Source organism: Sulfitobacter sp. W027, assembly GCF_025143985.1.
GTDB lineage: Bacteria > Pseudomonadota > Alphaproteobacteria > Rhodobacterales > Rhodobacteraceae > Sulfitobacter.
This window is the reverse complement of sequence record NZ_CP083565.1, coordinates 57672-173014: the sequence shown is the minus strand read 5'-3', so window position 1 is coordinate 173014 and position 115343 is coordinate 57672. Positions and strand designations below refer to the sequence as shown.

95 protein-coding genes and 13 pseudogenes (1 of these 108 only partly in view) are annotated in these 115343 nt (G+C 56.6%); 55 read left to right on the top strand and 53 right to left on the bottom strand.

All coding sequences use genetic code 11. From position 1 onward, the window contains the following. Positions 1–145 precede the first annotated feature (145 nt). Entirely contained in the window at positions 146–1171 is a 1026-nt protein-coding gene (locus K3759_RS17430; protein ID WP_259985788.1) for a LacI family DNA-binding transcriptional regulator, read from the bottom strand. Between the two features lie 157 nt (positions 1172–1328). On the opposite strand from K3759_RS17430, the gene K3759_RS17425 reads away from it, so the two are divergent. From K3759_RS17425 to K3759_RS17395, 7 genes are all read left to right on the top strand, one after another. Continuing rightward, positions 1329–2342 carry a TRAP transporter substrate-binding protein gene (locus K3759_RS17425; protein WP_259985787.1) on the top strand — a complete coding sequence of 338 codons (1014 nt, stop codon included), beginning with the start codon at positions 1329–1331 and terminating at the stop codon, positions 2340–2342. Between the two features lie 14 nt (positions 2343–2356). Beyond that, a complete protein-coding gene (locus K3759_RS17420) occupies positions 2357–2875 on the top strand; it encodes a TRAP transporter small permease (RefSeq protein ID WP_259985786.1) in 519 nt (172 codons plus the stop codon). After that, positions 2872–4149: a TRAP transporter large permease gene (locus K3759_RS17415; protein ID WP_259985785.1), complete on the top strand. Its 1278-nt coding sequence runs from the start codon at positions 2872–2874 to the stop codon at positions 4147–4149. The genes K3759_RS17420 and K3759_RS17415 overlap by 4 nt, the downstream gene beginning before the upstream one ends. An 8-nt stretch (positions 4150–4157) precedes the next feature. Continuing rightward, positions 4158–4697 (top strand): VOC family protein, encoded by a 540-nt coding sequence (locus tag K3759_RS17410; protein WP_259985784.1) that lies wholly within the window; start codon positions 4158–4160, stop codon positions 4695–4697. A gap of 7 nt (positions 4698–4704) precedes the next feature. Next, a complete protein-coding gene (locus K3759_RS17405) occupies positions 4705–5967 on the top strand; it encodes a ribulose-bisphosphate carboxylase large subunit family protein (protein WP_259985783.1) in 1263 nt (420 codons plus the stop codon). Between the two features lie 4 nt (positions 5968–5971). Beyond that, positions 5972–7207, top strand: coding sequence for a four-carbon acid sugar kinase family protein (locus K3759_RS17400; protein ID WP_259985782.1), 1236 nt, complete (start codon positions 5972–5974; stop codon positions 7205–7207). Positions 7208–8443: 1236 nt separating this feature from the next. Further along, positions 8444–10159: a peptide ABC transporter substrate-binding protein gene (locus K3759_RS17395; RefSeq protein WP_259985781.1), complete on the top strand. Its 1716-nt coding sequence runs from the start codon at positions 8444–8446 to the stop codon at positions 10157–10159. A gap of 52 nt (positions 10160–10211) precedes the next feature. Here the strand turns inward: K3759_RS17395 and K3759_RS17390 are convergent. From K3759_RS17390 to K3759_RS17380, 3 genes and pseudogenes are all read right to left on the bottom strand, one after another. Next, positions 10212–10547, bottom strand: a pseudogene (locus K3759_RS17390) (Rid family hydrolase); the annotation flags it as partial. A 141-nt stretch (positions 10548–10688) separates the two neighbouring features. Then, on the bottom strand, positions 10689–11672 hold the full coding sequence (locus K3759_RS17385) for a PleD family two-component system response regulator (RefSeq protein ID WP_259985779.1): 984 nt from the start codon (positions 11670–11672) through the stop codon (positions 10689–10691). Positions 11673–11935: 263 nt separating this feature from the next. Beyond that, positions 11936–13519, bottom strand: a complete 1584-nt coding sequence (locus K3759_RS17380) for a PAS domain S-box protein (protein WP_259985778.1) — start codon at positions 13517–13519, stop codon at positions 11936–11938. A gap of 198 nt (positions 13520–13717) precedes the next feature. Here K3759_RS17380 and K3759_RS17375 point away from each other — a divergent pair, with 198 nt between their 5' ends. The 4 genes from K3759_RS17375 to K3759_RS17360 are packed head-to-tail and all read left to right on the top strand — an operon-like array spanning position 13718 to position 15090. Continuing rightward, positions 13718–14125 carry a response regulator gene (locus K3759_RS17375; RefSeq protein ID WP_259985776.1) on the top strand — a complete coding sequence of 136 codons (408 nt, stop codon included), beginning with the start codon at positions 13718–13720 and terminating at the stop codon, positions 14123–14125. 7 nt (positions 14126–14132) lie between these two features. Next, on the top strand, positions 14133–14345 hold the full coding sequence (locus K3759_RS17370; RefSeq protein ID WP_259985774.1) for a hypothetical protein: 213 nt from the start codon (positions 14133–14135) through the stop codon (positions 14343–14345). 3 nt (positions 14346–14348) lie between these two features. After that, positions 14349–14600, top strand: a complete 252-nt coding sequence (locus tag K3759_RS17365) for a zf-TFIIB domain-containing protein (RefSeq protein ID WP_259985772.1) — start codon at positions 14349–14351, stop codon at positions 14598–14600. A gap of 28 nt (positions 14601–14628) precedes the next feature. Beyond that, the gene (locus K3759_RS17360; RefSeq protein ID WP_259985770.1) at positions 14629–15090 is read left to right on the top strand and encodes a pentapeptide repeat-containing protein; all 462 of its coding nucleotides are present in this window, start codon (positions 14629–14631) and stop codon (positions 15088–15090) included. Between the two features lie 68 nt (positions 15091–15158). On the opposite strand, the gene K3759_RS17355 is transcribed toward K3759_RS17360, so the two are convergent. Beyond that, positions 15159–16124: a calcium/sodium antiporter gene (locus tag K3759_RS17355; protein ID WP_259985768.1), complete on the bottom strand. Its 966-nt coding sequence runs from the start codon at positions 16122–16124 to the stop codon at positions 15159–15161. A gap of 222 nt (positions 16125–16346) precedes the next feature. On the opposite strand from K3759_RS17355, the gene K3759_RS17350 reads away from it, so the two are divergent. After that, on the top strand, positions 16347–16991 hold the full coding sequence (locus tag K3759_RS17350) for an exopolysaccharide biosynthesis protein (RefSeq protein ID WP_259985767.1): 645 nt from the start codon (positions 16347–16349) through the stop codon (positions 16989–16991). Positions 16992–17088: 97 nt separating this feature from the next. Here the strand turns inward: K3759_RS17350 and K3759_RS17345 are convergent, their stop codons facing one another. From K3759_RS17345 to K3759_RS17330, 4 genes are all read right to left on the bottom strand, one after another. Then, the gene (locus K3759_RS17345; protein WP_409202525.1) at positions 17089–17595 is read right to left on the bottom strand and encodes an MgtC/SapB family protein; all 507 of its coding nucleotides are present in this window, start codon (positions 17593–17595) and stop codon (positions 17089–17091) included. Between the two features lie 465 nt (positions 17596–18060). Continuing rightward, positions 18061–18411, bottom strand: a complete 351-nt coding sequence (locus K3759_RS17340) for an H-NS histone family protein (RefSeq protein WP_259985763.1) — start codon at positions 18409–18411, stop codon at positions 18061–18063. Positions 18412–18721: 310 nt separating this feature from the next. After that, positions 18722–19483 carry a sulfite exporter TauE/SafE family protein gene (locus K3759_RS17335; RefSeq protein WP_259985761.1) on the bottom strand — a complete coding sequence of 254 codons (762 nt, stop codon included), beginning with the start codon at positions 19481–19483 and terminating at the stop codon, positions 18722–18724. Between the two features lie 410 nt (positions 19484–19893). Further along, a complete protein-coding gene (locus K3759_RS17330) occupies positions 19894–20766 on the bottom strand; it encodes a LysR family transcriptional regulator (RefSeq protein WP_259985760.1) in 873 nt (290 codons plus the stop codon). Positions 20767–20893: 127 nt separating this feature from the next. Between K3759_RS17330 and K3759_RS17325 the strand changes: the two genes are divergently transcribed. The 5 genes from K3759_RS17325 (at position 20894) to K3759_RS17305 (ending at position 26514) form a co-directional block, all read left to right on the top strand. Beyond that, complete coding sequence (locus tag K3759_RS17325) at positions 20894–21841, top strand: tripartite tricarboxylate transporter substrate binding protein (protein ID WP_259985759.1); 948 nt, start codon at positions 20894–20896, stop codon at positions 21839–21841. After that, a complete protein-coding gene (locus K3759_RS17320; protein ID WP_259985758.1) occupies positions 21838–22353 on the top strand; it encodes a tripartite tricarboxylate transporter TctB family protein in 516 nt (171 codons plus the stop codon). The genes K3759_RS17325 and K3759_RS17320 overlap by 4 nt, the downstream gene beginning before the upstream one ends. Position 22354: 1 nt before the next feature. Next, positions 22355–23872: a tripartite tricarboxylate transporter permease gene (locus tag K3759_RS17315; RefSeq protein WP_259985757.1), complete on the top strand. Its 1518-nt coding sequence runs from the start codon at positions 22355–22357 to the stop codon at positions 23870–23872. Next, positions 23856–25445, top strand: coding sequence for a gamma-glutamyltransferase family protein (locus K3759_RS17310; RefSeq protein ID WP_259985756.1), 1590 nt, complete (start codon positions 23856–23858; stop codon positions 25443–25445). Before K3759_RS17315 ends, K3759_RS17310 begins: the two co-directional genes overlap by 17 nt. A 100-nt stretch (positions 25446–25545) precedes the next feature. Beyond that, a complete protein-coding gene (locus K3759_RS17305) occupies positions 25546–26514 on the top strand; it encodes a bile acid:sodium symporter family protein (protein WP_259985755.1) in 969 nt (322 codons plus the stop codon). A gap of 579 nt (positions 26515–27093) precedes the next feature. Here K3759_RS17305 and K3759_RS17295 read toward each other — a convergent pair. Beyond that, positions 27094–27447: pseudogene (locus K3759_RS17295) on the bottom strand (transposase); the annotation flags it as partial. A gap of 136 nt (positions 27448–27583) precedes the next feature. Between K3759_RS17295 and K3759_RS17290 the strand changes: the two are divergent. The 3 genes and pseudogenes from K3759_RS17290 to K3759_RS17270 form a co-directional block, all read left to right on the top strand. Then, a pseudogene (locus K3759_RS17290) lies at positions 27584–27811 on the top strand (integrase core domain-containing protein); the annotation flags it as partial. 3388 nt (positions 27812–31199) lie between these two features. Continuing rightward, positions 31200–31460 carry a transposase gene (locus tag K3759_RS17275; protein WP_409202519.1) on the top strand — a complete coding sequence of 87 codons (261 nt, stop codon included), beginning with the start codon at positions 31200–31202 and terminating at the stop codon, positions 31458–31460. A gap of 128 nt (positions 31461–31588) precedes the next feature. Continuing rightward, positions 31589–32770, top strand: coding sequence for a cytochrome b/b6 domain-containing protein (locus tag K3759_RS17270; RefSeq protein WP_259985754.1), 1182 nt, complete (start codon positions 31589–31591; stop codon positions 32768–32770). Between the two features lie 74 nt (positions 32771–32844). On the opposite strand, the gene K3759_RS17265 is transcribed toward K3759_RS17270, so the two are convergent. After that, a complete protein-coding gene (locus tag K3759_RS17265) occupies positions 32845–33423 on the bottom strand; it encodes a YceI family protein (RefSeq protein ID WP_259985753.1) in 579 nt (192 codons plus the stop codon). 1184 nt (positions 33424–34607) lie between these two features. Here K3759_RS17265 and K3759_RS17260 point away from each other — a divergent pair. Next, positions 34608–35231 carry a GNAT family N-acetyltransferase gene (locus tag K3759_RS17260; protein WP_259985752.1) on the top strand — a complete coding sequence of 208 codons (624 nt, stop codon included), beginning with the start codon at positions 34608–34610 and terminating at the stop codon, positions 35229–35231. A 475-nt stretch (positions 35232–35706) separates the two neighbouring features. On the opposite strand, the gene K3759_RS17255 is transcribed toward K3759_RS17260, so the two are convergent. After that, a complete protein-coding gene (locus K3759_RS17255; RefSeq protein ID WP_259985750.1) occupies positions 35707–35949 on the bottom strand; it encodes a hypothetical protein in 243 nt (80 codons plus the stop codon). 310 nt (positions 35950–36259) lie between these two features. Here K3759_RS17255 and K3759_RS17250 point away from each other — a divergent pair, with 310 nt between their 5' ends. Both K3759_RS17250 and K3759_RS17245 read left to right on the top strand, forming a co-directional pair. After that, positions 36260–38725: an NAD-dependent epimerase/dehydratase family protein gene (locus tag K3759_RS17250; protein ID WP_259985748.1), complete on the top strand. Its 2466-nt coding sequence runs from the start codon at positions 36260–36262 to the stop codon at positions 38723–38725. 400 nt (positions 38726–39125) lie between these two features. Then, entirely contained in the window at positions 39126–40427 is a 1302-nt protein-coding gene (locus K3759_RS17245) for an MFS transporter (RefSeq protein WP_259985746.1), read from the top strand. 248 nt (positions 40428–40675) lie between these two features. Here K3759_RS17245 and K3759_RS20305 read toward each other — a convergent pair. The 5 genes and pseudogenes from K3759_RS20305 to K3759_RS17225 form a co-directional block, all read right to left on the bottom strand. After that, positions 40676–40918: pseudogene (locus tag K3759_RS20305) on the bottom strand (PAS domain-containing protein); the annotation flags it as partial. 180 nt (positions 40919–41098) lie between these two features. Continuing rightward, on the bottom strand, positions 41099–41257 hold the full coding sequence (locus tag K3759_RS17235; RefSeq protein WP_259985743.1) for a YqaE/Pmp3 family membrane protein: 159 nt from the start codon (positions 41255–41257) through the stop codon (positions 41099–41101). A gap of 82 nt (positions 41258–41339) precedes the next feature. Continuing rightward, positions 41340–41537, bottom strand: a complete 198-nt coding sequence (locus tag K3759_RS17230; protein ID WP_259985742.1) for a hypothetical protein — start codon at positions 41535–41537, stop codon at positions 41340–41342. Further along, positions 41524–41826 (bottom strand): GAF domain-containing protein, encoded by a 303-nt coding sequence (locus tag K3759_RS20300; RefSeq protein WP_409202524.1) that lies wholly within the window; start codon positions 41824–41826, stop codon positions 41524–41526. Before K3759_RS20300 ends, K3759_RS17230 begins: the two co-directional genes overlap by 14 nt. Positions 41827–42065: 239 nt before the next feature. After that, a complete protein-coding gene (locus tag K3759_RS17225) occupies positions 42066–44057 on the bottom strand; it encodes an MASE1 domain-containing protein (RefSeq protein ID WP_259985741.1) in 1992 nt (663 codons plus the stop codon). A gap of 355 nt (positions 44058–44412) precedes the next feature. Between K3759_RS17225 and K3759_RS17220 the strand changes: the two are divergent. Both K3759_RS17220 and K3759_RS17215 read left to right on the top strand, forming a co-directional pair. Further along, positions 44413–45764: pseudogene (locus tag K3759_RS17220) on the top strand (IS3 family transposase). 219 nt (positions 45765–45983) lie between these two features. Further along, a pseudogene (locus K3759_RS17215) lies at positions 45984–46319 on the top strand (LysR family transcriptional regulator); the annotation flags it as partial. A 63-nt stretch (positions 46320–46382) separates the two neighbouring features. On the opposite strand, the gene K3759_RS17210 reads toward K3759_RS17215, so the two are convergent. Further along, positions 46383–47135 (bottom strand): SDR family oxidoreductase, encoded by a 753-nt coding sequence (locus K3759_RS17210; RefSeq protein ID WP_259985740.1) that lies wholly within the window; start codon positions 47133–47135, stop codon positions 46383–46385. Between the two features lie 96 nt (positions 47136–47231). Further along, entirely contained in the window at positions 47232–48323 is a 1092-nt protein-coding gene (folE2, locus tag K3759_RS17205) for a GTP cyclohydrolase FolE2 (protein ID WP_259985739.1), read from the bottom strand. A gap of 243 nt (positions 48324–48566) precedes the next feature. Here folE2 and K3759_RS17200 point away from each other — a divergent pair, with 243 nt between their 5' ends. The 3 genes from K3759_RS17200 to K3759_RS17190 all read left to right on the top strand — a co-directional run bounded on the left by K3759_RS17200 (position 48567) and on the right by K3759_RS17190 (position 51441). After that, a complete protein-coding gene (locus K3759_RS17200; RefSeq protein ID WP_259985738.1) occupies positions 48567–49256 on the top strand; it encodes a sulfotransferase family protein in 690 nt (229 codons plus the stop codon). Positions 49257–49528: 272 nt separating this feature from the next. Then, positions 49529–50002, top strand: a complete 474-nt coding sequence (locus tag K3759_RS17195; RefSeq protein ID WP_259985737.1) for a molybdopterin-dependent oxidoreductase — start codon at positions 49529–49531, stop codon at positions 50000–50002. Beyond that, positions 49972–51441 (top strand): sensor histidine kinase KdpD, encoded by a 1470-nt coding sequence (locus tag K3759_RS17190; protein WP_259985735.1) that lies wholly within the window; start codon positions 49972–49974, stop codon positions 51439–51441. The genes K3759_RS17195 and K3759_RS17190 overlap by 31 nt, the downstream gene beginning before the upstream one ends. A gap of 710 nt (positions 51442–52151) precedes the next feature. On the opposite strand, the gene K3759_RS17185 is transcribed toward K3759_RS17190, so the two are convergent. The 5 genes from K3759_RS17185 to K3759_RS17165 all read right to left on the bottom strand — a co-directional run bounded on the left by K3759_RS17185 (position 52152) and on the right by K3759_RS17165 (position 57747). Beyond that, positions 52152–53252, bottom strand: coding sequence for an HPP family protein (locus K3759_RS17185; RefSeq protein WP_259985733.1), 1101 nt, complete (start codon positions 53250–53252; stop codon positions 52152–52154). Positions 53253–53798: 546 nt separating this feature from the next. Next, complete coding sequence (locus K3759_RS17180; protein ID WP_259985731.1) at positions 53799–55391, bottom strand: tripartite tricarboxylate transporter permease; 1593 nt, start codon at positions 55389–55391, stop codon at positions 53799–53801. Positions 55392–55401: 10 nt separating this feature from the next. After that, positions 55402–56004 carry a hypothetical protein gene (locus K3759_RS17175; protein ID WP_259985730.1) on the bottom strand — a complete coding sequence of 201 codons (603 nt, stop codon included), beginning with the start codon at positions 56002–56004 and terminating at the stop codon, positions 55402–55404. Positions 56005–56015: 11 nt separating this feature from the next. Further along, the gene (locus K3759_RS17170) at positions 56016–56954 is read right to left on the bottom strand and encodes a tripartite tricarboxylate transporter substrate binding protein (protein WP_259985729.1); all 939 of its coding nucleotides are present in this window, start codon (positions 56952–56954) and stop codon (positions 56016–56018) included. A gap of 34 nt (positions 56955–56988) precedes the next feature. Further along, positions 56989–57747, bottom strand: a complete 759-nt coding sequence (locus tag K3759_RS17165; protein ID WP_259985728.1) for a GntR family transcriptional regulator — start codon at positions 57745–57747, stop codon at positions 56989–56991. A 131-nt stretch (positions 57748–57878) separates the two neighbouring features. Here K3759_RS17165 and K3759_RS17160 point away from each other — a divergent pair, with 131 nt between their 5' ends. Beyond that, on the top strand, positions 57879–59555 hold the full coding sequence (locus K3759_RS17160; RefSeq protein ID WP_259985727.1) for a gamma-glutamyltransferase family protein: 1677 nt from the start codon (positions 57879–57881) through the stop codon (positions 59553–59555). Further along, positions 59552–60004: a GAF domain-containing protein gene (locus tag K3759_RS17155; RefSeq protein ID WP_259985726.1), complete on the top strand. Its 453-nt coding sequence runs from the start codon at positions 59552–59554 to the stop codon at positions 60002–60004. Before K3759_RS17160 ends, K3759_RS17155 begins: the two co-directional genes overlap by 4 nt. Positions 60005–60123: 119 nt before the next feature. On the opposite strand, the gene K3759_RS17150 is transcribed toward K3759_RS17155, so the two are convergent. The 3 genes from K3759_RS17150 to K3759_RS17140 are packed head-to-tail and all read right to left on the bottom strand — an operon-like array spanning position 60124 to position 63874. Further along, complete coding sequence (locus K3759_RS17150) at positions 60124–61956, bottom strand: TRAP transporter fused permease subunit (protein ID WP_259985725.1); 1833 nt, start codon at positions 61954–61956, stop codon at positions 60124–60126. Then, a complete protein-coding gene (locus tag K3759_RS17145; RefSeq protein ID WP_259985724.1) occupies positions 61953–62915 on the bottom strand; it encodes a TAXI family TRAP transporter solute-binding subunit in 963 nt (320 codons plus the stop codon). The genes K3759_RS17150 and K3759_RS17145 overlap by 4 nt, the downstream gene beginning before the upstream one ends. After that, positions 62912–63874, bottom strand: coding sequence for an alpha/beta hydrolase (locus tag K3759_RS17140; protein ID WP_259985723.1), 963 nt, complete (start codon positions 63872–63874; stop codon positions 62912–62914). The genes K3759_RS17145 and K3759_RS17140 overlap by 4 nt, the downstream gene beginning before the upstream one ends. A 92-nt stretch (positions 63875–63966) precedes the next feature. Here K3759_RS17140 and K3759_RS17135 point away from each other — a divergent pair, with 92 nt between their 5' ends. Continuing rightward, positions 63967–64887, top strand: a complete 921-nt coding sequence (locus K3759_RS17135) for a LysR family transcriptional regulator (RefSeq protein ID WP_259985721.1) — start codon at positions 63967–63969, stop codon at positions 64885–64887. Between the two features lie 94 nt (positions 64888–64981). Beyond that, a pseudogene (locus K3759_RS17130) lies at positions 64982–66147 on the top strand (M20 aminoacylase family protein). Between the two features lie 245 nt (positions 66148–66392). Here the strand turns inward: K3759_RS17130 and K3759_RS17125 are convergent. The 6 genes from K3759_RS17125 to dctP (K3759_RS17100) all read right to left on the bottom strand — a co-directional run bounded on the left by K3759_RS17125 (position 66393) and on the right by dctP (K3759_RS17100) (position 72229). Beyond that, on the bottom strand, positions 66393–66533 hold the full coding sequence (locus K3759_RS17125; protein ID WP_259985719.1) for a hypothetical protein: 141 nt from the start codon (positions 66531–66533) through the stop codon (positions 66393–66395). A gap of 520 nt (positions 66534–67053) precedes the next feature. Further along, a complete protein-coding gene (locus tag K3759_RS17120) occupies positions 67054–67821 on the bottom strand; it encodes an alpha/beta fold hydrolase (RefSeq protein ID WP_259985717.1) in 768 nt (255 codons plus the stop codon). Continuing rightward, positions 67818–69242, bottom strand: a complete 1425-nt coding sequence (locus K3759_RS17115) for an amidohydrolase family protein (protein WP_259985715.1) — start codon at positions 69240–69242, stop codon at positions 67818–67820. Before K3759_RS17115 ends, K3759_RS17120 begins: the two co-directional genes overlap by 4 nt. Positions 69243–69259: 17 nt before the next feature. After that, on the bottom strand, positions 69260–70582 hold the full coding sequence (locus K3759_RS17110) for a TRAP transporter large permease (RefSeq protein WP_259985713.1): 1323 nt from the start codon (positions 70580–70582) through the stop codon (positions 69260–69262). Positions 70583–70585: 3 nt separating this feature from the next. Further along, positions 70586–71095 carry a TRAP transporter small permease subunit gene (locus K3759_RS17105; RefSeq protein WP_259985711.1) on the bottom strand — a complete coding sequence of 170 codons (510 nt, stop codon included), beginning with the start codon at positions 71093–71095 and terminating at the stop codon, positions 70586–70588. 78 nt (positions 71096–71173) lie between these two features. Then, positions 71174–72229 (bottom strand): TRAP transporter substrate-binding protein DctP, encoded by a 1056-nt coding sequence (gene dctP, locus K3759_RS17100; protein ID WP_259985710.1) that lies wholly within the window; start codon positions 72227–72229, stop codon positions 71174–71176. A gap of 232 nt (positions 72230–72461) precedes the next feature. Here dctP (K3759_RS17100) and K3759_RS17095 point away from each other — a divergent pair, with 232 nt between their 5' ends. Continuing rightward, positions 72462–73412 (top strand): LysR family transcriptional regulator, encoded by a 951-nt coding sequence (locus K3759_RS17095; RefSeq protein WP_259985709.1) that lies wholly within the window; start codon positions 72462–72464, stop codon positions 73410–73412. Here the strand turns inward: K3759_RS17095 and argE are convergent. After that, positions 73409–74581 (bottom strand): acetylornithine deacetylase, encoded by a 1173-nt coding sequence (argE, locus tag K3759_RS17090; protein WP_259985708.1) that lies wholly within the window; start codon positions 74579–74581, stop codon positions 73409–73411. The two genes, K3759_RS17095 and argE, sit on opposite strands and share 4 nt — an antisense overlap. 58 nt (positions 74582–74639) lie before the next feature. Next, a complete protein-coding gene (locus K3759_RS17085; RefSeq protein ID WP_259985707.1) occupies positions 74640–75557 on the bottom strand; it encodes an ornithine cyclodeaminase family protein in 918 nt (305 codons plus the stop codon). Between the two features lie 228 nt (positions 75558–75785). On the opposite strand from K3759_RS17085, the gene K3759_RS17080 reads away from it, so the two are divergent. The 3 genes and pseudogenes from K3759_RS17080 to K3759_RS17070 form a co-directional block, all read left to right on the top strand. After that, on the top strand, positions 75786–76415 hold the full coding sequence (locus K3759_RS17080; protein WP_259985934.1) for a transcriptional regulator: 630 nt from the start codon (positions 75786–75788) through the stop codon (positions 76413–76415). 67 nt (positions 76416–76482) lie between these two features. Then, positions 76483–77442 carry a threo-3-hydroxy-L-aspartate ammonia-lyase gene (locus K3759_RS17075; protein ID WP_259985932.1) on the top strand — a complete coding sequence of 320 codons (960 nt, stop codon included), beginning with the start codon at positions 76483–76485 and terminating at the stop codon, positions 77440–77442. A gap of 176 nt (positions 77443–77618) precedes the next feature. After that, positions 77619–78422 (top strand): annotated as a pseudogene (locus K3759_RS17070) (IS3 family transposase); the annotation flags it as partial. 234 nt (positions 78423–78656) lie between these two features. Here K3759_RS17070 and K3759_RS17065 read toward each other — a convergent pair. Continuing rightward, on the bottom strand, positions 78657–79916 hold the full coding sequence (locus K3759_RS17065) for an IS110 family transposase (RefSeq protein WP_259985930.1): 1260 nt from the start codon (positions 79914–79916) through the stop codon (positions 78657–78659). A gap of 135 nt (positions 79917–80051) precedes the next feature. On the opposite strand from K3759_RS17065, the pseudogene K3759_RS17060 reads away from it, so the two are divergent. Further along, positions 80052–80405 (top strand): annotated as a pseudogene (locus K3759_RS17060) (integrase core domain-containing protein); the annotation flags it as partial. 108 nt (positions 80406–80513) lie between these two features. Here the strand turns inward: K3759_RS17060 and K3759_RS17055 are convergent. Genes K3759_RS17055 through K3759_RS17020 form a run of 8 tightly spaced genes read right to left on the bottom strand, consistent with a single transcriptional unit; the run spans position 80514 to position 87931 of the window. Next, positions 80514–81113, bottom strand: coding sequence for a flavin reductase family protein (locus tag K3759_RS17055; protein ID WP_259985928.1), 600 nt, complete (start codon positions 81111–81113; stop codon positions 80514–80516). Between the two features lie 3 nt (positions 81114–81116). Continuing rightward, positions 81117–82412: a TRAP transporter large permease gene (locus K3759_RS17050; protein ID WP_259985927.1), complete on the bottom strand. Its 1296-nt coding sequence runs from the start codon at positions 82410–82412 to the stop codon at positions 81117–81119. Positions 82413–82416: 4 nt separating this feature from the next. Then, positions 82417–82995, bottom strand: coding sequence for a TRAP transporter small permease subunit (locus tag K3759_RS17045; protein WP_259985926.1), 579 nt, complete (start codon positions 82993–82995; stop codon positions 82417–82419). Positions 82996–83006: 11 nt separating this feature from the next. Next, positions 83007–84050, bottom strand: a complete 1044-nt coding sequence (gene dctP, locus K3759_RS17040; RefSeq protein ID WP_259985925.1) for a TRAP transporter substrate-binding protein DctP — start codon at positions 84048–84050, stop codon at positions 83007–83009. A gap of 29 nt (positions 84051–84079) precedes the next feature. Beyond that, entirely contained in the window at positions 84080–85540 is a 1461-nt protein-coding gene (gene hydA, locus K3759_RS17035; protein ID WP_259985924.1) for a dihydropyrimidinase, read from the bottom strand. Positions 85541–85551: 11 nt separating this feature from the next. Next, positions 85552–86319, bottom strand: coding sequence for an aspartate/glutamate racemase family protein (locus tag K3759_RS17030; protein ID WP_259985923.1), 768 nt, complete (start codon positions 86317–86319; stop codon positions 85552–85554). Then, on the bottom strand, positions 86316–86996 hold the full coding sequence (locus K3759_RS17025) for an aspartate/glutamate racemase family protein (protein ID WP_259985922.1): 681 nt from the start codon (positions 86994–86996) through the stop codon (positions 86316–86318). The genes K3759_RS17030 and K3759_RS17025 overlap by 4 nt, the downstream gene beginning before the upstream one ends. Further along, the gene (locus tag K3759_RS17020; protein ID WP_259985921.1) at positions 86993–87931 is read right to left on the bottom strand and encodes an N-carbamoyl-D-amino-acid hydrolase; all 939 of its coding nucleotides are present in this window, start codon (positions 87929–87931) and stop codon (positions 86993–86995) included. Before K3759_RS17020 ends, K3759_RS17025 begins: the two co-directional genes overlap by 4 nt. Here K3759_RS17020 and K3759_RS17015 point away from each other — a divergent pair. Then, positions 87824–88909: a LysR family transcriptional regulator gene (locus K3759_RS17015; RefSeq protein ID WP_259985920.1), complete on the top strand. Its 1086-nt coding sequence runs from the start codon at positions 87824–87826 to the stop codon at positions 88907–88909. The genes K3759_RS17020 and K3759_RS17015 overlap by 108 nt on opposite strands. A gap of 7 nt (positions 88910–88916) precedes the next feature. Here K3759_RS17015 and K3759_RS17010 read toward each other — a convergent pair whose 3' ends face one another. The 3 genes from K3759_RS17010 to K3759_RS16995 all read right to left on the bottom strand — a co-directional run bounded on the left by K3759_RS17010 (position 88917) and on the right by K3759_RS16995 (position 90956). Continuing rightward, on the bottom strand, positions 88917–89426 hold the full coding sequence (locus K3759_RS17010) for an ureidoglycolate lyase (protein ID WP_259985919.1): 510 nt from the start codon (positions 89424–89426) through the stop codon (positions 88917–88919). A gap of 858 nt (positions 89427–90284) precedes the next feature. Next, the gene (locus tag K3759_RS17000; protein ID WP_259985917.1) at positions 90285–90494 is read right to left on the bottom strand and encodes a hypothetical protein; all 210 of its coding nucleotides are present in this window, start codon (positions 90492–90494) and stop codon (positions 90285–90287) included. A gap of 9 nt (positions 90495–90503) precedes the next feature. Then, complete coding sequence (locus K3759_RS16995; protein WP_259985915.1) at positions 90504–90956, bottom strand: GNAT family N-acetyltransferase; 453 nt, start codon at positions 90954–90956, stop codon at positions 90504–90506. A 157-nt stretch (positions 90957–91113) separates the two neighbouring features. On the opposite strand from K3759_RS16995, the gene K3759_RS16990 reads away from it, so the two are divergent. The 3 genes and pseudogenes from K3759_RS16990 to K3759_RS16980 form a co-directional block, all read left to right on the top strand. Then, positions 91114–92226 (top strand): DSD1 family PLP-dependent enzyme, encoded by a 1113-nt coding sequence (locus K3759_RS16990; RefSeq protein WP_259985914.1) that lies wholly within the window; start codon positions 91114–91116, stop codon positions 92224–92226. A gap of 202 nt (positions 92227–92428) precedes the next feature. Continuing rightward, positions 92429–93387: pseudogene (locus K3759_RS16985) on the top strand (IS481 family transposase). A 195-nt stretch (positions 93388–93582) separates the two neighbouring features. Then, positions 93583–93753: pseudogene (locus K3759_RS16980) on the top strand (IS6 family transposase); the annotation flags it as partial. Positions 93754–93935: 182 nt separating this feature from the next. Here K3759_RS16980 and ggt read toward each other — a convergent pair. The 3 genes from ggt to K3759_RS16965 all read right to left on the bottom strand — a co-directional run bounded on the left by ggt (position 93936) and on the right by K3759_RS16965 (position 97755). Beyond that, positions 93936–95660, bottom strand: coding sequence for a gamma-glutamyltransferase (gene ggt / locus K3759_RS16975; protein WP_259985913.1), 1725 nt, complete (start codon positions 95658–95660; stop codon positions 93936–93938). A 602-nt stretch (positions 95661–96262) separates the two neighbouring features. Continuing rightward, positions 96263–96847, bottom strand: a complete 585-nt coding sequence (locus K3759_RS16970; protein WP_259985912.1) for an SMC-Scp complex subunit ScpB — start codon at positions 96845–96847, stop codon at positions 96263–96265. 2 nt (positions 96848–96849) lie between these two features. After that, the gene (locus tag K3759_RS16965) at positions 96850–97755 is read right to left on the bottom strand and encodes a DUF1403 family protein (RefSeq protein WP_259985911.1); all 906 of its coding nucleotides are present in this window, start codon (positions 97753–97755) and stop codon (positions 96850–96852) included. Between the two features lie 193 nt (positions 97756–97948). Here K3759_RS16965 and K3759_RS16960 point away from each other — a divergent pair, with 193 nt between their 5' ends. Continuing rightward, positions 97949–99046 carry a tyrosine-type recombinase/integrase gene (locus K3759_RS16960; RefSeq protein ID WP_259985910.1) on the top strand — a complete coding sequence of 366 codons (1098 nt, stop codon included), beginning with the start codon at positions 97949–97951 and terminating at the stop codon, positions 99044–99046. Between the two features lie 811 nt (positions 99047–99857). Here the strand turns inward: K3759_RS16960 and K3759_RS16955 are convergent. Continuing rightward, positions 99858–100538 (bottom strand): DnaA N-terminal domain-containing protein, encoded by a 681-nt coding sequence (locus K3759_RS16955; RefSeq protein WP_259985941.1) that lies wholly within the window; start codon positions 100536–100538, stop codon positions 99858–99860. A gap of 515 nt (positions 100539–101053) precedes the next feature. On the opposite strand from K3759_RS16955, the gene K3759_RS16950 reads away from it, so the two are divergent. Both K3759_RS16950 and K3759_RS16945 read left to right on the top strand, forming a co-directional pair. Beyond that, positions 101054–102349, top strand: coding sequence for an AAA family ATPase (locus tag K3759_RS16950; RefSeq protein WP_259985909.1), 1296 nt, complete (start codon positions 101054–101056; stop codon positions 102347–102349). Between the two features lie 3 nt (positions 102350–102352). Continuing rightward, positions 102353–103480, top strand: a complete 1128-nt coding sequence (locus tag K3759_RS16945) for a ParB/RepB/Spo0J family partition protein (RefSeq protein WP_409202523.1) — start codon at positions 102353–102355, stop codon at positions 103478–103480. Positions 103481–103617: 137 nt separating this feature from the next. On the opposite strand, the pseudogene K3759_RS16940 reads toward K3759_RS16945, so the two are convergent. Next, positions 103618–104607, bottom strand: a pseudogene (locus K3759_RS16940) (IS30 family transposase); the annotation flags it as partial. 176 nt (positions 104608–104783) lie between these two features. On the opposite strand from K3759_RS16940, the gene K3759_RS16935 reads away from it, so the two are divergent. The 5 genes from K3759_RS16935 (at position 104784) to K3759_RS16915 (ending at position 108862) form a co-directional block, all read left to right on the top strand. After that, the gene (locus K3759_RS16935) at positions 104784–105872 is read left to right on the top strand and encodes a DDE-type integrase/transposase/recombinase (RefSeq protein ID WP_259985907.1); all 1089 of its coding nucleotides are present in this window, start codon (positions 104784–104786) and stop codon (positions 105870–105872) included. Positions 105873–105979: 107 nt separating this feature from the next. Beyond that, positions 105980–106429, top strand: a complete 450-nt coding sequence (locus K3759_RS16930; protein WP_311199023.1) for a Mu transposase C-terminal domain-containing protein — start codon at positions 105980–105982, stop codon at positions 106427–106429. Next, the gene (locus K3759_RS16925) at positions 106420–107358 is read left to right on the top strand and encodes a TniB family NTP-binding protein (RefSeq protein WP_259985905.1); all 939 of its coding nucleotides are present in this window, start codon (positions 106420–106422) and stop codon (positions 107356–107358) included. The genes K3759_RS16930 and K3759_RS16925 overlap by 10 nt, the downstream gene beginning before the upstream one ends. Beyond that, complete coding sequence (locus K3759_RS16920) at positions 107355–108410, top strand: TniQ family protein (protein WP_311199021.1); 1056 nt, start codon at positions 107355–107357, stop codon at positions 108408–108410. The genes K3759_RS16925 and K3759_RS16920 overlap by 4 nt, the downstream gene beginning before the upstream one ends. Positions 108411–108655: 245 nt before the next feature. Beyond that, positions 108656–108862 (top strand): hypothetical protein, encoded by a 207-nt coding sequence (locus K3759_RS16915; protein ID WP_259985903.1) that lies wholly within the window; start codon positions 108656–108658, stop codon positions 108860–108862. Positions 108863–108907: 45 nt separating this feature from the next. Here the strand turns inward: K3759_RS16915 and K3759_RS16910 are convergent, their stop codons facing one another. Further along, on the bottom strand, positions 108908–109843 hold the full coding sequence (locus K3759_RS16910) for a LysR family transcriptional regulator (protein WP_259985902.1): 936 nt from the start codon (positions 109841–109843) through the stop codon (positions 108908–108910). An 85-nt stretch (positions 109844–109928) separates the two neighbouring features. On the opposite strand from K3759_RS16910, the gene K3759_RS16905 reads away from it, so the two are divergent. The 6 genes and pseudogenes from K3759_RS16905 to K3759_RS16880 form a co-directional block, all read left to right on the top strand. After that, entirely contained in the window at positions 109929–111113 is a 1185-nt protein-coding gene (locus K3759_RS16905) for a CaiB/BaiF CoA-transferase family protein (protein ID WP_259985899.1), read from the top strand. Beyond that, complete coding sequence (locus K3759_RS16900) at positions 111110–112063, top strand: hydroxymethylglutaryl-CoA lyase (RefSeq protein ID WP_259985897.1); 954 nt, start codon at positions 111110–111112, stop codon at positions 112061–112063. Before K3759_RS16905 ends, K3759_RS16900 begins: the two co-directional genes overlap by 4 nt. Before the next feature lie 25 nt (positions 112064–112088). After that, positions 112089–113075, top strand: coding sequence for a TRAP transporter substrate-binding protein DctP (gene dctP, locus K3759_RS16895; protein WP_259985896.1), 987 nt, complete (start codon positions 112089–112091; stop codon positions 113073–113075). Between the two features lie 12 nt (positions 113076–113087). Further along, a complete protein-coding gene (locus K3759_RS16890) occupies positions 113088–113612 on the top strand; it encodes a TRAP transporter small permease (protein WP_259985895.1) in 525 nt (174 codons plus the stop codon). Beyond that, the gene (locus K3759_RS16885) at positions 113609–114895 is read left to right on the top strand and encodes a TRAP transporter large permease (RefSeq protein WP_259985894.1); all 1287 of its coding nucleotides are present in this window, start codon (positions 113609–113611) and stop codon (positions 114893–114895) included. Before K3759_RS16890 ends, K3759_RS16885 begins: the two co-directional genes overlap by 4 nt. Positions 114896–115209: 314 nt before the next feature. Then, positions 115210–115343: pseudogene (locus K3759_RS16880) on the top strand (IS5 family transposase) (its annotated part continues 454 nt past the right edge of the window); the annotation flags it as partial.

The window sequence follows — 115343 nt, the reverse complement described above, 5'->3', positions numbered from 1 at the left end:
CCTGAGAGTTTGTGCAGCCACTTCACAATAAGCCTGTAAAATGATCACAAGTTTGTTTTCCTGATTAAAGTCAACAACCTGACGTTATCGTTTCCTCAACTGGTGGTGGTATTACGTGTCAGAGCGCTTTTGCACGCCTTACAGATCAAGGTAGGTTCTCCCGGAAATAGATGTCCAGCTTGAGCGGTCTAGGACGTGCTGCGGGTTCCGAAAGACAGCGAATGGCACGGTCGATCAAGATGTCAGGGTCCATCTCGAAGATGGCATCGATCGTTCCGTCAAGCATCGCGCGGCGGGTGTCTGGGGTTAGGCCATGACCGATGAACACGAGTTTCGTCTGTCGTTTTTCTCGGATGGCGCGGGTGATACCGCCGGAGGATCCGCCAACGTTGTAGATCCCAATCAGGTCGGGGACCTTTTCGAACAAATCCAGCGCATGTCGATAATTTTCGGCCGCGTCATCGTGCCCTTCGCGCATTCCCACGACCTTAAGTTTTGGAAACATCTCGTCAATCAGACTTAGAAACCCAGCCTCGCGTTCGGAATGTGCACGGTAGTGGCGCGATCCCGCGACCAAGGCCACCGAGCCGATGGTGGATTCAGCAAGCCGTCCGATCAGCAGCCCGGCGGTTCTGCCCACTGCACGGTTGTCCAGCCCCAGGTGGCTGATCTGGGGAGAATTGCCGAGGTCGGACACGATCGTCACCAACCGCGTTCCAGTCGCTGCGATTTCGGCGGCGGCATCGCGCACCTCTGGGTGTTCGATTGCGAAGAAGATGATCCCGTCTGACCAGTCTGCGTTGTTATGCAACGCCTCCACTAGGGCGGCGGCGTTGAAGCTGTCGATGAAAAAACACCGCAGGAAAGGAGCATCAATACTGGTCTGGCCAATACGTTCTTTAGCTCGTTCGCCCAATAGACGCAGATAGGGGTTCGTACCAGCAGGCAGCAGGACGGTAATATTTAGGGGCCGTACCGTGTTGTAGCGACTTGCTTCCTCTGCGCTTAGGTAGCCGATGTCGCGGGCCGCATCTAGTACCCTGATGCGAGTGCGGTCTTTAACGCCCTTGCGTCGATTTATCACCCGGTCCGCCGTTGCCAGTGACACGCCTGCAAGGCTCGCCACCTTCGCAAGGTGCGGACGCTTAGTGTTGTCCTTTGTTAGCCTCATTACGCAAAAACCTCAAAAACCCTCATGCCGATTTCTTTGACGAATGGTGGCCCGAGTCTCTACCTTGGGTCAATAAGGTGATTATCGAGCGTTTTATCGTTGTCTGCACAGCAGAGGGCCTCAAAACACCTCAAAAAGATCTCTGGGAGGGGAACCGATGAATAAATCAGACTTTATGAACCGTCGCACGCTGCTTGCGGCCGGGGCAGGGGCCTTGGCCACGCCCTTTCTAGTGCGTCCATCATGGGCTGCGACCACCCTGCGCTACGGCCACAATAACGAAGTGTCTTCGGTTGCGGGCGCTCAGGCAGATTGGTTCGCCGAGGCGCTTGGTCAAACTTCAAATGGCAGCATTGACGTGCAAGTGTTTCCTAACAGTCAGCTTGGCAAACTTCAGGAACTGGCTGAGGCGGTTTCTCTGGGCACTATCGCCTTTTCGCACAACACCGCCGGCGCGCTTGGGTCGCTGTACCAGCCGTTCGCCGCGCTTGATACGCCTTATCTTTACCGCGACGTCGACCACCTGATGGCTGTGACAGATGTGGACAGCCCCGTGATGCAGGAACTGAACGAAGGGCTAATCGCCGCTGCCAACGTGCGGGTGATTTATGCACATTATTTTGGTCGCCGGAACCTGACCTGCAACAAGGCGGTGATGTCACCCGAAGATCTGGCCGGTACCAAAATCCGTGCCGTGCCTTTTCCGATATATACTGCCGCGGTAGAGGGTATGGGCGCGGTTGCCGTGCCTGTTGACTGGTCCGAAGTACCTACGGCCTTGGCCACCGGAGTGGTGCAAGGACAGGAAAATCCGGTGAACGTGGTGCTAAACGTCAAGCTTTACGAGGTGCAATCGCACCTTATGCTCACCGGTCATATGTCCAATGCCGAAGTCGTAGTAATGAATGAAGACGCGTGGCAGGCACTGGACGATGCTAGCAAAGGCGCCGTGCGCGAGGCTGCCAACCAGACCCGCGAAAAGGCGACCAAAGCCATTCTAGACAATGAAGAGTCTGAGACACAGCAACTGCGCGACTTAGGCATGACTGTGATCGGTGCCGAGGACGGGTTGGACGTGGAAGCGTTCCGCTCGTCAGTCAAGGCGCTGGTCGATGAGCGATTCGGTGCGGAATACGGCAATCTTTATGCCAAGATCGCGGCTGTCTCCTGATGCAAAGCACAACCATGAGCCGCGCATTTCTTGCGCGGCTCGCTCGTTTCGGTGTGGTCCTAGGGATGATCTTGGTGGCGCTTATCGCCAGCCTTGTTGTGCTGCAGGTTATGGCGCGGAATTTCTTTGACACTGGGCTGCCGTGGGCGGACGAACTGGCACGGTTCAGCGGCATCGGGCTCGTTTTCTTTGCCGTTCCCTGTCTGGCAGGCCGTCAGGTGTTGGTATCGGTCTCCATGCTACCTGACCTAATGCAGCCTGCGGTCCGCCGATGGCTGGTGCTGGCCGCCGACCTGGCGACGTTGGCCTTTTCGGCGCTGATGATCTGGAGCTTTGCCGAGTTCCTACCGCGTGCGGGCAAGTTTTTAACCCCTGCGATGCGGCTGCCCAACTGGGTTTACTACAGTCTTGCGCTTGCCGGGTGCTTGCTGCTGGCGGTAATTGCGGGGCTACGGGTCGTCGATGCTTTTCGAAAGCGAGACCCGACAGCGCCCTACCGCGATGCGCGGGATGTAGATGGTTTGCCCCTATGAGCCTGATCCTCATTTCTATTTTTGTTATGTTGCTCATCCTCGGCGCGCCAATTGCCGTGTGTCTTGGCCTGTCGTCGGCGATCGTGATTGTCACACACGAATTACCGGTATCGGTCGTCGCGCAGCGCAGTTTGAACGCACTGGACAGTTCCCCCTTGTTGGCGGTGCCGCTATTCATCTTTGCGGCCAGCCTGTTGAATGCAACCGGCGTGACCGCCCATCTGTTCGAATTGGTAAGGATGATGTTTGGCCGCATTCGCGGTGCGGTAGCACAGGTTAGCATCTTTGTGTCACTGATCTTTTCCGGCATCTCGGGGGCCGCTCTGGCCGACATCGGCGCGCTTGGCGCTATCCAAATCAACCAGATGAAGGCCCAAGGCTACCGCGAAGAATTTGCAGCCGGGCTGACCGTCGCGGCCGCCACCATTGGTCCGATCTTTCCGCCTTCGATCCCGATTATCATCTACGCTTCAGTAGCCAACGTCTCTGCGGTGAAGCTGCTGATTGCGGGGGTCATCCCAGCATTGCTGCTGACTGCATTGCTGATGATCCAAGTCGCCATCATCGCCCGGGTAACAGGATTGCCGCGCGACGAAGTGCGGGTGCATCCCCGTGCTTTAGCGAAGAAGGCGTTGATCTCCTTTCCTGCGCTAATGGCGCCGGTGCTATTGATCGGTGGGTTGGTCAGCGGCTACTTCGGGCCGACCGAGGTGGCGGGTGTGACCGTGGCCTATGCCATGCTGATCGGGATTTTCATTTACCGTTCGCTGTCAATGAGTGGCATTGTTGGTGCGCTGCGCGACACCGCCGAGTCGACGGCGAACATTCTGTTCGTCGTGGCTACAGCCGCGCTGTTTGCATGGGTTCTTACACTGGATCAGGTGCCGATGAAGGTTTCGGGCTTATTGCTGGGCCTGTCGGACAATCCGCTGGTTCTCTTGCTGTTGGTCAACATTCTGCTTTTGGTGGTGGGCATGGTGCTGGAAAGCATTGCTGCGATCCTGATCATTGCGCCCATCATCGCCCCGGCATTGACCGCGGCGGGGGTCGATCCTCTGCAACTCGGTATCGTGTTTGTGCTGAATTTGATGATCGGACTTCTGACGCCACCCGTCGGCATGAGCCTTTACATGATTACCATCATAACACGCATGCCCATCGGGCGTGTCATCGCCGGGGTGATGCCGTTTTTCATCCCGCTTCTTCTTTCGCTGCTTGTGGTCTCGGCCGTTCCGGCCCTGTCGACCTGGCTGCCCGAACTCTTAATGAATTGAGGTCTGAAATGAGCAACCTTCTGGGGCCGATCCGGCAGCTTGGCTATGTTGTTGATGATATCGAAGCCGGTATGAAGCATTGGTCCGAGGTCATGGGAGTTGGCCCATGGTTCTACAACCCGCGCGTGCCGATCGAGGAATACACCTATGACGGCAGGAGTTACGGGCCACACAACTCCGTGGCGCTGGCAAACTCAGGCGAAATGCAAGTGGAACTGATTCAGATCCGCAACGACGTGCCGTCCATGTATCGTGATTTCCGCGAGAAAGGTCTGCGGGGTTTGCAACATATTGCATTCTGGACCAAGAATTTCGACGCCGATTTGGACAGGATGCTAAACCGGGGTTTCACAGTGAAGATGAGCGGTTGCGTGGGCAAGAACGGGCGGTTCGTTTACTTCGCCGAACAGAACCATCCCGGCAGCTGTATCGAGCTTTCCGAGGTCTTGGGGCCCAAAGGCAAGATGTTCGATCTGATCCGTGCGTCGTCGGTGGATTGGGATGGCTCGGATCCGGTGCGCCCGTTCCCCGATCTTTCCGCGAGGTGAGGGTTTCATGGACCGCGTGATCGCCGAATATCTGCTGGAAACGCCGTTTCCGCTGGAGGATGTGGCCGCCATGATGGCGGGCGAACAATCAAGCGGCACCTTCGTGCGTGTTGCCGGTGAAACCGATGAGTTGCGGGCGCGCGCAGCGGCGCGGGTCTTATCCATCGTGCCCGAAGACAGTGTGGAACAACCTGCGCTGGCCTCCGCCTATGTGGAGCGCAAGGATGTGTCGGGCCCGTTCCGCCGCGCGCGGGTGCGCATTGCCTATCCCACCAGCAATATTGGACGCAATTTGCCAACGCTGGCGGCCACGGTATCGGGCAATCTCTATGACATCGGCGAGATTACCGGCCTGAAGTTGCTGTCGCTGGAGATCCCTGCGGCCTATCGCGCCCGCTATGCCCTGCCTGCGGTCGGGATCAAGGGCACGCGCGACAGTCTTGGCGTGCCCGATGGTCCGATCTTTGGCACCATCATCAAACCCAATGTCGGCATGCGTCCCGAGGAGATCGCAGCGCTTGTCGATCAGCTGTGCGCCGCCGGTGTCGATTTCATCAAGGACGACGAAGTCTGTGCCAATCCCGATATCGCTCCGCTGGCTGAGCGTGTGCCTGCCGTAATGGCGGTGATCCGCAAATGGCAGGACCGCACCGGTCGGCGCGTGATGATGGCGTTCAACATCACGGATGAGACCGACGCAATGCGTCGCCACGCCGATTTGGTGGCGGCCGAGGAGGGCAGTTGTGTCATGGCGAGCCTGAACTGGTGTGGCCTGTCGGGAATGGAGACGCTGCGCGCGCATACGCCGCTGGCGATCCATGCGCACCGCAACGGGTTTGGCGCGATGAGCCGCCATCCGCTCTTGGGGATGAGTTTTCCGGCTTACGGCGCGCTCTACCGTCTCGCGGGGATCGACCACATGCATGTGCACGGAATTGGTGGCAAGTTCGTTGATTTTGCGGACGAGGTGACTGAGGCTGCGCGCGCCTGTCTTCAACCGCTCAGCGCGAGCGGGGTAGATGATCGCGTAATGCCAGCATTTTCATCCGGTCAATGGGCGGGCACCTTGCCCCACACCCTTGAGGCGGCAGAGCTGCCCGATTTCATGTTCATGTGCGGCGGCGGTATTCTGGCGCATCCCGATGGGCCAGACGCGGGGATCAGATCGCTGCGGGAAGCCTATGATGCTATCCGCGCAGGTAACCCTCTGGACCAGGCGGCACTAACGCGCCCAGCACTGGCAGAGGCGTTGCGGTTCTTCGGGCCATAGTGGCATGATCGAGGTTGTTTTTCTCGGCGATGACTTTACGGGCGCGTCCGATAGCCTGGCCACCTATTCCTCTAGGGGCTGGCCCGCCCGCTTGGTTCTCAACGCAGGTTATGCGAGCGAGGGGCTCATGGCTCTGGGACTGCCCACTGATTTGCGATCGGTCGGACCAGAAAGGGCGCTCGCCGATATCGCAAACCTTTGGCCGCGCATCGAAGATGCTAATCCGCGAGTTCTACATTTCAAAGTCTGTTCGACCTTTGACTCCAGCCCTTCGACAGGTTCGATCGGCGCGGTCGTGGTGGAGTTGATCGAACGCTTCAAACCAGACGTAATCGCTGTGATTGGCGGGCAGCCCAGTCTGGGGCGCTACTGTGTCTTCGGCAACTTGTTCGCAAAAGGCCCAGATGCAAAACCTCACCGCATCGACAGACATCCCGTTATGGGGCAACACCCCGTCACACCGATGACCGAAGCCGATCTAACCCGTCATTTGGGCGCGCAGGGGCTTGGCAGCCTTGACCCTGTGCCATTCACCTCATTAGCAGACACGAGCTCGATTGCGCAACGGATGAGGCACGGACCGGTATTGTTGGACGTTGTGAACCTTCAGGACCAGGCCATGATTGCGCAGGCCCTTACCCTTGCCGGGGGGCGGCAGTTGTTGATCGGGGCAAGCTCAGTCGCTGAAATTCTGACAATGGTTGCGGACAAGGCCCAGATGCCCGCACAGGTGGCACCGCCCGAATCGATGGGTGTTCTAGTGTTTGCAGGCAGCCGGTCAGCGAACACATCCGAGCAGGTTCGCAATGCGCGGCTTTTTAAAAAGCTCGCTCTGACACCTGAGGCGATGCGCTCAGACGCGTTGATAGGTAGCGCAGTGCAACGGCTTCAAGCCGGGCAGCGAGTGCTGGTTCATTTGGACCCGGAGGCAGACTACGGCATGAATCCTAGCAGACTTGCAGACGCATCGAGCTGGTTTGTCGAAACCGTGCTTGATCAAGTCAATGTCGGGTATTTGGGCCTCGCTGGCGGCGACACCTCAAGCCGTATTGCCGCAAGATTGGGCTTTCGCGTTTTGGATTTCGAACGCAGTTTCGGAGTGGGGGCATGTGTGTGTGTGGCCAGACATAGATCGTCAGAGCGTGACCGAATGCGGGTCATGTTGAAGGGTGGCCAAATGGGGCAAGGCGACCTTTTCGATGCCTTCGCGAAGAGCGCGGGCCGGCCGGTGGAGCTTTGACAATATGGCAGGTTGCATCCAACTTGGGTCTCAAACAGGCCAATTTTGAGAGGTTATTCTTCGCCCGGTCTTGTCACATTAACTTGCTAAGTCTGGACCTTGTTGCACGGATCGCCTCTCCGCAGATATCCAAGTGGTCTGTTCCCTTCAAGATTTGAACACTGATCATCGTGATAAGATCCACGAAGCAAAAGCATCGTCTGCCCGACTGGTCTGAGTGCAACGTATGTCTGGGACAGCGCGATGATCTGACGATTTAGATCAGCGAAGCCGCGTTTGACCTGTGGTGGATACCGCGTCGAATAACGCCTGGCGGACAGCGCACCACTCGGGTCTGGCAATTGCGCGATCTACCGGATCGGGCATAGTTGGAAAATCCGGCTCTACCATATAAAGCGAAAAGATTGACAGGCGATTATTTTGGGACAAACCGTTTGTCTTGTGAAGATTTTCGACTAAAGCAAGCTCAGGGGGTCAGGTGACGCTCTATTCTACCTCGGCTTGAACTTCCATGGGCCGCGGTAAACTTCGGCGGCTCTCCTTCCATTCCCTGGCACTTGGAGGGTCGTCGCCTTTCTTCGCATAGCTCAAAGCGCTCCAAGTTGAGAGTACCGGTGGAAATCTCCCACCGTCTTTGCTTTTTTCCAAAGCACACGTATATGCGATTTGTGGATGGCAATTGTGGCTTATTCACCCCCGGTGCTTCCTCCCTGTAGCCCGGAATAACTGCGGCGGCCCTTTCCCCTTTATACCCTAGGTGGGTCGTCGCAACTTTTTCTGAAGTCTACGCTGCCGCACAGACCCGAGAGGGACACCCCAAACCAGTTGAATTCTCAAACCGGTTATTCAATTCCATGCGCGCATGCTGACCGACATCTGATTCAAATTCCCCGATCGGCTCTATACCGGCCTAGCTTGTCTGTGATCATGACCCGGTTCATCAAAATCGTTTCTTTGACTGAAGTCTTAATCACTCAGTTACTCCGTCTCTTGGACAGACGTCACACGACCAAGACGGTTCTCAATTTAGAGTAGAACCCTCGGTGCCCATGGCTCTTAGACTTCGTTCCGATCCCGAGAATATCTCTCGGCCTTCATCTCAGTAATGGCGGGCGGCTATCCGGAACATGCTTGCGTGTCCGATAGCGCAAGTCACAGCCTTGCAAAATGATAAGAATCTGTTTGATTGGTTAAGTAATCACCCACATCAAACACTAACAGGCCAGAGGATAAACCATGCGTTTAATAGCACATTTACTCGGAGCAACCTCGATGACCTTGCTGTCATCAATGGCGTTTGCCCAAGAGGTCGAGCGCGGTCGCGATGACCAACTCAACATTATCTATTGGCAAGCGCCCTCAATCTTGAACCCCTATCTATCTGGCGGTGTGAAAGAGCGCGATGCTTCCAGCATGGTGCTTGAGCCTTTGGCCAACGCCGATGAGAAAGGCGAGCTTGTCCCGAAGCTGGCGGTCGAAATCCCAACGGTCGAGAACGGCGGCATGACCGAAGACTTAACGGCCATTACTTGGAAACTGAAAGAGGGGGTGACTTGGTCAGATGGCACGCCAGTGACAGCCAAGGATGTAAAATTCACGGCAGATTACTGCATGAACCCCGAAGGCGGTTGCGCCCAACTGTCAAAGTTCAATGACGTCAAAAATGTCGAAGTCATAGATGATCGCACGATAACAATCCATTTCGATGAGCCGAAACCTTACCCGTATCTGCCTTTCGTCGGGGCGGCCTCACCCATTCTTCAGGCTGCACAGTTCGCTGAATGCACCGGTGCGCGTGCGCCGGGCTGTACCGAGGAAAACTTCAATCCGATTGGCAGCGGCCCGTTTGTGGTCACGGACTTTCGGCCAAATGACTCTATACAGCTTGTTGCCAACGACAATTATCGCGATGCAGGCAAGCCCGCCTTTGCCAAGCTGAACTTTAAAGGCGGTGGAGACGCCGTTTCAGCCGCGCGCGCCGTAATGGAAACCGGTGAGTTTGATTACGCGTGGGATTTGTTGATGGCACCTGACGTGCTGGAAACAATCGCAGAGGGCGGTACAGGAAAGCCTATTTTTGAGTTCGGTCCCCTTGTCGAGCGGATCGAAATTAACATGACAAATCCTTCGCCTGATCTCCCGCCCGAGACGCGTGCAACTGTTGAGGAGCCACATCCGTTCCTGACAGACAGACGCGTTCGGCAGGCCATGAGCATGGCAATCGACCGCGAATTGCTCAACGAAATCGGCTACGGTCAGGCAGGTCGGCCAACCTGCAATCTGGTCCCCGCTCCTCCGATTTATAGCTCTGACAACACAGAATGTATGACGCAGGATTTGGAAGCTGCGAAAGCACTTTTGGATGAAGCAGGCTGGCAGGATGAAGACGGGGACGGCGTACGCGAGAAAGACGGTATGCGTCTGTTGATCGTGTTTCAGACCTCTACCAACGCCGTTCGTCAAGACTTCCAGGCGCTTATCAAAGACTGGTGGAACCAGATCGGTATTGAGGTTGAGCTGCGCAACATCGACGCGTCGGTCTTTTTCGGCGGCGATCCAGGCAGCCCCGACACATTCCCCAAGTTCTATGCCGACGTTGAGATGTATGCGAACCTCTATGACGGCACCGACCCGCAAGCTTATCTTGCGCAGCGCCGTTGTGGGAATGAGCCAAAGCCCTCAACCCAATGGCAGGGAGAGAACATCAACCGCTTTTGCGATGAGGAATATGACTCCCTGCTGGATGAACTTTCTCGCACAAGCAAGATCGAAGAGCGGGCGCGTCTGGTTAAACGTTTGAACGACATTATCACCACCGAAAGCAAATCCATGCTGCCGTTGATCAACCGCGCAGCGGTAGCGGCGCAGGGCAACACGCTTGGTGGTGTGAAGCTGAACGCTTGGGACAGCGACCTGTGGAACGTTGCCGACTGGTATCGTACCGAAGGCTGAAAGAAAAAAGCGGTGGCCCTTCTTGGGCCACCGCTTCGACATTCAGGACAGAGCGGACTGCCACAACTTCAACCAACCAAGCAGGGTTCGCCAATCCTGCGACGGCGAAGACCGACCGCGTTGGCAGTTCGGGTTGGTCCTCGGTGCCAGAGTATTGGGTGTAACCCTCCATGAAACCCTGAAAATCCATCCCGTCACTGCCCTCGGGCGCGACAAGATAGGTCTGCATTTTCACGGCGTCACCCATGTCGAGGTCAATCGAGGCGAGCTTCTTTTCGATTGATGCAAGAACGCTGGCAGTCTGAGTGGCCGTATCCCCGAAATATTCGGGCGAGCCTTTCTCTGCAGTTTCATCAGCCAACTCAGGAACGGTGCCGCTGAGGTAAAGTGATTGTGACAGGCCTATTTTCTATTTCGACCAGCGGAAAGCTTGCGCTTGAGTGGGGCGCTTCAGGATCTGCGGGACGTGCAATCAACACGGCACGAGTTCAAGGATAAGCGGGTCATCATCTACTAAGAGGATCTTCATTCAATGGGCCGCCGAGACAGGTAGGATGTCGGGGGGCGGTGTATCAGAAAGAACTTTCTGGCGCCTCACCACGCGTTGAATCGCGCGCGAAAACGTTCGCCTTACTCTCTGAGATTGACTGGCGTTCGGGTGAACCGGGCTGCCAACAGATAAAGATAAATCCATCCTAACGCCGTTGTCATGGTGTAATCCCGAGGTATCAATTTCTTCCTGGATCATATCCTCAATCTCAGGCCAATTCGGCAATTGGACGCCCGAGGCGACGCATAGCAAGGTGCCATTGCCGTTATGAGCCATCAGCAATTGAGGGTGGTCCACAATCTTTGCGATTGCCGCGACGGTGGCGGCGACCGCGACGGCAAATTCACGGGTGCTACCCTGAGTATAGAGTCTTTCCGCATCCTCAATTGTCGCTGCGAAAACCTGGCAATCGCCCAAGTCGTTCCGGGCAAGCTGCGATAGATAATTCCCTAGCGGGAACGGCAAAACCAGTTGATGGACATCTTCGATGTGTAAAGGGTCTTCTAATGCAAAGTCATGTTGCCCCGGGCGACCCTTCCCATGCAGTTTAGAGAGGCTCAAGCGAGGAGCTAGGGCCGCGCTCTCCATCATACGTTCCGCCACACGCAGCCTGGCGCGGAGAACTTTCGGGTCAAAAGGTTTGGTGACATAGTCTGTTGCACCCGCCATAAATGCGCGCTCGATTGAAGCCGTCTCGGTCCTCTGGGTAAGCATGACCACCGGGGTATCGCGATAGCTCTTTAGCGCTCTGATATGGCTGCACAAGGTGATGCCATCCATCTGAGGCATCTGGATGTCAAGCAAGATGCAGTCGAAATGTTGGTTTGGATCGGCCAGCAGTTTTAGGGCAGCTGGGCCGGAAGACAAAACCGTGAGCCTAACCTTTGGGGACCTAGATCGCCTGAAGGTGGCCTCAATCATCTCCAAAATGATGGGGTCGTCATCAACGGCAAGAACTTTCATGGTGAACCTCCTTTCGGATCATTCTGCCTGCACATTGCTGCATGTAAATCTGACGATTTTACGACCGGACCGGATCGACAGAAAGGCATGTTAGAGGCAATCACAGCTACAAAGAAACTCCAAGTCGTCTGAGCGGCATAGCACCAGCTGCCTTGGCTTGGTTCGAAAGGGGAGTATTACGCCAATGCTCGGTATTAGCTTCAACGAGCAAGGCCATCTACTTAGATGGTGGCCTTGGCGCCGTCCTAGATGACGTAAATTCCTTACAGGGGGCGGGCGGGGAGCGTGATAAGAAACTCAGCTCCAGCCCCATCACAGGGCTCGATTGATAGCTCACCGCCCATTTTTCGGATCGCCTGGCGGGAAATGGTCAGCCCGAGGCCGATACCCTGCTTGTCCCTGGTGTCAGATAGGTCTTGCTGCCAGAAAGGCTGAAATATCTTTTCGTGAAGATTATCGGGAATGCCGGGGCCTGAATCCTTTACGCGGATATTCAGCTGACGGAAATCCCTCGTCACGATAACGCAGACCTCACTATTATCAGGAGAAAATTTGGCAGCATTTGAGAGCAGGTGCCTCAGCGCTCTATCCAACAGAGCCGGATCGCATTGCCAGGGAATTTCGCTTTCCTGTAAGATCATGCGGGCTGAAACCTTATGTTGATCCATGACGGGTTGGCTCTTCAGCAGCGCCTCTCCTAAAATTTCGATAATATTTGTCTCAGTCAAGTTTAGGGATAACGTTCCGCCTGACACCTGTTCGAAATCGAGCAGATCTTCCAACGCTGTGCGTAACCGGTCCCCGCCGCGTTTGGCAATTTTTACAAGTTGCTGCACTTTTTCCGTTGGGCCATTAGGACAAACGACGTCGAGCATATCCAGCGCCCCTACGACTGCCGTCACGGGCGTGCGTAATTCATGCGCGATGATGGACATGAACTCGTTCCTGAGAAAATCCAACCTACGTTTTTCAGTAATATCTAGAACCTGTGTGATGTAATGTAAGGGGTGGCCTTCGTCGCTGCGTACCAAAACAACGCTGAGATGGCCCCACACCACCTCTCCATCAGGTCGAACATATCTTTTTTCCATTTCGAATGCGTCAACCTCACCCTTTAGGAGCTTTTGCGCATTCATCAGGCTGTCCGCCAGATCATCTTCATGTGTTACGGTTTGGAAATCTGTGTTCTCCAGCTCACTTTCAGTATACCCGAGAAAAGTAGTCATCGCAGCATTCGCCGCCAACCACTTCCCTTCCAAAGAAATGAGGGCGGTCCCGATGGGCGCATTTTTCATCAGGGATCTGAACTTCGCTTCACTACTGCGCAGCGCTAGCTCAGCACGTTTCCGGTCTGTAATGTCTCGTTGCGTCCCGACTAGGTTGAGGGCATTCCCCTGCTCATCCCACTGAGTTGCCTCAGCATCTGTTCGCATCCAGAGCCACTCCCGTCCATCGCGTGAACGTAGCCGATATTCCATCATGACGCGTGGAGTTCTGCTTTCTACATAATCAGCCAGTGCGCGTTCGATGACCACTTCATCTTCAGGATGTATCCTCCCCCGCCATTCAGTTTGAAAGTCGACATCCTCGGACAGACTAACATCCATCAGTTCACGCCACGCTCCTGAAACATTTGAGGTGTCAGAAACCAGATCGAGCTGAAACACGGCAATATTCGCGGCGGCCAATGCGGTTTCGATCGTCTCTACTTCTAGACCGCATTCAGTTACATTGAACTTATCATCTCGACGTGAAGGCTGCCCTGCCAAACGCTTGTCAGTCGGAGTGCTGGGATTATTTTTTTCCATATGCCACTCTGCTCTAGAAACCGTAAATGCAACGTCCATTGCGGACCAATCTCTGACTACATAGCAATGGCCAGTCAGGAAAATAAGGAGGAGGTGCACCTTCAACTTTGTTAAATGTTTGGCAAAAAATGGCCCTTAGGACTCAGGGGGAGGCAGGGAAAGCTTGCGGAGTAGAGGAATGGGTGAGCATGATTGTAATGCCCCACAACCATTAGGATCTTTTCCAGATGTTAGTTCATGATGCATGATGTTCTCGTCGTAGAGGGTGATCCATTTCTGCGCTTTGCGGCCATGGACCTTGTGGAAGATGCAGGACTTTCTGGCCGCGCCGTTGGACATGCGGTCGAAGCATTGGCGATTCTCTCGGCCGATACTGATATCCGAATCATGCTGACGTCTATCGGAATGCCCGGATCAATAAACGGCTTAGAGCTGGCGAAGATCGTGCACCGCAGATGGCCCCGCATTGCGATCATTGTCGCATCTGGAGCCTCAAATGTGACATCAAAAAGTTTGCCGCCTGGGGGGACTTTTATTGCGAAGCCCTATCTGCCGGAGACTGTCATAACATGTTTGGAAAGCGCCGCTTCATCTGAGCTTTTCCATGCTTCAGAGCAATATCCCCCTAGACCAAACGCGATCTAGATTGCACTTGGAAATCATGCTGTTGACAACCGTCGAACGTCTACCACTGCATGGGTTCGTCCTTATCTTCCCGGGTTTGCAAAAAATCTTGACGGTGCTGACGCCGCCTGGCTCCGTTCCAGCCGATCAAACGCACAGCGATTCTGGCGAGAATAAATTTGAAGTGGTTGCAGTTTGCATCGCGGGTGCCCAATTAACTTCAGGAATGAAGGAGGCTTAACCGATGCAATGTCCGATCGATGGAACCCAACTGGTGATGACAGATCGCTCCGGTGTAGAAATTGACTACTGCCCCCAGTGTCGTGGGGTTTGGCTAGACCGAGGCGAGCTGGACAAGATCATTGAACGGTCGGATCCCCAACTTGCCCCCCGTGAGGTCGCCTCCCTGCGCAGTTCGGGACAAGATCGTGACCACGGCAAGCCTTATAAAAAGAAGCGTCGCGAAGGCTTTTTGAGCGAGCTTTTTGACTTTTGAAAGGCCTGATAGGCTTAGGTGGTACTTCTTGAAAAATCATGCGTTTCCGACGAGCTGCCTTGGCGTGCTTCTGACTGTCGCTTCTCTCTTTGGCACTTCCGCGATCGGGCAGGAACCGGAGCAGGAGAAGCAATTGCGCATGCTCGGCAGATGTTCCGGTTGTACCTTCGAGCAGATGGACCTCACAGGTCGGAAGTTGACCGGGATAGACCTGACCGAAGCTCAATTAAGGGACGTGGACTTCTCGGAAGCAGGTCTCAACCTTTCGCTGTTTGACCAGGCAACCCTCGAGAATGTTTCGTTTGCCTCTGCCGATTTGACGGGCGCCAGTTTTTCCGGTGCCAAGCTAATCAACGTATCATTCGAGAACGCGGTTCTCAAAGCAGCCGTCTTCGAAGATGCTATCCTGATCGACACCGACCTTGACGCTGGGATCTACTGCAACACGCAGGTGCCGAATGAGACCATGGTGAGCACCGAATGCGATTGAGCGGCCATCTAATCGGTCTGGCTTGAGCTACATCTTCATGCGACCTCGGCCGGGAATATTCAGGAAGGCTAGCTGATCGCGCCGCTTTGGAACAGGTATCCAATGTAAACTGCATAACCCGCTATGAACAGGAAGCCTGCTACTCGACCAATGCGCTTGGCTGCAAACAAGATCACAGCCAGGCCGCAGGACAGTAGCAGCATGAACACCATATCAAACCCTTGGAACCGTTCACTCACTTCAATCGGCACGATAGCGGATGTGATCCCGAGAATCGCCAAGACGTTGAAAATATTGCTTCCAATCACATTGCCGATGACCACGTCAGACTGCTTTTTGAGGGCCGCAGAAATAGATGTGGCAAGCTCGGGCAGAGAGGTGCCGATGGCTACAAGGGACAGGCCAATCACAGCATCGGAAACCCCGAACGTTTTCGCGATGGACCCGGCCCCGGACACCAGCAGATTAGCACCCGCCACGAGCGCTATGATGCCGCCTAGAACAAAGACGGTGGCAACGCTCGTTCTGGAAACGCCAGAGCCTTCGAAGTTTTCGGCCTCATGCTCGAACATCTGGGAGTCACGGCTGCGTTTTTCCATCCAGAACGTCGCACCGAGGTAGACAGCTAGAACAGCGAGTAAGAGTGCGCCCTCGAGGCGGTTTAGAAACGCTCCTTTGAGCAGACCAAACAGCGCAAAAGCGACCAAGGCCGCTACCATCGCTTCCCGTACAGCAGACCTATCCCAACCGGCGATCGGCATGATCAAGGCCCCAGCCCCGATGATAAGTAGGATATTGGCGATATTGCTTCCGACCACATTGCCTAGAGCAATCTCAGGGGCTCCGCTGAATGCGGCCTTCAAGGAGACCAGCAACTCCGGCGCGGAGGTACCAAACCCGACGATGGTCAGCCCGATCACCATTTTGGAGAGCCCTGCTCGTTCTGCAATCGCGACACTGCCGCGCACAAGACCTTCGCCCCCGGCGAAGAGCAGAATGAGGCCAGTTGCAATGTAGATCAGATCAATGCCCATGCGGCCTCAGTTCGTAAGAATATTGCATAGGCTCTTGGTTCCTTCAGGTTCATACCCACATAGAGTTCCATCCAGTTCCCTACAAGAGTGGAACAGAGCGGATTCCAAAGGGACCTGCCAATCAATGCGCCGGGCAGATTTGCCCCCAGTTAAAGGCAGGCCAATGACGACCATCCGAGAGACACTTTTCTTAATGCCTCCCCATCGGGGCTTAGGAGAACTGTGACAATCAACTTCAGTTATCCACTGTCAAAAAGGCAAAGGAACGTCAAAAGTCGTTCTTTATCGTTCAATTTGCTTTGCGTGCTTGGGAGTGAGCGACAGCGCAACGCGATACCCCTTGGTCACCTCTTAGAACGGTTGGGGGAGCGGTCATTCGGTTGGGCCATTCTGCTCTCATCCCTAATTAATCTGTTGCCGCTGCCTCCCGGCGCCACGCTTGTAACGGCCATCCCCCTGGTGTTCTTTAGTGTTCAACTGGTGCTCGGGCGTTCTTATATTTGGCTGCCGCCTTGGATTGCCAAACGGTCATTGTCCCGTTCCGCTCTGAGAAATACCGTGCTGCGTCTACGGCCGATTTCCCGGCGCGTTGAACGCCTGACTCGACCGCGCCTGCAAGGCGTATTCCAACCCAAAATTGAGCGCCTCATCGGATTGCTTCTTTTGGGAATCGCCTTGGCACTGTTTGTGCCTTTACCGCTCAGTGGGTGGTTTCCTGCTATTTCGCTTTTCGTCGCAGGTATTGGCTTCGTTGAACGCGACGGACTGGTTGTACTTGCAGGTATCGGCATGGGGCTGGCTTCGATAGTCCTGACGGTTCTCGTCGCGATGTCAGTTGCAGCCGGAGCGGATGCCATAATGCATTGAGGGTGCCCTACGTAATTTAAACCAAATACCTATTACGTTGGGTACAGCCCCTTGAAACGACAGGCCACCGGGCGGGGTAAAGGGGAACCTAATAGGGTTATTGTCCTTCTTGGGCCCCGTTGGGCCTAACCGAAGACGGTAGGATGCGCGGGATAACGGCTAGGATGATCAGCACGATCACCGTCGCTAGGACCGCAGTTGCCTCGAGACCGAGCCCCGCGACGATACCAATACCAGCTGTCGCCCAAATATTTGCAGCGGTCGTCAAACCTTGAACCTTTTGTTCTGCGGCGCGAATAATGATCGCTCCTGCGCCCAAAAAGCCAATGCCCTGAATAATACCTTGCAGGACCCGGGACATGTCTGGTGTGGGCATGCCACTTTGTAATGGTCCAATCACGAAGAGCGCCGCACCTACGGCCACCAGCATATGGGTGCGCACCCCGGCGCTTCGCGCCTTGAGTTCTCGTTCATAACCAAGCAGCCCGCCCAGAAACGCCGCCAACACCAAACGCAGTGTTATACGGGTCATGGTCGACAAGTCGGGAATATCGGAAAATTCGCTGATGATGGTTGCCCAGACTTCTTGCCACACGGGTTTAATCCTTATTCGGCGCAACCTCGGCCGAGGTGCAACAACGCCAGGGCGCCCCAGAACACCCTGCGCAGTAATCGCTAGGGTAACAGCCTTACAAGCGCCACTCAGTATTCAAAGAAAGTTTGGGAACATGAGCGGGCACTCCGATGGCCTGAAAAGCTTTATGATCACCTAAAAGCTCAGCGCAGACCGTTAACGAGATTGCTTTTTAGAGGTACTTGTTGTGGCCCGTCTGTAGCTGCCCTGTAGGCTTAATGAGGTCATTCTGTAGGCGCCTTGTAGACGTGACGCTGTAGGAGGACTTCTCTCCCGAGGCCTAATGCCGATCGGTATAAAGGGGGTGGGCGAAATGCAGGTAGCTGCGCATCAGGGAAAAACCATTCTGAAATGCGCAGCTAACCATCAGTCTCGCTCTCTGGATGTCAGGTACTTTTCGGTCCCGAAATAGTTGAAATTCTAGGCTTCCACCGGTCAGATACGCATAGCATCGGGCGCGGTGCCGCTCTCGACCTGACTACGGAACCAATTCGGCTGTCGGCCCTTACCCGTCCAGGTCTGTTTCTTATCGTCTGGATTGGCATAAATTGGTTTTGAGGGCTTCGAAGCTTTCTTAACCTTAGCTCGCTTTTTCGCAGGAGCTGAGGGTTGCGTTTCAGAAATTTCCCCTAAGGAAAATCCAAATTCTGCGGCCGCTTTCGTAGCAGCTTTTCTTGCCTCTCGCTGGTCTCTGTTTCGAGCCGCCTGCAATGCCTTTTTTACATCAGACAGAAGCCTCTCGAGCTCTTTTCGCGACATTGCTTTCAGGTCATTTTTCGTAAACATATCAACCTCTATTTTAGATATGCGCCCATATATGTATCAATAGGCATTAACGTCGACCCTCTAAGGACGTGGAGGCTCAGTATTTTCTTTTCCCCGCAAAGCAGATTAGAAAGGGTGGGCACCAAGGGCCGCCCTATATTTACTGCTGCCCTCATACTCCTTCTTGCCGCTTGTTAGTTCCTGGAAGAGCGCTATAAGAATCGTCGGCAATATGACCATTGCCAGCGCCGAACTTCAGTTCGAGCTCGGAATCAAACCGCACGGTCGATTAGGTTCAAAAGTCAAATTGCCCGGGTTGCAGAACCAAAGGCTATCCGAGGATGAAGTACCAGGCACTTAAAGCCAATCCAGTGGCAATGACGAACCAACGGATCAGGTGCTGCGGCACCAACCGTCCAACAACCACGCTCCCCCAGCCACCCAGGATGCTCGCCGTCGCGACAATCGCAACCGCACGATAATCGATTGCCCCAGAGACGATGAACACGACGACTGCCAAGCCCTGCATAATGCAGGCGAGCCAGTTTTTCGCGGCGTTGAGCGCATGGAAGTCCCGACCTTCGGTGAGCGAAAGGGAAGCCAGCATCATGATCCCCATTCCAGCGCCGAAATAGCCGCCGTAGATAGCGACCAACCCTTGCAAACTCGTGGCAAGCGGGCCTGGCGCGTTGCTCCTGCGACGAGCGGCCATACGTTCTCCCAATGTGGCGATGCGTGGCGCGAGCATGAACAAGACGGTGGCGAATAGGATCAGAAATGGCACAAGCGCGCGGAACGCGCCCTCATTCGTGTTGAGCAGCAGCAGGCCCCCCAAGATGCCGCCAAATGCGGAGATGATGGAGAACGGCAGAAGTCGACGGAATGCTTTTGCGATCTCGCGTCGATAGGCAGTAGTTGACGCGATCTGACCGGGCAGGACTGAGACAGCACTTGTCGCGTTGGCGGTGACAGCTGGTAGTCCTACGGCGACAAGTGCGGAGAATGTGAAGATCGTTCCGCCCCCAGCAAGGGCGTTGATTGCGCCTGCCAAGAAACCGGAGCCGAGAAGCAGTAAGATATCGATGTAAGTCATTGCTTCTTCTACTATCCGCAGACACCCACTGCCAATAAGCTTTCATTATTATACCCCGACTCCTGCAGAAGCCGAAATTGATGGCTTGACGGTCGGGCTTAGAACGATTCAGCTATGGTTATGATCCGGCTTGGTTTTCGTTCTCCAACAGAGCGCCTGGAGATTGAGGCTTGCGTGCGTATTCAGCGCGAGGACCACGGTATTCCCCGCCAGACAAATGCGATGTTGCTGCTTTCTGCGTCAGAACCCACGAGGATTTTCGGGCTTTGAGGTAGGAGCGGTATAGAAAGTTTTCCTTATTTCCAGATTAGGGTAGTCCCCTTAATTTGTCACGGTGAGAGGCGGAGCAGGGGCCTTGATAACGCGGGTTTCAAGGTGTTGCCCAAGCGACCTTGCCGAGAAAGTCAGTGCTAAACAGTCCGCCCATGTTCCACGAGTTTCTTGCTCAGCGCAGCGAGAACTTCGCTGCGATTGGAATGCGGGCTGTGCACCAGCCCTAGCCGCCTACGAATTGGCGGCGTGCCGAATGGCAGCCAGCGCAGGCTGCCCGGGGCGATGTCCTGAAGGGTGACCGACGGCACCACTGCAAATCCCAGTCCCGCCTGTACGCAACCAATCACCGCCGCCATCGTGTTGACAGTAATGATTTGGGCTGGTTCCACACCAAAGCGGGCGATCTCGGTGTCGATTTGACGGGCGAGGGGGACGCGGGTTTGATAGCGGACGTAAGGTACCCGGTGCAGCACTTCCTCCACTGCGCGGGCCTCGACCCCGTGGGGTATCAGCAGCGCAAGCGGTTCATTCAGCACCTCGGTCCAGCGCAGCGTGAGCGGGACAGCGACGTGATCTGCGACAAGGGCGGTATCGAGTTGACCCGCCGCCACCTCGCGCATCAATTCTTCAGACATGCCGATCCGCAGCCGGAAGGAGAGGTCCGGGTATCGTTGGCGCAGGGCGGCGATCGCGACCGGCATCAACGACTGCGCGCAGGTGCGAAGAGAACCGATAGCCAGCGTCCCGCGCACTTCGCTGCCTCCCGCGACCGATTTGGCCGCGTTTGCCAGTTGAAGCATGGTCCGGGCGGTGCGCACCATCTCTGCACCCTTCGAGGTCAGGGCCGGGGGACGGCGAGAGCGATCAAAGAGGGTTGTACCGAGCTCCTGTTCAAGAGCGACAACCTGTTGGCTGACCGCCGAGGCCGTAATATTCACGGCTCGCGCTGCCGCAGTAAAACCGCCGTGGTGCACAATGGCCAAAAGGGTTTCGAGCTGCCGTGTATCCATTAGGATAAGTTAAGTTGCGCTTAATCTAATAACAAGGATTCCGCGCTTTTTTATTGCTTTACTTCTGGTAGGTTCGGACCCACCGCCAATTCAGGACGCGTTGCGTCTATCATTAGGGAGATATCACATGTTTTTCCGTACGGGCTTTGCCGCTCTTTGTGCCGCCGCCACATTGAGCGCAGCACCTCTTGCCGCGCAGGACTACCCCGAACGCCCAGTTGAGTTCATCGTACCTTGGTCGCCAGGTGGCGGGTCTGACACGCTGATGCGTTTGGTCGCTGGCAATATCCAGCCGCACCTTGGCGTTGAATTGCCAATTATCAACATGCCGGGCGTCGGCGGCACTGTGGGCCTGCGCGAGGCCTCGCGCCGCAAGGCCGACGGCTATACGATCAGCCAGGTCCACGAAGGTCTGCTGGTGGCGACGGAGACCGGCATCACCGATCTGGCATGGAGTGATTTCGAGCCGATCGCGCTGATGACAGCCTCGCCGCAGTATCTTGTCGTGCACCCCACCGATGACTATGGCAATCTCGAAGAGTTCGTTAGCTACGCCAAGGAAAACCCCGGTGAGATCACCATCGGCGTGACCCTAGGCGGCGTGCCGCATCTGCATGCGGCGATGATTGAACAGGCTTTTGACATCCAGTTCTCCTATGTCGGCTATGAAGGCACAGGCGAGCGCGTCCGTGCGCTGGTTGGCGGCAATCTCGATGCGGCCATTGGCGACATCTCGTCTTCTCAGGAATTTGTTGAGAACGGTGATCTGCAATTCCTTGCGGTCGGTTCGCCCGAGCGTGTTGAGGAGACACCGGACGTGCCGACCTTTATGGAGCTCGGTGCCGACCTGGAACTGTATGTGACCCGTGGCATCGTGATGCCCAAAGGCGCTCCGCAGGAAGCACGCGACAAGATGGAAGCGGCGCTTGAGGCTTTGTCTAAGGACGAGACCTACATCGAGCAGACCAACAATGCCGGTGCCTCGGTGATGTTCCGCGGTCAGGACGGCTATCGCGCTTACCTTGAGAAGCTGGATGCAACCGTGACGTCGCTGTCGGAGGTTCTTGCCCAGTGAACGACAAGGTGATCTCGCAAGATCATGTGAAGGAGGCGGGCGAGACAGCCCGCCTCCTGAGCTATATCGCCATCCTGCTTGCTTCGAGCGGCCTGTTCGTCTCGGCCTTTGCGATCCCCGCGTCGCGCTTTGAGCACCTTGGCGCGGGTGCTTTTCCAAAGATGGTTTTCGCGGGCCTTATGCTGATGTCCCTCGTGGCCGTGATCGATGCGTTACGAAAGATCCCGCGGGGCGCCTATTCCCGCTTTATCGGCGAGACAGTGTCATGGGTGCGCCGCCGCTATCTGGTTTTCGTGGTGCTCGCCGCACTCGGCGCCTATATCGTGGCGCTGCCGGTGCTGGGCTTCTCGATCGCCAGCTTTCTGTTCATTCTCGGTGTTGAGCTGGTCCTGATGCCGCGCGGATGGGCAACCATCCTAATCGCCCTGGCGGTGGCTATTGTCTTCTCCTTCGGGTTGAACTGGCTTTTTGCTGAGGTGTTCAACGTGTTCCTACCTCGCGGGGACCGCTGACATGGAAGATTTCCTTTCTGGCCTGTCGCAGATTTTCACGCTGTCGACGCTGATCTACATGCTGGCAGGGTCCGTTGCCGGCATTATCGCAGCCGCCATTCCGGGCTTTACCGTCACCATGGCCATCGTGCTGACCCTGCCGCTGACCTTCTCTATGGAGCCGTTGCAAGGCATTGCCGTTATGCTTTCAGTCTATGTGGGGGGCTATACCGGCGGGCTGATCTCGGCCGCACTGTTGGGGATTCCCGGCACGCCGTCCTCTGTCGCCACCACTTTTGACGCCTTCCCAATGGCCCGCCGCGGCGAGGCGGGGCGGGCGCTGTCTTTGGGGGTTTGGGCCTCTTTCTTTGGCACCATCCTGTCCACGATCGTGCTGATCGTCGCAGCCCCACCGCTGGCGATGTTCGCGGTCAAGCTGGGCCCGTGGGAGTATTTTTCGCTCATCGTCTTTGCTTTGACCATCGTGGCCAGCCTTGTCGGCGACAGCGTGATCCGTGGCATCCTCGCCGGGTTGATCGGGCTGGCGATTTCTACCGTAGGTACCGACCCAATCATGGGGCGACCCCGTTTCGACTTTGGGATCGAGATGCTGCAAGCCGGGCTGCCCTTCCTTGTCGTCCTGATCGGGGTATTCGCGATCTCGCAACTGGTCTCCGAGGTCGAAGATTCCAAATCCGTCCGCTCGGGCAATGCGCTGGTCACCGGGGCCATCGATTTCCAAACCTGGAAGGTAATGAAAGAGGTGCTGAGCCGCCCGGTGAACCTCATCCGTTCTTCCATCGTTGGCGTGCTGATCGGCGCGCTGCCGGGCGCGGGTGGGTCTATCGCTAACCTCGTAGCCTATGATCAGGCCAAACGCGGCTCCAAAACGCCCGAAGAGTTTGGCAATGGCCACCCCGATGGCGTCGTCGCCTCTGAGGCGGGCAACAGCGCCACCGCTGGCGGCGGACTGATCCCGCTAATCGGTCTGGGCATCCCCGGCTCCGCCGTGGATGCGATCCTGATGGCCTCGCTCATGGTACACGGCATTTCCGTCGGGCCGCGGCTCATCATGGATCACGGTGATCTTGTCTATGGTATGTTCATCGCCATGGCCGTGGCGTCACTGATGATGCTGGTGGTCTCCGTCCTGTCGATGCGGGTGTTCCTGCGCGTCGCGTCGGTGCCGAAATGGGCGATTGTGCCGGTGGTCATGACTTGCTGTGTCGTCGGCTCCTTTGCCCTGAACAACCGCGTAACCGATCTCTACCTGCTCGGGTTTATCGGTGTGGCGGGTTACACCCTGCGCGCCTTGGGCTATTCACTGGCCCCCTTGGTGCTGGGCGTGATCCTTGGCCCCATCGCCGAGACAAACCTGCGTCGGGCGCTGATGACCGACGGCGATCCCACGCTATTCCTGACCCGACCCATCAGCCTGCTGTTTCTGGTGGCGGCTGTCCTATCCATAGGTTGGGCGATCCGCGCCCATCTGAAGAAAAACTCGAAAATCGAGAGGTCCGAAGATGCGTCTGCGTCATGATCCCGTCTACCCATCACGCCGTTCGCCCGTTCTGGCCGAAAACGTCGTCGCCACCTCGCAGCCCTTGGCCACACAGGCTGGTTTGACGATCATGCAGCAGGGCGGTAATGCCGTCGATGCTGCTATCGCCACCGCTGCGGCGCTGACGATTGTCGAACCCACCGGCAACGGCCTCGGCTCTGACGCTTTTTGCATCCTCTGGGACGGCGAAAAGCTGCACGGGCTCAATGCCTCGGGCCGCGCGCCGGCCGCCTGGTCGCCCGAGCGTTTCCCCGACGGCATGGTCCAGCATGGCTGGGACAGTGTTACCGTGCCCGGCGCCGTGAGCGCATGGGTGGAACTGTCTGAGAAGTTCGGCAAGCTGGGCCTTGCCACCGTGCTTGCCCCCGCGATCCGCTATGCCGAGGAAGGCTTCATCGTCTCGCCGGTCATCGCACGCCTGTGGGAGAAAGGCGCCGAGGTGCTGGGCAAGCAACCAGGCTTCGCCGAGTGCTTCATGCCCGGCGGCAGCACCCCCAAGGCCGGTGAGCGCTTCCGCAACCCCGGCGCCGCCCGCACGCTGCGCCTGATTGCCGAGACCAAGGGTCGCGCCTTCTACGAAGGCGAACTGGCCGAGGAAATCGCCGCCTTCGCCAAGGCCAACGGCGGCGCGATGACGGTCGAGGATCTGGCCGCGCACCGCCCCGATTGGTGCGGCACCGTCAGCCAGTCCTTCGAAGACGTCGAACTGCACGAGATCCCGCCAAACGGGCAGGGGATCGCCGCGCTGATGGCGCTCGGCATGTTGCAGCACACCGACATCCGCAAACACGGCCCCGACGATCTGGCGGCAATCCACCTGCAGATCGAAGCAGTCAAACTTGCCTACGCCGATCTGCACGCCTATGTCGCTGACCGTGACCATATGACCGGGGTGGATGAGACAGCACTTCTCGATCCTGACTACCTTAAATCTCGCGCGGCACTGATTGCCGTGGACAAGGCGCAGGACTTCGGCCCCGGCGCGCCCAAACGCGGCGGCACGGTGCTCATGAGCACGGCGGACGCGAATGGCATGATGGTCAGCTTCATCCAGTCAAACTACGCGGGCTTCGGTTCGGGTGTGGTGGTGCCGGGCACCGGCATCTCAATGCAGAACCGCGGCTTCGGCTTCACCACCCAAGAAGGCCATCAAAACCAGGTCGCTGGCGGCAAGCGCCCGTTCCACACGATCATTCCCGGCTTTGCCATGAAGAACGGTGCGCCGCTGATGGCCTACGGCATGATGGGCGGCCCGATTCAGGCCATGGGACATCTGCAACTGCTGCTGCGCACCCAGTTGTGGGAGCAGGACGTACAAGTCGCCGCCGACGCACCGCGCTGGCGCACGATTTCGGGGCTGGACGTCGCCTGCGAGCCCACTATGGGCGAGACCTTGTTGTGCGGGTTGCGCAAGCTCGGCCACCGCATTGAGGTCGAAGCGCCCGACAACGCTTTTGGCTTTGGTGGCGCGCAACTTGTCGCGCGCCTGCCCGAAGGTGGTTATATGGCGGGCTCTGATCCGCGCAAGGACGGTCAAGCCGCCGGTTATTGATTAGCAGCGCGGCGGTGCCGCGCCGCCTCCTTGCCCTCTCTCTCCCTCTTCCAAGACGGTCGCATCACTTGTGGCCGTCAACTTTTATTCATGGTGTCCTATGCGTTTTCTTTCCAAGATCGGGATCGATCTTTATATGGTCCTGCTGTTGGCAACGGTCTGCCTCGGCCTGTTGATCCCCGCACGCGGCCTTGCCGCCGAAGTACTGAAGGATTTGACCTTCTGGGCGGTGGCGCTATTGTTCTTCCTCTACGGCGCCAAGCTCGACCCAAAGGCAATCCGCGCCGGGCTGCTGAACTGGCGGCTTCAGGGGCTGAGCTTTGCGGCGACCTACTTGCTGTTTCCTCTTCTTGGTCTGTTGCTGGTCACACTCTTTGGCCCGTTTCTGGGCACGACTGCGGTCCTGGGGTTCCTTTTTTTGGCGGTCTTGCCGTCCACCGTCCAATCCTCCATCGCATTCACGTCAATTGCTGGCGGCAACGTGCCGGGCGCAATTTGCGCGGCGTCGCTGTCGAACCTGTTGGGGGTCATGCTGACGCCTGCACTGGTCGCGTTGATGCTGAACCAAGGCGAAGGTGAAGTCGGCTTTGATGCCGTCATCAAAATCGCCATACAAATTCTCCTGCCCTTCGTTCTGGGCCAATTGGCGATGCCATGGATTGGCGCCTTCATCCGCCGCCACCGCGTCTTGAGCATGAGTGTTGATCGTGGGTCGATCCTGCTGATTGTCTATTCGGCGTTCTCAGCTGGCACAGTATCGGGGCTCTGGGCTACTGTTTCGGGAGGCGATCTGGCGGTGATTTCCGGTGTGGTAGTCCTGTTTCTCGCCCTCGCAATGGGGCTGATGGTCCTCGCAGGCCAGATTTTCGGCCTCGATGCGCCGGACCGAGCGGCCCTGTTTTATTGCGGTTCTACCAAAAGCCTCGCCTCCGGTCTGCCCATTGCCACGGCGCTGTTCGCCCCCGAGACTGTTGGCGCCATCGTGCTACCGTTGATGATCTACCATATGCTGCAACTGTTGGTCTGCGCCTTCTTATCTCAGAAAGCGGCGGTGCCGCATGCTGTATAAAGGGGTTAGCGCTTGGAAGGAGTAGAACTTGGTCGCGAAGTCCACGAACCGTATCGGTCAATTTTCCCGTTTGAGGTCAATTCGCTAGGAAGATCTTGTTAGCGGAGAGATCTCCTCCTCTGATCTAACCATGGATGACATTGGAGTTCCGACTGCCCTGCCGGCATTGCTGGATCAAATCAACGGCCCAGTTGACCTGTTTCTGGCGCACGGTGCGTATGATGGTAATCCAACATCTGATTTGCTTGCGGCTCGGTTTGGGTCGATGATTGAGGTCATAATTCCGCCTACCAAGAAGGCAGTATCCAGTCCGAACGTGGCGCAGCATTCACCGTCACGCGACTGCCATATCGCCGAGATTGAAAGCAAGGGGGCGTATAGCATAGCAGAAGTCATTGGGCTACAATCAGCGGAGCCGAGACGAAAGCCTGATGGGCCGACTGCTATCGGGTCAAAGCTCAAGGGGACGCGGCCCCGGCGAATTTACATTCGAATTTAGCGGCCTAAACATGTGAACGCTTCCTATTCGGTTTCGGTGCGAAAACCGCCGACCGAGACCACGACATTGTCCAGAAGGTCGATGTGCAGGATGACCTGGGCGTTCTTAGGATCGTTCTCATCCCAGCTGTTGTGCAGAGCCTCTCGCGTTCGCGCCAGACCGAGGGAGGATACAAGCTTCAACTCGAATGCGGCTTGTCCGAGATGGTAAGCCGAAACACCGTGATAATTGCCCGTCACTTCAAACCCGATCCGCACCGGCAGGTCGTAGCTGGCGAGTTTTATGACTAAGCGCTGGAAGATTTCCAGCGCGTTCATGATCGTCATGCGGCGGCGGCGCTTCTTACCGAGAATGCTGATCAGCACCTCATGTTGATGCTTGGATGTGTCGGTGGCGAACAACTCGGTCGAAAGGGTTGCATAGGTAGCGGTCAAGGCTAGTCTCCTCAGTGGTGTGGTTATGCAAAACCACTGTTGAGACCTGAGACCCGGTTATGGCCACCCGCTGCGCAATGTGAGAGCTGCGCAGGCGGCCATAACCTCTCAGCGGCGCTTCTTTCCGACGAGCTATGGCGCGGAGTTTATCGCGAAAAAGGTACGGGCTTGGATCGGTGCCGTTGGCGCGAAGACGGCATTCATCGCCCCAGGTTCACCTTGGGCAAATGGCTATTGCGAGAGCTTTAACGCCCGTTTCCGGAATGAACTGCTCAATGGAGAGGTTTTCAACGGTCACACCAAACCTGTTCAATTACTCCATGCAGCGAAATGTCTTGTCGCTGCCGTTTGGCGGACGGCCTACCTTGGGCGGACAGGATATATCCCCACGTAGCACCGGATTTTGAAAACTCTGGGTCCATGTAAGGTCTTCCTCCCCTTAATCGTTCTTAGAAGCGGGAGGGCTAGATCGCGATCCAACATACCGAGGGATTGGCTCCGGCTAGGCTCACACCTCTCCGCGGAACCATCTTCTTATCTGACCTAGTAGGCGCTGAAGAAATGCTCCAGCGCGACCCATAGAGCGAAGCCCCATAGGAAAACCATAGACGGTACCACGCCCCAAATCAAAAACCTACGATGCCTGATCTTCTCGCACTCTTCGTGTATGTCATCTTCTTTTCGGCGCATGCTAGCTCCCCTTGGACGGCATCGAGCATGAAAAGACAGTTCGGCAAAATTCCACGGGGTTCGAGCTGATTTCGGTCTTCAAGCGCGGCCCAGTTGCCTTTGGTTGACCTGTAAAACATACTTTTCTGGGGAATGCCGATTCTCTGTTCGGTTTTCTCAGAAAGCTCGCGTCCCCCGTCCAGACTGGCGCGGGCTTTCGCGCATGTAGAGGCTTTTGTTAAATACAGTTTTCGCAAGGTTAAGGTTGTTCGGACACCTTCACTTTTCATCTAAGTCGCCCGCAGAGAAGTTATCTCGTGCGATTGAACGCAACGAGTACGGCAGGCCTCAAGCCACGATGATTACCCGCGACCCTCCTGTCAGGTTGCCACGCCGACCATGCTGAACCTATATTCTTCAGCCGGCCGCTTGAACATAGAGCTACGAAGGGGCCACCCTTGCTATTACGGAATCTGCCTGTCTCGGGGCAATGGTTGCTTTTCTTCGTGTTTTGGCACAGTCTATCCTGAGAGCTCCGGTCCATTGCCGGGTGTTCTAAGAAAGCCCGCGTTTTCTCGAACTCCTACGCGCGGGCTTTCGTCTGTCATCATGCCAGATGCCGCACTAGGATATCTGCCCTACTCGTTGCTGCCTGCTTCTAGGCCTATAAGAAATCGCTATCCTTGGCCAGTTCCCCTAATTACCAGCCGCTTCCCCGCACGGTTTTTACGAGCATTCTTTCCGTCCAGCGAGCAGAGCCAGATGCCCGTTGCTAGCAGAGACCCGCTGTAGTCGCGCCGATGGTGTAAAGATGGCCCTCGGCATGTCTCGATGGCGGCGGTCGCGGACTGTCGTACCACCGATCCGTCGAGCTTTAAGGTGACACTCGACATCTGGATTCCAGCATATAGGCCTGCACTGATCATTCCGACCGTCATGTTCTAGCGAATAATTTATGGTGCCTCACGACGGAATTTTCGATAAGTTGCGTCAAACGCGGTTTCACCCGCTAGATAGTTTTCGGGTTTGTCGGATTGGATAGCTTGGCAGGCTCTCGCGCTCAAAGCGAGAGCGCGCTGCATTGCGCTTGCTACCGTTTTCAAGCTCATAGGGTATGATTGCCTGTATTACTGCTAAGGGCTGAGCTTTGAGCGAGACATGAGCCGCGAATTTTGTTGGGGTTTGGACAGGGGTGTCATCGGAATTCCTCCATCATCATTCAGCGGCAGCTACCGTCTGGCACGATGATCTGTGTTCTCGACTTTTCCCCTTTGCCGGGGACTGGACGGATCCCCAGAAGCAGGTCTGTGCCCTTATTTCCGCCTGAAAGCGCGTGCAGGCCACCATCCGTGAGTTGTGGTATCCAACGAAGAACGCCTTTAAAGGGCGGCATCGAAAATACCAACCTCTGCGGGACTTGCCTATACAATCGGCGCCGCGCACGCCTAAGTTTTCGACGGCACAGAAGCAGGTGGCGTTAGAGCATTATGCAACCCATGGCCGCTGCATCTCATGGACGCTGCGCGCTTTAGGATATCTTGGCCGAAACCACAATGACGGCTTGGGTGCGCGAGGCTTTTCCTGACACGAAGCCGGTCTCCAACACGGCGTATGGCCCTGGCAATCACTCTGACGCCGAAGCAGGCTGCTGTGGTCGGGCTAAATAGTCGACAAGAAAGTGCCCAGCAGCCCCCGCTGTGTAGCCCACGAAGGAGACGAGCAAGAAGCCCAACGGGACTACGCGCCTGCTACGAGCCAGGCAAGTTCCCGATTGGCTGCCATGAAGGGGACCACAATCAGCTCAATCGGGATAGGCACTCCTAAGGTCTCGGTAAAAGGCGCACCGAACAGAAACCCATAAAGCGCTTGGAGATTGCCTGAGTCGTTCCAATCAGCTCTTGGCCCGATCACGTTGGCTGTCTAAGGCATCTGGGGTTAAGCAGCACGCTTTGCACCAAATTTTTCAGCCCACTTCCGGATAGTATCGTAGCTCACGACGATGTCGCGCGACGCAAGTAGATCCTCGACATCGCGCGGGCTCAACTGAAACTGACAATAAGACCAAACCGGATAGGAAATGATCTCAGACGGCAACGGCGGAGCTTGAAGGGGCATTAATGCATAAACTACTGTTTTATAATAACAATCTCAGTTGAGGGTAGCGCGCGCCCGCCGGCATCACTCGAAATCCAATAAGCTAACTTATGTTAAATGTGGCGGCCTTTAGCCAAAGTAGGGGCAAGGTGGTGATCGAACGCGAACTGTCATGCGAGGTTGACAACATTGCGGGTGCCTGGCGGTCGGTTCGCATCCGATTGGAGGCGTTGGCTTTGATGCTGGGCCCCTGGGCCACCATCCTTTATAGGGTCAGACCGCCACGGGCTTCGACGTCGTCTGTTCTCCGCGCAACCTAAGCAGAGCCTCACTGCGAAGGCTGAGCTAAAATTGATAGTTCGAGCTAAGGAATGCTGACTTAGCTTGAACAACGTCCTTCAAGGCCAACTTCTTCAGCAGCCTGTTAAACTCAATCACGTCAACAACCTTTCACCAACTCACTGACAATGGTGGCATATTCGGGTCCACCGCGGAACCGGAAATTTTGCGACACTACCGTCTCACGTGCTCAATCGTTTCAGCTAGAGTTGTATGTTTGGGTCGTTCAATGCGTTAAAACGAACCAAAGGCCAAGCAACCAGAGAAGCGCCAATGCCATTGCAAACGCCAAGCGCTCGCTTGCCTGTCCGCTGTCTGTCTTACGCTCGCGCTCATTACGCTTGCGGGATGGATTATTATGCTCGCTCGACGCCATTGATCGTAATTAGGTTTCCCTTGCGTAACGGCAAGTGGCCCAGGGAAGAAATTTAGCTTTGCGCATCTACTGCCCGTCCCGCATTAAACAGGGGCCTTGTTGCACGGTGCCCCACTCGGCTGATATCGGTCACGGCTTATTCTTTTGAGGACGCTGTATATGCCGCCCAAGTTCAACGCTGATCGGCGTAGCAAAATTCCGAAGCAAAAGCAGCCGGTGACCAACTGGTCTGAATACAACGAGGGCCTGCGGCGGCGCGGTTATCCTGACGGTCTTGATCAGCGAGGACGCGCTTGACCTTTGGGCGGCTCCACGTCGAACACCCCCTGGTGGTCAGCCATATTACTCTGATCTGGCAATCGAGCTTTGCCTGACACTGGACATGGTCTTCAAGCAACCGCTGCGGCAGACCCAAGGCTTGATGCGCTCAATCGTGACGCTGCTGGGAGTGGCCATTGCGGTGCCTGATTTCTCCAATTTGTCGCGCCGAAGACGCTGCCACGAAGTTGATCTACTTGGCGATCCGCAACTTTGAAAAAGGCGGCCGGAATGTTCGAGAAACCGTGTCCCAACCTTCTGCGCACATTGGTTGTGTGGAAACAACGGAATGTGCGGGCGGCGAAATCGATATATTGAGAACCCAGCGAGACATGTGAGGACCCAATGATATCAAACACAACCGCCAGCTACGGGCGCGTCTCCCGCTTTTTCCATTGGAGCATCGCGCTCCTAGTGCTGGCAGACATAGCGCTTGGATTGATCGGGAAGTTCACGCCGCGCAGTGGCGATACCGTGGGCTTCCTTCAGCTGTTGTATTCGGCACATAAGACGATCGGCATGACGGTCTTGGCTCTGGCTATGTTGCGGGTGATCTGGGCAATCTCGCAACAGCGTCCCGTGCCGCTCCATCCCGAACGGCGCCTTGAAACCTTTGCCGCCGAGACGGCGCATTGGGTGCTTTACGCCGCCATCTTCGTGCTGCCCCTCTCCGGCTGGGTGATCCATTCGGCCGAAGTGGGCTTTGCGCCAATCTGGTGGCCCTTCCCCCAAAGCCTGCCGTTCATTCCGAAGTCGGAGCGCCTCGCCGGTGCGGCAGCCAATGTTCACTGGATTGCGGGGATCGTATTGGCGGCCATGGTCGCGGCGCATATTGGCGGCGCAGTCAAACACGCGTTGATCGACCGCGACGGCACCTTGGCCCGCATGTGGAACGGACGGGCTGCCGGCAAGGCGGCCACTCACCCCGGCAAGGGGGCTTCCGTTTTCGCCGCAATAGGGATCTGGACCTTTGCAATCGGCGGCGCCCTGACCGTGTTCGCCCCCGCTCACATCGTGGAAGGCGCGTCACATTTGCCAGCCCAGCAGACCGAAGGCTGGGTCGTGCAGGAAGGCAGCCTGTCGTTCACGATCACGCAGATGGGGGCCGAGGTCACCGGCGGCTTTGCCAATTGGCAGGCCGACATCGACTATGATGAAGTAACCGGAACAGGCACCGTGAAGACGGTGATCGATACGACCTCCCTCACACTGGGGTCCGTGACGGACCAGGCGAAAGGCCCCGAGTTCTTCGATGTCGCCGTACATGACACCGCGGTGTTTCAGGGCGACATCGTGCAAATCGACGGACCGACCCACCGCGCATCAGGCTCCCTGACATTGGTCGGGCAACGTGTTCCCGTCACGCTCGACTTCGATCTCGAGGTGACAGGGGGCACGGCCACGGTTTTTGGTGGCACGGGTCTGGACCGTCGTGATTTCGGCATGGGGGCGGCCTATCCGGACGAAAGCTCTGTCGGGTTTTCCGTAGAGGTCCAGATTGAACTGGTGGCGACCAAGACGGAATAGGCTCTGCGCCATCGAGACGAAAAAGGGCCGCGCGAGGGATTGCGCGGCCCTTTTGGTTGAGGGTTAGGCTTCGATTATTCAGCGGGCACCATTGCTTCGATCGAGATATCGATCGCGACATCATCCCCGACAAACGGTGCGAACTGGCCCATGTCGAAATCCGAGCGCAGCAGCGTGGTTGTCGCGTCAAACCCGGCCCAGGGGCGATTTTCCATCGGATGATCTTCCAACTGGTTCAGTGTTGCGTCCAAGACGACAGACTGCGTAATGCCGTTCATAGTCAGATCGCCGGTGATCTTGCCGGTCTCTTCGCCGGTCACTTCGATCAACGTCGAGGTGAATGTCACCAAAGGGTTCGCTTCGGCGCCGAAGAAATCCTCGGACAGGAAATGCTCTTCGCGCGCGGGCCAGCCGGTGATGAGGCTCTTTGCGGGAAAGGAAACAGAGACGCTCGATGCCGCCGGATCTTCCTGGTCCAGCTCGATGCTGCCCTCGAACCCGGAGAACATGCCTGTCGTGGTCGAGAAACCCAAGTGGTTATAGCTGAAAACGATCTGGCTATGAGACGGATCAAGCACATATGCCACCGTTTCGGCCTGTGCCGCAGTCGCGAGCGTCGCGCCCATTACCGTCGTGAGAAGGAAGTTTTTCATCTGTTTTTATTTCTCCGTTTGAGATGCATTCGTCACATTAGTTGCAACTAAGTGATGCGCAAAAATGCGCAACTCCCTACCCTCAAACACACTCTGTGCAATATCGAACAGCTGACAGCTTGGTTTTTCAGGAGTCGCAAGGATGGCTGACCAAAGTGATTTTGAGGTTCCTGTCGAAGACTTGAAGTGCGCCTCAACCGTGATTCCCCCAATTTTGGAAAGAGTGCGCGATTACTTCTGAAGGTTCGGGCAATATCCCAATCCCCAGCTTGGTCGGACTCCCGCGGCCGAGTTGAAAAGCAGTTTGTGATAGAGTGGCGATGAAGCGCATAGAGCGGCTCGCTTTGCCGCAAGGGCTATCGGGAATGTATGGGCATCTTTTTATTGCCGCCCTCAGCAATATGCTGAAATGGAACCACCCCAAGGCCGATAAGACCAAAGCGGTTTCCTTCAGTCCCCTTGCCCGTTGTGTTAGATTTCTGCTGTTTCTCGGCCATGGCTTTCACTCCCGTTCTGTCCTCTTTGAATTAGGACAGAGCCGGTTGTTGTCACCTCCTCCATCAAAAGATTTGGCCAAGGTTTGGGTGTGCAGGTAGGTATGGTTGCTGCGCGTCAAGTAACTGAAGGCTTCTCAAGCGTTTTCGGGGCGCGCACCGATCGGAAGTCTTGTTTCCACAGCTTGAGTGAAACTGACGGGAAGATTTGCTATAGTCGTATGAGCGATCCTGTCGACTCGTCTAGGGAGTTCAGCCGTGCATAGGTTTGTTGGGATACATCGAAGAGCAGTGCTTATCGCGTATCAGCGCTTTCAAGCAGCCGATCGATTGCTGAGTGAAGCGCAATCTGCAGCGCTGGTTTGGCTTCCGGAAACGATAGCTAAAAAAACCATCTTGATGGGCAATCCGGGCTCCCGCCTCCGAAGACGCCTCGAACAACGCGATCGCGCACTTGCGCGGTTGAACCTGTTAAAGCAGGCGTTAAAGGACGCCCGCGCAAGGGAAAAACAGGGGGAAAAGGGCCCTTCACTCTTAGCATAATCGAACCCTTCTGCCCGCGGGTGTCGCGGGCAGCGCTTTGCACTTCTTGAAATTGGACGGCCGGCCCATTGATCAATGCGCTTGAACGAAAAACGAGTTCGGACAAGCTTGTCCGTCACAATTTGAACCGCACTTGGATTTCTGAGTATGGCTGGAAAGCAGAGCAGCAGGTGCCCCACCGAGCAAACGACTTTGAAGGCCGCGGATTTCCTTCAAGCTGAGAACGATCGGCTGATCCATGAGTTGCGCGCGTTCGTCTCAGTGGCACTGCAGCACGGCTTGCAGGACTATTGTGAAACCAGACACCCTGCGCTCACGGCCGAAATCAGATCATCCCAAGATAAATCGCAAGTTGGAGCACGGAAGAAATATGCAGACGTTCTTGCACGGATAAGCCAAGTTCCAAGACTTCGCGGAGAGACCGGTCATACCGGAGACCGCACCTACTACCGCAATGCGCAAGACAATGTCGCCTATATCGAACATGCATTTAGGAACAGACGGTTCTTTCTGGGCGGTATATGGGTCGCTCCGAACCACCGTGGCCAGGGGATTGCACACCAGATCCTGCGTGTACTTGTAAAAGCCGCAGATGCCGCGGATCTGAGTGTCGAGCTTGTCCACGAGCCGTTCGGCAACGAAGGCCTGCGGATGAACGACCTGGAAGCTTTCTATAATCGACATGGTTTTACCCGACAGCGAACCTCTGATGGTGGAATGGTTCGCTTTCCCCGATCCTCACTTGATCTCTATCGAGGCGAGCCTGGCTGATGGCAAACAAACAACATTAGCGCACGTTTGGGCTGAACATCTGATGACAAGCCTCCGTTTGGGACGAGCGCAAACCAATTTTGACCGCTCCAAAAATATGACTGCACTCTGGTTCGGTACTCTGGTTCGGTAGTTTGACCTTTCAAATTACATCAATCGCGGTTTCCTCAATAGTCTGGGAAGTTAACCACCGACGCCCCCACCTCACCAGACCGCAATAGGCAGTTCCCGGAAAATCCTGACAGGTTGCGGGCGAGAGAATTGCAGTGAACGGCGGATCACGACTCTCGGGGAAGTATACCATTGGCGGACTGGCTGGGATTGATTGGCTCGCTGCCTTCCGTTCAAATGGGGGCACCGCCACTACAACACGGCCAAGCCAATAGGATTTTGGGTTACCTATCGAGAGCCACGTCCGATAGGCCAATGTATACCTGTGCCCTAACATTCAAGCCGGACCAAGTGATCAATTATTTCACGCGAAGGGATTCTGACGGAGTTCGAGAAGCAATTCATTGGCTAAGCGGAAAATGTCCTGCTTGTCCTCTTCGCCACTCGGGCGCTTGGCGTCGACCAAAAGGGCTTCAACTCGCCTCTGAACGTCCAGAAGCTTTTGTTCCTCAGCTTCTGAAGTTTTTGATCGCCCGAGTTCAGCCCTCCGCTCAATCAATGCTTCTTCGAGCTCATGTATCTTTTCATCAAACTCATCCTGTTTCACATCGAACCCCTTTTCTGATCGTACGAATAAGGTAAGCGTGAACTCTTTATCTTCAACAAAGCAAATTGCGCATTAGAGCTCACGACATTCTGTGACCTTTGCCTGTATCGTTCAGCGCATTCTCAAATCGCGCAGATTTCTTAGCACCCAATTGCATCCTACAGGGCGGGCACTAGGTGGTCACTTTGATAAGGTGATTATGGGCTTATAGTGGCTCTCAGCTCAGATTATGAGCAGGATCCGAAAACCAATCGGTGAACAAAATTGGCTACAAGCCGTTGGTCCGTAAAGAGGATGCGGGGAGAATGCTATGTCCCAGGATAAGCCTGTTGTGGTAATCACCGGTGCGGCAGGGAATATCGGCAGCGGTTTGTGCAAGGCACTGTCGCAAAGTTATCATGTTATCGGACTCGACCGGCCTGGAAACGCCAAGGACCGAGATGATATGATCGCCTTTGACCTCACCGACAGCGCGTCGGTGGAGCGCGCGATCTTGGAATTGGAGCAGAAAGCGGGCGGGCGCGTTGCCTCGGTTATCCATCTGGCGGCCTATTTCGACTTCAGCGGCGAGGAGCGCCCGCAATACAAGGCAGTAAACGAAGACGGCACGCGCAATCTGCTTCGCGCCTTACGAAAGCTTGAGGTTGAGCAGTTCATTTATTCAGGCACGATGTTGGTGCATGCTGCTGGCCGTCCTGGCACCCGACTCACAGAGGAAACACCACTTGCCCCCTCCTGGACCTATCCGCAGTCCAAGGCCCGTACCGAAGAGATCATCGCCGAAGAGGCGGGAGATATGTCTACGGTCTTTCTGCACCTCGCCGGGCTATATGGCGATGAAACAGCGGTGCCGACCCTCAGCCATCAAATTGCGCGGATCTATGAGCGCAACGTCAAAAGCCATGTCTTTGCGGGGAACACCAACGCGGGGCAGGCCTTTATTCATGTCGATGACATGTTACGGCTGTTCACGCGCACCGTGGACCGCCGCGCTGATATCCCCTCGGGTCAAGTGATCCTTGCTGGCGAACCCGATACGTTGAGTTACGGCGTCCTGCAGGATCGTATCGGCGCGTTGATCCATGGAGAAGAAACCTGGCAAACCCTGGTGGTGCCGGGACCAGTCGCCAAACTCGGAGCCGCCCTGGAAACGGGGTCGGAACCGGTGGTGCCCGACGCCCTGGATCAGGGTGAAAAGCCCTTCATCCGGCCCTTTATGATCGACATGGCCTCGGATCACTTCGCGCTGGATATTTCACTGGCCCGCGATCTGCTGGATTGGTCACCGCAGGAACGCATCAATGATAAACTGCCGACGCTTATTTCGGCGCTGAAGCGCGATCCCTTGGGCTGGTACCGCATCAATGGGATTACCCCGCCGCCGTGGCTGGAAGCTGCAGATGGTAGGCTCGAGAATCCGGAAACCGTGCGCGAGGCTCATGAGAGGGATTACCGAGCAGAGCATCGGGCTCACCTGTGGACCGGCTGGGCCAACGCGGGACTGGGGCTGTGGCTACTCACTTCGCCGCCCTTGTTGGGGCATGTGGGAACCTGGCTCGGCCTGTCAGACCTGGTTGCGGGCATATTGCTGACCGTGCTGGGGCTCTTGTCCCTCTCCTGGCGTCTGCCTTGGGCGCGGTCCGCAGCGGCGGGGCTGGGGTGCTGGATACTCTTTGCGCCACTGGTTTTCTGGAGTGACAGTGCTGCGGCCTACCTGAACAATACGGCTGTCGGAATGCTCGCGGTCGCCTTTGCCTTGGGCTTTCCCCCGGTGCCCGGCGTTTCTCCGGTTGCCGCGCAGACCGGCCCAACCATACCCAAAGGCTGGGATTATTCGCCCTCCGATTGGTTCCAGCGATTGCCCGTCATCATGCTCGCGGTGGTCGGGCTGTTAATCTCCCGCTATCTGACCGGCTATCAGCTTGGCAGCATCGAACATGTCTGGGAGCCGTTTTTTCCCGGCAGCACCGTTGCGAAGAACGGGACCGAAGAGATTATCACCTCCTCCGTTTCCAAGGCCTGGCCGGTCCCCGACGCTGGGATCGGCGCGCTAACCTATGCGCTGGAGATCTTGGTGGGGGCGATGGGGTCGGCGCGGCGATGGCGGACCATGCCTTGGCTGGTGGTGCTCTTTGGCGTGATGATCGTGCCGCTTGGCGCCATCTCCATCTTCTTTATCGTGATCCAGCCGATCGTCATCGGCACCTATTCCACGCTGGCGCTGATCGCTGCGGCTGCAATGGTCTGGCAGATCCCCTATTCGCTGGATGAACTGGTCGCGACCTATCAATTCCTGCAACGCCGCCATCTGGCAGGGCAACCGTGGCTCAGAGTGTTCTTTAACGGGGATACCGACAAAGGGCCGGACGAGGCCCCAATTGACAACTTCGAACGCGGTCCACGGATCATCCTAAGCGAAATGGTGTCGGGCGGCATGACCTTTCCCTGGACATTGCTGGCTTCCATGGCCGTGGGGCTGCTATTGATGCTGTCGCCTTGGCTCATCCCTTGGGGTAGCGGTGCGGCCGCTACGAACCATATCATCGGAGCGCTGGTCATCACCTTTTCTGTCGCAGCCTTGGCGCCGGTCGGCCGGATGGTCCGGTTTCTGAACCTGATACTGGGAGTTGTCCTGCTGTTCGCCCCCTTTGTCGCGGGCGCTAATTGGGGGCCCACTGGGTTTTCGTTGCTTTGCGGTGCTGCGCTCATCGGCCTCAGCATCCCCCGTGGGACGGTCCTTAGCAGCTACGGTAGTTGGGATCGCTATATTCGCTAGCTACAAGCATGGCCCGTCCACCGGTCGAAGGCGCTTTGAAGATGTTGTTCGGTGGCTGATTTCATTTAACTGGCAAGTCGGCGTGCAGAGTGGGGCTGTCCAGTACCGAGACTACTGTCCACACCTCGATAACGCGACCACCGTACATCTCGGCCACCAATCAGGATGGAACATTGGAGTTTAGACGGAACAAGGTGGGTAAAGCCCCCCGCCATCGACGCTTAGGCGTATATTCCACCGAGGCTCGCTCGACTGATGCAAACGGCAGAGTGCGCCTGATAACGGGTCTATTGTGCCGCGCCAAAAAATGGGCCGTGGGCATGACCCCTTGCAGAAGCCAACACGCTATGAGCAGTTTGGCCCAACGCCGCCGATTTCTCCAGATCGTGAGACAAATGTAATGACGATAGCAGCTCGCTCAGGAACCTATCTCACTGTGCTGACAGTGTTGGGCATGACGCATCTGCTCAACGATTTGATGCAATCCCTAATCCCGGCAGCCTATCCTATTCTGAGAGAGATCTATCAACTCGACTTCGTGCAGATCGGCATGATCACCTTGACGTTTCAGGTGGCTGGTGCCCTTTTGCAGCCAGTCATCGGGATGATTACCGACAGGTACCCCGCACCATATTCGCCGGTGGTGGGCATGATGTTCACCATGTCGGGGATGGTCTGCCTTGCTTATGCACCAAGCTATGCGATGATCCTTGTTTCCGTCGCTCTGATCGGTATCGGTTCGTCGATCTTCCACCCCGAGGCCACGCGGATGGCACGCTATGCCGCCGGGGGGCGGCAGGGGCTCGCGCAAGGCATGTTCCAAGTGGGCGGCCAAGCGGGAGGTGCGCTTGGGCCGGTGTTTGCCGCGCTGATCATCGTACCATGGGGGCAACCAAGCTTGGCATGGTTTGCGGTAGTCGCCTTGCTCGCAATGGTGCTCTTGGGGTGGATCGGCAGCAAGCAGCGCCAGATCAGTACCGAGTTCGCAGCGATGCGGGCACGCGCCAGTAAGGGCATTCCGGCTCCCAGCCATGCGCCGTTCACCATCGGTCTCGGACGGGTGGTTCTGACACTGCTGATGTTTGTAAAGAACACCTATAGCGAGAGTTTCCGGTCGTTCTATACCTTCTATCTCATCGAGCGGTTTGATCTGTCTATTCCCGCTTCGCAGTTGATGCTGTTCGTTTTTCTAATTGCAGCCGCCGTGGGTGTCTTAATCGGCGGTATCATGGGTGACCGTATCGGGCGCTACAGGATCATCTGGTTCTCGATGCTAGGACCCCTGCCGCTGACGCTGATCCTGCCTTATGCGGGTCTGTTCTGGACAGGCGTTCTAACGATCCTGATCAGTCTAATCATGGCCAGCGCCTTTGCCTCGATCCTGATATACGCGATGGATCTTCTCCCAGACCGAATTGGCTTGATCGGCGGGCTGTTCTATGGGTTGAACTTCGGCCTCGGGGGCATCGCTGCCGCAACTGCAAGTGCCACACCCCGCGTCAGCCCCACCTCCGTAAAAACCTCGCGGCGCAAGAATTTGCAGTCATCAATCAGGTTTTCGAGCGCCTCCAACCCGCCTGACTGCCAAGCCCGGCCCGGAAGCCCTTGCCCCGGTTTGAACTGGAGGCGGGAGGTGACCTCTACAACTGGCCGATACCGTTCATCGCGCAGGCACCAAATCCCCGAAGGCTCCAAGATCTGAGCGCTGCCTTCGCCCCGTACAACATAGAGATGCCCCGCATCCATGCTGGCAATATCGCATACCTCGTCGAGACAGAACTGGATGAAGTCATCAAGGGGCACATCTTCGATCAGCTTTTGGCCCACATTCATGACAGCCGTCGCTTCCCGCGCGCGCAGCTCTTGTTCGCGATGCGCCGCTTCCTCAACAGATCGATCGCGCACAAAAGCGTAGAAACTATGCTGCTGGTCGGAGTGGTTGATCGCGAAGATCGACAACTCGACCGGAAACTCGACGCCTGTCCGGTGCAGGGCCGTAATTTTGATACGCCTCTCAAGAACGGGGCCTTCGCCTGTGCGGTTGTAATGCTCAAGACCGCGCGCGTGGTGTTCACGATGTTGAGCCGGCACAATCAACTCACCTAAGACCGCGCCCAAGGCCTCCTCCTTGGACCAACCAAAGAGCTCTTCGGCCGCGCCATTCCAAGCCGTTACGCGCCCCTCTGAGCCCATGCCTATGACGGCATCCAGCGCCCGATTCAGTAGAAGCTCTAGATTCTCCATACGTGCATATTTTTCCCTCTATCAGTATCTTAGGCAAGAACTGTAGATCAGTCGAGAGAGCTGCCAAATGCCGCTTGGCATGACCCTCTGCTCATCTCACTCGTAAAAAGCTGGAGAGGACAAAAAAGGCTATCTTTTGATAATGATATAAAGCGCATGGATGATGCCCGGGAGATACCCAAAAAGCGTCAACAGGATGTTGATCCAAAAATGCTTCCCCAGCCCTTCTTGCAGGAAAACGCCAAGCGGCGGCAGCAAGATCGCAATGATAACCCGAATGATGTCCATGGTTTTGCCTCGGTTTCCCAAGCTCCCTTGTGGTGTTAGATGGATGATATACCTCGTCAAAGCAGCCGCTTCAGTCTCCGTCTCATTCCGATGCCTCGCGCGCTTCTTCGATCATTTCTGCAGCTTCTTCTCGATCTTCATGGTCTGCTTTTGGCGCGTCTTGTTCCGCCTCGGCCGATGGCTCGTATTGAAGCTCCGCAAAGACCGGGAAGTGATCGGAGCCAACATTAGGAAGACGGCGCAGTTCTACCAGTGTGAAGGAGGTATCATGTCCAGGCACGCGGAGTGAAACTTATACAGGAGAGAGCTCCCAATATGCGGTCATCCCGCGTATTGCGTATAGGCACCGAGATACAACTCACAACGCCACTCTGTTTAACCGCAAGAGTTTGGTTGAGTATTAGATTTTCGCCTGCATCAGAAACAGCCCAAAGCTGCTTGCGGGTCACAACATGCTCAGCGATATCACGGGCCATTTGAGAGACTCGTGTATCGCCCGAATAATCAATGGCACCTTCCTCGGAACTTACCTGATGCACCCCATTCGTGGGATCAAACCAAGAGATCATTGCTAAAGGGGTATTTAACGCCCGCCGAGCCACGCGGGCGGATCTTTCGAGGCTATCCTCTACAGGTTCCGGACTTACTTTGTTGATTAAAGGAAAAGCCATATGTGAACACCCACTCCGGAGATTGATGAGACTCTTCGCTTATAGAGTATTTGCTCTGCGCCCAACCTCAATCTTGATAGAAAAGAGCACTTATACTTGCGATGGTCCTCAATTACCTGATTGCAGTTAGACTCGCTTTAGTCATCGCGAAGCGTCGACAACTGGCAGCTCACTTTCCAGACCAATCCGGTCGGGACGTAGGTGAGCTCGACATCTGCTGAGAGCGATGAGGCCGTCAGCTTGTCGATCACAGTCGTTCCGAACCCATGGGAGGTCGGCGCTGATACAGCGGGGCCACCCTGTTCGCGCCAGGACATAGAAAAATTGCCTTCCTCAACCGACCAGCCGATGACGACGCGGCCCACATCGTTGCTCAGACTTCCATATTTGGCAGCATTTGTGGCCAGCTCATGGATTGCCATGCCGATCGCCTGCGCTGCGTGCGCGCTAACTTTGACCGGGGGGCCCACCACGGTCACCCGCTCCCTGATTGCTTCAAAATGCTCAAGCTGGCCCCGCACCAATGCGTCCAACTCAATCTGCTGCCATCCGTTGTTCACTAGGATATCTTGGTTGGCCGCAAGAGCCTGTAATCGCTCGCCAAATGCCTCGATGAAGTTCTCTGGGGATCGCAGAGCTGTTTGTCGCGCGATCACCTTGACGACAGAAAGCAAGTTTTTGCCGCGATGGTTCACCTCACGCATCAGCATTTGGCGGTTTTCGTCCAATTCTTTCCGGTCCGTAATGTCTTGGATGATTTTGATAAGATAGGAGATTTCCCCCTTAGCGTCGCGCACGCAGCTCACCGTGGTGTGGCCCCATACCAAACTTCCGTCTTTGCAAAGATAGCGCTTTTCCAGATCGTACTCATCCGCTGCGCCGGATTTAAGCGCCTCAAGTGCGGTCCTTCCTCGAGGGACATCATCAGGATGCGTGAAGTCATCAAGCAAGCGGCCCTCCACCTCCTCTGCGCTGTAGCCAAGCATTTCTGCCAAACGGTCATTGACGCGCATCAAAGCGCCTTCCCCACTCACAATGCTGATGCCGACACCCGCGTTCTTGAACGTGGCCTCAAAGCGCTTCTGAGACATCTCAATGTCTTTTGTTCGCTCTTTAACCCGCGATTCCAGTTCCGCGTTGATCTGAGCCAAGTCTATCAACGCCTGTTTTTGCTGGCGCACAATTGCAGCGACAATCAATCCAATGGAAGCCGCGGTCAGGATCAGGAACTGCATCCTGTTGTGCATAAGGGCGATGCTCAAAGCAGGGCTATCGGTGGCACCGAGAATATGTCCATGCGCACCGATCACGAATGTTAATCCCACCACGGCAAGAGCGGCCCCGCGAAACTCAAATCGCAATGCGGCCCAGAGAACCGGCAGCGGCAACAAGTATGTATAATAAGACCCTGTTGCCAAATCCCACGCGGTGATGCCCACCAGCAGACCTGCAATAACAAAGCCTTCAAGCAGCGCGCGCCCTTGGAGCCTCATGCCATCACGCCAGGCATTTACAACTGTGATAGTGATAGGGGTGGCAATCAAAGTGCCTGTGGCATCCCCCAACCACCAAAGCGGCCAGGTGTCTGCAAAGGAGCTTTTGCCTTCTGATGCAACAAAGGCACTGCCAATGGTCGCGCTGATCATAGGGGTTAACAGCACGCCAATGACCAGCAGCCCCAGGACCTGGGACAGCGTCGTCAACCGCCGGATGGGGGCGTCAAATAGCGGGGCGAGAATGTAGCCCGCCACAAATATCGCAGCCGCGTTAGCGACCATATACCCAAGGGCGGCGGTGACGGTGCTGTTGTACCACAGGAAGTTTCCAGTGATCTCTCCGAAGATCCCAAGCGCAATCCACCACGGCCAAGTTTCTCTGCGGTGCATCAGCAATGCCGCGAGGATCACGCCGTTGGGCGGCCAGACAGTAACGGGGGCGCCGGGCACAATCGCCATCCACCGGCCAAAGGCGGCGGCCAACAAATAAATCGCAAGAAACGCCAGCAAGGTGGAGACGCTCGGGAAGACCGTCTCCTTTGTGGATGCCTTATCGGCGCTCTGCGCCAGGCTGGCATTCGAGGTCGTCAAGGTCCCTGACGACGGCGGTCGGGCAAAGAAAATTCCCTTCACATACTCCCCCTCTGACCAGGCTTTTGAACGATACTTTCATATTCTTGCATGTTTGCAAAAATGTTTTTGGGACCCGGGAGCTCTATCTCCTAACCGTGATGCCGTAGCCCTATTCTTACCCAGTATGGTTTTGTCTGCCTTGGGACGAGCACCAGAACCCTGGTGCCACCAAACTTCAAGGTTCACACAGAAACGCCATCAGGTTTTGTACAGCATGCAGGATCCGAATAACTTCAATGTGGTTCCCGTCTAACTAATAAATCACCAGATTGTCTGACGTCAGCACCTGTGGGACAGATTTGATGATTTGAACAACGGAGGGTTTCTGGTTCATCGTAGCCTTTAAGGAGCGAAGATGAACAAGAAGCCCGGAACATCGAAAGATGCAGCTGACAAGCTGGTCAAAAACATCCGCCGCAAGACCTGCCAGACCTACTCGGCGGAGGAGAAGATCCGCATTGTTTTGGCCGGATTGCGCGGGGAGGAAAGCATCTCTGCGTTATGTCGCCGCGAGGGTATCTCTGACAGCCTGTATTATACTTGGTCGAAGGAATTCCTTGAGGCTGGAAAGCGTCGCCTTTCCGGCGATACAGCGCGTCAGGCGACATCGCCTGAGGTGAAGGATCTGTGATCCGAGGCCATGGCTCTGAAGGAATGCGTGGCTGACCTAACCCTTGAGAACCGTCTGCTCAAAAAAAGCATGACAGGGGCTGGGGAGTTCGAGGAATGAGGTATCCAGCAACCGAGAAGTTGGAGATCATTCGCACAGTTGAAGGGTCGCATCTGCCAACCAAGAAGACCCTTGATATGCTGGGCATCCCGCGCACCACATTTTACCGATGGTATGACCGATATGTCGAAGGTGGCTTTGATGCCCTGGCAGATCGTTCGCCACGTCCAAAGTCGGTCTGGAACCGCATCCCTGATATCCGCCGTGACGATCTGATCGAGTTTGCGTTGGAGCATGAGGCACTGACCACACGCGAGCTGGCCGTTAAATATACCGATGAGAAGCGATATTTTGTCTCAGAATCATCGGTTTACCGCATCCTGAAAGCCGCTGATCTGATTACTGCGCCGGACTACGTGGTGATCAAGGCCGCCGATGAGTTCACGGACAAGACCACCGCCATCAACCAGATGTGGCAGACTGACTTTACCTACTTCAAGATCATTGGCTGGGGCTGGTATTACCTGTCCACCATCCTCGACGACTACAGCCGCTACATCATCGCCTGGAAGCTCTGCACGAACATGCGGGCCGAGGATGTGACCAGCACGATCGAGCTGGCGCTTCAGGCATCGGGCTGCGACCAAGCCGTGGTCCGACACAAACCCCGTCTGCTCAGCGACAACGGCTCCTGCTATATCTCTGGCGATCTGGCCAAATGGCTGACCGATCAGAAAATGGACCACGTTCGCGGGGCGCCATTCCACCCACAAACCCAGGGCAAAATCGAACGCTGGCACCAGACCATGAAGAACCGTGTTCTGCTGGAGAATTACTACCTGCCCGGTGATCTCGAGCAACAGATCGGGGCCTTCGTCGACTACTACAACAACCAGCGCTACCACGAGAGCCTGAACAACGTCACACCCGCCGACGTCTACTTTGGACGGGACAAAGCCATTCTGAAAGAAAGGGAGAAGATCAAGAAACTGACGATCCGACAGCGCCGCTTGCAACATCAAAAACAAGCCGCATAATCAATCACGCAACCGAACCAGAGCCTCCAATGTTCAAGCCGCTCTGATGTCCCATTTTATATGACGACTGACAACGTCTGCCATCGTATAGGAATTCAGGATCCAGATTTCGTACTGCAAGGTAGTTGGCTAGAAGCGGGATGACGACAACGGCAGCATCGGGCGGGAGCAGGTCGCTTTCGGCTACAACCATGTAAATACCATTGTATTGCGCGCGCAGCCGCGCATTCGCTTAATATTTCTCAAAGCGCAGCTACCGAAGCGATCAAATATCTCGAAGCCGATCGAGGCGTTTCACTTTTCGATCTACACTCACGCGCGCTTCGCATCACGCATCGCGGTCATCAGTTCTTGCAGTACACAACAACGATCCTCGCTGAAGTCTCTGGCGCTCGACGGACGTTCGAGGATGAAGAGCAAACCGCGAAAGGCACATTGCATCTTGGGCTAACCTCCGTTGTGGCGGGCTATGTGATATCGGACCTTCTGGCGAAGTGCCGGCGCGCCAATCCGAAGATTGAGGAATCCAGCGAATACCTTGAAGACCTTCTCATCGACAGCTCTAGCAGCCTGAATTTCCCGGATAGAAACCGCCCGCCGGCAATTTTTGACTGGTATTTACCATTTCAGATGCTCGCCACCATCGGTGCAGATCAGTTGCCCGGTGACCGCAGGGGCATCAATAAAATAGCCCAATGCTGCGGTGATATCCTCAAGGTTTACCCCCCGTTCCAACACTGTGTCCCGACGCTCTTGGGCAAAGACTTCTTCAGACTGATGTTGCCCTTGCAAGGTTGGTCCAGGACCTATGCCGTTCACCCGGATTGCCGGCGCCAGCGCTTGGGCCGTCGTGCGTGTCATGGCCCAAAGACCCATTTTGGCAATGGTATAACTCATGAACTCTGGCGTCAGGCTGTGCACGCGTTGGTCAATCATATTGACAATCAGCCCAGTGGCACGCGGCTCGCCACGTTCATCTGGAGTGGCCGGCAGCTCCTGCCCCGCCATGGCCTGCGTCAGCACAAAAGGCGCGCGCAGGTTGCTGCCAATATGGCGCTCCCAGCTTTCAGAGGTGGCCGTGTAGATGTCATCCGCCTCGAATATCGAGGCATTGTTGACCAAACAGGTGATCGGACCTCCGAGCGCCGCCGCCGCCCGAGGCAGCAGGGTCTGCGTCTCAGCCTCGTCGAGCAGGTTGGCTTGCAATAGAGAGGCACGCCGCCCCTGCGCTATGATGTCAGCGGCTGTTTCTTCTGCCGCTGACCGCGAGGTGGCGTAATGCACGGCCACATCAAACCCTCGCCCCGCAAGGTAAATCGCCATAGCGCGCCCAAGGCGCTTTCCGGCGCCGGTCACCAATGCTCGGCGCATGACGCCTCTCCTCAGATCCTAATCACACTTGGGTAAAGCACAAAAAGCGCGCGCAGCACCAGCCCCCCCCAAAAAAGGCTGAGCGACCGAGGCCACTCAGCCGACATGGAAGAGCGTGTTGAAAAGCTTCGGGTCGAAGCTTTGCGCGGCAAAAGTATCGCCTTGGGTCAACACGCTAATGGCATCATGGCTGTGCAGGCTTTCTTGATGGCTTGCCACAATGCGGAAATCCCCTACCCGCGCATCCGCGAGGAGCTGTTCACAAAAGAGCCGCGCCGCATCCTCGACGAAGATCGGGTTGGCGGCGTTCAGCTCGGCAAAGGCCTGTTCGTCTTCGCGTTTGACCATCACTTGGGTCTCTGTCGGCACCGCGCGGCGGCAAAAGTCAATTAGGTCTTCAAACCAGAGGCAGCCCTCTGCGTCGAGGACCTCCACCGAAATACGCGCGACCGAGCGCTGTGAATGCGGCGTGGCCAATTGCCCGCGGGTTGCGCGGGCATGTTCGCTCAGCTCCAGCGAACAAGGACAGGTGCTGGAATAAACATAGTCGAGGTGGAGGATCTTTTTGCGCTTCCCCTCCTGTTCTACAAGTTCCAGCGCGATGTCGTAATATTGGTAGCCGGTCAGTCCCGAGCGCAGACTTTCGATCTTCATTGGGAAGGAAAACCGCATCTGGATCCGCGCGTCGAGACTTTCCAGATCGGCCTTATAGTCATTCAGGGCGGCTTCGATCACCTCGAAGCTGAAGGTGGCTTCAGCATGGCGGTAGAAGCTGCGCATGATACGGGACATGTTAATGCCCTTCTTCTCGGCATCAAGCGAGACTGATCCAGTGACGGAGGTTTCAAGCTGCAAATCACCGCCACCGCGACTGTGGTAGCGGATCGGCAGGCGGAAGTTGGAAATGCCCACATGCTGGATCAACTGCTGCGCGCCGCGGATCAGGCTGGAGGGACCGTTTTGCAGATCAGGCAGCGTGGCTTTGTAATTGGCGCCCCCAGTGAAATCCGCCGGATAGATGCGGTTGAACGCGGGGTATCCGGCACCGTTCACCATACGCGCGACCGCGGGGTCGAGTGCGGCGACCTCGGCCGAAGTGGCCTCCTTGGCCCACGCGCGCAGGGTGGCGAGCGCAGCCTTGGCCGCATCCCGATCCGGTGTCTCTGACACCTCTGTCTCAATAGTCATAAGCGCCCCTTTGATCTGTCGGCCGCACGCTAAAGTGGTTTAGCCGGTAACACCATGGCACAGCGCAACAAGACGACACCTTGGACAAGCCCCTCGCATCGGGTGGCTCAGAACAAAGGCCCTCGAACGTGGCGATGTTTGTAGAGCACGCCTGGGGCAGCCACTACAGCCCCCGACCCGAATTGACTTGCCAAGCGTTTTCCACATAGATGCACAATCTATGGTAATATCGCGAGGCGACAGGTGCCCCTTTCAAAAATCAACGGTAAGCTTCTGCATTTTGTTCATATCCCTAAAACGGGTGGATCGTGCATCACAAGCTACCTCAGGGCCAAGGGGCCGCTGGCTCTTTACAGCCGCGAGCCGGTAGAATGGTCCAAAACCACGCCTCAACATATGGAAGCAGCAACGCAACGCCTGGTCTTGCCCGATGGTTTTTGCGATCATCGGTTCTGTATTCTGCGCGACCCATTTGAGCGTTTGCTGAGCGAGTATCGCTACCGTGCTACCCGAAAAAACCCTGCCGAGGCGCTGCCCGAGCACATCGGGCCCAGCGACGCACTGTCCGTGGAGCTTGATTGGACGACAGAGTTCTGCGGCACCTTTGATGAATGGGTTGAAAAGATTTTCGTAGATCAGAGTGCTGACCCCTATCTGTCGGACAATCACATCCGACCTCAGGTTGAATTTACCGGGCCCAACGTAAAGATGTTTCTCTTTGAGGAGGGCCTCGAGCAGGTGTTCCACTGGATTGACCATGTCACTCAAACCGACCGAGCCATCGTGCCTCTCGACCGCAACAGCAGCGTGAAGTTCTCCATCCAAATGCTTGAACAAACGCGTAAATCAATCGAAAACTTCTACCAAGAAGACCTGCAGTTGATCCAAGAAATCAAAGCAGGAAGGAGATCCGCGCTGCAAGTATCGCGCTAGAGCTCAAGGCCACCACCGGCCCCCTGCAAGGAGCCCTCGTAGTGGAGGGTCAGCGGGTAGAATATGCCCTTCCGCGCGGTCTAATACTGCGTCACAGGATAGAACTTTACTTGGTCAAAGCAAAGCAGTCAGGGTAAGGAACTCCTGGCGGTAAGAACCAGTCCCCATCCTGCAAAGTGGCATCTATTTTGAAAAGGCCTCAAAATTGCCACCAATATCTGGTTGTCTTTGAACCGATATACGAGAGCGACGGGGACCAGCAAGGATCGATTATGAAACTTAAGAATTTTCTGAACACCATTTTTGTGGCTGCCCTGCTTGCCCTCCCCACTATAGGGGCCGCGCAAACAATCTTGACTGTTGCAACCTCCGAGCAATCCGCGACGTATACGCTGGAAGATCTGCTCGCGCTGCCTCAGACCACCGTTGTGACCAAAAACGACTATGTAGATACCGCAGCAACGTTCCAAGGGCCGCGCTTGCGCGCGGTGCTGGAGCCCCTGAATGTCGCGCCCGATGCGACCCTAAAAATGGTGGCACTGAATGATTTCAGCTCAAATGTGCCAGCAGTAGATGCCTTCGATTACGATGTCATTCTGGCGGTGCTGCGTGACGGAGAGCCGATGCCAGTGCGGGACAAAGGACCTATTTGGGTCATTTACCCGATGGACGACCATGCGGAGCTTCAAGATAATTCCATTAACGGCAGACTGGTATGGCAGCTCAAAAACATATCCGTCGAGTGACCGATAAAAGCAGATCCATTCGCGCGGCGCTTCTCGTATTTTTTGTAGGCGCCGTGCTTTTTGGTGTCGGGGTCGTTTATAAGCTGAGCGAGAGGGTCGACAGTATCCAGACCGCAGAGCAAAGCGACCCACTTTGGATCGGTTCACAGCTTCAGTTCGAAATGCTCAGGCTTGAGAAAGAACTCAGCGAAGTCGCGCTCGGCCTTAGACCCGCAAGGGATGTGGCCTTGCGCTTTAACATCGCCTGGAGCCGGATCACGATCCTTCAGGAGGGAAAGCTTTCGCGGCTCCTCACGACCTTTGGTATAGATCAAACGGTGCTTTCTGCCCTGGAGGAGACCTTCCAAACCATTGAACCCCATATTGATGAATTCGTCTCGCAAGAGATGACCACTGACGCGAGGCGCCAAAAGGCTGCGTACATGCTCGCAGAACTCCAAGGCTACGACATGGCCTTACGCAATCTGTTGGTGGCTCTGGCACAGGCCAAAAACAGCTCTCTGTCAGAGTTCAGAACCGGCCTGCTCTCATTGTCACATACCATCGCCTATCTGGGCATGACACTTTTGACCCTCTTTGGTATCTTCATTTCCCTGCTTCTGATCGAACTTCGCGTTGCCAGAAAGAGGGAAAGTAAAATGCGCATTCTGGCTGAAGAAGCAACCTCAGCAGCGCGCCTAAAAATGAACTTCATGAGCGTGGTCAGCCACGAGTTGCGCACGCCCCTCACCTCGCTCCTAGGGGGGTTGTCCTTGCTGAAGGCCAGGGTCGGCGGCACGCTGGAAGACATGATTGCTCTAAAACTGCTAGATGTCGCCGGTCGCAACGGGGACCGGCTTCTGACACTGGTGAACGATATTCTGGATGCCCAGGCCTTAGGCGAAGGAAAAGTCTCAGTAAAACGCGAGACGACGGACCTCAATGAAGTGGTCAAAGCCGCGGTTGAGAATTGCCAAGGCTACGCAGAAAAACTTGGAGTAAGCTACGCTGTTCACACACCCCAGGAGCCCGTGATCACCCTCACCGACAGCGCACGGGTGACGCAAGTCTTGAACAACCTGATCTCCAACGCCGCTAAATTCACTTCCACCGGGGATGTCGTTGAAGTCCACTTGACGCGGATCAGCGACAAAGCGCGGATCGAGGTCACCGATCATGGGATTGGCATCCCCGCGGCCCTGCAGCCCGACATCTTCACCCCCTTTCATCAGATTAACCCCGGCACCACGGGTGCAAACAAAAGCAGCGGTCTCGGGCTAAGCATCACAAAGCAGCTGATAGAGCTGCTTGACGGAAAGGTGGGATTCTCCTCGGTCGAAGGGGAAGGATCGGTTTTTTGGATCGAACTAGACCTCATTTTGAAGGAACTTGTGTTACGCCCCGCGGCCCGGAACGGAACCGGCCATTTCAGGTCATCGCAGCCCCTCGGGCATCCCTGAGCGCACCACCCGGGCAGAAAAGCCAGCATGGGGATTGCAAGAAAAACCAACACCGAATAGGCCCTTCGTGATCCAAATAACTGCATGAATACAGATGACGCGGACGTTGAGCACTATCGGGTCGGAGAAGTAATCTGCGTCTACTGAAAAATGGGCGGATACCTAAAATGTGGTGCCGCTCAGGAGCACGCGGCAAAAGATGTGCAGGCTTTCCGCAATTATTTGACCGAGATTGAGGAGGAATGAAGTTTGCGCTTTTAGCAACAAAAGCTGCCGCTTCCAATCCGCTGCATCCATGGCACTCCTCGCGCTGGCAGCTGTTGCCAACCTCTTTCCGGCCGACTTCCCGCAAAGATGCCGTCTAAGAATGCGACCATTCACGAACCCTGATATTTCATGTTCCTATCGACGGGCTGCGCTCGGCTGGCCCGTCGACGAGCTTCATCAGATACCCAGCGGCAGCTTTCGATCTTAGTTTGAAGACTGTCTGGTCATCGCAGGTCTAGTACCTGGCTGGGTCCGATGGCGAAAATGCAGCAGCACTGCCTAGGTCGAGATCAAGCTAAACGAGCATAAAAACAGCTCGTATTTCCGAGCTATAGGATTGCTAAGCCTCGTAGCAGGTCGTAAATCGGCAAAGATCACGCGCAGTGATGGGCGCTTCCCTCAGGATCGGCTGGCCCCGCCTATCAATGTCGGCGCGATCCCCCCTACGCGACCATGCGCTCCTCTGCCCCATCGAGCAGCAACCGCATGATGTCTGAGCGGGTGATAATGCCAACAAGTTGGCCCTCCCGCTCGACTGGAACGACCTCGCTTCCCCGCGCCGCCAGCCGGTTGAGAAGCGCGCCAACCGGAAGGTCATGTGATACAATCCGTTCAGCGGGACGCATCACCTCCGAGACCCTGCGACGCGGAGGCCGCTGTGGCCAAGCCACTGGCCGGTCCTGTACTGCGACTGTTTGAAGAAGATCTACTTGAAGCACTAGACCATGCAGTTTCCTCGCGTCGTCCACGACTGGAAGGCTTTTGATTGCATAGCTGCGGAAGAGGCGCGCCGCCTCCGCAACCGACATATCAGGCTGCGCCGTGATGAGGTCGATGGTCATAATATCTGCGCAAGTCGTGCCCTTAAAACGATGCTGCGCCGCCTCTAATTCCGCCGCTGCCAGCAATCGGCCAAGGTCTGCCATACCGAGATTTGTCGACTGGTTAAACCGGTCGAGCAACTCGCCAAGTTGCGCGGTCGACAATCCTAGACGTAACGCTGGTTCTTCTGTGATATCCGTCTCAAGTTGCCGGAATGGATAAACCCGTCCCGAGGCCCTATTGTAAGCGATGGCGACAATGACCAAGAGGGCCGTGGTCAGCCCAACGGGTACAAAAGCGAAAAGTAGTCCGACCTCTAGAGGTTCGGATGGATTGAGAGCGGTAAGCAACGCCACAGCACCGCCTGGCGGGTGAAGAGCCCGAAGAAACATCATGGCGGTAATCGCGGCACCAACCGCGATGCCGACCGACCAAGGGCTGGGTACGGTAAAAACCACAATAAGTGCGACCAATGCCGCCGTCACATTGCCGACGACAGCTGACCACGGCTGAGCAAGGGGTGAGTTTGGAACACAGAAGACCAGGACGGCCGTCGCCCCAAGAGGGGCGATAAGATAAAGTGACGAAACGCCCATCCTGCTACTCAGGTTTACTAGGAAGACACACAGGCTGATGCCAAGCAGCGCGCCAAGGCCGGCACGCAGCTGTTCGCGCCCCTGGAATGGTGGCAGCGCCGGATAGAGGTAATGCCAATACCGCATAGAGGAAACCTTTCAAGCGCCTGAATAACAGGCGATCTATGAGCGGTATGCCTGAAAAGATAGCAAGGTATGAACAACCTGCTTGGCAAAAAGGACGCTATTACTGCGGCGGACTGAATACTGGGATTAAGATTTTACAAAACGCTCAAGTCCGAAACGGATTTAGCGGCTTGTTCCGCAAAGCGAAGAGCACTTTGGCGTGATTGAGCAAAGTGGTTAAAAACAATTGAATGAAAACGAGTTCGCGTCTTAGAAAAATTCAGTTAAAAAACGCTTGCTGATGTTGCCATCGTTGAGCTGAACAATGTTGTGGGCTCAGATGAAAACCAAGCCGAAGTGGACCTGTCGGGGTCTCGTGCTGCACCCGGTGCTCGATTAGGCCACCTTCCGTTCGAAAGCGATTGTCCACAGACCCTAGCGGTATGAATGTGCAGATCGCATTTCCCACGCATTCGATACGATTCACTTTATCCTCCGCTCGACTTAATCCCTCGCTTAACTGGCCGATCCAATTTGGCATTCCGTATTGGACGGCGCGGATCGGCGCTACACTTCTCCGCCTGCGTGGCATTGGCGAAACATGCGGACAAGCAGCCATACGGATAGCGCCAGCATCACAACGCTGATCGGAGACTTCAGCAAGAACAGGGGGTCACCGCCGGATGCGGTGAAACTGCCGCGGATCAGCCCTTCTAGCGCTGGCGCAAGCAGAAAGCCGATCACGAAGGGCAGGATCGAAACCCCCAAACGACGCAGGAAATACCCGATGACGGCGAATGCACAGGCGCTCAGAAGCCCGACGTATCCGCCATCCTGCACATAGGCCGCTGTTAGCGAAACCGTCAGGATCACCGGCAGCATGACGTCCTTGGGGATGTGAATAAGGCGACCCAGTTGCCCCATCAGGAAGCCGCCGACACTCCAATTGCAGATGTTCGCAATGACCATCATCGTAAACAGTCCAAAGGCCATGACTAAATCGCGGTTCATGATGGTGTCGAACCCTTCAATTTCCTTGATGGGTGTGAAGCGAAAGACCTGCGGACCAAAGGCAAAATCCCCGATCGTCTCAACCGCGAGAATGATAAAGACAGCCGCGAAATTGCCCGGAATGCCAAGGCTCATAACCGGGATCAGGTTCGCCCCGGACACAGCCGAATTTGCAGACTCTGTTGCGACCACCCCTTCAATCGCGCCCTTGCCAAAGGCCTCGGGCGTTTTGGAGCGCCGCTTGGCTGTGTCATGCGACAAAGTCGCTGCGGTGGTCGTGCCAATGCCCGGAAGCGCCCCGATCATCGTGCCAATGCTAGCGCCGCGCAGGATGGCCGGCATCATGCGCCAGCGTTCACCCCAGGTAAGCCTCGGCCCCATTTCAGGCGTCTTGACGGGGCTGGTCGCGCGGCCGCGGCCGCGGCGCATGTCTTCGACCGAAATCAACACTTCGGACAATACGAGCACGCCAAGCACACAGGAGGTCAGCGGAAGCCCCCCGCCCAGTTCCGGGATGCCAAGGGTCATCCGAGGGCCATCCCCCGACATCGTCGTGCCGACCAAAGAAACGAACATGCCCAACAGGCCGCCGATCAAACCCTTTAACGGGGCCTTGCCGACAACTGCTGCCATGAAGCAAAGCGACAGAATGATAAGGGCTGATTTTTCGGGCAGACCCAAGACCCGCTCGACCGCCACCGCGAGTACAGGCGCGGCAATAAACAGAACCAAATCGGAAAAATTGTCTCCAACGACAGAGGCGAAGTGCGCTGTTTGGATTGCCCGGCGGCCCTGCCCCTTTTGCGCCAATGGATAGCCGTCCACCGTGGTGAGAAAGGCATCCGGCGTCCCGGGCGTATTGAAAATGATTGCAGGAACAGCACCACCCACCGTCGCCCCTTTCATAATCCCCAGAAGGCAGCCAAGAACCGGGTAAAGCGCTTCGTTCCCGTAGCCAAATATTGACACCAAAACCGGCAGCGCAATGGCCATTGCAAACGGCCCCGACAGACCGGGTGTCGCCCCAACAAGGATGCCGACCACCACCCCGATCAGCACCATGGCAATCGGCATTAGCCAAAGGCTGCCATCAGCCGCGGTAAAGACGGAGCTAATTCCAAGCGCTAAATATTGCAGCAAAAGGTCCAAGGGATATCCTTCAGAGGTCGGCGTTCGGAGGCAATTGGATATTGTCGAGCAATCCCGCAAAAATCAGGATCAGAAACGCTGTTGAAAGTACCGCTACCAGCAGGTCGCGAGCCCGGAGCCTGCGGCGGGTGATATAGATATAGCTGGCGCTTAGCGCTGTGCCGCCCAGAAGGAACCCAGAGACATTGTAAGGAAATGTGCCTGAGGCGGCGCGGTAGCTGGTGAAATCGGACAGGCCCGTTGCATTGCTGACCCAAACCACCATTGGCCCTCCCAAGGCCATCAAAGCGAGCGACGCGCCGGTGGCTAGGCCCGCATAGAGGAGAAACAACAAGTTGTGCAGACTGACACGCCCAACAGCCTCGCCCTGCCCCTTGCCACTCAGCGCTCCTGCGATCAGCAAAAGAGCCAGTGGCACCATCAATGAGACCAGCAAAACGGGGAAGAAGGCATCACCGGGGATGGTATTGCCGGTCAGGCTTCTCTTGAGAAAGCCGCTGCTGATGTCCCGCGGGAACCAGACGAAGAGGCAGAGGGCAATGAGCACGAGCGTGCCGACCCCAAGCCAAATATTCCAGCGCCCCCCGGAGGGGGCGCCTTCGTTAGGTTGCACGGAACGGTGCTTCACTCGGCCAAGGCTTTCATCATCGTGACGTTTGCCTCATAGGTCGACAGGATTTGCTCACGCAATGCCTCGCCCTGTGTCACGATGGGCGCTGGCGGATATTGCTTTTCAATGAACTGTCGGGTCTCGCTCTGCGGATCAGCGAGGATCTCGGCAATCACACTGCCAATCTCTTCGCGGATTTCGTCAGGCATGCCTGCGGGGCCGGTGATGATGTACTGGTACCCAAGGTTCAGATCGATCCCTTGATCCATCAGCGTCGGCATCTCGGGCGCCAAGGCTACTGGCCCTGTCTCGGCTGACGAAAGGATCACCAGCTCGCCTGCTTCAACCAGCGGCTTTTGCACGCCGCCGCCCCAGGCGACATTGGCATCCATTGATACCAGCGCGTTCAGCGTGCCACGGCCACCCTTCATGCGCAGATGGTTAACCTCGATACCCAAGGCCCGGGCCACGATCTCGGCACCCGCCTCGACCTGTGTGCCCCAGTTGGCCCAGACGATCTGCTCATTCGCAGCAGCCGCCTTTAGGTCGTCGAGCGTTTTCCAACCACTTTCAGCGCGCGCCAGAACTGCCATCTGCGACCCGGCAGTCGTGGTGATATAGGTAAAATCTTCAGGTGACAGGTTGTCGCTGTTCATCGGGGCGAAATCATAGGTTGTGGTGATCGCAAAACCTAAGGTCTGGCCGTCGGGCTCTTCGGTTTTCAGTTGCGCCGACATGACTGTGCCGTCATCGCCAGCCTTGTTTTCGGGGATGACCTGCCAGCCGCGTTTAGCTTCTATTTCCTTGGCAAGGGTGCGCCCTTGGACGTCAGTCCCGCCGCCTGCGCCATAGCCGATCCAGAGCCGGATCGGCCCATCGGGGTTCCATTCCGCCAAGGCGGGTGCGGCGGCCAGCATCATGGCTGCGGTGGTCATCAAAAGAGTACGTTTCATGTTATCTCCACTGTTGGTTTAAGTGCGTCCCGGATTAGAATCCCGGTTTGGTCTCCACGATTTCCATCGGACGATGGCCGCGGGGTAGTTCAAAGCGCTGGATCAGTTGCAAGGTATCTTGGCTGTCATGCTCATAGGCATCCCAGATCATCCCCACATGAGGCGCTGCGAGGTCCAGATGCGCGCAGGCTTGGCGAGAGAGCAGATCGGCTCTTGAGCTGTGCCGCACGGAAGCCGTTCTGATCCGGAAATCTTCCCAAAGCATGCGGTGGTAGGAAATACCATGCAGCTCCTCCAGCGAGCGTTTCAGGAAGGATTCGGCATGGGCGCAGTGCAGAAACATTGTACCATAGGCAGGCTGTGATCCCGTGACCCAGACAAGCCGGTCAATACGGATCACCTGCTCCGCCTCAAAGCCGAACAAGAGCGACCCGAATTCGGCTGTCGGTACCCGCTCGATATCGACCACTCGGGTATAGGGCATTTTCCAATTTCCGGTTGCGGGATCGCGAAAGCGGTAGACATGCACCTCGGGCACCTGATGGCGGGTGTCGGCGATGAAGCTTCCAAGCTTTCGGCGGCGGATGATCAGCCCCTGTTCGACCAATAGCGACAGGGCTTTTTGCACCGTTGACAGACCGATCGGCAGCGCCGCTGCAATCTCGGTCTCACCGGGCAAATGCCCGCCCGTGGCATAGGTGCTTTGTTGAATGCAGGTGGTGAACGCCTCGGTCAGCCGAAGATATTTCGGCCGCCCTTTACCTTCGGGCTCCAAAGCATCCCAAGCTGCCATAAGTGGCGCTAGCGAAAGTTTATCAGACGCAGAATCCATGATTACTATGGTAGAACAACTGCCAATACACTTGTCAACTACGTAGTTAAATTATAGTCATAGGGGATATACCAAAACTGAGGGACATAGCGATGAACGACAATTGGGCAGTGGCAACAGGTCATCCCATCGCCACAGGCGCAGCCCGGCGCATATTAGAGTCGGGCGGCAACGCGGTAGATGCGGGCGTTGCAGCAGGCATCGCACTTGGCGTGGTACAGCCTGATCTCGTCTCCTTTGCGGGAGTGGCACCGATCATCCTCTACCGGGCCGAAGATGCGCGGGTCGTAAGCATCGACGGGGTAGGCGTCTGGCCCCGTGCCGCCGATGTGCAAACCATGCAGCGCAATCATGGCGACCATGTCCCTGAAGGGCTGTTGCGAACCATCATACCTGCCGCCCCGGCGAGTTGGATTAAAGCCCTGGCAGAGCACGGCACACGCAGCTTTGCTGATGTGTCGTCAGAGGCCCTGCACGCCGCGCGCGAAGGGTTTGAGGTCTACCCACTATTTGCAGATTTCGTCGCCTCCCGCGCTGAAAAATATGCGCGCTTCCCCTCGACGGCAGCAATTTTCTTGCCAAATGGTCGTCCCCCGCAGGTCGGAGAGGTTTTTCGGCAAAGCGATCTCGCCACAACCCTGCAAACCCTGATCGACGCCGAGGCCGATGCACGTGCAGCAGGCGGCAACCGGCTAGACGGCCTCGCCGCCGCGCGGGCCGCATTTTACACCGGGCCAATCGCCAAACGCATCACAGACTTTCACGCCGCCAATGGAGGCCTGTTGCAGGCCGATGACTTGGCCGACTATGACGTGCGCGAAGAGCCAACATATGCGGTGAACTTCCGAGGCGCCGAGATTCACTGCTGCGGTGCATGGTGCCAAGGCATCTCGATGGCCGAAACCTTGGCGATGCTCGAACTTGCAGGCCCCGAAGCGGTACAGCATGACGGGCAAATTGACCTGCATTTCCTGCTAGAGGTCCTGAAACGCGTCTTTGCCGACCGCGAAGCCCATATCACAGACCCTCGATTTATGAAAATCGCCCCGGAAACCCTTCTCTCGGCTGAGTTTTTGGCATCACGTCTTGCGAGCATCGGCGAAAAATCCGACCCTCTGCCAGCCCCGGCCATTCCCCACGCCTCACACTCTGGCAAGGCAGCCGTTTTCGAAACGGGCTGTGCGGACACCTCCCATGTCAGCGTGATCGACGGCGCTGGAAACATCTTCTCTACCACCCCAAGCGACCCCAGCTATGACACGGTAGTGATCCCGGGCACCGGGCTTTCGGTCTCTTCACGCGGATCGCAAAGCCGCGCCATTCCCGGACACCTGAATGCCTTGGCTCCGGGCAAACGGCCAAGGCTCACGCCGAACCCCATCTTGGGACTGAAGAACGGCAAGCCTTGGATGGCCATGGGCACGCCTGGCGGCGATGTACAGGTGCAGGCCATGGCGCAAGTGCTTGTCAATCTGTTGGACCTCGAAATGACGCCCAGCGATGCCGTGCGCGCACCTCGGGTCGCGTCCTATGCTTTCCCCGGCAGTTTCGCGCCCCATGATGTTCACCCCAACAAAGTGCTCTTTGAAGAAGACCTGCCACAACATCACGTTGATCGCCTTACGGCGCGCGGCCATGACCTTGCCCCTTGGCCCGCCCGGACTTGGATGGCCGGCGGCATTTGCGTTGCGCTGCGCGAGGACGCTGGCGTTACCGCCGTTGCTGATCCCCGGCGGGCCGGCACCGCAGAAACAGGAATGACACCATGATAGCTGGCATACGTATGCGTATTGCAGATCGAGACATTTCATTGAAAAAGGCACTCGGCCTTTGTGCCAACACCATCGACAACGAGCTTTTCACAGCCATGCGCTTTCATACCGAGACGATGGAGGTAGAGCGTCTCCATTCCACCTTGCCTGACATCTACCCCGTCAACGGACGCAAGCCAAAGCGCGATACAGCATGGGGGGAAAAGGTGCTGATCCAACAGCAGGTGAACAACGGTTTCGGCGCAGAGGATATCAAATGGGCCTTTTCGGACCATGAAACCATTCTGGGGTTGGGGCTGAATGCCGTGCTAAATATTCCCGTCGTCCGCAGCGGTAAGGTTCTGGGCACAATTAATTTCCTTAGACAGGATTCTGCGTTCAGCTTGCAGGAGGTTGTTATCGGAAAACAAGTTGCAGTCGCCCTTTCACGTCGAGCCGACCTCTGAAAACCAGTTGTCCGAGTGGCCATAGAATTGGCGCCCTTCCCCCGCTGAGCGGGACCGTTAACGGGCAGGACGCAGTGGACCTAGGTTTCCGGCAAAAAGATTGACCGTCTCGCCACCTGTCAGAATATCGCGGTTCCCAAGATCATGGCCCCGCCAGCGATACCCGCAGCGATCCGCGAAAGATGCCCGAGAGGCTTGCTGAAGTAGCCCGCAAAGGCCACCGTCACCAGAATCACCCCTGACGCGGTAAGAATGACGGCTATGAGTGCTTCTGACGGCGTCCCCGAGAGCAACAGGGCCGGGTTGTACGCGAAGGCAAAGGGCAGAACGAACGCCGGCCAGCCAAAGCGTACCGCCGCAACCGCCGTGCGCATCGGCCCTGCATCTGCAAGAGCGGCAGCGGCAAATGCAGCGATGGCCACCGGAGGCGTAATCATCGACATCATCCCGAAATAGAGAACGAAGAGATGCGCGGCGATGGGCTCAATGCCCAAGCGGGTCAGTGCCGGTGCGACGAGCGTGGCCAAGAGCACATAAACGGCGATCGTTGGCATGCCCATGCCCAGAACAATGGAGACCGCCGCCGCGAGGAACAATAAGGTAAGGATCTCATCCTTGGCAAAACCGACGAGATAGGAGGTCAAACCAAAGCTGAGACCAGTCTCGTTGAGCACCCCGATAACGATACCCGCCGCAGCGGTAATCACGACGATCTGCGCAAAACCCGCGCCGCCCTTTGCGATGGCCCCGATGAGCTTGTCCGGGCGCAGGGCCGATCGGGCCGCGGGCAATACCAGACCCACCACCAGGAGGATGGCAGATGCAACCAGCCCCGCGGTCGCGGGTTGATAGTTGAGCACGAAGAGCGCCCAGATCAGCGCCGCGAAGGGCAAGGCAAAGACCCAGCCCGCGCGCAGCACGGCGCCAATCCGGGGGCGGTCCTCGGCGGGCATGCCAGAAATCCCCTCCTTCGCGGCGGTCAGATCCGCCAGCACAAAAAGCGCAAGATAATAAAGCGCGGCCGGTATGAGCGCCGCGATGACGATTTCGGCGTAGGAGATATTCAGGAACTCGGCCATGAGAAAAGCGGCCGCACCCATGACCGGCGGCGTGAGCTGCCCGCCCGTGGAGGCCACGGCTTCGATCCCTGCGGCGTTCTCTGCTTTGAACCCGGATTTGCGCATCAGGGGTATCGTGATGACACCGGTTGTCGCCACATTCGATACGGCACTGCCGGAAATGGACCCAAAAAGAGCAGAGGCGACGATGGAAATCTTTGCGGCCCCACCGCGATACCGACCCATCAAGGCGGCAGCGAGATCCGTGAAAAAGGCTGCGCCGCCTAGATGATCGAGCAGCCGTCCGAATGCCACGAAGACTACTACCACCGTGGCCGCGATGGCCAGCGGGGTGCCCAGTATGCCCCCGGTGTCCAACGCAAGCTGCGCTGATAGACGCGCGGGTGAGATCGGAAGTGCTTGAAACTGACCGGGCAATGCCGCGCCCCAGAGACCATAGGCGCCGAAGACCAGAACAACGCCCGTAAGCGGCCAACCTGCCACGCGGTAAAGCGCCAGCAGCAATGTCAGAAGGACCGCCAGAGAAACCCAAAGCGCCGCGGCCGGATCGATGGCCGCCGCTAGTGAAAGTTCCGGATAACGCAGTGCCACCCAAGCCCCCCCGGCCAGCGCAATTCCGGCTAGTGTTATATCAAGGGGGCGGGCGATCGCCCGTGGCACGTGCCGCAGCGGCTTTGTCAGAAAAACATAGGCGATCGCCAGCCCCAGCATGGCGGCGAGGAACTGCTCGGTATAGATCGCCAGCCGCAGCATGCGGTGAAGCCCCGCTGCCCAGAGAACCGCGAGCCCCACCATACCGATGCCAAGCACCGAGGCCGCCATGTCGGCACCCCGCCCCGCTGCCTGCTGTTGTTTCGATAAGATATCACTCATTCAAGCAGACCAACCTCACGATAGAACCGCTCTGCGCCTGGGTGGTAGATTGCTCCCTCCACTGTGAGCGCCATGTCCTGCGGATTGAACCGACGGAAGGAGCCGTGGGTTTCGGCAAGCGCGTCCTTGTTCTCGTAAAGTGCTTTCACTACTTTATAGACCAGATCATCCTCGGCACCCGCATGGGTCAGCAAAGCATATTGATAGCCGATTAGGTCAACCGGCTCTGTGATCTCGGGCAGCCGATCACTCGGTTCAACCCGTCCAACATAGCTGCCGGGCAGCGACTTTGCGACCGACTTCGCCGCATCTTCACCGTCAATCACTGTGATGAAACGCACCGGAAGTTGCGCCATGGTTTGGCGCACAACCCCGGACCCAGGTGCCAGCATCACCCCCGCAACGGTCCCCTGTGCCAAAAGGTTAGCTCCTTCGACAAAGTTAGGAACAGGCACGCCGTCCAAATCTGCAGAACTCATGCCCGCTGCCTCAAGCACCGCATCTTGCATGACGCCGACCAGCTGTTGGCGGGCATAGCCGACCGGAAAGGGTTTGCCGCGGAGATCTTCGAGGGATTGTATCTCGCTATCGGCGGCCACCATGATGCCGACCTCGAAAGGCTGCAGCATGGCGGCGACCCGCACTTCGGGGTTCGCGTTGCCGTCAAAATTGCCGCGGCCTTCGGTGGCAAATACGGCTTCGAAAGTATTAGAAGTGGAGAAAGCAATCTCCCTGCGGTTCAGCGCGGGGATGAATACGGATGAGCCCCCCTGCCCGACGGCGCGCATATTTACATCGGTATTTTCGGACACCACCAGTGCGACCCCGGCACCAATGGAATAGCCCAAGGAACCCTGCGGCAGGGTACCGACGGCAACAGGGCCGGACTGCGCAAGGGCGCCACCCGTCAATGCCAGCGCGAGATAGGCGGCCAGCGCCCCTTTTTGGAACAGTTTCATCGTCTTCTCCTCCTCTGATCATTTTCATTGTTGATTTTGCTAACACCATCGTTTCCGGCCTGCGCAGCGGGGGCATCTGAGGCCTTGTGCGGCATACCTAGTAAAGCTTCCAACCTTTGCCCCACCGGCGACTCCAGTCGGCCCAGTTGGTCGGCCATTTCAAAATGGTTCGCGCCGGTAATAGCTTCACAGGAAGCCAGTCGGCCGCCTGAGGCAAGCACTGCGGCATAGGACACGGACTGCCGAATGAACTCGGGGGATTCTTCGGTCCCGAAGAGCAGATGAATTGGAAGGCGCATCTGCGCCACTCTCTGAATCGGGCTAAGACGCTGGCATTCCGCGTCATCAAGGTCGATGTATTGGCGTCGCGCGCTCAACAACACGGGCTCCAGATCATAAGAGCCACTTATGCAAAAGATCGCCCTAAGCGCGGAAACCGGCAAGGCGTCGCCAAAATCGTAAGAAGCAAGCAACGCCGCCATATGCGCTCCCGATGAGTGGCCGGAGATCACCAGGCCTTCTGCACGGCCCGAGGCAACGAAGGTCTCATAGGTCCATAGGGTCGCGCGCGCAATCTGGTCCAGCACCTGTGGCATGCGGTACTCGGGCAGCTTGCCGAATTCCGGCACCACGAAGGGCACGCCCCTTGCCCGCATTGCCGATGCGATAAAGCTGCAATCTTCCTTCGATTGCCGTTGCCACGCACCGCCGTGAATATGCAGATGCACCACGGGGCCCTCGACTTCGAAGACATCGACTTTCTCGCATGGCGCCGGGCCATAGGGAGCCTCACGGTAGCCCGCGCGCGGGCCCCGGCAGGCCGCGCCGCGCCGAGCCCAACTGGCGAGTATGCCGTTCATATTCGAGGCCCACTCGGCCTGCGCATAGGCTTGATCAAGCTCGGTCTGCGTGTAGTCGAGGTATACTTTCTCGGCATGATTTATCACTGAAGGAAGCAATGGCGGCTCCAATATCGAGTGTTTCTCCCACTAGACAGGGCCACAACCTGCAATCCTATTGCTTTTTCACGCCGCGGACATAACATTTTGTAATGCTACTGAATCACAGAGAATTGCGGGTATTCCTGTCCATCGCCCAGGCCGGCTCGATCATCGCGGCGGCAGAACGTATCGGAATGACGCAACCCGCACTCAGCCGCTCCCTGCGCCGCCTAGAAGAAACGCTGCAAGCGCCGCTGTTTCACCGGCATGCGGGGGGAATGACCCTCACGTCCTTCGGCGAGACCCTGAGGCGCCACGCGGAAATGATGGAGTTCGAAACTTCACGGGTGATCGAAGAAATTCGCATGCTCAATGGCGCTGCCGCGGGGTTCGTCAGGATCGGGCTTGTTCCTAGCGTGATCACCACGCTTCTGCGCCCCACCCTGGGCACCATCGCGCGGCTGGCGCCGGAGATTCAAGTGCAGGTCGTTGAGGGCGCGGGCGATGAAATGCTGGAGGCGGTCGCCAGCGGGCGGGTCGATTTTGCCATAATTGGCAGTATCAATCCCGATTTCACCTCGGACGTGATCGTCACCCCGGTTTGTGAGCAAGAAGTCTGCGTGCTCGCCCACCCCGACCATCCGGTTTTCAGACAAGACGCGCTGACGCTGTCCTACCTGACCAGCCAGCGTTGGATACTGCCCGAGAAAGGCAATGCCATCTGGGTCGGCTTCGATGCCCTGTTTCGCCGCAACGGACTGACGCCTCCTACCCCTGCGCTTGCGACAAATTCCGTGCATACACTGAAATCTATGGTCCATTCCGGAGAGTACCTCACAATGATGACGCGAGTGATCTTTGCGCTCGAGGAGGAGAACAGGCTGGTCCGCCCCCTGCCCCTGCCCGAAACTCGCTGGAAGCGCGAAATTGTCCTTGCGCGGCGCAGCCATCATCAGGCCCTGCCCGCTGAAAAGCTTGTTTTGGCGGAACTGATGAGAGTCGCCCGGACCCTCCCTTCCAAAGCCGAGTGACTTGGACAACATCGCCGAGAATGGCGTGGCGAGGCACCTTACCACCGGGGGCAACTCGGCGCAGTCTGGCGCAAAATTTGTATGGAGGATCACGGTGCCAGTCTTGAACCGCTTTGCCGAAATGCAGCCGGAAATCTCGGCCTGGCGGCGTGATATCCACGCGCATCCCGAATTGCGCTTTGAGGAACATCGGACAGCGGCGTTTGTCGCATCAAGGCTCAAGGAATTCGGCTGCGACGAGGTCGTGACCGGAGTCGGGGAAACCGGCGTGGTAGGGTGATCCACGGCCGGTCGAACATCTCGGGCAAAACCATCGGCTTCCGCGCCGACATGGACGCCCTTCCGATCCATGAAGCAACCCATCTGCCGCATGCTTCGACCGTTCCGGGCAAAATGCATGCTTGCGGGCATGACGGCCATACATCGATGCTTCTGGACGCGGCAAAATATCTGGCGGAGACACGGAATTTCGACGGCCGCGTGGTTTTGGCTTTTCAACCGGCCGAAGAGGGCGGCGGTGGCGCGCGAGCGATGATCGACGCAGGATTGATGGAACGTTGGGGCATCGAAGAAATCTATGGCATGCATAATATGCCAGGCATTCCCTTAGGCCAATTCGCGGTCCGAACCGGGCCTCAGATGGCATCGCCCGACAAGTTCGAGATCATCGTGCGCGGCACGGGCGGCCACGGCGCCATGCCGCACAAGGGGATCGATACGACCTTGGTCGCCTCGCAAATCGTCGTGGCGTTGCAATCCATCGCCTCCCGCAACATAGATCCTCTGGACAATGTCGTGGTCTCGGTCTGCGGTTTTCGCACCGAAACCGATACCTACAACGTGATCCCCGATTCCGTTCACATGCGCGGCACCGTCCGCACCTTCGAACCCGAGGTTCAGCGCAAGGTGCGCGCCCGCATCGATGCGCTGGCGACGGCAACTGTCACTGGTTACGGCGCGGTGGCGGAGGTCAAGTATCTCTCCGGCCCGCCTGCGCTGGTCAACCACGAACGCGAAGCAGATCTTGCCGCAGATGTCGCCATCGCCGTCGCCGGTGTGGCGCAGCGCGATCTGAAGCCAACGATGGGCGGAGAGGATTTTTCCGAAATGCTCTTGGAGCGTCCCGGCGCATACCTATTTATCGGCAACGGCGACAGCGCGGACCTTCACAATCCTTCGTATGATTTCAACGACGAGATCATTCCCGTGGGCTGCAGCTGGTTTGCGGCAATGGCGGAACGCCGCATGCCGGGGGCCTAGATATTAACAACGTGCCCATCAACGTTCGCCGTAGTCGTATCTCTGGGGGGTAAATAGAGAACGGATAGGAAGAGTTCACATGTTTAGGCCGCTAAAGTCGAATGTAAATTCGCCGGGGCCGCGTCCCCTTGATCGTCTTCTGCGACTTGTTTCTGGTCGGGCCGATCAGATGCAAAGCTTTGTGTTCAAAGGCCGTGTTGCACAGATCAACTTAAGCGAGGAACGTGCCCTACCCAAAACGGATTTCATGCGATGCGTACGAAATTGGGGCGGCCAAGTTCGGTCATCCGATTAAGCACGCGGACGCCAATATTGGCTTCTGTTTTCTGATTGTTGAAGGTGCGCCCCTTGAGCTTTGACCCGATAACGGTCTTCCAACGGCTCATTAGGGTTTCGCCTCGGCTCCGCTGATTATAGCCCGATGACTGCTGCCATGGGATACCCCCCTTGCTTTCAATCTCGGCGACATGACAGTCGCGTGACGTCGAATGCTGCGCCACGTTCGGACTGGATACTGCGTTCTTGGTAGGCGGAATTATGACCTCAATCATCGACCCAAACCGAGCCGCAAGCAAATCAGATGTTGGATTACCGTCATACGCACCTCCGCCAGAAACAGGTCAACTGGGCCGTTGACTTGATCCTGCAATGCCGGCAGGGCAGTCGGATCTCCAATGTCATCCGTTTTTAGATCAGAGCAGGCGATCTCTCCGCTAACAAGATCTTCCTACCGAGTTGACTTCAAACGAGATGCATAAAGGCGATCCTTGTTCAGATACAGTTAAGGCACAATGGCGTACACAATTATCCTAAATCAAATGCCAGATATGTTAGCTCTGATGCTTATAATGCATAAACTGCAAGAGCTGGCTCTATAGAACCATAATCGTGACAACCAACCCCTCGTCACTCTGCAATTTGACCGAGCCAGTCCAGAAGGCCACGTACAAACAGTTCGACGCGCGAATGCACGAAAAAATGCCCACCGTCTTGAACCACATGAAGCGTGCTTTGCGGCAACGCCTTGTGCAGCGCCATAGACAAATAGGGCGGCACGATACGATCATCCCGAGCGCAGACCACCAGCGCCGGTGCAGTGATCCGTGGCGCTAGAGGAGCACCCTGATGACCGATCAGCGCATCAATACGACGTGAAGTAACGCTCACGTCCAGCGAGACATCCTGCCCGGGCAGGCCGAAATCAGCAGGCGGCATTCGCAAGATTTTGCTGAGGATCGGGTCCAGGTCAGGGGCGCGCGTCAGCAGGTCCTGCCGCAGAGCAAAGAGCGCGCGCATGTAATCATCGGCCTGCATCCATGTTCCCGACAAGCCCACCGCGGTGATCCGCTCTGGCTGTGCCGCGGCCATCTGCTGTGCAATGGCTCCCCCGGTGGAATGGCCCACCACGGTAAAAGGGGCGGTGCCGAACACAGCGTCAGCCAACGCGAAAGCATCGGAGGCAAGGGTCTCGATGCTCCAGTCCGCACGATCATCGGGCGTATTGCCGCAGCCCCGCTGGTCATAGGTCAGAACGGTATAATGCTTGGCCAAAGACGTGCGGACGGGATCCCAAAACCGCGCCTGCCCGTTCAGACCTGACACCAACAACAGGTTCAGCCCCGCTCCGGTCACGCGGTAATGGATCTGCTCCAGCGTCCCGGTTTGATCTTTCATGCAGAGGATGTCGCGTTTGCACGCCGAGGAATCATCGATCCCGCTTCGGCAATCAGGACATCCAGACCGAGACTGCGCACATGCTCCGCACCCTCGGGCGGAACCATCATCGTACACCCCTGCCCCACAACCTGCCCATCCGAGAGTACCGGTTTGCCGCTGGCATAGCTCGCAACCGGGGTCAGCCGTCGCAAATCGATCACCGTCACATCGCCGTCAGCACCGGTCCCCAGATGCCCTTTGCGCGCAGACAGGCCCAGCACACGCGCCGGATTGACGGCGGTCTTGGTCACGAAGTCCTCCATCGAAAGCGCGTCCAGATGTACGAGGCCCAATCCGCGCGAACACAAATCGTTGCGCGGGATGCCGCCGCCATCGGTGGCCAACCCATCAATGGCAAAACTGCCGTCGGCTCGTCTGGCGGTGGCCAGATGCATACGCGGCTCAGGCGGGTTTGCCAGAAAGCTGATACCGATATCGCTGTCGGCTTGATGCCATGCGGCCAGCCCTTCGGGACCACTGTCCAAGACATGAATGCCGTTCTTTGGCAGATGGACCATTGCCCAGCCTGCCGCGATCGCCTCGGCCAGCCCTTCCCGGGTCGGGCGGAATCCACCACGCTCCAGATTGCGCTGCGTGGCAACGCTTTCGGGGACTCCGTTCGCGCATTTGCCCGAATTGCCGTTGATCGGGGCCAGATAGGACTCAGCCCAGATATTGGGGTTGGAACCGATCAGGGCAATTGCTTCCTCGGCCTCGATCAATGCCGATTTATCCAGACCGCGCGTATAGCTGTTTATGTGCGCGAGATGCAGCGGATTTCCATCGGCAGCCTCACAGGATTCGCGCATTCCATCCACGTTCTGTGGCGTGTTGATGGTGCCCGAATGACAGGCGACATAGGCGCCCTCATCCGCGCAGACTTGCATCACACGGCCCGTTGCCTCGGGCGTGAGTGGGAAATGCCCGCCGAGGATCTTGAGCCCGATCGCGCCCGATTTTCGAGCCCGTGCCAAGGTATCGCGCAGCTCGTCCATCTCGGGATTGACCGATGTGACCGTATGGCCGGGGCGGACGTAATCAATGCAGCCGATGGTCAGCCCGCAGCCGCCTTCTGCGGCGAAACGGGTGACCCCGTCGATCGGCCCGGCGAGATCGAGCGCAAAGGTGACCCCAGCGAGGGCCAGCATGCGATGGCCGGGCTTGCCACCCAACCATGGCGACAGGTGCACATGGGTGTCGATGATCCCCGGCATCACCACGAGGCCGCTGCAATCGCGCTCCTCATGGGCCTGCCCCGAGATATCACCCACTTCGGCCACCTTGCCGCCACTCAGGGCAACATCGGCAACACGGTTCAACCCATTGGCCGGATCAACGACCAGCCCGCCGCGCAATATGACATCGTATTCGGTTTGCATGTTAATTTCTCCTTGGCTCAGTCGAACATCATATTGGGCAAGAAGGTGACGATGCTCGGCACAGAGATCAGCAGTAGCAACACCACCAAATCGCAGGCTATGAACGGAAAGACCCCGCGATAGACATGGTCCACCCGCACATCCTTGCCCGCAGACCCCGCAAGACTGAAGGCATTCAGCCCCACAGGCGGCGTCACCCCCGCGATCTCGTTCATCTTCATCGCGATGACGCAGAACCAGATCGGATCATAGCCAAGATTGACTACGATGGGGAACAGGATCGGCAGAGTCAGCGCGAAGACTGCTGTCTGCACGATCAGCATCCCGAGCACGAACCACGTCGCAAGGATAAGGGCCAGAATGACATGGCGGTGAACGTCCCAGCTTTCAAGGAACAGGGTAAGGTTATAGGGGATGCGCGACAGGCCCAGAAAGCGGCTGAAAAACAGCGCGCCCACGATGATGAAGAACAGCATCGCGGTGATCTCGGCAGATTCGCGCAGCGCCCCGCGAAAGATCTGGAATTTGCGCAACGGTCCGTTCAGCAGGCCGAAAATCAGCGTGCCCAAAGCCCCAATGGCGCCCGCTTCGGTTGCCGTGAACAGGCCTGCATACATCCCGCCGATCACGATCGTGCCCAAAACGGCGATCTGCCAAAGCCCGCCGAGCGCACGCAGCCGCTCGGTGGGGGTGACATCCTTTTCCTCCGGCGCCATCGGGGCCAGCTTGGGGTTGGCGCGCGCGCGCAGATACATCGAGATGGCATAGACGGTGGCGGTGATCACACCGGGCACGATGCCTGCCATGAACAGCCGTCCCACGGACGTCTCGGTGAAGATCGCGAAGAGGATGAACATGCCCGAAGGCGGGATCATACTGGCGAAAGTGCCCGAACAGGCGATCGAGCCGAGCGCGAAGGGCTTGTCATAGCCGTAGCGGCGCATTTCAGGATAGGCAATGCGCCCGAACACGCTGGCGGTGGCCAAAGAGGAACCGCAGATCGTGGCGAAGGCGGCGCTGCCGAAGGACGTGGCGATTGCCAACGATCCGGGCACACCGGCGGCCGCCCTGTGGATCGACTTGTAGGCCTGTTCGGCGAAGCCACTGGCCGCCGCGAAGGCGCCCATCAACACGAAAAGCGGCAGAACCGTATAGGTCGGCGTGGCGATCGCGGAATACATTGTCTCACCAATGAGCGAGAGAGCGGCTTTCTGGTTGAGCAGGATCGCAACGCCACTCAGGCCCACCAGCAGGAAGGTGACAGCAAGGTGCATCCCAAGCAAAAGCAAGGTCAGCAGAGCGACGACGCCGCTGATCCCGACGAAAGTAAAAAAATCCATTGTTCAGAGGTCTCCGGCTGCGAGCGTATCGGCGCCCTGCGTTACGACGCGGAAAGCCCGCCAGACATTTATGACGATCTGCACCACATAGAGCAGCAGCCCGATTACCATGACGAATTTGACCGGCCAAACCAGCAGCGGCGTCGGACCCGCGATGGCCTGGCGCGCCTCAAGGGAGCCCCATGCGTTCATCACGACCGCGTAGAGCACCACGAGCATAGTCCCGGCGACCAAGAGATACATCGCAAGATCGAGCACCGCAGCAACACGGCGTGGCAGGTTATCAAGAATGAGTTCGACCCGCACATGGGCCCGCATCTTTTCGGCGTAAGGAATGCCGAGATAGACAATCGCGATCATCACAAACATCGCGCTTTCAGAAACGCCATAGATCGGAGTACTTGTGGCCCTGCTGACCAGATCCACGACGATAAGACCCATCACGACGAGCAAGAACCAGCCGCATAACTCGGCTAGGATGTTGGTACAGACGTCAATCAGTTTTGCGAGCATCACGCACTCCACGTTAAAAGTTCTCGCCGCGCCGGATACCGCGATCCGGCGCGGGTGATTAATTGTTATCGTAACCGTTTATCGATCGATGGCTTCGGAGATGACCGTTTCGAACCCTTCGAGGATCTTTGCGGGGTTCTCCACACCGGCGGCTTTTGCTTCCTCGGCCCAGATTTCCTGATTGGTTTGGACGTCAGGCAGGCTGGTGAACGTCTCGACGTCATCGGCAGAGGCTTTGACGATTGTATAGCCGGCCTCTTCCTGCGCCTTCAGGATATCTTCGATCGTGCTGTCCCAGACAGAGCTGAAGCGTTCGCGCGCGGCGGCGTTGGCCGTGGCGAAGGCTTCCTTATGTGCGTCGCTCAGAGACTGATACTTGTCTTCGTTGATCGTGATGATGAACGGGATCGCAAGCCACAGGTCAGGCATGAAGAAGACGTTCTGAGCCGCCTCGTCAAGGCTCGCACGGTGGATGCCGTCGATATTGGTGAAGACACCATCGATCGCATTGGTCTGCAAGCCCTGATAGACATCGCCCCAGGGCATTGACACCGGCGTGGCACCCGCGCCTTTGAGCAGATTGAGATACCAGCGGCTCGCCGCCCGCACGCGCAGACCTTTCAAGTCTTCGAGGTTGGCCACCGGTGATTTGAACGCGCCTGCATAGGGCGTCACACCGTACTTATAAACGATCCGCTGGCCCTGGCCTTCAAACTCGGCATTCAGTTCAGGTACTTTCTCATACATCTGGTCAAAGGCCCATGCGATGTTCTCATAAGTCGACGGGCCTTTGGGGAAGAGGTTATAGGCGCTGTTGAGCAACAACTGGTTGGGATAATAGTTGATGTTGATGAAACCCATATCGGCAACACCGTCGCGGACACCGCCGAGGATTTCCGAGCCTTCCATCAGCGCCGATCCCCAGTAGGGAACGACCTTGATTTCTCCGTCAGAGGCTTTTTCCAGTTCTTCGATAAAGATGCTTTCGGCCTCGCCGCGCATGTTGTTGGGCGCGGTGTTGGTCGCAAAACTGAGCGTTACGCTTTCTGCGAAAGCGCCGGTTGTACCGGCCGCAAAGGCCGCGCAGGCCGCCGCGGCCGACATCGAAAAACGAAATTTTGCATGAAACGTCATAGGGAAGGTTCCTCCTTGTTGTTTTTACCCGCGCAGCAGAACGCAACGGGGCCGTCATTCAAAGCGTGAAAGAAACGGAATTAACTCCGACGGAGCCCGTTTCGTACACTATGAGCGCAGTCACTTGGTAAGCATGTTAGGTTTTTTGAAACAACGCAAATTCGGAGTCTTCCTATTACCATTCCAAAGTCGCATAAGGCTTAATAAGCAACATGTTATCTAGGGGTTTTGCATGGATCTAAATTGGTTGCAGGATTTTATTTCCCTCGAGAATACGCGCAGCTTTACCCAGGCGGGACATGAGAGACACATCACGCAGTCTGCGCTCAGCCGTCGAATAAAAGCTCTTGAGGAATGGGTGGAAGCCCCCCTGATCGAACGAACCAAATATCCGATTCAACTGACCCCTGCCGGCGAGGCGTTCTTACCCGTCGCGCGTCAATTGATAACGCAGTTGCATCAGACCCGAGAAGGGATAAGACACGGCGCCACACAGGGGGACCGGATATTTCGAATTGCCGCACCCCATTCGATCGCCTCGAATTTCCTAGCACAGCGACTTGCCCTATTGTATCGAGACGATCCCAACCTTCAGGCTAGGGTTTTTTCCGACAATGCCGCGATGTGTTTCGATCTCTTGTCGCAGGGGGTCTGCGAGTTCCTTGTGAATTACAGGTATCCGCAGATTTCCACGACGTTGAATCCAGATCGTTTCGTCACCATCGATATCGGGTCTGAGAAGTTGATGCCTGTGGCAGATCCTGTGGTCGCGCGGCAAAACGGCTGGCGTTTTCCCGGAAGGCCCGAGGCAAAACTGCCCTTGTTAACCTACGGGACTGAATCCTTTCTAGGGGCGGTGGTTTCGAATATCGTCGGGTCTGGACCAAAGAGCGGCTCGGCGCGGCTTTGGATGCGCACCCGGCACATCGACTCCTTTGCCGAAGCGGTCAAGGGCATGTGTCTCAGCGGGGCTGGTGTCGCGTGGCTCCCTGAAAGCATGGTCAGCAGCGAATTGAACTCCGGTCGCCTGATCCGCCTTGATGACGGGGAATGGACGCACGACTTGCAGATCTCATTGAGCGCCCCGGCGACCCCCGCCGACGCGGCGGCCGAGGCTCTGTGGCGCGCCTTGCAAAGCCCGCGGGCAAGCCATGAGACAGTATCGCAGGCGCAATACTCTTAATCGCTCGCAATCGACGACAGGATATTCGCCAGCATCGCGTCGCATTTGTTCAATTCTGAAATCTCGATGTACTCATTCGGTTTGTGGGCTTGCTGGATTGAGCCAGGGCCGCATACGACCGAGGGAACACCTATTTTGGCAAAACTACCGGCCTCGGTTCCGAAGCTAACCTTGCTGACTTCAGGTACAGATCCTGCGGGAATATCCATGAATTTCGTGATCCAAATGATGATCTCGGATCCAGCCGCAACCTCCAATCCCGGGTACGAACTGACCTCGATAAGCTCGATATCGGCCTTGGGCTGCGTCTCGCGCGCCTTAGCCGCAATCCCGGCGGCCCTGTCTCGCAAGGCATCGAGGATCGGCTCGGCTGGATCCTGCGCCAAATGCCGAAGCTCCAGGTCCAGGGTCGCGGTTTCCGGAACCATGTTCAGCGCGGCCCCACCCTCCAGCTTGCCGACATGCAGGGTTGAGTAAGGCACGCTATAGGCCGGATCACTGGGGCCGGTTTGGCGGTGGCTGTTTTGCAAACTGCGGAGCGAGACCATCAAATCGGCGGCCAGATACAGCGCGTTCTGGAACTGCGGCGCGAGCGACGAATGCCCGGCCGTTCCCCGGCAGACTGCGCGCATTATGGATTTGCCCTTGTGCCCGGTGACGAGCGTCATATTCGTCGGTTCGCCCACAATGCAGAATTTCGGCAAGCCGATCGATGGGGCCAGTTGTTCGATCATATGGTTGATACCGAGACAGCCAAATTCCTCGTCATATGAAATGGCCAATTTGAAGGGCTCGCGTAGTGTCAGATGCGCCGCCTGATCCGCCAGCGCCAACATACAGGCGAGAAACCCCTTCATGTCACAAGCACCGCGCCCATAGAGCCGCCCGTCCTGTCGCATCATCCGGAACGGGTCGCTCGCCCAGTCCTGACCATCTACCGGTACGACGTCAGAATGCGCCGATAGCATGATGCCGCCGTCACCCTCGGGGCCAATCCGGGCAAACAAACCGGCCTTCTGGCCTGTCGGATCCGGCACGCGATGACAGGTAAAGCCGCGTTCATCCAAGAAATTCTCTACCCAATTCATCAGTTCCAGATTGCTATCCCTGCTGACAGTCGGAAAGGCGATCAGCTTGTTTAAGATTTCAATCGTCAAAGTATCAGTCACAGCGCGCTATCCTGCATAAGATGTTGGGGTCTTTCGAAGGCGTCTCATATTGGCGCCGTCAGTCTTGGTGCTTCTCGATAATCATCGTCGCCACGTAGAGGTCTTGAATCGAAATGCCTGAACTGTCGAAAACGGTGATGTCCTCATCGGACCGACGCCCGGGGGCTCTGCCTTCGAGCACCTCCCCTAAGGCGACCGGGTCGGCGGCACCTTTCCAGTGCTGGAACTCTCCGATGCGGCGGGATTGTTCTGGTAAGTCGCAGAACAGGTACGCAGTGTCGAACAGCTGCGCCGGTAGCTCCTGCTTGCCTGTTCGGTCAGATCCCATAGAAGATACATGCGTGCCCGGTCGTATCCATTCAGCATTGAACAGAGGTGCGGTTGCGGTGGTCGCGGTCAGAATGACATCTGCTGCGCGGCAGGCAGCCTCTGCCGGGGCGGTCTCGGCGGGCAGACCCTGCGCGCGCAGACGCGTGGCAAATGCCTCGGCCCGCTCGGGCGCGCGACCGACGACCAGGACGCGCTCGAAATCGCGCACATGTGACACCGCCATCGCCTCATATTCCGCCTGATGGCCCGTGCCGAAAACCGCCAGCACCTTGGCGTCCTTGCGGGCCAATACGTCGGTTGCCACGGCGTCGGCGGCGGCGGTGCGATAGGCGTTCAGCTTACTGCCTTCGACGATGGCACCGATGCAGCCAGTGCCCTGATCGAACAGCAGGATAATCGAACTGTGGCGCGGAAGGTCAACCGCGTCATTCGTCGGGAAATAGGACCCGATCTTCAGCCCTGCCAGCGTCGCATCTGCCGCAGACTTGACGGTGAACCGATTCTGGCGGTCGCTGCCATGGCCGAGGACGACCGGAAAATTCTCGGCGCCCACTGCACAGGCCGCAACAAAGGCACGGCGGGCGGCTTCGTAAGCCAAATCATGTGATATGAGTGCCGAGGATTCGGCTTCGCTGATGTAGATCATTTTGTTTCCTTACCAGGTGTACGCCCCGCAATGGTGCCGTCGGTGACGACACGAGAATGCGTCGCACCACGCCCGCCACCCTTGTGCCGCCCCCGCGACGCCAATCCGAAGACCGACCCGCTGGTCACGGTTTGCGCAATGTACCGTTGCGAACAGTCTGCAACCCACATTGACAGCTTGTCAACTTATATACAGTTTGTCCAAAATGCCTTTTCGCAGGAGACCCTCATGACCGAACGAACTCCCGAACAGAGGCTTCTTCTCGACCAGATCAGGCAAGTTGCCGATGGGCTGGCACAGACCTTCTCGCCATTCTGCGAAGTGGTGGTTCACGATCTGCTCGACCCCGAAAACGCGATCCTTTCCCTTTACAACAATCTGTCCGGCCGAGAAGTGGGCAGTCCTGCGACCGAGTTGGGCTTGGCTCGGATCACGGATCCCGAGTTCGAACAGGTTATCGCCAATTACCCCAACCAGTTCAGCGACGGGCGTCAGGTCAAAAGCACCTCGATCGGGATAAAGGATTCGGAAGGTCGCTACGTCGCGGCTCTGTGCCTCAACATAGATCTGACGATTTTCAACGGCTTCCAAGGAATATTGAGCCAGTTCGCGCAGGTTCAGGTCTATTCGATGGCCCAGGAAAGCCTGCACCCAGCCAGCAGCGACATCATTCGCGACACGATTGATAAATTCGCAGCGCGTCTCGCCAAGACGCCCCGAGGGTTGAACGCCGAGGACCGCCGAGCGCTGCTCAAGGAGCTCAAGGCCGACGGGCTGATGGACCTGCGCCGCGCGGCGAATACGGTTGCCTCACATCTCGGGGTTTCACGCGCCACGGTATATGCCTGCGCAAAATGACAAGTTTAACCCGACTTAGGCGGCGCATGCTGGCATCGGGAACCTGATAGAAGCTGAAAGGACAAATATGGCTGATCTTCCAACATATGACGATGTCGTTGCTGCGGCCGAACGGATCAACGGTCACGCAAACCATACACCCGTCATCACCTCGCGCACTGTTGACGAACAAATGGGGGCGAAGGTCTTCTTCAAATGCGAGAATTTTCAGCGGATGGGCGCATTCAAGTTCCGCGGCGCCTTCAATGCGCTATCGCAATTCACGCCCACGCAACGCAAGGCGGGCGTAGTGGCATTTTCATCGGGGAACCACGCACAAGCCATTGCGCTTTCGGCCAAGCTATTGGGCATTCCGGCGACAATCGTCATGCCCCATGACGCACCGGCTGCCAAACTTGCCGCAACGAAAGGCTACGGCGGCAATGTAGTGATCTATGACCGCTATTCCGAAAACCGTGAAGAGATTGGTCTGGATCTCGCTGAAAAGCACGGCTTCACGCTCATTCCGCCTTACGACGACCGCGATGTTCTGGCCGGCCAAGGGACCGCGGGCAAGGAACTCCTCGAAGAAGTTGGTCCTCTGGATGCGCTTTTCGTATGTTTAGGTGGCGGTGGCTTACTGGCTGGTTGCGCACTCTCGGGCCGAACCCTGTCTCCGGACTGCAAAATCTATGGTGTGGAGCCGGAGGACGGCAACGACGGGCAGCAATCCTTCCGTAGCGGCCAAATCGTCCATATCGATACACCCAAGACCATCGCAGATGGTGCGCAAACTCAGCACCTAGGGAACATCACCTTCCCGATCATCCAAAACAACGTCGATGACATTCTGACAGCGACGGACGAAGAGTTGGTCGCGTGTATGAAATTCTTTGCTGAGCGCATGAAGCTCGTGGTGGAACCGACCGGCTGCCTCGGTTTTGCGGCCGCTCGCGCGTTTGGAGATCAACTAAAGGGTCAGCGCATCGGCGTCATCGTCAGCGGTGGCAACATCGACATCGCGAATTTTTCCAGGCTACTCTCCTGACCGGTCGCTTCTATAATGGCCGCCCTTACCGCCAGTTGATGCTTGGAAGACAGAAGGCTTGTACCCTCTCTCACTTGAGCACAAAGCCGAGAAGGAAGCCATATGGATAATGACCTGCCCCCCGCGAGATCCCTCACTTTAAGGTAGAGTTTGCTCAACCACGAAGGAGCAAACATATGCGAAAGAGCCGTTTTACCGAGGCGCAGATTATTGGGATGATTAAGGAGCAAGAGGCAGGCATGCCGACAGCCGAAGTATGTCGTCGCCACGGTCTGAGCCCCTCCACATTTTATAAGCTGAAAGCCAAATACGGGGGTATGGATGTTTCTGAAGCTGACCGGCTGAAGTCCCTTGAAGATGAGAATGCCAAGCTCAAGCGGCTGCTGGCCGATACGATGCTCGACAATGTCGTGCTGAAAGATCTGCTGGGAAAGAACTGACGACATCAAGCAAGCGGCGGGAGGCAGCGCTTAAAGCGATGCGGGACCATGAAATCTCGCAGCGTCGCCTGCAGGCTTGTTGGTGTCGACCCAAAGACAGTCCGGCGTGAACGCCCGCCGGACTGCGCTGAGATACGCAAGGAGATGCAGGAGATTGCCGGCAAGTGGCGTCGGTTCGACTACCGCCGAATCGGCGTTCTGCTCGAACGCAAAGGTATGGTCATGAACCACAAGAAACTTTATCGGCTTTACCGGGAGGAAGGGCTTTCAGTGAAACGACGCCGCGGTCGCAAGCGGGCCCAAGGCACACGCACTCCTATGCCGCAGGCGGTGCGCCCCAATGCACGGTGGTCGCTGGACTTTCTCTCCGACAGCTTCGGGGCTTCACGGAAGTTCCGTATCCTGGCGGTGATCGACGACTGCAGCCGCGAGAACTTGGGCCTAATTGCAGACACCAGCATCTCCGGCGCGCGTGGCGCTCGGGAACTGGACGCGCTGGTGCGGATCTACGGAAAGCCCCAAGCTATTCGTGTGGACAACGTCCTATGTCGGGAACTTCCAGCTGTTTAGGTCAGCAGATCATGGGGCATCCGGCAAACCGGATGCCCTACAATCGTTGCCCAGACGGGCACTGCCGTCAAGAAATGATCTCCTCCATAGCAAACACAGGGTACGCGCAATGGCGGCTCTCACCGTCCTAAATACGAGATCCCAAATCCCAAGCAGAAGGCCCGAACATTATCTACGAGGTCAGCGTACTGCCTCCATGGCTCATCAGAGAGAGGTCCTTCCGCCTGGGCTCACCCCCTCAAAGAAGGGGCGATAGGGTGCGCCGTGTTTGACCACGGCGTGTACGGAGCGCGCCATCTTTGCCGTGATTGCGGTATAGGCCGTGCGACGCAGATGGGCATTGTGTCGGTCTTTGAAGATGTAGCGCTCGAACTTGTCGCGGAAGCCGTTGGTCCGCTTCAGTACTGCGGTCTGGCCGGCCGTCCAGAGTGTGCGGCGCAACCGGGCATTGCCGTATTTGGAGATGCGGCTTTGGCCACGGAACATCCCCGACTGCACGGTGGCGAGGTCCCTGCCGCAGAACTTCAGGACCTGCCGATGATGGCGAAACCGACGCAGGTCACCGGCCTCGGCCAGGATGGTCATGGCGTTGATCGGGCCGATTCCGGGTATGGTTGTCAGCAACTGATAATCGGGGAGGTCCGAAAGTAATCCGACGGCCCGCGCCTCAATGATATCGCGCTGTCGGATCAGGCTTCTGCCTTCGGCCAGCACCAAGCGGAACATGCGGACAGCGTCAGAATCCGGCTGAACTGGCAAGCCCACAGAGCCAACGGCGGTAGCATAAATATCTGAAAGCAGACGCTCTTTGGATACTTCACGTCCGACAACTTTCCGGGCATCGGCAATGAATGCCTCCCGGCTCATCGCCGTGATTATATGCGGGGTTGAATACTTCTCGAGAAACGCCAGGAACCAGTCGGTTCTCGAATTCCGATGAAATCGTTCGGCCTCGGGGAAGTAGAGCGGCAGATAATGTGTCAGGATGCGATGCCACAGCTCGGTCTTCGAACGGGAGACGATCTCATGGGCCTTCGACAGTTCCTGAATGTCGGCGGTCCCGGTTACCAACGGATCGTGATAGAACTGAACCGCGCCGATCTCCAGCATGTGCAGGATGACCTGGGCGTCCTTAGGGTCGTTCTTATCCCAGCTGTTGTGCAGAGCTTCTCGTGTTCGCGCCAGACCGACGGAAGACACAAGCTTCAACTCGAATCCGGCCTGTCCGAGATGGTGCGCCAAGACACGGTGATAATTGCCGGTCGCTTCAAACCCGATCCGCACCGGCAGGTCATAGCTGGCGAGATTTATGGCTAAGCGCTGAAAAACTTCCAGCGTGTTCATGATCGTCGTGCGGCGGCGGCGGCGCTTCTTGCCGGGAATGCTGATCAGCACCTCATGTCGATGCTTGGATATGTCGATGGCGACCAACACGGTCGAAAGGGTAGCATAGGTAGCGGTCATAGCCGGTCTCCTCAACGGTGTGGTTATGCAAAACCACTGTTGAGACCTGAGACCCGGTTATGGCCACCCGCTGCCAATTTAAGGGCTGCGCAGGCGGCCAAAACCTCCCAACGGCGCTTCTTCCCGACGTGCTACGGGACCGAGTTCACCAGTAGGGCCATCCTGCGATGGGCCGACCAGAACGCCATTCTATGGCATTACATCGATCCCGGCAGGCCGCAGCAGAACGCCTTCATCGAGTCATTCAACGGCAGCCTGCGCGATGAACTTCTGAATGAGGAGATCTTCGACACTTTGGATGATGCACGGCGGAAGCTGGCCCTCTGGCGCTACGGCTACAACACCGTCAGGCCACACTCATCGCGCGGAAACCAGACGCCAAAGCAAGCGCGGCAGGCGCTTGAGCAATTTGAGAGCTCCGCGCCTGCCGCGCTTGCCCAATCCGGAACCCCCAACTATCAAAACCAAACCTGCAAACTCTCGTTATGAGTGAGGACCAATGCGGGCAGGTCAATAATATTGCGCTAAAACAGCGAAGATACTGCCGACCATCATGCGCCAGGGGGCTAAGGCGCTAGCGATGCCCTTCAAACTCAATCAAAGACCGAAGATATCTGTCATTCCTAAATAGCGCGTCCCGGCCAGACGCCCGATAAGGTTAAGCTCGTGGACATCAATCCGCATGCGCGTCGGATCAACAACTCCCTCTCGGAAATGAAGATGTCGAACTAAACCTAGAACAATCTGTCGGGACGCAGATATTTCCAGTGTGGTATGCCTGGTGCATTCGAAAGATGCTGGACTTGCCTCGAGTCTGGGCGGCCTCACAACCTCGGAGGGGATAGTCGTGAGGCCAGCCCGAGAGGGCTCTTCAATCCCGGTTGCAAGAGGTTCCGCACAGATTTTCATCGCATCCGCCATAGGCCGGTCAACCATATTAACCACAAACTCTCCGCTCTCGCGGATATTCTGCGACGTGTCCTTCAGGCTACCATCTTCATTGCTTTCTAAGCCTATCGCTACAATGCCGGGATCGGCTGACAGAACGTTGAAAAAAGAGAACGGCGCCGCATTGATATTTCCATCTTCTGACATGGTCGTGATCAACGCGATCGGTCTCGGAACAATTGCTCCGCTGAGCAATTTATAGCGATCACGAGCTTCAAGCTCGTCGTGCGAAAAGGAAAGCCAGGACATGGATTAGTTCTCCATAAGGCCAGGTAACCAAAGCACAATTTCTGGAAAATAGATGATCAAAGCGATGAAGGCAAAGAATGCGCCCATAAAGGGAACCGCTCCGATGAACACATCGTTGATGTCGCTGCCCCGTGGACGGAGGTTCTGAATGACATAGAGATTAAGCCCCACAGGAGGTGTAATCAAAGACAACTCCATCATCGTTGTAAGAAAAATACCGAACCACAAGGGATCGAATCCGGCTGCGACTACGATCGGCACGACAATACCGATAGTAGTGACCATCATAGCCACAGCTTCAAGGAAGCAACCCAGCAGCAGATAGAACAAAACCAGCAACCAGATCAGGACATAGGGCGACAAACCGGCTTCAGAGATCGCCCGGGACGCCGATTGAGGCAGGCCCAAGATGGAAATGACAAAGTTCAGGCAGAAGGCCGACACAATAATTAAAATGATCATGGAAGTGGTGCGGAACGCCCCCTGGAATGCTTCGTGAAGCATTGCGACGGAGAGCCGCCCATTCATCGCGACGAGGACTAGGGCACAAATGATCCCCAATGCCGCCGCCTCGGTCGGTGTAGCAATACCGCCATAAATGCTACCCATAATGACAAAGAAAACAACAAACGTAGGAATGATCTCACGCAGCGCACGGAATTTCTCCCGCAACGGCACCCGTGTTTCTGCAGCTTTCGGAGATGGGACAAAAAATGAAACAACTACGATAGCTAGAGACATGAACCCAGCTAAGATCAGGCCTGGAATGACGGCTGCGACAAACAACTCGCTGACTGAAATATCAGCAAGCGTGCCATAGACAATCATTAGGATACTGGGCGGAATGAGCACGCCTAGCGTGCCACCGGCAGCTAGGGATCCGAAAGTCATACGTTTGTTATAGCCGCGCTCTTCCAAGGTCGGGATCGCAACTGTGCCAATGGTTGCGGCCGTAGCGACACTCGACCCGGATGTGGCGGCAAAAAGTGTGCTGGCAACGGTATTGGTATGCAACAGTCCGCCAGGCCAGCGTTCCATCCAGACTGCTAGGGAAGAATAGAGTTTATCGGCAACCCCCCCGCGCAACAGGATCTCGCCCAGCAACACAAAAAGCGGAATGGCAACCAGAGAGAATTCATTCATCCGATCCCATGCAATGGAACCAAGAGAGTCGATCAGAATGCCGTTGCCAACGATTAGATCGGCTCCAACGGCCAAGAGCACGATCGCGCTGGCTACATGAAGTCCAAAGAACAGCAGGATCAGCAGCCCACTAATGAAGAAAAGCGCAATTAACATGTTATTATTCTACTCCGCGGACGCCTTCGACCACCTCATCTTCAAGTTGATGATCCAGTGTTTCTGTCAGGGTTTTGTAATCTCGGGACATGACGGCGATGACAATGCGTATTAGCCTCACGACGATAGCGACAAAGAAAATGGTCAAGCCCGCCGCCCAAATTCCCTGTGGGATATAAAGAGGTGTCCGCAAGGGCGTATTTGCGAAAGCACCGAACTCCCAAGATTCTAGCGTCACCGACCAGGCACCAGAGGTTAGATACCAAGCAGTTGCGCCTAGAGTAGCAATGGCGATGAAAGATGAGGCCCGGAACAGTGGACTTGGCAAGCGCCGGACCAAGAGATCGATGCGAATATGTGCATGGTCATAAAAGCAGAATGCCATACCCAACGCAGAAGTAACGGCTAGAGCGTAACCACCATATTCGTCGATACCTTGCAGCGACATGCTGAACACCTTGCGCAGGATCACTTCAAGGCAGATTGCAAATGACAGCGCGATCAAAAGCCAGCCACCTATGAGGCAGAAGGCTGTAGAGACCGCCCCCATGGCGGTCTCTACTTTGTTTACGATGTGTCTCATATCCAGGGGCATCAGTCGGCGATACCAATCACTTGACCTATGGTCTCGTCAAAAGTTTCACCGCATTCAGGGAACGACGCGTTGCAGCTTTCTTTCCAACGCGGAATGATAACTGATTTCAGAATGCCATCTAACTCCGTGCGATCCTCTTCGGACACATCGGCATAAGTCATGCCGCCGGCTTCCCCGCCGAGTTCGCACTCGCCTTCGCCCGTAGCGCAGCGAATGCCTTGCTCATGGACCACAGGGGCCATCTCCCAAAGCGTGTCTTCTGCTTCACTCAATTTGCTGCTGATCAGCTTCTGGTCTTCGTCGCTCAGTGACTCCCAGAAATCTTTATTGGCAACCTGGATCACCTGAGAATAACCGCCCAACGGCAAATCGTAGAGCGAGCTGGTGACTTCGTGCCATTTGTTTCGATAGCCGAACGTGCTGCCTGTCGTGCCGCAATCAACCAACCCGCGCTGAAGCGCTTGGTAAACTTCCCCGCCGGTGAGATCGACAGCGGTAGCGTCAAGTTCTTCCAGCGTATCTGCTGCTGGAGCACCACTAACACGCACTTTTTCGCCACCTAAAGCATCCAAGCTTTCAGTTTGCTCCTTACAGAACAGGATTTGCGGGTTGAACGGCCAATGTGTCAGGAAGACACCGTTATAAGGCTTAACGCGTTCGGCCATCACACCGCGATAAGAATCCGAAATCTGCCGGAGAGTGTCAAAATCATATGCGATAGCTGGTAGATCGACGGCGACCAACGATGGCTCATCGCCACTGACATAGCTGACTGAAATCGTCATGATGTCGAAGGTTCCTCGTTTAAGAAACCGAAGAGCTTGGTCGCCTTTGATACCCGCTTCATTGAGTGTCAAATACTGAGTTTGGATTCTTCCATCTGTTTGCTCTGCCAACCCTTCCCATACTTTCCTGTCGACATCGTCGACTTGAGGCTGGTTACCCCAGAAGCCCAAAACACGAATTTTAACGTCTTCCGCCGCATGCAGCGTACCAGTCATTGCCATCGTGGCAACACAACTCGCGATCATCATATTTTTCATTATTTCGCCCTCTTCTGTTGGTTTATATTTTAAAGGATTTCTGCACCGAAGTTTCGGGCAGGATCGACCTCGCGCACCAAGGTGCCGCGTGGCTTTGCTAGGTCCGAGTGCTCACGTGGAACAAATGTCCCGTCTCCCGGACTTGCGTTCAACTGACCCTGATCCACAACGACCCGGCCGCGATTAATAACCGTTGTTGGCCAGCCAGTTAGCTCCATGCCGGCGTAAGGGGTGTATCCAACATTGTCATGCAGGTCCTCCCAACTTACCGTGTATTTTACGTCCGGGTCCCAGATCGCTAGGTCCGCGTCGGCTCCCACCGAGATCGTGCCTTTACGAGGGAAAAGACCATAAAGCCGCGCCGCGTTGGTCGAAGTCAGTTCGACAAATCGATGAAGATCGATCCGCCCCTTACATACCCCCTCAGAAAACAAGAGAGGCATGCGCAACTCGATCCCGGGAATGCCGTTGGCGATCTTATTGAACGGAGCATCAGGTCCAGCTTGGAGCTTAGCAGTCTCGTCAAAGCGATAGGGGGCATGATCTGAGGACACAATTTGAAAAGTGCCGTTCTGAATGCCTGTCCATATTGCCTCTTGTGAAGAGGCGTCGCGTGGCGGTGGACTGCAGCAGAACATAGCGCCTTCCATACCTTGCCGATCAAGATCGTCTACCGTTAAGAATAGGTATTGCGGGCACGTCTCCCCATAGATTTTTAGGCCTTTACTTTGGGCATCTCGGATTGCTTCTGTGGCCTGTTGGCACGAGACATGAACAACTAATAGCGGTTGATCCACAAGTTCCGAAAGACTGATGGCGCGATTGGTGGCCTCGCCTTCAGCGATACGTGAATGGCTAATGCCATGATACTTTGGTTCTTTATGGCCAGCATCCAGCAATCTCTTGGTAAGCCAGCGGATCATATCGTGGTTTTCCGCATGGACCATGACCAAGGCACCTTCGCGGCGGGCAACACTCAACACCTCAAGGATTTGATAGTCGTCCAACTTCAAGAGTTCGTAGGTGGTATACACCTTGAACGAAGTCAGGCCCTTCTTGATCAGCTTCGGCAGCTGGTTGTGCAGCACATCTTCATTCGCGTCTGAAACAATTAGATGATAAGAATAATCAATGACCGACTTCGCCGCAGCACGGGCTTCATAGTCAGCGACGACATCAAGCAAAGACTGCCCCTTATGCTGCGCAGCAAAGGGCATAATCGTAGTGTTCCCACCAAAGGCAGCTGAGATCGAGCCGCTCTCGAAGTCATCTGAAGTCTGAATTCCCAGAGATGAAGATTGCTCAATGTGGCAGTGCGCCTCAACGCCCCCAGGCAATACGAGGCGTCCCGCCGCATCAATCTCTCGGGGAGCTTTAGGCAGGCCTTTCATCAATGCCACGATCTTACCATCGCGGATCCCAACATCACAATCAGTTCGGTCCGAAGCAGTGACAACGGTCCCATTTCTTACCACCAAATCGAATTCCATGCTTCTTCTCCTCAACTATTACTGTCTGTTGCGCCGGACAAATGAAGGTCATCGACCCGAGCCGAGTTCGAAGTCCTCCACCATTCAACGCAGTGTCGGGCAAGCGCATCGGTGGCATCGATCAAAGGCATTCCGACATCGCTTTTAGGGCCCAAAACAATGGGGATTTCCGTGCAAGCCATGATTGCAGATCGTGCGCCCCGCTCCTGAAGGCGGCGGGCAGCTTTGGACAATAGGTCAGCCCCCGCGATCAAATCGCCAGCTTTAACTGCAGCGATGCCGGGCGAGACTAGCTTTTTCTGATCCTCTTCCTCCGGGACAAGGACTTGATAACCGCTTTGGTCTCCAAGGCGATTTTGGTAAATTTTTCCTTCGATCGTTCCAGCTGTTGCTAGAAGCCCAACGGGACCAGTGCGCGCGGTTGTTTCTAAGCGCTCTCTCACTGTGTCCACGATATGGAAAACAGGGACCGTGCTAATCGCCACAAGATCTTCATACCAAAAATGGGCGGTGTTACACGGTATCGCGATTGCTTTCGCTCCGCTCGATATTAGCTCACGGATTCCGCTGGATAGGGCCGGTAAAGGGGACTCCGCTTTCTTGGAGATCGCAGCAGAGCGATCAGGAATTTGGGGCACCGATCGAATTATTGTCGCTACGTGCTCTTGATCATTAGACGCTGCCGTCGCTGAAATGAGTTTGAGGTAGAAATCTGCAGTCGCCCCCGGCCCCATTCCGCCGAGAACGCCCAGATAACCTAATGTAGCGAGATCGGTCACGTCCGTCCCCCGCGAGGCGGAGTATCGTAGTTCCCCAAAATTGCGGTGTAGGCCATACTCGTTGCGACAAGCGAAGGATCGAGAACTGGAATCCCCGTTTCAGACGCGACTGCCTGACTGAAGCGAGACATCCCACAACAGCCCAAGATTAAGACCTCAGCTCCGTCCTTATCAATCAGCTCATGCGCAGCACGCAGAAGCTTGTCGATAGCTCCATCATCGCCAAGATCAGCCACTGAAACATCTGCGGCCCTATCCCCTGCCAGTATGCCGGTTAATCCCGCCGCTCCCGCGGCAGCATTATGACGGGCTACTGAGGCGCTTCTTAAAGAGATCACCCCCGCTTTACACCCCATAGCGCCAACGTAACCCAACGTCGCTTGAGCAGCACCAAATACCGGCACATCAAGCATCTCTCGTAGAGAGTGAACGCCGGGATCGGAGTAACAGGCCACGACAATGCCATCACAGCTTCCCTTTTCACCCTCCGCCCAATCGATGAGCGGGCCAATCACGAGATCTGCATCGCGTTGGGTGAGTATCCCTCCTGGCCCTGCCGCCAGGGTCTGGCAGTCAATGTCTAAATTGTTGTTCCGCAAAGGCTCGACAGCAACCGAGATATCCTCTGTTACCCGTTCAGTTGAGTTGGGGTTTATGACTATTAGCCGGCGTGTCATTCGGGAAGGATCACACCGGTTTGGTCAACGATGCGACCATAATGCTCAGGACGGCGATGACGGGCGAAATCAAAGATTGTCTTTTTATAAAAAACGGTATCATCAAGATCGCATTCGGCGACGATCAACTCATCATCCTCAGTTTCCGCACGAGCCATGATCTGACCATTTGGATGAACGATGATTGAACCCCCGATCAGGTGGTTGCCATCTTCAACGCCCGCTTTGGCGATGGCGGCAACAAAGGTCGCATTTTGATATGCGCCCGCTTGCACCGACAAGTCGCTATGAAACAAACGTTCTTCAGGGCCTTCTTCAGGTTTTTGGGAGTTGGTTGCTGGTGTATTGTACCCGAGCGCAACAAATTCCACCCCCTGCAATCCCATAACCCTATAGGTTTCAGGCCAACGTCGATCATTGCAAAGACACATCCCAAAAATGCCGTCCATGGTGCGCCAAACAGGGAACCCAACATCCCCCGGTTCGAAGTAGTATTTTTCAAGATGCTGAAAGGTTCTTTCTGGATCGTATTCGGCGTGACCGGGAAGGTGAACTTTGCGATATTTACCTACAATTTTCCCCGTCTGGTCGACCAAGATAGACGTGTTGAAATAGCGGGTCTCATCATCTTCCCGAGCAACTTCAGCATAGCCAAGATAGAAGCCGATACCATACTCCGCAGCCTTCTCGAACAGAGGTTTGACGTGCGGATTTGGCATATCCTGCTCATAAAACGCGCGGAATTCATCTGAATTCTCAATGTAGTGTCGCGGAAAGAACGTAGTCAAAGCTAACTCGGGAAACACGACAAAGCCGCAACCTTCAGCATGAGCCTGATCAAGGAGTGCTACCATGCGCGAAACCGCCGAGCTTTTGCTCTCATCACGCTGGATAGGGCCAAGTTGGGCGCCGCCTACTTTAATCAACCGACTCATACGTCATTTACTCCGAAAGCTTTCATCCGCAGCATTTATGGAGTGACACATCTATTAACGCCAATTACAAAGATGCCAGGTATCTATAAGTCTGGATTATACATGCGTCTTCGCCATCTCGAGATCTTCAAGGCGGTAATGGAAACTGGAACGACGTCGAGTGCTGCAAAGTTGCTGGTGGTGTCGCAACCAGCGGTATCAGGCCAGTTGCGGCAATTTGAAGATCAACTAGGAATCGAACTATTCCAACGCAAAGGCGGTCGTCTCGTGCCCACGGAAGAGGCACATCAGCTCTATAAGAAGGCTTGCGTGGCCTTCGATGGATTTCAGGCTGTGGAGCGCTTTGGTGAAAGCCTACGACAGGGCACGGCCGGCCGACTTAATTTCGCATGTAGCCCCACCATTGCCTACGGCCCGCTTCCTAAGGCGCTGGACGAGTTCGAGCACGCCTTTCCTAAAGTGCCAATATCATTCGATACCCCATCGAACGAACGGATTGCCTCTATGATCCTAAGTGAAAGCGCGGAATTTGGATTGACGATCGCACCCTTAAACAACCCATTTCTTGAAGCCGTCACCCTTGAGTCTTCACCTATCTGCTACGCTTGGCCAAGAAGTTGGAATGTTAATCACGGCCACGAAACCATGAAGGTCGAACATGTTCCTCAAGACCGGTTGATCCTATACCCTAGTAGCGAAGGGATTGGTAAGATCATGCACGCTGTCTTTGATGATCACGGCCTAGAACCACGGCCCTGGATCGAAGTCAGATATGTCTGGAACGCGCTACGGTTCGTCGAAGCCGGGGTCGGCGCCACCCTTACTGATCAGGTCAGCGCTACAGCGGCAAACGTTAAGGAAATTGACTTCTTACCGATCGCAACCGAGAGGCGGATTCCGTGGATCGTTACTCATCGCCAAGGCCAGATTCTATCGATCACAGCGCGAAATTTTCTAGATAAACTTCATATTCGCTAAACCCGTATTAGCCCGTAGAGGTGGGGACCAAACGAATTTGGGCTTTCAGCGGAAGCCTTTCGGTATCCTCGCCATTAGCAAGGCGATAGATGAAGGTCGCAGCTGCCATCGCTTCGCCCTCGCACATCATGCCGAAGTGCCAAGTCCCCTCTCGTAATACAACCGCTTGACCCGGTCGGGTTCGAAACGCCCGTAGGCTATCTGCCCGTTCGGGCGGCGAGCCATCGCTCGCAACAATGCAGACCATCGGTGCATCACCGAGCGGAATGAAGACTTGCACTGAAAACGGGTGCCGTTCGAGTTGTGCCGAGCGCTCAATCTCAAAGGTGGCCGGACTTAAAGTGATGAACGTCAATGTCGGCCCCCCATCCGTGAGGCTCGGTGTTAGGGAGGTGGGGATAGTTACCCGGCCGCCACCAACTGGTGGTTCAACGAGATCACCAAACTGAACAAAGCTTTCAGGACAGGCATCCTCAATAGGGATAAATGCAATAGGCTTGTTTGGGTCTACAATCATGGCTTTCCAGAGGCCGATAGGGCAACGATCTATGGACCTACATGAGTGGTTGTCCGAACATAAGTCAATTCTAGCATTTTTTGCCCAGCCTCTCGTTCATCACGAGCGCTTGCGGGTTTGAGTTTCAAATTAAGCCGGGTCCCATTTGAGCGAGGCCGACCATATTGAACAAAATTGTGAAACCTTCAAAATTGAGTCAATATGTAGTGTTATGTGACTTAACAGGTACAACATATCGACGCCTAAAACTCTACAAAAAGATCTGGATCTTTGTGTAGAGTTCCTAGTGTGCAAAAACCGCAACCTTCCGCGGGTTTGAGCGCCGTTACCTGCGCCACCCCGCCAAGACACCGCGACCCAGCCTGACGCCCCCCTTCTGACCCCAGAAAAAGTATGACCATGATCAACGCATTCACATCAAGCTACGCATGAACAAATCGTCAGACACGGTTGCGTCGTCTATCTTTGCGGACAGGTTGGTCCCGGAGCCACCGTGACGAAGCAGACCGAGAATTGACTCGCCTGCGTCGACAAGTTGTTGCGCGAAGCGGGGTCATCACGCGCGCACATGTTGTAGGCGGTTATCTGGTTGGCCGACATGCGTATTTTGACGAGATGAATGCGGTCTGGGGACGCATGGCTTCTCCGCAGGTGGAGATTATCGTGACCGCGGCTGTCGCGGAATGAAGCGTCATAGGTTCAGCACGACGGGCCATTTCGCTCGGCCACAGCGGATCAGGACCTCACCCGTTTGCGGCATTTCCAGCGGCTCTTCGAAACAGCGCCGCTTTTCAAAGGCGCGACGCCGGTCTGCCTGGCATGACTCTCTTCCTGTCTCGCCAAAGCATCCGCCAGCGGTCACTGCGGCTTGCGCAGCAGTGCCCCTCTATCGTGGCGGTTCTCAACCTCCGGCAAAGGGGAGGCGAAACGGCCAATAAAGATTACAACAACAAGGGTGACGACGAGCCCGGCAAGAAACTTCACAACTGCCCTGATCATCGCAGCGCTGTCCTTCAATTCACTTGCGACTACGCTCGCATGTCTTTGCAAATGCGTCCAGTCGGGCATGAGCGAATGCTAAAGGGTGATGCGCGACATAGAATCCGTGCCGTTGACGCGCATGTCGCCGCCCAGTTCGAGACATAGTTTTCGGATCGCCGCCTTTGCGTTCGAGAAATGGACATCGACCGACAGAAGGCGTCTTGCCTGCGCCTCGGACAGGCCCCGCTGAAACAGCGCACGACCAAAGCCGCGCCCTTGGTAGGCATCTTCAACGGAAAGACCAATTTCCGCCTGCCCGTCCTGAAGAATGTGAAGCTCCAAGATACCCCGATAGGCGCCATCCTTTTTGACCCCGAACATGACATTCGGCGACGCGCTATTGGCCGTTTGCGTCAAGACCTCTTCCTTTATGCCGCCCATGAAGCGCAGTCTGCGCGATGCTTCGCTCAAGCGGCGATAATGCCGCAAAAGTGTCCTTCGGAGGGCCGGAAGGGATAGGGTAACGGGTTGTGGTGTGATCGCCTGCATGTGCTTTCCAATCTGCTACAAAGATGGGGCCTCAGCGCCCATTCAGCAGAGCCGGTATGGTCTTCCCGTGATGTGCGCGGCGCATCACATGTATTTGCATATGTCGCGCCGGCGCGTTCGATGCTAAGCCACTGCAAAACTGCGAAAGGATTGCCCAATGATTGACGCACACGCCCCCGACTCCCCTGCCCTATTGCTTGATCAAGCGCGGATGCAACGGAACATCGCGCGTCTAGCTGACCATGCGCGAAAGCTTGGCGTCACGCTGCGACCGCATCTGAAAACGGCAAAATCCGTCGATGTTGCCCGCCAGCTCACCGGGGGTGCGCCCGGTCCGATTACCGTGTCGACATTGGCCGAAGCCGAAGTGTTTTGCGCGGATGGGTACAACGATATCCTCTATGCCGTTGGTATTGCCCCGCAGAAGCTGAAGCGGGTGCAGACGCTGCGCCAAAAGGGCTGCGATCTGGTTGTGATTCTCGACAACGCGGCCCAAGCGCAGGCCGTGGCGGAGGCCGCCGTCCCCGCGATGATCGAAATCGATAGCGATGGTCACCGCGGCGGTCTGCGTCCGGAGGACCCGGCACTCGTTGAGATCGGGCGCATCTTGCACACCGCTGAATGCCTGCGCGGTGTGATGACCCATGCGGGCGAAAGCTATACGGTCCGGGGCCGCGAGGCCCATGCCGACTTCGCAGAACAGGAGCGCAAAGCTGCCGTTTCCGCCGCCGAAAATCTGCGCGCAGCGGATCTTCCCTGCCCTGTGGTTAGCGTAGGCTCGACCCCCACCGCACATGCCGCGCGCGACCTGACGGGCGTGACGGAACTGCGCGCCGGGGTCTATATGTTCTTCGATCTGGTGATGGCCGGGATCGATGTCTGCACGCAAGACGACATCGCGATGAGCGTGCTGACCACGGTCATCGGGAATCAGCCCGCCAAAGGGTGGACTATGATCGACGCCGGCTGGATGGCCCTGTCCCGGGACCGAGGCACAGCGGCGCAGGATGTGGACCAAGGCTACGGGCTGGTGTGCGACGAAGAGGGGCGCGTCTTGACCGATTATATCGTCGTTAGCGCCAACCAGGAACATGGCATTATCGCGCTGCGCGAAAGCGCGGATCAGTCGCCGCTCGACCTGCCCGTCGGTACCCGTCTGCGCATCCTGCCCAACCATGCCTGCGCCACCGCCGCCCAGCATGACCGCTACCATTTGGTGCCGCAAGACGGCGGCCCGCTTGAGGTTTGGCCGCGTTTTAACGGCTGGTAAGGAGACCCCCCATGATCTTGATAAAAGCAGGCCAATCCGCCACGATCGTAAATCTCAGAGCTTGTCTTCGCCGCGTTGCGGGAAGCCTTTATCGGCGCAGTCTCACCACGCGCTGCGACCCAAGAGCCGCTTCATTGCGGCGTAGGTGTTTGATCCCACGGTTTGATGGTGCGATCCTTTCTCAGGCTTGGAAGGAAGCATTATGGGACAAGTTCGTCACGGGAGCGCCACGACAACGCACGCCGTCAGAGCTGCAATACAGCGATCGCAAGCTTCGCTCGCGCAGTTAAGTAAGGAGCTGGGCATCAACCCCAAGACCGTTGCGAAGTGGCGAAAGCGCGCGACTGTCGAAGACTTGAAGACCGGGCCAAAGGAGCCGCGTTCAACCGTTCTCACCGAAGCTGAGGAGGCAATGGTCGTCGCATTCCGACGACACACGCTGCTGCCGCTGGATGATTGCCTCTATGCTCTTCAGCCATCGCTTCCGCATCTAACCCGGTCGGCATTGCATCGTTGCCTTCAGCGGCACGGGATCTCTCGCTTGCCGGATGTCGAGGGCGACAAGCCTAAGCGCCAAAAGTTCAAGCGTTACCCGATCGGCTTCTTTCATATCGATATCGCGGAAGTTCAGACGGTGGAGGGCAAGCTCTATCTCTTCGTGGGCATTGACCGGACCAGCAAATTTGCAGCACGCAACTCGTGGATAAGGCGGATCGCAAGACAGCGTGGGAGTTCCTCGAGCGCCTGCTTCAGTCAGTTCCCTATCGCATCCACACGATCCTGACTGATAACGGCATCCAATTCGCTGAGCAGCCCCGCAACCGTAACACAGCATATTCAAGGCAAATGCGCTTCGATATGATCTGCGAAGCAAATGGGATCGAGCACCGGCTGACCAAGCCAAACCATCCTTGGACTAATGGCCAGGTCGAGCGGATGAACCGAACGATCAAGGAGGCGACGGTGAAACGATACCATTATGACAGCCATAATCAGCTGCGTACGCACCTCACCGACTTCATGGCAGCCTACAACTTCGCACGTAGGCTGAAGACCCTGAACGGCCTCACGCCCTACGAATACATCTGCAAAATCTGGACTTCAGAGCCAGGTCGATTCATCATAAATCCGATCCACCAGATTCCGGGACTGAACACCTAGGTTAGCTGAATGGCGGCTGTCTCAATTAGCGCCAAATCGGTTCGCGTTTGCAGTGAATGACGGCAATCCGCCTTCAGTGCGATCAACATCAACGACCTTTACCGGTCAGTGGCTCTATGGTTGCCCGCAGCATTGCGCTCATACGAAACCAATCATTCGTCCCTTGCGCAGCATCCGATAAATACGATGGTCTGCCGAGCAATGCAGGGCTTCCGACCATCGGGCGGCTTGCAGCGTTTCGTCTCCATGCAGTCCGCAACCCGCAATCATTTCTCTGTCCCAGCCCGCCGTCGTTCCGCCCTCACCATTCGCTACCATCGGCTCGAAGCTTTCGAAATGTGGAAATCCGCGGCGAACGTCGCTTGATGTCCCATCTGTACCACGACTTGCCGAATGCGCGAGTTAACGTGACAACACCACATGCAGATTTAATAGAAATATTGCGCAAGAAAAAAAGGTTGCCGCGAACTATCCCGGCAACCTCTTTAGTCAAGGCCCTATAAGTGAGAATGCATCAGGCGTAACCGCCGGGGCCAAGTTCTCAATAGTCAGTGACCCAGGGCCGCCGCATCGACGCGCCGTGGGTCTGACGCGCCAAACAGATAGCCGCTTTCACGGTCCACAAGGATCGACTGCGTTGACCCCATTACCGACTTCTCACTGACCTTGTGACCGCGTTGCTCAAGCAAGCCCACCGTGTCGAGACTGATCCCGTCTTCAATCCGGATTTCATCGGGAAGCCACTGGTGGTGGATACGCGGCGCGAAGGAGGCTTCGGCGATGTTCATCCCATGGTCGATGACATTCATGATGACCTGCAATGTGGTGGTGATGATGCGCGAGCCGCCGGGTGAGCCGGTGACCATGAAGACCTCACCGTCCTTCATCACGATCGTTGGCGACATGGAAGAAAGTGGCCGTTTACTGCCCTCCACTGCATTGGCATCGCCGCCGATCAACCCATAGGCATTGGGCACACCAGGCTTGGCCGCGAAGTCATCCATTTCATTGTTCATCAGAATACCGGTGCCGTCAGCAACCATCCCGGACCCATAGGAAAAGTTGATCGTATAGGTGTTGGACACCGCGTTGCCATCCTTGTCCACGATCGAAAAATGCGTGGTCTGGTCGGACTCGTAAGGCGCGAGCTCTCCCGGCTTGATGCTGCTCGATGGGGTCGCCGCATTCAGGCTGATGTTCCCGCGAATATCCTCGGCATAGGCTTTGGAGGTGATCTCACTTAAGGGCACATCTACGAAATCACTGTCGCCAAGATATTCCGAACGATCCGCATAGGCCCGTTTCATCGCTTCGGCCATAAGGTGGATCGTATCGGCTGTGTTATGACCAAGGAAAGAGATCGGATAGTCTTCGAGAACGTTGAGAATTTGGATGATATGCGCCCCGCCAGAACTGGGCGGTGGCATGGAGACAATCTCGTACCCGCGGTAGGTGCCGCGCACCGGATCACGCAGAACCGGCTTGTAATTCGCCATGTCCTCCACTGTGATGCGCCCGCCTGCCGCCTGCACCGCTTCGGCGATTTTGGTTGCGGTTTCGCCTTTGTAAAAGCCATCCGGCCCCTCATCAGCGATCTTCTGTAGAGTATTGGCAAGGTCGGTCTGCACAAGAGACTCGCCCGGCTCGTAGAAACCGCCACCTTCTTTATAAAAGATGGTCTCAGAACTCGGCCATTTCTTCAGCCGGTCCTCAAGGCCTTTGAGGCTGTCAGCAAGGCCGGGCGTGACCGCGATGCCATCCCGGGCCAGCGCGATGGCCGGCTTAATCACCTCGGCAAGCGTCATGCTGCCGTAGTTTTCTAATGCCATCTGCATGCCCGCCACAGTGCCCGGCACGCCAACGGCCAATCCTGTGAACCGCGAAAGCTCGCTGTCGGCGTTGCCTTCGGCGTCGAGATACATGTCCCGTTCGGCGGATGAGGGTGCCATTTCACGATAGTCTATGGCCTTGGTCTCGCCGGTCTCCGCGTCATGGACGATCATGAAACCACCGCCGCCGATATTGCCCGCGCGTGGCAAGGTCACAGCCAACGCGAATGCCACAGCAACGCCTGCGTCCACCGCGTTGCCGCCAGCCTCGAGAATATCGAGCCCGATCTGGGCCGCCACGGCTTCTTGGGCCGACACCATACCGTTCTCCGCATAGACGGGATGCACACGGTCATTGCCAGAAAAAATCGCGGCTTCTTGGGCATGAAGCGCGGGGGCTGCCGACAGTGTCAGGCATACCGCGCATGTGATAATCTGTCTCATCAAATTCCTCCCAGTTGCGTTTGCGTGGGTCGAGGTTGGCTGTTTCCCTTCAAGAGTGCAACGGGAAGGGCAGACCTGACGCATTCCGCGCGGTAGGACATTAAGACCGCGTTTCTTGACGTCCGCGACGAGGCTTTCCTGGCTAAGAACGCTTAGCCGGAACGTCCAACTTCAAACCATTCAGTTATTAGCGGCAGAATACCTTAATCGTTAGGCGCACAACTGCTGCGACCCGGTCCGTCTTTTGAGAACCAATTGATGCGCTTGAAATCATCACCGCTCACAGCTGCAAAGGCTCTGATCTCGACGCAAACCAACGGGTTGCCTCCGTCGACCAGGACGTCAATGTTGGGTTGACCAACCTATCTCGGGCTGAAGAGGTCAACAACATGCGCTGATGAGACCCACCCTCAAGCTCTGGAATGAGGTGTCATGATAGATAGTCTTCTGGATCACGCATGGACCAGTGCTTCCCTTCCGAGCGTTGCAGAAAGCATCTCGTATGAGAGGTCAGGTTCCTTGCTCCTGGTTGCTTATTAGAGACCCCACCCTTTGTTCATTATGTACCTCACCCTTTGCGCCCTACATGGACTTTTGGTGGATCAACTTGCCAAGCCAGCATCCTCTAGCTCGCCGCGGTCGGGCAAATCACGGAGGCTTTCCATCCCAAACGCCATCAAGAACTTCTGCGTCGTCACATAGGTATAGGGTGCCCCTGCCCTCGGACTACGCGGACCCGTGGCGATCAACTCCTGCGCTCTTAACCTTCCGATCAAATCACGGCTGATGTCTTTTCCAAAAATATCCTTCAACCCATCCCGCGTCAGCGGCTGGTGATAGGCAATCGATGCGAGCACAGCGACTTCAAATTCGTCCAAATCCAGATGCTGGTCGCCCACATCGGCCGCCGCGTGAATGGCATCAGCAAATCGCGTCCGCGTTCGCATCAACCAGCCGTCTGCTACGGCGACCAACTCATAGGGGCGATCGTTTAAATCGGTCTGAATATCCTCAATCAACAGGTCAACCGAGGCCCCCTGCCCCACGACGCGCGCCAAGTCCCCGCGCGGCACTGGCGAAGCGCTCGCAAAAATCACCGCTTCAATCCGGCCCATCCATTCACGCCAGCGCAATTCCGGGAGCAGGTCGTCTAATTCAGTGTCTAACACTGAGGTTTCCTTGGCCATGCTTATACCCCGTACAATCGGAACGTCGGCCTGCCAGTCAGTTCCCGCACGACGCCCAGTTCCACCAAACGGTCACAGAGACGGCGCGCCGCGCGATCCGTCATCGGCATCAATGTGCCCTGGATCATCGGGCTTAACATGCCTGACGGTGACACCGCATCGTGGCTCAGGAACAAAGCCAACGCAGCGTCTGATCCTTTGGCGCGCAGTTTTGGCGCAACGGACCGCAACTTTGCAACGCGCAAGTTTAGGTCCGCCGCCAAACGAATGGCAGTGTCGCAAGCAGCAACCATCGCACGATGTACAAAAAGTCTAGGTTCACCCGCCCCAGTCGCAATCGCGCGGATATCCCTGCGCGCCATATGCGCCCCCAATAATGGCACAGGCCGATCCCAACCGACCGCACAGGCCAAAGCAACATCCGCCAACATCAATGCTCCCGCTTCTTCCCGTGGGAACCGGGGCAACAGCTCTGCTAAGATGACGCTTGCTTGTCCCACCGGTGTTCCTGATGGAGATCCAAGAATGGACACAGCCTCATGGGCCAGCGCTGTTGGTAGCGCATTCTCCACCCGCCCCTTCCATCCACTGACACCCAAGTTGATCCGCGCCAGCTTACGCCACCCCATAAACATCTCGCCCGCAGGTCCCAGCTGATCTCCTGCCCGCGCTAAACACACCGCGTCACGGATATCGGACCCGGATTCATTGCGACCTTCAAGCTTTAGGCAAGCCACAGCAGAATCCAGCGCCATTCGATCCCGCAACAAGGCACAGGGAAATGTAACGTTTGGGTCGCGTAACACCGCATCTAGCGTAGCCAGCGCCGCGCCAGATAAAAAAGCAACAGTTTCAGGGTCTTCATCTCTTTGCAGAGTGATCCAACGGGGCAGAAGCTGTAGGCTCATGGTATCGCTCATAATAAGTTTAGCGGCCGGATTCATCCTGACAGACTAAACCTACGCGGCGCTTATTTCCAGATAATTGCGCGTGAACCGCCGCATCTTGTTGGTCAAAGTTATGTCCAATAAGTTTACATTATCGGACGTAAAAAGATACGCTGGGTCACAGTCTCATTACTAGTGAATTTTCGGGGGAAATATGGCCACAGAGGACGAGGAGTTGAGCTCAGCACGCTCTAGTACATCCGACGATGTTAAGGGTGACGCGAGAGATCAAGAGAAAAGTGATGGAACCACCCTGCCCTCGCATGTGGCTGGCTCAGGCGCCCTCGATCAGCTGGTAGAAACCGCACGCGACTATGCGAAGCAGGCGGCCTCTGAGAACACCCTGAAGGCCTACGCGAAAGACTGGGCGCACTTTGCCCGCTGGTGCAGATTGAAGGGAACGGACCCTTTGCCGCTTTCACCCGAGATAATCGGGCTCTACCTCGCCAACTTGGCGGCACCCACGGCAAAGGCCCCTGCCCTCTCAGTCTCGACCATCGAGCGCCGTCTTTCTGGCCTTAGCTGGAACTACATGCAGCGGGGCTTCAACCTCGATCGCAAGAACCGCCATATCGCCACCGTGCTGGCCGGGATCAAACGCAAACACGCCCGTCCGCCGGTGCAGAAGGAAGCGATTTTGGCCGAGGACATTCTCGCGATGGTGGCCACCCTTCCTTACGACCTGCGCGGCCTACGAGACCGGGCCATCCTGCTGATCGGCTATGCGGGCGGTCTGCGTCGGTCGGAGATCGTCAGCTTGGATGTCCACAAAGACGACACACCGGATTCAGGCGGTTGGATCGAGTTCCTAGACGAGGGGGCCCTGCTCACGCTGAACGCCAAAACGGGCTGGCGTGAGGTTGAGCTTGGTCGCGGCTCTAGCGATCAGACCTGCCCTGTTCACGCGCTGGAGCAGTGGCTGCATTTTGCCAAGATCGACTTTGGGCCGGTGTTCGTCCGCACGTCCCGTGATGGCGCGAAGGCGCTCGAGGCGCGACTCAATGACAAACACGTCGCCCGCCTGATCAAACGCACCGTGCTGGATGCTGGCATCCGAGCGGAACTACCCGAAAAAGAACGTTTGGCGCTGTTCTCAGGCCATTCCCTGCGTGCAGGTCTCGCAAGTTCAGCAGAGATTGACGAGAGCTATGTCCAAAAGCATCTTGGGCACGCGAGCGCGGAAATGACCCGCCGATATCAACGCCGTCGCGACCGGTTCCGCGTGAATCTGACGCGCGTGGCGGGGTTGTAGAGTCCACACGGCGCGGTCATGGTGTTGGCTCTTTATGAGGGGGGGTGAGCGGTCGACATGTCGAACCTGACTGAACTAGCGCGCCTGAAAGGCTCTCGTTTCCTAAGCTTGATTATTGGCTAAGGTGTAATCAAGGCAGCTTCCGCCAATATTAGGGCGATGTCAGGAGAATGGCCCGCAGCTTCGTACAACGCCATGGTGCGATCAGCTCCAATGGTAAGCCTCTTGGCAAGGTCTTCAAGGCACTACCGTCTTCCGGCACGCTCGCAACAAGCGCCTCCTAGCAGCGGAGATCACCGTGCCATAGCCTGCGCCATCCACGCTGCTCACTGTCCTTACCCTATCCAACTAGCGCCAGTTCAAGGCTGTTCCCGAGGCTCATCCTTTCGGCCGCACAAAACCGTGGTACACGGCAAGCTCGCCTTAGCGATCAAGCGTGACATAGGCTCCTGCCCGCCTGAACTCTTCTTTGTCGAAGATCAACGGCCGGGTTTCGAGTTGCTTTATTGTGACTTCGAACTCATGGAGACGAGCGTCGATCACTTTGGGCGAACTATCCTGCCTTTCGAACTCCTTTCCGAACGCCTAGTACTCAGCAAGAAGTTTGGCATGAACCGCGCCTTCATCATCCATCATGACAGCGGATTTCTGATGCGCTGGACCCAACCCGAGGTATTCACCAGCGGCATCCGAACTGTCCATAGACTGAAATGCAGAGTAGCTGCCCAATACAAATTACGCAGTCAGGCGGGTGCCCGACGCGAGCCTAAGGACTTACTTTTGCACAAACACGAGATTGTTAGGGGGAATCCTATGCGACGATCACAATCTCGGTCACATCGGCATCCACCGACTGACAGGCCGCGAGCACCTTTCGGCTTAGGTGTGTCTGGACATAATTGCCATGAAAGCGACTTGGCGCACTGAGGGTTAAACGCCCTCCTGCCCTGTCGACCCGCACAAGATTGCGAAGCCAACTTCCGTAAACATCCGGGGCTTCGCTGAATAGAATCGCCTGGGCCAACGCCCATTCCGTACCATCGCTTACATCTGGCGGTGGTATGTTGCCTTTTACCGGCAAGGGCACAACAGGGCTTCCCTCAGGCTTACCGCTCATCCGCAGATCAAAATCGGGGCCCACATTGGGCCATTCCGTTTCGGTCATGGCAAGCATGCGATCAAGGCCGAGCCCATATTCCGTCACTCTGCCCCGTGCGCCCTGTCGCTTGACCACTAGCCAGCCAAGCCCTCGCAGCTTGGCCATCTCGCGTTTCACGGTGCGCTCATCCACTGCCCATAACCGAGCAATCTCGCGTTGCCCCACGGCCAATTCATTGCGCGCCCAATTGTATCGCGCTGTCATCAAAGTGATCAGCCGGAGCACCAGCCGCTGGTCATGCTTATTGCGCGCCAGTGCATATGCGCCTAATGCCGTGATGATATCATATTTGCGGGCAGCGTCGCGTTGACCTGCCGGTTTAACCAATTGCATGGATGCCCTCTGGCTGCGCGACGCGCAGTTGCTCTGTGCCTCGGATTGGATCTCTTGCCGGACCCCTGGTTGCGATGAAAGACACAACGCCTTTCCGACCTCTCCCCTGATTTGCGTCCAAACCATCGATTCTGTCAAGAGGCCGATTTCATCGCGCCGCATTCCCTGATCTTAGAATATAGATTTTTGGGTATATAGGTATTAGGGGTCAGCCTCTGCGTCACCTATTTGCCAGAATATGTCCCCCAATATCTAGCAGGGTGAGATCTGTTGTCCCCCTATATCCGGCTCGCCAATCATATGCATGGCCTCGCAGTCGGCCCAAGGGAATCACACCTAGTCTCCGTTTCTGGTAGCATATGAAATTGGCTACTTTCAGATTATAGGGCTTTTCAACAAAGGCAACTTCGGCGTAAATCAGAGAAGAGCAGTAATTAGCGTTCCAGAATTTCCGAAAATTGTTCCCCGCGGGGAACCATGGGGAACAGCAGCGGGCGCAGAAATGAGGAACAATCATGTACACCCACGCTGATTTGGCGAAATTGCAGGCCCAGTCACTTAAGATGCAAGGGTTCATCCGGCAGCAGACATATTCCCCCGAGATGGAGAAGACGTTGCGTCGCTTCTCAAGTTGGGAGGTCGCCGAGTTGATTCTCAAGATCAACCCCTCAACCTTTCGCGGCCGCCTTGCGGCGGATCCTTCCCTGCCTGAGGGGCTAGTAGAGGAAGAAGGCCGCCAGCGCTGGTACACGTTGGAAGAGATCAATGAGCTGCGGCGGAAGCTCAAGATAAAGGGCCGGTCTCTCATGCCGGCACGCCCCGCTGGCAAACGCGCAATCCGTGCTGCGATTGCGAATTTTAAAGGAGGAGCGGGCAAGAGTACCGTCGCGCTACACTTTGCCCATGCCGCCGCCCTTGATGGATATCGCGTGCTCGCGGTGGACTTTGATCCGCAAGCGACGCTCAGCCATTCGATGGGCCTTTCTGACGTTTCCGAAGAGGTGACCGTCTGGGGGATTATGGCTCGCGATCTGATCCGCGAGACCGAGCGCATAAACGCAACTTCTGGTGGGGCCGAGAGCGGAGCCGCCCTGCCCCAACGCAGGCTGCCGCCTTCGGTAACTGGCATGGGATTGAACGATCTGCGCGCCACCGATTTCATCAAGCCGACAAGCTGGCCTACTATCGACATTATCCCTAGCTGTGCCAACGCGGCTTTTGTCGAATTCGCCAGCGCCCAGTATCGGCATATGAACCCCGAATGGTCCTTCTTTGCGGCTGTGTCCCGTTACCTCGACCAACTGCCGGATGACGCCTACGACCTTATCATTTTCGACTGCCCGCCCGCGATTGGTTACCAATCGATGAACGCGGTGTTTGCGGCGGATGTGCTCTATGTCCCTTCCGGTCCCGGCTATTGGGAGTATGACAGCACCACGAGTTTCATTGGTCAGCTCTCGGAAGCGTTGGAAGACTTGGGCCGGTTCCGCGGGCGGCTTCCGTCCGGCACCAATCCCGAAAAGGTGTTTGCGGATCTTCGTTTCTTGCTGACACGTTTTGAGCCGAACAATGATTTGCACCGTGCGATGCAGTCAGCCTTTCATCAGGTTTTCAAATCGCATGTGGCAGAGCACCCGATCGAGATGACCCGTGCGGTTGAACAATCGGGGCGCTTCCTGTCGTCGATCTATGAAATGGATTACCGACAGATGACGCGAGAAACATGGCGGCGGGCGCGGATTTCCTTTGATCGCGCTTACGACGAATTCCAATCCACGCTCGTCAATGCGTGGGAAAAGCTGGAGGATTAATGAATGGTTAAGAAACGCTCCGTCTTTGATATTAACTTTGAACTCGACGCAGAAGAGGAGGCGGCGGAGTTCCCCGCGGGGAACCAGCGCGCGCTTGAGGCCAAAGCCTATAGCGTTCCAGGCCATCCATTGCAAAACCACGGATCAGCCCCGCCGCGGCGGGGCCCTATGGCCAGTGCGATTGCCGAAACTGCCGATGCCACCCGTGAACGCGACAACGCCGAAGCGGCAATCCGCGCAGAGAATGACGCCCTTGCCCATGAGCACGTGCGGCTCAAGAAGCTAGGTTTAATCACTGATTTGATCCAGACCTCTGAGGTGATGACTTCCAAACTGACCCGTGACCGTTCTGCCAATCTGGACCCTGAACTTGATGAGCTAAAAGAGTCTATCAAGGCGGTTGGGCTATCGAATCCGATCCGTGTAGAGAAGACCGATGAGGGCTTTGAACTTATCCAAGGATTCCGCAGACTTTCGGCTTTTCGGCAGTTGGCAGAAGAAACTGGCGATCCGCGCTACACCCGTATTCCCGCTGCCATGGTTCCCCGCGGGGAACCGTTGGTTGGACTCTATCGCAAAATGGTGGATGAGAACCTGATACGAAAGGACCTGTCCTTTGGGGAAATGGCGCAACTTGCCTTGTCCTATTCGCGGGACGAAGGGATCGATGTGGGGGAGGCGGTCTCGACGCTCTATGCCTCTGCGCTCAAACAAAAGCGGACCTACATTCGGCAGTTCGCCCGCATCCTGGAAGCTTTGGAAGGGACGGTGCGCTATCCTGAAGCGATCCCCCGCGCGTTAGGGCTTGAACTTTATAAGTTGGTCGATGGGCAGCCCGGAAGGGCAGGGGAACTTGCAGCACGGTTACTTGCCGTTCCTGATCGGGATAAAGACGCAGAGATGGGGATGCTCCGCAATGCGCTTGCCGGGCAGAAAGAGTCAGGTGCGCGGGAGGCCAAATCAGTTTCCAGGACATCGCTGAAAATGGGCCGACCTGAAGGGCAAGCTCGTGTGACAGCATCAGACGGAAAACTCGAACTGCGGTTGGAGCGGGACTTTTCGGCGATTCCAAGGGCGCGGCTTCAGCAAGGCATTGAGGCATTCTTAGCCGCGCTTGACGATGAAGGTTGACTGTTAGTTCCCCACATAGGTGGTGGCTAAACCTATGACCCAAAATGTAGCCATAGGTTCTACAGACATGGGATGCTTGTGAGTTCACGGTGAAGTGCAGTTTTTGATATCTCGTTTTGCTCCAACCGGTTCTGTATTTCCATCAGGTTGCTTTCAAAGACTTCAGCGGGCGTCCGGTAGCCAAGACATTTGCGCGGCGTTGCGTTAAGGCGGTGACAAATCGACCTCAAATATCGATTTGTCAGCGCCGTCGGTGCGGTTGATCTTGGCAGGTATCGACGCAGCCTGTTGTTCGTATTCTCAACAGTGCCTTTCTGATAGGGCGCTTGCGGGTCACAGAACCAGGCATCCGCTCCAATCCCAGCCTTGAGATATTTCCAGGCCGAGAACTCGGTGCCGCGGTCGAAGGTGATTGACTTGCGCGCGTCGGCGGGCAGGGGAACCAACCCGTTGATCAGGGACTCCATGATCGGTTTGGATTGTCGATCTTCATTGCGTATCACGACGGCATAGCGGCTGACGCGCTCCACCAATGACGTCACGTTTACCTTCCCATGCTCCTTACGGAACATCATCAAGTCGCACTCCCAATGGCCGAATTCTAAGCGTTCTGAGACACGCTCAGGCCTGTGTGACAGGCTTTGAATGTCGAATATGTGGGCTCTGTTGTGCCTGCGGTAACCACGCGGCCGACGGCGGCGGCGATGCTCAGGGAGATGGCGGTAGAACTGTTCCTCGCGACCGTCTTTGGAATAGGCAAAGCGATAGATCGTCTCGTGGCTCACGCGGATCGGGTGCCGTTCGAGCCGCATCCTGCCGGCTATCTGTTCGGGCGACCAGCCAGCCTTCAAGCGGTCTTCGATGGCGGCTTTCAAATCAGGGTGAATGATCATCTTGCGATGGATCGCGCGGCGCTGCTCATATTTGTCCTGAGCGACGAGCGCGTGATACCCGTTTAGCTCAGGCAGTTCGCCGTCCGTGTACCGATTACGCTTAATGTCTCGGTAGATCGTGGAGGGGTCGCGACCCAGTCGATCCGCGATCTCTGAAATCAGCATTTTGGATTCAAGCCACTTTGCAAGCTTGCGACGTTCGTCCAGCTTCAGGTGACAGTAGTGGGTTCCCATTCTTCATACTCCATGCAACTCTCTGTATTCGTACAGAATTTGCACTTCGTTTGTGTGTCGTTCTTGTTTCATTGACGGACACTAACTTATTGATATCATTGTGTTCATGTTTCTGTTTCATTCCCGGATTATAGTTTCATTATCGGACATAAGACACCTATTTTCTGGGTTTGGCCATGGTGGATCGATCAGACATCAACGCCGTCGACGATGCTGCGTGGGAACAGGCGGTCGCGCGGGAAGCTGTGATCCGTCGCCTTGCAAGCAAGGCGTCACCAAACCGTGCCGAGTTTCTCAAGGCCTGCCGCGATCTTGGTCTAAAGCGCTCCCGCCTGTACGAGTTGATCTCAGCGTACAAGACGCGCCCGGTTGCCAGTTCCTTGCTGGCAGCTCAGGTCGGGACACCGACGGGTAGCCGCCGGCTGCATGACGAGATCGAAAGGGTGATTTCGGGCGCGATCGAGGATTTCTACAAGTCTCTCCAGAAGCCAAGCATCAACGCCCTCCAAAAGGAGGTGCGCAGGCGGTGCAGTAAGAGAGGGCTACGTCCCCCGTGCTGGACCACGCTCCGGGACCGTGTGGCGGCGATCGATCCGGCGGAACTCACGGCGGTGCGTGAGGGCGCTAAGGCTTCTCGCCAGCGCCATCACCCAGTGCCGGGCAGCTATCAGGTCGAACGGGCCTATGAGGTGGTTCAGATCGACCACACGCTGGTGGATGTCATCGTTGTGGACCGGGTTCATCGGAAACCCTTGCAACGGCCCTGGCTGACGCTCGCCATCGACGTCGCAAGCCGCATGGTGGCGGGATTCTATCTGACACTGGAGCCGCCATCGGCCTTGTCGGTGGCACTGGCCATTCAGCACCTGGTGCAGCCCAAATTCAACTGGCTGGAAAGCTTGGGGATCGACGCGGACTGGCCAGCAGAAGGATTGCCGGAGACCATTCACGTCGACAATGCCAAGGAATTCCGCTCGAAGGCGATGAAGCGGGGTGCGGAAGAGCACGGGATTTCACTACAGTACCGTCCGATTGGGGCACCACATTACGGCGGTCACATCGAGCGGCTGATCGGCACAATGATGGGGGCGGTCCACCTGCTGCCGGGATCGACCTTCAGCAGCATCAAGGACCGTGGTGACTACGATTCCGTGGGCAAGTCGGCGATGACGCTCGACGAGCTGGAGCGGTGGTTGGCGCTGGAAATCACCCGTTATCATGCTGAACGGCACCGTGCGCTCGGGATTCCGCCAGTTGCGGCCTAGAACGAGGCCTGTGGGCGACGCGAGGCACCAGTGCGTCGTCCATATGACCCGGAGGGGTTCCGAATCGACTTTCTGCCGAGCACGGAACGCATGGTGCGCCGCGTGGCATCCATCTTTTCGGCCTGCGGTATTGGGACGATGTCCTGAGCCTCTGGGCGGGTCGGCAGGGCCGGCAATTGCGCGTGTTCTACGATCCTCGTGACCTCTCCACGGTCTTTGTCCGGAGCCCTGAGGGCCAACGATATCCCGTACGGTTTGCAGATCTGCGCCATCCGTCGATCACCTTTGCGGAGCATCGCCGTGCGCAGGCGATTTTGCGCGAGCGCGGGCGCGCGCTCGAGGACGAAGATCTCATATTCGCAGTGATCGAGGAACAGCGCGCCCTGGTTGATGCGGCCAGCAGTAGAACCCGGGAAGCCAGGCGGTTTCTCGAGCGACGAGAACGAGCGCTTGATGGGGCAGGGGCCTACGAGGCTGAGGATGCCGTCCCGGAACCAGAGGAAAGTGAGAATGTGCTCAGGGACCACCCGGGGTTCGAAGTTGAGGAATGGTCGTGACCGAAGGCTGCGCATTTGCACATCTTGATCCGGTCTACCGCCGGTTCGCGGCGCTGCCTGATGATGAGCGCATCGCCTGGATCCGGGCCGACCGCTGGATCGGTTTCGATCAGTCCGGGGTTGCTCTGGCACGTCTGGAGAACCTGCTGACCTATCCGCCGCGTGACCGGATGCCCTGCTTGCTGATCTATGGCGATACCGGCATGGGCAAGACCAAGATCGTCCGCAAGTTTGAACGCGACCACCCGCCGAAGTTCAGCCAGACCACCGGAGTTGACCATCGTCCGGTGGTCGTCGCGCAGGTACCTTCTGAACCCATTGAGCGCGATCTGTACCGCGAACTTCTGGCGGCCATGGGGGCACCGGCGATGGCAGGCGGTACGCTCGCCCGCGAGAAGGATATCTGTCGATCGCTGCTACGGACCGTGGGGGCGAAGATGATCATCCTCGACGAGGTGAACGGTATGCTCGCTGGTACGTTCCGCCAGCAGCGCATATTTCTCAACGCCATAAGGTTTCTGGCCAATGATTTACGGATCCCGCTGGATTGTGCAGGGACTGACCTCGCGCGCCAGGCGTTGCTGACCGATGCACAACTGGCCGAGCGCTTCGAGGCGTTCCATCTCAAGCCCTGGCAGAACGATACCGCCTTCGCTGGGCTCTTGAAAAGTTTCGAACGCATCCTGCCTTTGCGCGAGGCCTCCGATTTGATCAGTGGGGAGGCCAGAGAACGGATTCACAAGCTGACCTCCGGTGTGACGGCGCGCATCTTCCGCCTGATCGAGACGGCGGCAGAAGATGCGGTCCGGTCGGGCAAGGAGCGCCTCGACGCGGATAGTTTTGGCGACAATCTGGTGCTGCCGCTGGTTTCGATGACCCAGACCGCTCGGCGGCGGGGAAAGCCCGTGCAACAACGGGTCGGGGCATGATGGTGCCGGCCAGATTGCCCGTCGCACCGCATCCATTCCGTGACGAATTGCTCACGTCTTGGACGGCGAGGGTTGCCGCGCGCTACGGGGCGGAGCCCTTTGAGCTGATGGTGTTCCTGGCGGGGCAGGCGGGTAGGTACGCAGGCGCACGGCAGATTGACGATGTGGTGCCGGACATGGGCCTGCTCAGGCTTTGGGCGAAGGCCTGCAGGATCGATCCGGAACGGCTTCGTCGCAGGTCAGTGGCTTTTCGATATCCTCGGCCGCAGGGCTGGCTTCTGACCGAGACAGTCCCGGTCTGCCTTGCCTGTTTCGATGCGGATGTCGCTGCCGGTCGCGATGCCTATCTTCGGGTGAATTGGCGATTGGCGGAGCAGGCGGTTTGCCCGGAACACCGGACCATGCTTCTGGATCGCTGCCCTGCGTGTCGCAGCGGCCTGAGGCTTTCTTTTCGCATGCTGAATGGTCTGCTGCGGCCCTTCTGTCACAAGTGCGATGCCGTTCTGACCAGTGGGGGAGGGGAGACAGAGGACCCTTTGAAGGCAGATTTTGCTGCAAACGTTCTCGAGATCCAACGCCAGATCAGCGGAATCGTCATAGGTGGCCCCGGCCGCCTTGATCGACTCGAGCATGCAATTCGCACCCTCTGGGCACCGCTTGATCGTGACGGGGCAGCCCGGCCTGTCCTTGCGCTCTGGTACGATGAACCGGGCTGGAACTGCCCTTACGAAGCCCGCGCGGCCGTCGGTCGGCTTGCGCCTCTTCAGCACCTATCAGTGCGCTGGCGGGCTCTGACGCTGGTGATCTTGCATGATCTCTTTGGAGCAGATCTGGTGCCCGGCGCAGTCGTGCCGGAGGCCGCCCTCGTCCTGTTCCGGCGTGCCGCCCCATTGCCGTGGCTCACGGATGGGCGAGATCCACGGAACGGCAAAGGAAAGCGCGCAGTTGAAGCTGGAGCGGAACGAGTCCACAGATTGAGCAAGAGGCCTGTCCACCGGTTAAATGGAAATTTCCTCGACGAGAGGGGGAATTTTGGCCGAATCCACCCATGAAACTAAAACGACATTTTGAGACTGTGCTGCGACAGTATTTCATAGTGTCCGATAATGTAAACTTATTGGACACATTTGAGGCCATCAAGGTGGGGCGGTTATCGCCATATTCTATGTGATAAAGCGCCGCCATGATATTGGATAGGTGCATGACATTCGCGCGACCAGATCATGCCGTTGATCCAAACAAAGTACTCCGGATGCCCGTCTGAGTCTCCTCCGCGCGTGATGAAACCTTTGAGTCTGTGGCCTTTCGGTCAGGGGCGGCGCTGACGGTGCGCGATCTGCTGATCGTTGATCCCAAGCATTGCGTGCCGGTGAAACGACTGGCCAACCATCTGACGCTGCGAGCCCGCAAAGCCTCGTTGAACTCGGGCCAGTTGATCACCGCATTCCTCGCCTTAGTGAGTTTTGCGACAGAACCTTTCCGACGGGCTTGGGCTCAAAGTTGACTTGCGGAGTGGCAGTGACGGGGCAGGGGCTCCTCTCAAATATGATCAGGAGCGATCCAACAAATACGCGTCCCATATCCCAGACCTGACGGCACGTCTCACATGGTCCAGAAGAACCTTTTGGATGGCCTCGGTTGCGAAGGTCGGCGGGCGCGATGCGAGGCGACAAAGGTAGAGCGTCCGCGACAGCTCCGGTGCAGTTATGGCGCGGGCGTGGACAGCGCCACTTTGCAGTTGATCGTGCATGAACAACCTTGTGCCGATGACACAGCCCAATCCCGCTTCTATTGATCCTGCAATGGCCTGCACGGAGTTCATCTGCAGAATCGCTTTGGCCTCGATCTTCTTCAGCAAAGTTACGTCATCAACGATTGCGCGCGCTGACACACCTTGCCGCAGAAGGATCATCGGCAACTCCAGCAGATCGGCAAAAGTAATGGGATCGTCGGTATCTCCAATGATGTCCCTGCGACCGACGCAGAACAACCTTTCCTCCAGTATCGGTTGGGTTTCGAAAGTGGGATCGGTCGGCGGATTGTAGATGAGTGCCATGTCCACCTCCGAAGCCAAGAGGTAAGGCAACGCCGCGCCGGAAAGACTTTCGGTCAGCGCCAATTGTACCTTCGGAAATTCGCGCACCACCTGAGTGATGAAGTCCACCCCGATCGCCTTTACGCCCGAAAAGGACATGCCGACCGACACGGGTCCCGAGATTATATTTTTCGCGTCCTTGAGGTCGGTTTCGGCGGCATTCATTGCCCGGAGGATTGAGCGTGCATGGCCATAAAGTCTGTGCCCCGCTGCGGTCGGCTCCATTCCGCGGGGCTTTCGACGGAACAGCGGTGTCGAGAATCGCGCCTCCATCTGGGACAGGTGATGGCTGAGCGCCGACGATGCGATGCGTAGGGTGGCCGAGGCCTGCGCCAGCGATCCGTGTTCGTAAATTGCTGCAAAATATTGGAGTTGACGTGTATCAAGCATTCTGGATTCCAGAAGGGTTCTATCTAAACATTATAATATTCAGTGGTTGCACCTTTGGCTATGGTTTGTCGAGGGAGGATATTTCATGACCACTGACATCAGGCCACTGGCTGGATACCGCGTTATCGAGATGACGCATATGATCATGGGGCCGTCTTGCGGCATGTTTCTTGGCATGCTTGGCGCAGAGGTGATCAAGGTTGAACCTCCGGAAGGTGACAAGACCCGAGCGCTCACGGGGATGGGACGTGGCTTCTACCCGACATTCAATCGCGGCAAGAAAAGCGTCACACTTGATCTCAAGTCGGACGCGGGCCAGGACGCCTTGCACCGGCTGCTTGAGGGGGCTGACGTTTTCGTCGAAAATTTCCGGGACCAATCCCTGGCCAAGATGGGGTTCGCGCCAGAGGTGCTGAAAGCCCGTTATCCAAGCTTGATCGTTTCATCACTCAAGGGCTTCCTGAAGGGGCCTTATGAAAACCGAACAGCTATGGACGAGGTAGTTCAGATGATGACCGGAATGGCGTATATGACAGGGCCGACGGGTCGGCCTTTGCGCATCGGATCGTCTGCGAACGACATCATGGGCGGGCTGTTCGGCGCTTTCGCTGTGCTCGCCGCGTTGATGCAGCGTGAGAAGGACGGTGAGGGGCACCTTGTGCGTACCGGTCTTTTCGAGAACTGTCTTTTCCTTGTGGCGCAACATATGGTCCAGTTCGACATTGAAGGCCGCGAGGCGCCGCCGATGCCGGAGCGCGAGTTTTCCTGGCCTGTCTATGACATCTTCGAGACCTCCGAGGGCCGCCAGATATTCATCGGGGCCGTGACCGAGGGGCAATGGGTAACTCTTTGCAACATACTGGGACTTCAGGAGCTTTTGGCCGATCCTGCCCTTCAGACCCGTATGAACCAGATCAATGCCCGTGACCGGACGATACCTGTGGTCACAGAAGCAGTCCGCAGCCGCTCGTTTGATGATCTTATCGCTGCTTTTGAAGATGCGGGCATACCGTTTTCGCCGATCCATCGTCCGGCAGAAATGTATGATGACCCACATGTGACGCGCCCCGGCGGACTTTTCACATCGTCCCTGCCAGATGGCACAACCTACCGCGCCCCGGCCATGCCGTTCGAGATAGACGACCAGACCCTTGTCGGGGGCAATCTCGACATCGTCGCGAGCGGAGCGGATACGCATTCAGTGCTGTCCAGCGTAGGCTTGACCGAGACCGAGATCGCCGCAGCCAGTGGCATGGAAACGGCAGCATGAGCCGCGCAAATGCCATCTATCCTGCCGACCGCGTCACCTTGCGTGAGGTTGGCTTGCGTGACGGGTTGCAGATTGCAAAATCACTGCCCACGACCGAGGCCAAGATCGCCTGGCTGGAAGCAGAACGCGCTGCAGGTGTGCGCCACCACGAGATTGGATCATTTCTTCCCGCAAGCCGCTTTCCCCAGTTTGCCGACATTGACGCGATGATTGCAGCAGGGGAACGCCTGGACGTCCATTCTGCTGCGCTGACGCTGAATGAACGTGGTGCAGAAGCGGCTATTCAGACCGCAATAAGAGAATTGGGCTGCGTGGTTTCCGCAACGGAAGAACACAGTCAGGCCAATATGCACCGTTCGCGCGAGGCGGCGGTCGAACTGGTTGGCAAGATCGTCGCGATGCGCGATGCGCAGGCCCCCGACAAGCTTGTGAACGCCGGCATAGCGATGGCGCTTGGCTGTTCAATATCCGGCAATGTCGACCCCGAAGAGGTCGTCCGTTTGTCAGAAGCCTGTCTGGAGGCAGGAGCCGATATCGTCGGTATCGCAGATACGGTTGGCTACGCCGGTCCAAAGGCTGTTGGCGCGCTTTGTGCCCGGATGGAAAAGCTGTGCGGGCGTCAGCCGTTCATCATCCATCTGCATGATACGCGGGGCATGGGCGTCGCCAACGCCTCAGCTGCGCTGGATAACGGGGCGCGGGTGATTGACGCATCGTTGGGCGGATTGGGCGGATGTCCCTTTGCGCCCGGTGCGACCGGCAACGTCGTGTTCGAAGATATCGTTTTCCTGTCCGAGTCCATGGGTTTCACAACCGGAATTGACCTGGACAGGTTGAAAGACGTCCGGCGCATCGCGGAGGAGGCGATGCCTTGTGACGAGTTCCACGGGGCCCTGCATCGCGCAGGAACACCAAAGAACGCAGATTGGCAGGCCAAATCATTGGTTTGAGTTAAACTTGGGAGGAGAAACCAAAATGAAATACATCGTAACCGCAGCCCTTGGCGCGGCCATCTTCGCGGTATCAGCACCGGCCTCACAGGCCGCCACAGAAATGCGCTGCAGTCACCAATTGCCTCCGTCGCACCACATCGCCAAGGTTGTCGACCGCTGGGCCGCAGAGGTAGAGACACTCTCCGAAGGTGAGATTGATGTGCAGGTTTTTGGCGCAGACAGTCTTGTCGGTGCGCGCGAGAACATTGTAGCGACGGCCAAAGGCGACATCGAATGTGCGTTTTCGCTGAATTTTCAGTGGGGCAAAACACTGCCGATCATGAACGTGACCGTGGCGCCTTTTGCCTTTGGCGATATCGAAATCTGGGAGAAATGGCCAACTTCCGAAGCTGCGGCATTTCTTGAGGAAAAGCTGCTTGAGAAAGGGGTCCGGAATGTCGCTTGGCTGTTCCAGACCAACACCTCCGTATTCACCACGAACGGCGAGCCCCTGGTAACACCTGAGGATTTTGAAGGTCTGAAAATGCGTGGCCTGACACCGCCCTTTGACGCCTCTCTCGCAGCACTGGGAGCCACGCCCACTGCAATGCCCGGCTCTGAGGTATATCAGGCGCTGGCCACTGGTATCATCGATGGTGCCATCACCGACGTCGCCGCCGCCGTCTCGCGGAAATACTACGAGGTGCAGGACGCCTTTACCGTCGTGCCGGTGCTATCCGCCTATCTGCATGGCTATCTGAACCCTGATTTCTATGACGGTCTGTCGGACAAGTCCAAGGACGCACTCAGAGAAGCGGGCCTCAAAGCGTCGGGATGGGCCATCGAAGCCTCGACCGAAGCGGGTGCCGCCGGTCCCGCTCAGCTTGAGGAAAAAGGTGTGAAGGTTCATATCGCCACACCCGAAGAGATCGCGGCACTTGAAGCAGTCATGCGGCCTGCTTTTGACAAGTCTTTCGGGGAAGGCAATGCAGACAGCCAGAAGCTTCTCGAACTCATCGGCAAGATGTGAGCGGGCATTCGCATGATTGACCACAAAGAGAGGGGGGCGGCAAACGCTCCTCTCTTCCCCGACCGCATTGTCACCTGGCTTGTCCGTTTTTGCGGCGCACTGAGCACGGCGTTGATCCTGGTGATTTTTGTCCAGATCGTTGTCGCCGTAATCCGACGCTATCTTTTCGACAGTCCCCTGCAATGGAGTGATGAGATGATTGGCTATCTGCTTGTTACGCTTATCATGCTGGGCTCTGCCGAGGCGCTGCGACGGGGGGATCATATCGCAATTGATCTTGTGTCAGCCCAATTGCGTCTTCGAACGGCGCGCATCCAGATAGCGTTTGCGAACCTGTCGGTCATGGCATTCGCCATCATCGTCGGCCTGTCCATCTGGGACAGTATTTCCTTCGCATATAGTTTCGGCTCCTACTCTGTCGGCTATATCGAGATCGCGACATGGATCCCGCAGGCACCGATCGTTCTTGGCATGGCCCTGCTATTTCTGACCGCGGGACTTGGCTTTTACCGTTCCGTCAGAGGATTGCCTCAATGACCTTGGTACTCGTGTTCGCGGGCCTGATCCTGCTTTTGCTTACTGGCATTCCGATCTTCGCAGCGTTGGGCCTGACTGCCGGCGCCATCATGATGGTTGCAGAAGGTGATATTGACGGATTGGGCAAGGCTGTCTTTTCCCACCTGGACAAGCCAATCCTGAGCACCATTCCCCTGTTCGTCTTCATGGCGCATGTGATGATCCGCGCCAAGGTGATCGAAGACCTCTACACCTTTGCGCATACCGTCATTGGTCATGTGAAAGGTGGGCTGGGTGTCGCCACGGTTCTTGCCTGCACCATATTCGCCGCCATCTCCGGCTCGTCCGTCGCAACAGCCCTTTCCATCGGATCGAGTGCCATCCCGCAGATGAAACGTTTCGGCTACGCAGAGCGCGACGCATTGGGCGTTGTGGCGGCCGGTGGCACGCTGGGCATCCTGATCCCGCCGTCTGGCCCCATGATCCTTTATGCCATTGTATCGGAGGCATCCATCGGTGCGTTGTTTCTGGCCGGGATCGTACCGGGAATGCTGTTGGCGCTGATGTTCTCTGCCTACTGCATGATCCAGGCGCGCGGGCGCAACGGGATCGAGACACCAGACTGGGCGGGTTGGACGGCTGCGGTTTCGGCCTTCCGCCGTTCGGTCTGGGCGTTGTTGGCCCCGCCCGTTGTCATGGGCGGCATCTACTTCGGTATCTTTACAGCTTCCGAAGCCGCGGCTGCGGGATGCTTGTACGCCTTGCTGGTCGCGGTGCTGGTCTATCGCAATTTCGGGCTGCGTGATCTTTGGGCATGTGCCTATTCCACGATGCGGACCTCCATGATGGTTTTCATGATTATCGCCGGGGCTGCCATGTTTGGGCATGCCATTACGCTGGTCCGTCTTCCGGTCGGTGTGACGGAGGCCGTGACAAGCCTTGGCCTTGGTCCAATCGCGTTTATTCTGGTGGTGATGTGTCTGATCTTCGTGCTGGGCATGTTTCTTGAATCTATCGCGATCATTCTGATCACCACTCCGATCTTGTTGCCCACTATGACCGCCCTTGGCATCGATCCGATCTGGTACGGCGTCCTCCTGATGATCAACCTCGAACTGGCGATGATCACCCCGCCTGTCGGAATGAACCTTTTCGTCATCAAAGGGATCACTGATGCGCCACTGGGAACCATCGTGCGTGGGGCCGCCCCGTTCGTTGGCATCATGCTCTTTGGCCTGGCGCTGTTGATTGTGATGCCAGGGCTTGCCACATGGTTGCCAAACGCTGCTGGGTTTGGGCGTTGATCAGCTTGTTGCACGGGTCGTGGATTTCGTGCGGGAAATGCGCCCTGACCTGTCAATCGGCACGCAATCTTGCCCCCCACCGGCTTAGTTCTAAGTGAAAATCAACAGATGGGTCCAGAAATTCTCGCCTGAGCTGACGAAGCGAGCAGAGAAGCATCTTCGCCGCTCGAGCGTAGATTGGCATGTCCCCTCTCGGTACATTGCTACGCAATGCCCTGCCGGGCAATGGATGAAACCTATATCAGGATGGCATTGTTGCAGAACTCTCGCGGCGGAGGATTCACATCACGAATCCATGCGGTTAGACCAATGGCATGAGCAAGCCCAAACCCGCCCGCTACCGCACGACGAATTGGTCCGCCTACAACGCTGCGCTCCGCAAGCGCGGGTCTTTGTTGATCTGGCTGGACAAGGAGATGGCTTGGCACGCGCCGAATGAGGGCCGCCC

Bases quoted from the DNA above. Each gene is read 5' to 3' on its own strand.
- K3759_RS17235 (WP_259985743.1), bottom strand. From the start codon at position 41,257: ATGGACATCATTCGGGTTATCATTGCGATCTTGCTGCCGCCGCTTGGC.
- K3759_RS17165 (WP_259985728.1), bottom strand. From the start codon at position 57,747: ATGGCAGCTTGGGATGCTTTGGAGCCCGAAGGTAAAGGGCGGCCGAAA.
- K3759_RS17335 (WP_259985761.1), bottom strand. From the start codon at position 19,483: ATGACTTACATCGATATCTTACTGCTTCTCGGCTCCGGTTTCTTGGCA.
- K3759_RS17000 (WP_259985917.1), bottom strand. From the start codon at position 90,494: ATGCCCGACTGGACGCATTTGCAAAGACATGCGAGCGTAGTCGCAAGT.
- K3759_RS16970 (WP_259985912.1), bottom strand. From the start codon at position 96,847: ATGGCCAAGGAAACCTCAGTGTTAGACACTGAATTAGACGACCTGCTC.
- K3759_RS17195 (WP_259985737.1), top strand. From the start codon at position 49,529: ATGAAACTTAAGAATTTTCTGAACACCATTTTTGTGGCTGCCCTGCTT.
- K3759_RS17405 (WP_259985783.1), top strand. From the start codon at position 4,705: ATGGACCGCGTGATCGCCGAATATCTGCTGGAAACGCCGTTTCCGCTG.
- K3759_RS17170 (WP_259985729.1), bottom strand. From the start codon at position 56,954: ATGAAACGTACTCTTTTGATGACCACCGCAGCCATGATGCTGGCCGCC.
- K3759_RS17340 (WP_259985763.1), bottom strand. From the start codon at position 18,411: ATGTTTACGAAAAATGACCTGAAAGCAATGTCGCGAAAAGAGCTCGAG.
- K3759_RS16885 (WP_259985894.1), top strand. From the start codon at position 113,609: ATGACCTTGGTACTCGTGTTCGCGGGCCTGATCCTGCTTTTGCTTACT.
- K3759_RS17375 (WP_259985776.1), top strand. From the start codon at position 13,718: ATGATGCATGATGTTCTCGTCGTAGAGGGTGATCCATTTCTGCGCTTT.
- K3759_RS17425 (WP_259985787.1), top strand. From the start codon at position 1,329: ATGAATAAATCAGACTTTATGAACCGTCGCACGCTGCTTGCGGCCGGG.
- dctP (WP_259985710.1), bottom strand. From the start codon at position 72,229: ATGACGTTTCATGCAAAATTTCGTTTTTCGATGTCGGCCGCGGCGGCC.
- folE2 (WP_259985739.1), bottom strand. From the start codon at position 48,323: ATGACTATTGAGACAGAGGTGTCAGAGACACCGGATCGGGATGCGGCC.
- K3759_RS17315 (WP_259985757.1), top strand. From the start codon at position 22,355: ATGGAAGATTTCCTTTCTGGCCTGTCGCAGATTTTCACGCTGTCGACG.
- K3759_RS17135 (WP_259985721.1), top strand. From the start codon at position 63,967: ATGCTACTGAATCACAGAGAATTGCGGGTATTCCTGTCCATCGCCCAG.
- K3759_RS17400 (WP_259985782.1), top strand. From the start codon at position 5,972: ATGATCGAGGTTGTTTTTCTCGGCGATGACTTTACGGGCGCGTCCGAT.
- K3759_RS17325 (WP_259985759.1), top strand. From the start codon at position 20,894: ATGTTTTTCCGTACGGGCTTTGCCGCTCTTTGTGCCGCCGCCACATTG.
- K3759_RS17045 (WP_259985926.1), bottom strand. From the start codon at position 82,995: ATGAGACACATCGTAAACAAAGTAGAGACCGCCATGGGGGCGGTCTCT.
- K3759_RS17065 (WP_259985930.1), bottom strand. From the start codon at position 79,916: ATGACCGCTACCTATGCTACCCTTTCGACCGTGTTGGTCGCCATCGAC.
- K3759_RS16990 (WP_259985914.1), top strand. From the start codon at position 91,114: ATGATTGACGCACACGCCCCCGACTCCCCTGCCCTATTGCTTGATCAA.
- K3759_RS17430 (WP_259985788.1), bottom strand. From the start codon at position 1,171: ATGAGGCTAACAAAGGACAACACTAAGCGTCCGCACCTTGCGAAGGTG.
- K3759_RS17075 (WP_259985932.1), top strand. From the start codon at position 76,483: ATGGCTGATCTTCCAACATATGACGATGTCGTTGCTGCGGCCGAACGG.
- K3759_RS17270 (WP_259985754.1), top strand. From the start codon at position 31,589: ATGATATCAAACACAACCGCCAGCTACGGGCGCGTCTCCCGCTTTTTC.
- K3759_RS17395 (WP_259985781.1), top strand. From the start codon at position 8,444: ATGCGTTTAATAGCACATTTACTCGGAGCAACCTCGATGACCTTGCTG.
- K3759_RS16960 (WP_259985910.1), top strand. From the start codon at position 97,949: ATGGCCACAGAGGACGAGGAGTTGAGCTCAGCACGCTCTAGTACATCC.
- K3759_RS17020 (WP_259985921.1), bottom strand. From the start codon at position 87,931: ATGAGTCGGTTGATTAAAGTAGGCGGCGCCCAACTTGGCCCTATCCAG.
- K3759_RS17410 (WP_259985784.1), top strand. From the start codon at position 4,158: ATGAGCAACCTTCTGGGGCCGATCCGGCAGCTTGGCTATGTTGTTGAT.
- hydA (WP_259985924.1), bottom strand. From the start codon at position 85,540: ATGGAATTCGATTTGGTGGTAAGAAATGGGACCGTTGTCACTGCTTCG.
- K3759_RS17330 (WP_259985760.1), bottom strand. From the start codon at position 20,766: ATGGATACACGGCAGCTCGAAACCCTTTTGGCCATTGTGCACCACGGC.
- K3759_RS17245 (WP_259985746.1), top strand. From the start codon at position 39,126: ATGACGATAGCAGCTCGCTCAGGAACCTATCTCACTGTGCTGACAGTG.
- K3759_RS16925 (WP_259985905.1), top strand. From the start codon at position 106,420: ATGGTCGTGACCGAAGGCTGCGCATTTGCACATCTTGATCCGGTCTAC.
- K3759_RS20300 (WP_409202524.1), bottom strand. From the start codon at position 41,826: ATGATCTCTTGGTTTGATCCCACGAATGGGGTGCATCAGGTAAGTTCC.
- K3759_RS17010 (WP_259985919.1), bottom strand. From the start codon at position 89,426: ATGATTGTAGACCCAAACAAGCCTATTGCATTTATCCCTATTGAGGAT.
- K3759_RS16965 (WP_259985911.1), bottom strand. From the start codon at position 97,755: ATGAGCCTACAGCTTCTGCCCCGTTGGATCACTCTGCAAAGAGATGAA.
- K3759_RS17310 (WP_259985756.1), top strand. From the start codon at position 23,856: ATGCGTCTGCGTCATGATCCCGTCTACCCATCACGCCGTTCGCCCGTT.
- K3759_RS17250 (WP_259985748.1), top strand. From the start codon at position 36,260: ATGTCCCAGGATAAGCCTGTTGTGGTAATCACCGGTGCGGCAGGGAAT.
- dctP (WP_259985925.1), bottom strand. From the start codon at position 84,050: ATGAAAAATATGATGATCGCGAGTTGTGTTGCCACGATGGCAATGACT.
- K3759_RS16955 (WP_259985941.1), bottom strand. From the start codon at position 100,538: ATGCAATTGGTTAAACCGGCAGGTCAACGCGACGCTGCCCGCAAATAT.
- K3759_RS17025 (WP_259985922.1), bottom strand. From the start codon at position 86,996: ATGACACGCCGGCTAATAGTCATAAACCCCAACTCAACTGAACGGGTA.
- dctP (WP_259985896.1), top strand. From the start codon at position 112,089: ATGAAATACATCGTAACCGCAGCCCTTGGCGCGGCCATCTTCGCGGTA.
- K3759_RS17125 (WP_259985719.1), bottom strand. From the start codon at position 66,533: ATGAGCCGTTGGAAGACCGTTATCGGGTCAAAGCTCAAGGGGCGCACC.
- K3759_RS17265 (WP_259985753.1), bottom strand. From the start codon at position 33,423: ATGAAAAACTTCCTTCTCACGACGGTAATGGGCGCGACGCTCGCGACT.
- K3759_RS17115 (WP_259985715.1), bottom strand. From the start codon at position 69,242: ATGCAAACCGAATACGATGTCATATTGCGCGGCGGGCTGGTCGTTGAT.
- K3759_RS16995 (WP_259985915.1), bottom strand. From the start codon at position 90,956: ATGCAGGCGATCACACCACAACCCGTTACCCTATCCCTTCCGGCCCTC.
- K3759_RS16900 (WP_259985897.1), top strand. From the start codon at position 111,110: ATGAGCCGCGCAAATGCCATCTATCCTGCCGACCGCGTCACCTTGCGT.
- K3759_RS17120 (WP_259985717.1), bottom strand. From the start codon at position 67,821: ATGAAAGATCAAACCGGGACGCTGGAGCAGATCCATTACCGCGTGACC.
- K3759_RS17085 (WP_259985707.1), bottom strand. From the start codon at position 75,557: ATGATCTACATCAGCGAAGCCGAATCCTCGGCACTCATATCACATGAT.
- K3759_RS17190 (WP_259985735.1), top strand. From the start codon at position 49,972: ATGGCAGCTCAAAAACATATCCGTCGAGTGACCGATAAAAGCAGATCC.
- K3759_RS17110 (WP_259985713.1), bottom strand. From the start codon at position 70,582: ATGGATTTTTTTACTTTCGTCGGGATCAGCGGCGTCGTCGCTCTGCTG.
- K3759_RS17420 (WP_259985786.1), top strand. From the start codon at position 2,357: ATGAGCCGCGCATTTCTTGCGCGGCTCGCTCGTTTCGGTGTGGTCCTA.
- K3759_RS17095 (WP_259985709.1), top strand. From the start codon at position 72,462: ATGGATCTAAATTGGTTGCAGGATTTTATTTCCCTCGAGAATACGCGC.
- K3759_RS17155 (WP_259985726.1), top strand. From the start codon at position 59,552: ATGATAGCTGGCATACGTATGCGTATTGCAGATCGAGACATTTCATTG.
- K3759_RS16950 (WP_259985909.1), top strand. From the start codon at position 101,054: ATGTACACCCACGCTGATTTGGCGAAATTGCAGGCCCAGTCACTTAAG.
- K3759_RS16945 (WP_409202523.1), top strand. From the start codon at position 102,353: ATGGTTAAGAAACGCTCCGTCTTTGATATTAACTTTGAACTCGACGCA.
- K3759_RS17365 (WP_259985772.1), top strand. From the start codon at position 14,349: ATGCAATGTCCGATCGATGGAACCCAACTGGTGATGACAGATCGCTCC.
- K3759_RS16905 (WP_259985899.1), top strand. From the start codon at position 109,929: ATGACCACTGACATCAGGCCACTGGCTGGATACCGCGTTATCGAGATG.
- K3759_RS17355 (WP_259985768.1), bottom strand. From the start codon at position 16,124: ATGGGCATTGATCTGATCTACATTGCAACTGGCCTCATTCTGCTCTTC.
- K3759_RS16910 (WP_259985902.1), bottom strand. From the start codon at position 109,843: ATGCTTGATACACGTCAACTCCAATATTTTGCAGCAATTTACGAACAC.
- K3759_RS17015 (WP_259985920.1), top strand. From the start codon at position 87,824: ATGAGCCTGATCAAGGAGTGCTACCATGCGCGAAACCGCCGAGCTTTT.
- K3759_RS16935 (WP_259985907.1), top strand. From the start codon at position 104,784: ATGGTGGATCGATCAGACATCAACGCCGTCGACGATGCTGCGTGGGAA.
- K3759_RS17210 (WP_259985740.1), bottom strand. From the start codon at position 47,135: ATGCGCCGAGCATTGGTGACCGGCGCCGGAAAGCGCCTTGGGCGCGCT.
- K3759_RS17145 (WP_259985724.1), bottom strand. From the start codon at position 62,915: ATGAAACTGTTCCAAAAAGGGGCGCTGGCCGCCTATCTCGCGCTGGCA.
- K3759_RS17150 (WP_259985725.1), bottom strand. From the start codon at position 61,956: ATGAGTGATATCTTATCGAAACAACAGCAGGCAGCGGGGCGGGGTGCC.
- K3759_RS16890 (WP_259985895.1), top strand. From the start codon at position 113,088: ATGATTGACCACAAAGAGAGGGGGGCGGCAAACGCTCCTCTCTTCCCC.
- K3759_RS16920 (WP_311199021.1), top strand. From the start codon at position 107,355: ATGATGGTGCCGGCCAGATTGCCCGTCGCACCGCATCCATTCCGTGAC.
- K3759_RS17260 (WP_259985752.1), top strand. From the start codon at position 34,608: ATGGCTGGAAAGCAGAGCAGCAGGTGCCCCACCGAGCAAACGACTTTG.
- ggt (WP_259985913.1), bottom strand. From the start codon at position 95,660: ATGAGACAGATTATCACATGCGCGGTATGCCTGACACTGTCGGCAGCC.
- K3759_RS17050 (WP_259985927.1), bottom strand. From the start codon at position 82,412: ATGTTAATTGCGCTTTTCTTCATTAGTGGGCTGCTGATCCTGCTGTTC.
- K3759_RS17185 (WP_259985733.1), bottom strand. From the start codon at position 53,252: ATGCGGTATTGGCATTACCTCTATCCGGCGCTGCCACCATTCCAGGGG.
- K3759_RS17415 (WP_259985785.1), top strand. From the start codon at position 2,872: ATGAGCCTGATCCTCATTTCTATTTTTGTTATGTTGCTCATCCTCGGC.
- K3759_RS17385 (WP_259985779.1), bottom strand. From the start codon at position 11,672: ATGAAAGTTCTTGCCGTTGATGACGACCCCATCATTTTGGAGATGATT.
- K3759_RS17380 (WP_259985778.1), bottom strand. From the start codon at position 13,519: ATGGACGTTGCATTTACGGTTTCTAGAGCAGAGTGGCATATGGAAAAA.
- K3759_RS17080 (WP_259985934.1), top strand. From the start codon at position 75,786: ATGACCGAACGAACTCCCGAACAGAGGCTTCTTCTCGACCAGATCAGG.
- K3759_RS17305 (WP_259985755.1), top strand. From the start codon at position 25,546: ATGCGTTTTCTTTCCAAGATCGGGATCGATCTTTATATGGTCCTGCTG.
- K3759_RS17055 (WP_259985928.1), bottom strand. From the start codon at position 81,113: ATGTCCTGGCTTTCCTTTTCGCACGACGAGCTTGAAGCTCGTGATCGC.
- K3759_RS17160 (WP_259985727.1), top strand. From the start codon at position 57,879: ATGAACGACAATTGGGCAGTGGCAACAGGTCATCCCATCGCCACAGGC.
- K3759_RS17105 (WP_259985711.1), bottom strand. From the start codon at position 71,095: ATGCTCGCAAAACTGATTGACGTCTGTACCAACATCCTAGCCGAGTTA.